At 61.2% G+C, this 115343-nt stretch carries 102 protein-coding genes and 1 other RNA gene (1 of these 103 running past the window's edge); 43 read left to right on the top strand and 60 right to left on the bottom strand.

What is annotated here, in order from left to right; all coding sequences use genetic code 11:
- Window positions 1-1664, top strand: partial view of a sensor domain-containing diguanylate cyclase gene (locus BFQ01_RS07155; protein ID WP_065924768.1) — the 3' portion only. 736 nt of this gene lie to the left of the window's left edge; only the last 1664 of its 2400 coding nucleotides appear in the window; its start codon lies beyond the left edge, outside the window; it ends in the stop codon at window positions 1662-1664.
- Window positions 1665-1673: 9 nt separating this feature from the next.
- Here BFQ01_RS07155 and dacB read toward each other — a convergent pair whose 3' ends face one another.
- Entirely contained in the window at window positions 1674-3134 is a 1461-nt protein-coding gene (gene dacB, locus BFQ01_RS07150; RefSeq protein WP_065924767.1) for a D-alanyl-D-alanine carboxypeptidase/D-alanyl-D-alanine endopeptidase, read from the bottom strand.
- Window positions 3135-3371: 237 nt separating this feature from the next.
- On the opposite strand from dacB, the gene BFQ01_RS07145 reads away from it, so the two are divergent.
- Window positions 3372-3716, top strand: a complete 345-nt coding sequence (locus BFQ01_RS07145) for a YggL family protein (RefSeq protein ID WP_010208515.1) — start codon at window positions 3372-3374, stop codon at window positions 3714-3716.
- A 37-nt stretch (window positions 3717-3753) separates the two neighbouring features.
- Here BFQ01_RS07145 and BFQ01_RS07140 read toward each other — a convergent pair whose 3' ends face one another.
- Window positions 3754-4944, bottom strand: coding sequence for a benzoate/H(+) symporter BenE family transporter (locus BFQ01_RS07140; protein ID WP_065924766.1), 1191 nt, complete (start codon window positions 4942-4944; stop codon window positions 3754-3756).
- A 245-nt stretch (window positions 4945-5189) separates the two neighbouring features.
- On the opposite strand from BFQ01_RS07140, the gene BFQ01_RS07135 reads away from it, so the two are divergent.
- Window positions 5190-5954 (top strand): GntR family transcriptional regulator, encoded by a 765-nt coding sequence (locus BFQ01_RS07135; RefSeq protein ID WP_065924765.1) that lies wholly within the window; start codon window positions 5190-5192, stop codon window positions 5952-5954.
- 127 nt (window positions 5955-6081) lie between these two features.
- Here the strand turns inward: BFQ01_RS07135 and guaD are convergent, their stop codons facing one another.
- From guaD to xdhA, 4 genes are read right to left on the bottom strand one after another with little or no spacing between them, the layout of a single operon-like run.
- A complete protein-coding gene (gene guaD, locus BFQ01_RS07130) occupies window positions 6082-7386 on the bottom strand; it encodes a guanine deaminase (protein ID WP_065924764.1) in 1305 nt (434 codons plus the stop codon).
- 7 nt (window positions 7387-7393) lie between these two features.
- On the bottom strand, window positions 7394-8236 hold the full coding sequence (gene xdhC, locus BFQ01_RS07125; protein ID WP_065924763.1) for a xanthine dehydrogenase accessory protein XdhC: 843 nt from the start codon (window positions 8234-8236) through the stop codon (window positions 7394-7396).
- A 44-nt stretch (window positions 8237-8280) separates the two neighbouring features.
- A complete protein-coding gene (gene xdhB / locus BFQ01_RS07120; protein WP_065924762.1) occupies window positions 8281-10680 on the bottom strand; it encodes a xanthine dehydrogenase molybdopterin binding subunit in 2400 nt (799 codons plus the stop codon).
- Entirely contained in the window at window positions 10673-12121 is a 1449-nt protein-coding gene (gene xdhA, locus BFQ01_RS07115) for a xanthine dehydrogenase small subunit (protein WP_065924761.1), read from the bottom strand. Before xdhA ends, xdhB begins: the two co-directional genes overlap by 8 nt.
- Before the next feature lie 280 nt (window positions 12122-12401).
- Between xdhA and BFQ01_RS07110 the strand changes: the two genes are divergently transcribed.
- The 8 genes from BFQ01_RS07110 to BFQ01_RS07075 all read left to right on the top strand — a co-directional run bounded on the left by BFQ01_RS07110 (window position 12402) and on the right by BFQ01_RS07075 (window position 23550).
- Window positions 12402-13061: a GntR family transcriptional regulator gene (locus BFQ01_RS07110; protein ID WP_027603706.1), complete on the top strand. Its 660-nt coding sequence runs from the start codon at window positions 12402-12404 to the stop codon at window positions 13059-13061.
- A gap of 2 nt (window positions 13062-13063) precedes the next feature.
- Window positions 13064-16552 (top strand): chromosome segregation protein SMC, encoded by a 3489-nt coding sequence (gene smc, locus BFQ01_RS07105; RefSeq protein ID WP_065924760.1) that lies wholly within the window; start codon window positions 13064-13066, stop codon window positions 16550-16552.
- Window positions 16553-16811: 259 nt separating this feature from the next.
- Complete coding sequence (gene zipA / locus BFQ01_RS07100) at window positions 16812-17675, top strand: cell division protein ZipA (RefSeq protein WP_065924759.1); 864 nt, start codon at window positions 16812-16814, stop codon at window positions 17673-17675.
- Window positions 17676-17761: 86 nt separating this feature from the next.
- Complete coding sequence (gene ligA / locus BFQ01_RS07095) at window positions 17762-20128, top strand: NAD-dependent DNA ligase LigA (RefSeq protein WP_065924758.1); 2367 nt, start codon at window positions 17762-17764, stop codon at window positions 20126-20128.
- A gap of 133 nt (window positions 20129-20261) precedes the next feature.
- Window positions 20262-21428 carry a zinc-binding metallopeptidase family protein gene (locus tag BFQ01_RS07090; RefSeq protein ID WP_065924757.1) on the top strand — a complete coding sequence of 389 codons (1167 nt, stop codon included), beginning with the start codon at window positions 20262-20264 and terminating at the stop codon, window positions 21426-21428.
- Window positions 21429-21574: 146 nt separating this feature from the next.
- Window positions 21575-21671, top strand: an RNA gene (gene ffs, locus BFQ01_RS07085) — signal recognition particle sRNA small type.
- Between the two features lie 243 nt (window positions 21672-21914).
- Window positions 21915-22961 carry an N-acetylmuramidase family protein gene (locus BFQ01_RS07080; protein ID WP_065924756.1) on the top strand — a complete coding sequence of 349 codons (1047 nt, stop codon included), beginning with the start codon at window positions 21915-21917 and terminating at the stop codon, window positions 22959-22961.
- 1 nt (window position 22962) lies between these two features.
- Window positions 22963-23550, top strand: coding sequence for a hypothetical protein (locus BFQ01_RS07075; protein WP_065924755.1), 588 nt, complete (start codon window positions 22963-22965; stop codon window positions 23548-23550).
- 56 nt (window positions 23551-23606) lie between these two features.
- On the opposite strand, the gene BFQ01_RS07070 is transcribed toward BFQ01_RS07075, so the two are convergent.
- Window positions 23607-24509 carry a DUF2167 domain-containing protein gene (locus BFQ01_RS07070; protein ID WP_065924754.1) on the bottom strand — a complete coding sequence of 301 codons (903 nt, stop codon included), beginning with the start codon at window positions 24507-24509 and terminating at the stop codon, window positions 23607-23609.
- Between the two features lie 61 nt (window positions 24510-24570).
- A complete protein-coding gene (locus BFQ01_RS07065) occupies window positions 24571-25434 on the bottom strand; it encodes a LysR family transcriptional regulator (protein WP_065924753.1) in 864 nt (287 codons plus the stop codon).
- A gap of 102 nt (window positions 25435-25536) precedes the next feature.
- Here BFQ01_RS07065 and BFQ01_RS07060 point away from each other — a divergent pair, with 102 nt between their 5' ends.
- Window positions 25537-26496, top strand: a complete 960-nt coding sequence (locus BFQ01_RS07060) for a DMT family transporter (protein WP_065924752.1) — start codon at window positions 25537-25539, stop codon at window positions 26494-26496.
- Here the strand turns inward: BFQ01_RS07060 and BFQ01_RS07055 are convergent.
- Together BFQ01_RS07055 and BFQ01_RS07050 are read right to left on the bottom strand one after the other, a co-directional pair.
- Window positions 26410-26781, bottom strand: a complete 372-nt coding sequence (locus BFQ01_RS07055) for a VOC family protein (RefSeq protein ID WP_065924751.1) — start codon at window positions 26779-26781, stop codon at window positions 26410-26412. The genes BFQ01_RS07060 and BFQ01_RS07055 overlap by 87 nt on opposite strands.
- A gap of 54 nt (window positions 26782-26835) precedes the next feature.
- Window positions 26836-27597, bottom strand: a complete 762-nt coding sequence (locus tag BFQ01_RS07050; protein WP_065924750.1) for a substrate-binding periplasmic protein — start codon at window positions 27595-27597, stop codon at window positions 26836-26838.
- Between the two features lie 133 nt (window positions 27598-27730).
- Between BFQ01_RS07050 and dnaX the strand changes: the two genes are divergently transcribed.
- From dnaX to recR, 4 genes are all read left to right on the top strand, one after another.
- Window positions 27731-29779, top strand: coding sequence for a DNA polymerase III subunit gamma/tau (dnaX, locus tag BFQ01_RS07045; protein WP_065924749.1), 2049 nt, complete (start codon window positions 27731-27733; stop codon window positions 29777-29779).
- A gap of 43 nt (window positions 29780-29822) precedes the next feature.
- The gene (locus BFQ01_RS07040) at window positions 29823-30161 is read left to right on the top strand and encodes a YbaB/EbfC family nucleoid-associated protein (protein WP_003193199.1); all 339 of its coding nucleotides are present in this window, start codon (window positions 29823-29825) and stop codon (window positions 30159-30161) included.
- Window positions 30162-30293: 132 nt separating this feature from the next.
- Complete coding sequence (locus BFQ01_RS07035; protein WP_065924748.1) at window positions 30294-31328, top strand: NADP-dependent oxidoreductase; 1035 nt, start codon at window positions 30294-30296, stop codon at window positions 31326-31328.
- A 66-nt stretch (window positions 31329-31394) separates the two neighbouring features.
- A complete protein-coding gene (gene recR, locus BFQ01_RS07030; RefSeq protein ID WP_065924747.1) occupies window positions 31395-31997 on the top strand; it encodes a recombination mediator RecR in 603 nt (200 codons plus the stop codon).
- Between the two features lie 78 nt (window positions 31998-32075).
- Here recR and BFQ01_RS07025 read toward each other — a convergent pair whose 3' ends face one another.
- Window positions 32076-32624 carry an adenine phosphoribosyltransferase gene (locus BFQ01_RS07025; RefSeq protein ID WP_027603721.1) on the bottom strand — a complete coding sequence of 183 codons (549 nt, stop codon included), beginning with the start codon at window positions 32622-32624 and terminating at the stop codon, window positions 32076-32078.
- 79 nt (window positions 32625-32703) lie between these two features.
- Window positions 32704-33438: a fumarate/nitrate reduction transcriptional regulator Fnr gene (fnr, locus tag BFQ01_RS07020; RefSeq protein ID WP_065924746.1), complete on the bottom strand. Its 735-nt coding sequence runs from the start codon at window positions 33436-33438 to the stop codon at window positions 32704-32706.
- Between the two features lie 151 nt (window positions 33439-33589).
- Between fnr and BFQ01_RS07015 the strand changes: the two genes are divergently transcribed.
- Window positions 33590-34057, top strand: a complete 468-nt coding sequence (locus BFQ01_RS07015) for a hypothetical protein (protein WP_083221141.1) — start codon at window positions 33590-33592, stop codon at window positions 34055-34057.
- Here the strand turns inward: BFQ01_RS07015 and hemN are convergent, their stop codons facing one another.
- The 16 genes from hemN to ccoN (BFQ01_RS06935) form a co-directional block, all read right to left on the bottom strand.
- Window positions 34058-35440 carry an oxygen-independent coproporphyrinogen III oxidase gene (hemN, locus tag BFQ01_RS07010; RefSeq protein ID WP_065924745.1) on the bottom strand — a complete coding sequence of 461 codons (1383 nt, stop codon included), beginning with the start codon at window positions 35438-35440 and terminating at the stop codon, window positions 34058-34060.
- 102 nt (window positions 35441-35542) lie between these two features.
- Window positions 35543-36226, bottom strand: coding sequence for a sulfite exporter TauE/SafE family protein (locus tag BFQ01_RS07005; protein ID WP_065924744.1), 684 nt, complete (start codon window positions 36224-36226; stop codon window positions 35543-35545).
- The gene (gene ccoS, locus BFQ01_RS07000; RefSeq protein WP_065924743.1) at window positions 36219-36437 is read right to left on the bottom strand and encodes a cbb3-type cytochrome oxidase assembly protein CcoS; all 219 of its coding nucleotides are present in this window, start codon (window positions 36435-36437) and stop codon (window positions 36219-36221) included. The genes BFQ01_RS07005 and ccoS overlap by 8 nt, the downstream gene beginning before the upstream one ends.
- A gap of 22 nt (window positions 36438-36459) precedes the next feature.
- A complete protein-coding gene (locus BFQ01_RS06995) occupies window positions 36460-38910 on the bottom strand; it encodes a heavy metal translocating P-type ATPase (RefSeq protein ID WP_065924742.1) in 2451 nt (816 codons plus the stop codon).
- 8 nt (window positions 38911-38918) lie between these two features.
- On the bottom strand, window positions 38919-39458 hold the full coding sequence (locus tag BFQ01_RS06990) for a FixH family protein (protein WP_065924741.1): 540 nt from the start codon (window positions 39456-39458) through the stop codon (window positions 38919-38921).
- 15 nt (window positions 39459-39473) lie between these two features.
- On the bottom strand, window positions 39474-40901 hold the full coding sequence (gene ccoG, locus BFQ01_RS06985) for a cytochrome c oxidase accessory protein CcoG (protein ID WP_065924740.1): 1428 nt from the start codon (window positions 40899-40901) through the stop codon (window positions 39474-39476).
- A 207-nt stretch (window positions 40902-41108) separates the two neighbouring features.
- Window positions 41109-41519, bottom strand: a complete 411-nt coding sequence (locus tag BFQ01_RS06980) for a type II toxin-antitoxin system VapC family toxin (protein WP_065924739.1) — start codon at window positions 41517-41519, stop codon at window positions 41109-41111.
- A complete protein-coding gene (locus tag BFQ01_RS06975) occupies window positions 41519-41773 on the bottom strand; it encodes a type II toxin-antitoxin system Phd/YefM family antitoxin (protein WP_065924738.1) in 255 nt (84 codons plus the stop codon). The genes BFQ01_RS06980 and BFQ01_RS06975 overlap by 1 nt, the downstream gene beginning before the upstream one ends.
- A 172-nt stretch (window positions 41774-41945) precedes the next feature.
- Window positions 41946-42923: a cytochrome-c oxidase, cbb3-type subunit III gene (gene ccoP, locus BFQ01_RS06970; protein WP_065924737.1), complete on the bottom strand. Its 978-nt coding sequence runs from the start codon at window positions 42921-42923 to the stop codon at window positions 41946-41948.
- Window positions 42920-43105: a CcoQ/FixQ family Cbb3-type cytochrome c oxidase assembly chaperone gene (locus tag BFQ01_RS06965; protein WP_003193169.1), complete on the bottom strand. Its 186-nt coding sequence runs from the start codon at window positions 43103-43105 to the stop codon at window positions 42920-42922. Before BFQ01_RS06965 ends, ccoP (BFQ01_RS06970) begins: the two co-directional genes overlap by 4 nt.
- A 6-nt stretch (window positions 43106-43111) precedes the next feature.
- On the bottom strand, window positions 43112-43720 hold the full coding sequence (gene ccoO / locus BFQ01_RS06960) for a cytochrome-c oxidase, cbb3-type subunit II (RefSeq protein WP_003193167.1): 609 nt from the start codon (window positions 43718-43720) through the stop codon (window positions 43112-43114).
- Entirely contained in the window at window positions 43720-45162 is a 1443-nt protein-coding gene (gene ccoN, locus BFQ01_RS06955; RefSeq protein WP_027603733.1) for a cytochrome-c oxidase, cbb3-type subunit I, read from the bottom strand. The genes ccoO (BFQ01_RS06960) and ccoN (BFQ01_RS06955) overlap by 1 nt, the downstream gene beginning before the upstream one ends.
- 350 nt (window positions 45163-45512) lie before the next feature.
- A complete protein-coding gene (gene ccoP, locus BFQ01_RS06950; protein ID WP_065924736.1) occupies window positions 45513-46460 on the bottom strand; it encodes a cytochrome-c oxidase, cbb3-type subunit III in 948 nt (315 codons plus the stop codon).
- A complete protein-coding gene (locus tag BFQ01_RS06945; RefSeq protein ID WP_065924735.1) occupies window positions 46457-46657 on the bottom strand; it encodes a cbb3-type cytochrome oxidase subunit 3 in 201 nt (66 codons plus the stop codon). The genes ccoP (BFQ01_RS06950) and BFQ01_RS06945 overlap by 4 nt, the downstream gene beginning before the upstream one ends.
- A gap of 3 nt (window positions 46658-46660) precedes the next feature.
- Complete coding sequence (ccoO, locus tag BFQ01_RS06940; RefSeq protein ID WP_017735321.1) at window positions 46661-47269, bottom strand: cytochrome-c oxidase, cbb3-type subunit II; 609 nt, start codon at window positions 47267-47269, stop codon at window positions 46661-46663.
- Between the two features lie 10 nt (window positions 47270-47279).
- Window positions 47280-48704 carry a cytochrome-c oxidase, cbb3-type subunit I gene (ccoN, locus tag BFQ01_RS06935; RefSeq protein WP_065924734.1) on the bottom strand — a complete coding sequence of 475 codons (1425 nt, stop codon included), beginning with the start codon at window positions 48702-48704 and terminating at the stop codon, window positions 47280-47282.
- 79 nt (window positions 48705-48783) lie between these two features.
- Here ccoN (BFQ01_RS06935) and BFQ01_RS06930 point away from each other — a divergent pair, with 79 nt between their 5' ends.
- Window positions 48784-49476 (top strand): alpha/beta family hydrolase, encoded by a 693-nt coding sequence (locus BFQ01_RS06930; protein WP_065924733.1) that lies wholly within the window; start codon window positions 48784-48786, stop codon window positions 49474-49476.
- Between the two features lie 93 nt (window positions 49477-49569).
- Here the strand turns inward: BFQ01_RS06930 and BFQ01_RS06925 are convergent, their stop codons facing one another.
- The 8 genes from BFQ01_RS06925 to BFQ01_RS06890 all read right to left on the bottom strand — a co-directional run bounded on the left by BFQ01_RS06925 (window position 49570) and on the right by BFQ01_RS06890 (window position 62224).
- Complete coding sequence (locus BFQ01_RS06925; protein ID WP_065924732.1) at window positions 49570-51135, bottom strand: methyl-accepting chemotaxis protein; 1566 nt, start codon at window positions 51133-51135, stop codon at window positions 49570-49572.
- Window positions 51136-51229: 94 nt separating this feature from the next.
- Entirely contained in the window at window positions 51230-52417 is a 1188-nt protein-coding gene (locus BFQ01_RS06920; protein ID WP_065924731.1) for a glycosyltransferase family 4 protein, read from the bottom strand.
- Window positions 52414-53625 carry a glycosyltransferase gene (locus tag BFQ01_RS06915; RefSeq protein ID WP_065924730.1) on the bottom strand — a complete coding sequence of 404 codons (1212 nt, stop codon included), beginning with the start codon at window positions 53623-53625 and terminating at the stop codon, window positions 52414-52416. Before BFQ01_RS06915 ends, BFQ01_RS06920 begins: the two co-directional genes overlap by 4 nt.
- A 28-nt stretch (window positions 53626-53653) precedes the next feature.
- Complete coding sequence (locus BFQ01_RS06910) at window positions 53654-54475, bottom strand: hypothetical protein (RefSeq protein WP_065924729.1); 822 nt, start codon at window positions 54473-54475, stop codon at window positions 53654-53656.
- Complete coding sequence (locus BFQ01_RS06905; RefSeq protein ID WP_065924728.1) at window positions 54459-58787, bottom strand: methyltransferase domain-containing protein; 4329 nt, start codon at window positions 58785-58787, stop codon at window positions 54459-54461. Before BFQ01_RS06905 ends, BFQ01_RS06910 begins: the two co-directional genes overlap by 17 nt.
- A gap of 2 nt (window positions 58788-58789) precedes the next feature.
- Window positions 58790-60052, bottom strand: a complete 1263-nt coding sequence (gene wecC / locus BFQ01_RS06900; protein ID WP_065924727.1) for a UDP-N-acetyl-D-mannosamine dehydrogenase — start codon at window positions 60050-60052, stop codon at window positions 58790-58792.
- Window positions 60049-61200, bottom strand: coding sequence for a non-hydrolyzing UDP-N-acetylglucosamine 2-epimerase (wecB, locus tag BFQ01_RS06895; RefSeq protein ID WP_065924726.1), 1152 nt, complete (start codon window positions 61198-61200; stop codon window positions 60049-60051). The genes wecC and wecB overlap by 4 nt, the downstream gene beginning before the upstream one ends.
- Window positions 61201-61432: 232 nt before the next feature.
- Window positions 61433-62224 carry a CPBP family intramembrane glutamic endopeptidase gene (locus tag BFQ01_RS06890; RefSeq protein ID WP_065924725.1) on the bottom strand — a complete coding sequence of 264 codons (792 nt, stop codon included), beginning with the start codon at window positions 62222-62224 and terminating at the stop codon, window positions 61433-61435.
- Window positions 62225-62649: 425 nt separating this feature from the next.
- Between BFQ01_RS06890 and BFQ01_RS06885 the strand changes: the two genes are divergently transcribed.
- Window positions 62650-63510 (top strand): DMT family transporter, encoded by an 861-nt coding sequence (locus tag BFQ01_RS06885; RefSeq protein ID WP_065924724.1) that lies wholly within the window; start codon window positions 62650-62652, stop codon window positions 63508-63510.
- A gap of 30 nt (window positions 63511-63540) precedes the next feature.
- Here BFQ01_RS06885 and BFQ01_RS06880 read toward each other — a convergent pair whose 3' ends face one another.
- The gene (locus BFQ01_RS06880) at window positions 63541-64425 is read right to left on the bottom strand and encodes a DMT family transporter (RefSeq protein WP_065924723.1); all 885 of its coding nucleotides are present in this window, start codon (window positions 64423-64425) and stop codon (window positions 63541-63543) included.
- A 52-nt stretch (window positions 64426-64477) separates the two neighbouring features.
- Window positions 64478-66088 (bottom strand): methyl-accepting chemotaxis protein, encoded by a 1611-nt coding sequence (locus BFQ01_RS06875; RefSeq protein WP_370671247.1) that lies wholly within the window; start codon window positions 66086-66088, stop codon window positions 64478-64480.
- Between the two features lie 405 nt (window positions 66089-66493).
- Between BFQ01_RS06875 and aceK the strand changes: the two genes are divergently transcribed.
- From aceK to BFQ01_RS06850, 5 genes are all read left to right on the top strand, one after another.
- On the top strand, window positions 66494-68209 hold the full coding sequence (gene aceK, locus BFQ01_RS06870; protein WP_065924721.1) for a bifunctional isocitrate dehydrogenase kinase/phosphatase: 1716 nt from the start codon (window positions 66494-66496) through the stop codon (window positions 68207-68209).
- Between the two features lie 118 nt (window positions 68210-68327).
- Window positions 68328-72239, top strand: coding sequence for an ATP-dependent RNA helicase HrpA (gene hrpA, locus BFQ01_RS06865; protein WP_065924720.1), 3912 nt, complete (start codon window positions 68328-68330; stop codon window positions 72237-72239).
- Window positions 72240-72525: 286 nt separating this feature from the next.
- A complete protein-coding gene (locus BFQ01_RS06860) occupies window positions 72526-73647 on the top strand; it encodes a beta-ketoacyl-ACP synthase III (RefSeq protein ID WP_065924719.1) in 1122 nt (373 codons plus the stop codon).
- Between the two features lie 17 nt (window positions 73648-73664).
- Window positions 73665-74279, top strand: coding sequence for an RNA polymerase sigma factor (locus BFQ01_RS06855; protein ID WP_027603751.1), 615 nt, complete (start codon window positions 73665-73667; stop codon window positions 74277-74279).
- On the top strand, window positions 74273-74518 hold the full coding sequence (locus BFQ01_RS06850) for an anti-sigma factor family protein (RefSeq protein ID WP_027603752.1): 246 nt from the start codon (window positions 74273-74275) through the stop codon (window positions 74516-74518). Before BFQ01_RS06855 ends, BFQ01_RS06850 begins: the two co-directional genes overlap by 7 nt.
- Before the next feature lie 107 nt (window positions 74519-74625).
- On the opposite strand, the gene BFQ01_RS06845 is transcribed toward BFQ01_RS06850, so the two are convergent.
- Entirely contained in the window at window positions 74626-75969 is a 1344-nt protein-coding gene (locus tag BFQ01_RS06845) for a putative porin (protein ID WP_027603753.1), read from the bottom strand.
- A gap of 283 nt (window positions 75970-76252) precedes the next feature.
- Between BFQ01_RS06845 and BFQ01_RS06840 the strand changes: the two genes are divergently transcribed.
- Window positions 76253-77377, top strand: a complete 1125-nt coding sequence (locus BFQ01_RS06840; RefSeq protein ID WP_065924718.1) for a GNAT family N-acetyltransferase — start codon at window positions 76253-76255, stop codon at window positions 77375-77377.
- A 157-nt stretch (window positions 77378-77534) separates the two neighbouring features.
- On the opposite strand, the gene aqpZ is transcribed toward BFQ01_RS06840, so the two are convergent.
- From aqpZ to BFQ01_RS06815, 5 genes are all read right to left on the bottom strand, one after another.
- Window positions 77535-78236, bottom strand: a complete 702-nt coding sequence (gene aqpZ / locus BFQ01_RS06835) for an aquaporin Z (protein ID WP_065924717.1) — start codon at window positions 78234-78236, stop codon at window positions 77535-77537.
- Between the two features lie 226 nt (window positions 78237-78462).
- Complete coding sequence (locus BFQ01_RS06830) at window positions 78463-80295, bottom strand: ABC transporter ATP-binding protein (protein ID WP_065924716.1); 1833 nt, start codon at window positions 80293-80295, stop codon at window positions 78463-78465.
- An 82-nt stretch (window positions 80296-80377) separates the two neighbouring features.
- Window positions 80378-80941: a peptidylprolyl isomerase gene (locus BFQ01_RS06825; protein WP_027603757.1), complete on the bottom strand. Its 564-nt coding sequence runs from the start codon at window positions 80939-80941 to the stop codon at window positions 80378-80380.
- A 3-nt stretch (window positions 80942-80944) separates the two neighbouring features.
- Entirely contained in the window at window positions 80945-81748 is an 804-nt protein-coding gene (locus BFQ01_RS06820) for an alpha/beta fold hydrolase (protein ID WP_065924715.1), read from the bottom strand.
- A gap of 14 nt (window positions 81749-81762) precedes the next feature.
- Window positions 81763-82686: a LysR family transcriptional regulator gene (locus tag BFQ01_RS06815; RefSeq protein ID WP_065924714.1), complete on the bottom strand. Its 924-nt coding sequence runs from the start codon at window positions 82684-82686 to the stop codon at window positions 81763-81765.
- A gap of 49 nt (window positions 82687-82735) precedes the next feature.
- Between BFQ01_RS06815 and BFQ01_RS06810 the strand changes: the two genes are divergently transcribed.
- From BFQ01_RS06810 to BFQ01_RS06795, 4 genes are all read left to right on the top strand, one after another.
- Complete coding sequence (locus BFQ01_RS06810) at window positions 82736-83050, top strand: hypothetical protein (RefSeq protein ID WP_027603760.1); 315 nt, start codon at window positions 82736-82738, stop codon at window positions 83048-83050.
- Between the two features lie 151 nt (window positions 83051-83201).
- Window positions 83202-83804 (top strand): FMN-dependent NADH-azoreductase, encoded by a 603-nt coding sequence (locus tag BFQ01_RS06805; RefSeq protein WP_065924713.1) that lies wholly within the window; start codon window positions 83202-83204, stop codon window positions 83802-83804.
- A 211-nt stretch (window positions 83805-84015) separates the two neighbouring features.
- Window positions 84016-84891 carry a carboxylate/amino acid/amine transporter gene (locus BFQ01_RS06800; protein WP_065924712.1) on the top strand — a complete coding sequence of 292 codons (876 nt, stop codon included), beginning with the start codon at window positions 84016-84018 and terminating at the stop codon, window positions 84889-84891.
- A gap of 68 nt (window positions 84892-84959) precedes the next feature.
- A complete protein-coding gene (locus BFQ01_RS06795; protein ID WP_027603763.1) occupies window positions 84960-85376 on the top strand; it encodes an Lrp/AsnC family transcriptional regulator in 417 nt (138 codons plus the stop codon).
- Between the two features lie 28 nt (window positions 85377-85404).
- On the opposite strand, the gene BFQ01_RS06790 is transcribed toward BFQ01_RS06795, so the two are convergent.
- The 6 genes from BFQ01_RS06790 to BFQ01_RS06765 form a co-directional block, all read right to left on the bottom strand.
- Window positions 85405-86082: a phenylalanine--tRNA ligase beta subunit-related protein gene (locus tag BFQ01_RS06790; protein ID WP_027603764.1), complete on the bottom strand. Its 678-nt coding sequence runs from the start codon at window positions 86080-86082 to the stop codon at window positions 85405-85407.
- 4 nt (window positions 86083-86086) lie between these two features.
- Window positions 86087-87313, bottom strand: coding sequence for an ATP-grasp domain-containing protein (locus BFQ01_RS06785; RefSeq protein ID WP_065924711.1), 1227 nt, complete (start codon window positions 87311-87313; stop codon window positions 86087-86089).
- Between the two features lie 3 nt (window positions 87314-87316).
- Window positions 87317-88498 (bottom strand): MFS transporter, encoded by a 1182-nt coding sequence (locus BFQ01_RS06780; RefSeq protein WP_065924710.1) that lies wholly within the window; start codon window positions 88496-88498, stop codon window positions 87317-87319.
- Window positions 88499-88506: 8 nt separating this feature from the next.
- A complete protein-coding gene (locus tag BFQ01_RS06775; protein WP_065924709.1) occupies window positions 88507-88821 on the bottom strand; it encodes a Rieske 2Fe-2S domain-containing protein in 315 nt (104 codons plus the stop codon).
- 12 nt (window positions 88822-88833) lie between these two features.
- A complete protein-coding gene (locus tag BFQ01_RS06770) occupies window positions 88834-90213 on the bottom strand; it encodes an iron-containing redox enzyme family protein (RefSeq protein WP_065924708.1) in 1380 nt (459 codons plus the stop codon).
- A 269-nt stretch (window positions 90214-90482) separates the two neighbouring features.
- The gene (locus BFQ01_RS06765; RefSeq protein ID WP_065924707.1) at window positions 90483-91769 is read right to left on the bottom strand and encodes a mechanosensitive ion channel family protein; all 1287 of its coding nucleotides are present in this window, start codon (window positions 91767-91769) and stop codon (window positions 90483-90485) included.
- 193 nt (window positions 91770-91962) lie between these two features.
- Here BFQ01_RS06765 and BFQ01_RS06760 point away from each other — a divergent pair, with 193 nt between their 5' ends.
- Complete coding sequence (locus BFQ01_RS06760) at window positions 91963-93309, top strand: DEAD/DEAH box helicase (RefSeq protein WP_065924822.1); 1347 nt, start codon at window positions 91963-91965, stop codon at window positions 93307-93309.
- A gap of 49 nt (window positions 93310-93358) precedes the next feature.
- On the opposite strand, the gene BFQ01_RS06755 is transcribed toward BFQ01_RS06760, so the two are convergent.
- The gene (locus BFQ01_RS06755; RefSeq protein WP_065924706.1) at window positions 93359-93634 is read right to left on the bottom strand and encodes a hypothetical protein; all 276 of its coding nucleotides are present in this window, start codon (window positions 93632-93634) and stop codon (window positions 93359-93361) included.
- Between the two features lie 154 nt (window positions 93635-93788).
- On the opposite strand from BFQ01_RS06755, the gene BFQ01_RS06750 reads away from it, so the two are divergent.
- The 5 genes from BFQ01_RS06750 to copD all read left to right on the top strand — a co-directional run bounded on the left by BFQ01_RS06750 (window position 93789) and on the right by copD (window position 98174).
- Window positions 93789-94178, top strand: a complete 390-nt coding sequence (locus BFQ01_RS06750) for a hypothetical protein (RefSeq protein WP_017134854.1) — start codon at window positions 93789-93791, stop codon at window positions 94176-94178.
- 130 nt (window positions 94179-94308) lie between these two features.
- On the top strand, window positions 94309-96024 hold the full coding sequence (locus tag BFQ01_RS06745; RefSeq protein WP_065924705.1) for a copper resistance system multicopper oxidase: 1716 nt from the start codon (window positions 94309-94311) through the stop codon (window positions 96022-96024).
- Window positions 96025-96034: 10 nt separating this feature from the next.
- Window positions 96035-96859 (top strand): copper resistance protein B, encoded by an 825-nt coding sequence (locus tag BFQ01_RS06740; protein ID WP_065924704.1) that lies wholly within the window; start codon window positions 96035-96037, stop codon window positions 96857-96859.
- A gap of 50 nt (window positions 96860-96909) precedes the next feature.
- Window positions 96910-97296, top strand: a complete 387-nt coding sequence (gene copC / locus BFQ01_RS06735; RefSeq protein ID WP_027603774.1) for a copper homeostasis periplasmic binding protein CopC — start codon at window positions 96910-96912, stop codon at window positions 97294-97296.
- A complete protein-coding gene (gene copD, locus BFQ01_RS06730) occupies window positions 97293-98174 on the top strand; it encodes a copper homeostasis membrane protein CopD (RefSeq protein WP_065924703.1) in 882 nt (293 codons plus the stop codon). The genes copC and copD overlap by 4 nt, the downstream gene beginning before the upstream one ends.
- On the opposite strand, the gene BFQ01_RS06725 is transcribed toward copD, so the two are convergent.
- From BFQ01_RS06725 to BFQ01_RS06715, 3 genes are all read right to left on the bottom strand, one after another.
- The gene (locus BFQ01_RS06725; protein WP_065924702.1) at window positions 98171-99037 is read right to left on the bottom strand and encodes a DUF6279 family lipoprotein; all 867 of its coding nucleotides are present in this window, start codon (window positions 99035-99037) and stop codon (window positions 98171-98173) included. The two genes, copD and BFQ01_RS06725, sit on opposite strands and share 4 nt — an antisense overlap.
- Window positions 99038-99103: 66 nt before the next feature.
- The gene (locus BFQ01_RS06720; protein ID WP_027603777.1) at window positions 99104-99826 is read right to left on the bottom strand and encodes a TorF family putative porin; all 723 of its coding nucleotides are present in this window, start codon (window positions 99824-99826) and stop codon (window positions 99104-99106) included.
- A gap of 206 nt (window positions 99827-100032) precedes the next feature.
- On the bottom strand, window positions 100033-100212 hold the full coding sequence (locus BFQ01_RS06715) for a hypothetical protein (protein WP_003193095.1): 180 nt from the start codon (window positions 100210-100212) through the stop codon (window positions 100033-100035).
- A gap of 322 nt (window positions 100213-100534) precedes the next feature.
- Here BFQ01_RS06715 and BFQ01_RS06710 point away from each other — a divergent pair, with 322 nt between their 5' ends.
- The 3 genes from BFQ01_RS06710 (at window position 100535) to BFQ01_RS06700 (ending at window position 103523) form a co-directional block, all read left to right on the top strand.
- Window positions 100535-101371 (top strand): CvfB family protein, encoded by an 837-nt coding sequence (locus BFQ01_RS06710; protein ID WP_053133042.1) that lies wholly within the window; start codon window positions 100535-100537, stop codon window positions 101369-101371.
- Window positions 101372-101484: 113 nt separating this feature from the next.
- A complete protein-coding gene (locus tag BFQ01_RS06705) occupies window positions 101485-101883 on the top strand; it encodes a DUF2177 family protein (protein WP_065924701.1) in 399 nt (132 codons plus the stop codon).
- A 197-nt stretch (window positions 101884-102080) separates the two neighbouring features.
- Entirely contained in the window at window positions 102081-103523 is a 1443-nt protein-coding gene (locus tag BFQ01_RS06700) for an NCS1 family nucleobase:cation symporter-1 (RefSeq protein ID WP_065924700.1), read from the top strand.
- On the opposite strand, the gene BFQ01_RS06695 is transcribed toward BFQ01_RS06700, so the two are convergent.
- A complete protein-coding gene (locus BFQ01_RS06695; protein WP_065924699.1) occupies window positions 103435-104643 on the bottom strand; it encodes an MFS transporter in 1209 nt (402 codons plus the stop codon). The genes BFQ01_RS06700 and BFQ01_RS06695 overlap by 89 nt on opposite strands.
- Window positions 104644-104746: 103 nt before the next feature.
- On the opposite strand from BFQ01_RS06695, the gene BFQ01_RS06690 reads away from it, so the two are divergent.
- The 3 genes from BFQ01_RS06690 (at window position 104747) to BFQ01_RS06685 (ending at window position 107997) form a co-directional block, all read left to right on the top strand.
- Entirely contained in the window at window positions 104747-105640 is an 894-nt protein-coding gene (locus BFQ01_RS06690) for a putrescine utilization regulator PtrR (protein ID WP_065924698.1), read from the top strand.
- Between the two features lie 143 nt (window positions 105641-105783).
- A complete protein-coding gene (locus tag BFQ01_RS32820) occupies window positions 105784-105906 on the top strand; it encodes a PA1414 family protein (protein ID WP_003193089.1) in 123 nt (40 codons plus the stop codon).
- Between the two features lie 483 nt (window positions 105907-106389).
- Window positions 106390-107997 (top strand): NAD(P)-dependent oxidoreductase, encoded by a 1608-nt coding sequence (locus BFQ01_RS06685; protein WP_065924697.1) that lies wholly within the window; start codon window positions 106390-106392, stop codon window positions 107995-107997.
- A 65-nt stretch (window positions 107998-108062) separates the two neighbouring features.
- On the opposite strand, the gene BFQ01_RS06680 is transcribed toward BFQ01_RS06685, so the two are convergent.
- The 4 genes from BFQ01_RS06680 to speB are packed head-to-tail and all read right to left on the bottom strand — an operon-like array spanning window position 108063 to window position 112378.
- Window positions 108063-109445, bottom strand: coding sequence for a sodium:solute symporter (locus BFQ01_RS06680; protein WP_065924696.1), 1383 nt, complete (start codon window positions 109443-109445; stop codon window positions 108063-108065).
- 24 nt (window positions 109446-109469) lie between these two features.
- The gene (locus BFQ01_RS06675) at window positions 109470-110984 is read right to left on the bottom strand and encodes a purine-cytosine permease family protein (protein ID WP_065924695.1); all 1515 of its coding nucleotides are present in this window, start codon (window positions 110982-110984) and stop codon (window positions 109470-109472) included.
- 21 nt (window positions 110985-111005) lie between these two features.
- Window positions 111006-111428 (bottom strand): YybH family protein, encoded by a 423-nt coding sequence (locus BFQ01_RS06670; RefSeq protein ID WP_065924694.1) that lies wholly within the window; start codon window positions 111426-111428, stop codon window positions 111006-111008.
- Window positions 111428-112378 (bottom strand): agmatinase, encoded by a 951-nt coding sequence (speB, locus tag BFQ01_RS06665; protein ID WP_027603787.1) that lies wholly within the window; start codon window positions 112376-112378, stop codon window positions 111428-111430. The genes BFQ01_RS06670 and speB overlap by 1 nt, the downstream gene beginning before the upstream one ends.
- A gap of 149 nt (window positions 112379-112527) precedes the next feature.
- Between speB and BFQ01_RS06660 the strand changes: the two genes are divergently transcribed.
- A complete protein-coding gene (locus tag BFQ01_RS06660; protein WP_065924693.1) occupies window positions 112528-113421 on the top strand; it encodes a LysR family transcriptional regulator in 894 nt (297 codons plus the stop codon).
- Window positions 113422-113427: 6 nt separating this feature from the next.
- Window positions 113428-114033 carry a tRNA-uridine aminocarboxypropyltransferase gene (locus BFQ01_RS06655; protein ID WP_065924692.1) on the top strand — a complete coding sequence of 202 codons (606 nt, stop codon included), beginning with the start codon at window positions 113428-113430 and terminating at the stop codon, window positions 114031-114033.
- Between the two features lie 73 nt (window positions 114034-114106).
- On the opposite strand, the gene BFQ01_RS06650 is transcribed toward BFQ01_RS06655, so the two are convergent.
- Window positions 114107-115231, bottom strand: a complete 1125-nt coding sequence (locus tag BFQ01_RS06650) for an integrase core domain-containing protein (RefSeq protein ID WP_249226998.1) — start codon at window positions 115229-115231, stop codon at window positions 114107-114109.
- Window positions 115232-115343: the final 112 nt, after the last annotated feature.

The following is a 115343-nucleotide window of genomic DNA, read 5'->3' as shown; positions in this document are numbered from 1 at the left end:
CCGAGGGCTTGCCAAAAGCGGAGCGGGACAACCTGGTGATGCAGATCGTCGACACCTCCGACCTGCAAAAGCGCGTGCTCTTCGAGTCCGGCAATGCCGTGGCCAACAGTGACCTTGCTGGCGCGCGTCGCCTGACCCTGGGCGATCATGTGTACGCCCTGAGCCTGCGCCCGAGCAAGGTGTTCGAGCAGGCCAACTATTCCTCGCTGTCCACGATCCTGACCATGGGTAGCCTACTCAGCCTGCTGCTCAGCGCCTTGCTCTATGTGCTGGTGAGCCAGCGCCAGCGTGCGTTGAAACTGGTGGAGCAACGCACTGTGCAGTTGCGCTTGCGTGAGCAGGAACTACGTGGTGCCCATGGCCAGTTGCGCAGCGTACTCAACGCCGCTACCCAAGTGGCGATCATTGCCACTGACCTGCGCGGTGTGATCAACACCTTCAACGCCGGTGCCGAGCAGATGCTGGGGTACGAGGCCGACCAGGTGGTGGGCAAGCTGACCCTGGAAAGCCTGCACTTGGCGTTGGAGCTGGAGGCACGTTCCGCGAGCCTGAGCGTGACCTTGGGCAAGCGTATCCCGGCGAGCCAGGCGATGCTGGTGGAAAGCCCCGACAACCTGCACGAAGCCCGGGAGTGGACCTTGGTCCGCCAGGATGGCAGTCAGTTGATTGTGAACATGTTGGCCACCGTATTGCTGGATGACCATGGTCTGTGGATCGGTCACCTCGCGATTTACCTGGACGTCACCGAGCAGAAACGCGCCTACGAGGCCCTGGCGGCGCGGGACCGCCTGCTCAAGAAACTCAGTGCCCACGTACCCGGGGGGATCTTCCAATTCACCCTGGAACCCCAGGATAACTGGCGCTTTATCTACGCCAGCGATGGCATGCGCGATATCTATGAAATCGAGGTCAGCGTGTTGCAGCGGGATGCGACGAAGGTCTTCGAGCGAATCCACCCGCTGGACGCGGAACGGGTGCGGGCCTCGATTCGCCTGTCGGCATTGCAGTTGAGCCACTGGCGCGAAGAGTACCGGGTGCAGTTGCCGCAACGGGGGTTGCGCTGGATTCGCGGCGAGGCCACCCCGGAAGAGTTACCGGGGGGCGGTACGCTGTGGCATGGCTATGTGTCGGACATTTCGGACTTGAAGCGGGTTGAAGAGGAGCTGCGCGCGCTGTCCATCACAGATTCCCTGACCGGGATTCACAACCGTCGCTATTTCCAGGACCGCCTCAGGACCGAGATGGCGAGACTCAACCGGACCAGTGGGGCGCTGTCGGTGATCATGCTCGATATCGATCATTTCAAGCGTATCAACGACCAGCACGGGCATGCGGTTGGCGACGGGGTGTTGCAGGAGTTATGCAGGCGCATCAGTCAGCGTCTGCGCCGCACCGACGTGTTCTGCCGCCTGGGGGGCGAGGAATTCATGGTGCTGTGCCCCAATACCGATGGCGAGCAGGCTTATGGCCTGGCCATGGAGTTGTGGCAATCCCTGCGTAACCTGCCGATGGAGCCTGTGGGCATCGTCACCGCCAGCTTTGGTGTGGCCAGCTGGCGGGTGGATGAAGGCATTGATGGCCTGTTGTTGCGTGCCGACTCGGCGGTGTACGTGGCCAAGCAGGCGGGCAGGGACCGGGTAGAGGCCGAGAAGGCGCGGGCCTGATGCTCGCTCCTATAGGACGGGAGCCGCCGCCGCCAGTTTTGGCTGGCGGTACAGATCCAGCAGCACCTGGTCCAGCACCGACGACGCGCCCCACGGCTTCGGATCGTTGAGGATCGCCACCACCGCCCAGGTGTTGCCGTTGTTGTCGCGGCTGAACCCGGCAATGGCGCGCACGGTATTCAAGGTACCGGTCTTGACGTGGGCTTCGCCGCGCATGGCGGTGGTCTTCAGGCGTTTGCGCATGGTGCCGTCGGTGCCGGCGATCGGCATCGAGCTGATGTATTCCGCAGCGTAGGGGCTTTTCCAGGCGGCTTGCAGCATGGCGGCCATTTCGCGGGCGCTGACCCGTTCGGCACGGGACAGGCCCGAACCGTTCTCCATCACCAGGTGTGGCGCGGTGATGCCTTTCTTCGCCAGCCACTGGCGCACCACACGTTGCGCGGCCTTGGCATCGTCGCCGTCGGCATCGTTGCGGAACTGCGCGCCCAGGCTCAGGAACAATTGCTGGGCCATGGTGTTGTTACTGTATTTATTGATGTCGCGGATGATTTCCGCCAGGTCCGGCGAAAAGGCGCGGGCCAGTACCTTGGCATCCTTGGGCACCGGTGCCTGGATATCGCGGCCCTGGATGCTGCCGCCCAGTTCCTGCCAGATCGCCCGTACCGCGCCAGCGGTGTAGGTGGCGTGGTCCAGCAACGACAGATAAGTCTGCGAGCTGCAGCCATCGGCCAATTGGCCGCTGACGGTGACCGTCATACTGCCATCGGCGCCTGTGACCGGGTTGTAGCGTACGTCGCCGGTGCACTGCTTGGCGTTGGAGGCCTTGACCTGGTTGTCGATGCGGATGCTGGCAATCGGCGGCTCGACCGAGACGAGCACGCGCCCCGAATCGTTACGGGTCACAAAGCGCAGGGCCTTGAGGTTGACCAGCAGGGCGTCGGGCTTGACCAGGAACGGTTTGTTCTCGTCGTTGCCGTCATCATTGAATTCCGGCAACTGCGGTTGGTTGAAGAAACTGCGGTCCAGCACCAGGTCACCGGTGACTTGCTGCACGCCATTGGCCCGCAGGTCGCGCATCAGCAGCCAGAGTTTTTCCATGTTCAGCTTGGGGTCGCCGCCGCCCTTGAGGTACAGGTTGCCGTGCAACACGCCACCGCTGAGGGTGCCGTCGGTGTAGAACTCGGTTTTCCACTGGTGGTTGGGGCCGAGCATTTCCAGGGCCGCATAGGTGGTGACCAGTTTCATGGTGGAAGCCGGGTTTACCGAGACGTCGGCGTTGAATACCGTGGGGGTGCCGGGGCCGTTCAGCGGGATCATCACCAGGGACAGCGCAGTGTTTTGCAGCTTGGCTTTGGCGAGTGCCTGCTGGACGTTCGGGGGCAGGGTGTTATTGATCGGGGCAGCGGAGGTGGAAAAGGCCAGTGGCAGGAGAAAACTGGCGAGTAGCAATGGACGCAAAGATTTGATCATAAGAAGTAAAACCCTACTGCTGAGGAGGGTGAAAAAGGCGAGGGGTAGATAGGAAAATTCCCTCAATGGTCATGAAAGTGTCGGCATTATGCCCCAAGGTGAAGGCACTTGTAGCTGAACGATAGCTGGTAATTGGCGTTTTTTTAACAGCAAACGGCCGCCTGTCCCAGAGAGTCGGGCAATCGTCGTCTTAAACTGCTAAAGTGCCGCCCGTTATTACTTATGAGGATTGTTCCAATGGCGACTAACCGTTCCCAGCGTCTGCGCAAAAAACTGTGCGTTGATGAATTTCAAGAGCTGGGTTTCGAACTGAACCTGGACTTCAAAGAAGGCCTGAGTGAAGAAGCTATCGACGCTTTCCTCGAAGCATTCATCAAAGAAGCCATGGAAGCCAACGGCCTGGGCTATGTCGGCGGCGATGACTACGGTCTGGTTTGCCTGCAGAAGCGTGGCTCGGTCTCCGAAGAGCAGCGCGCTGCCGTCGAAGCCTGGCTGAAAACCCGTTCCGAGCTGACCAAGGCTGAAGTCAGCCCGCTGCTGGACGTGTGGTATCCGGAAAAGCCGATCAACGCGGCTAAGTGATACTGAAAAAAACGGCGACCTGAGGGTCGCCGTTTTTTTATGCCTTGCGCCAGTTCAGAATCAGCAGCGTCAACACCCCCGCCACAATCCCCCAGAACGCCGAGCCGATGGAAAACAACGTCAAGCCTGACGCGGTGACCATAAAGGTGATCAGCGCCGCTTCCCGTTCCTTCGGCTCATTCATGGCGATACTCAAGCCATTGATGATCGAGCCAAACAAGGCCAAGGCCGCAATCGACAGCACCAGTTCCTTGGGCAAGGCTGCGAACAGTGCCGCCAGTGTTGCGCCGAACACCCCGGCTATCCCGTAGAACACCCCGCACCATACGGCGGCGGTGTAGCGTTTATTACGGTCTTCATGGGCATGGGGGCCGGTGCAGATCGCTGCGCTGATCGCCGCCAGGTTGATGCCGTGGGAGCCAAAGGGCGCCAGCACCAGCGAGGCCAGGCCGGTGGCGGTGATCAGCGGCGAGGCCGGCACGTTATAGCCATCGGCCCGCAGTACGGCGACGCCGGGCATGTTCTGCGAGGTCATCGCCACCACGAACAACGGAATCCCGATGCTGATGGTTGCTGCCAACGAGAAGTGCGGTGTCGTCCACACCGGCGTCGCCACTTCCAGGTGGAAACCGCTGAAGTCCAGCAAGCCCATCAGCCCCGACAGCAGGGTACCGATCATCAGGGCGGCCAGTACCGCGTAGCGTGGCGACAGACGCTTGATGATCAGGTAGGTGAAAAACATCCCCAGTACCAGGCCGGTGCGATGCTGCGCGGCGACGAAAATTTCGCTGCCGATCTTGAACAGGATCCCCGCCAGCAACGCGGCCGCCAACGATGCCGGGATGCGCTTGACCAGTTTTTCAAAGCTGCCGGTGAGCCCGCAGAGCGTCACCAGCACCGCGCAGGTGATGTAGGCGCCGATGGCCTCGCCGTAACTCACACCGCCCAGGCTGGTGATCAACAGCGCCGCGCCGGGGGTGGACCAGGCAATGGTGATCGGCGTGCGATAGCGCAGGGACAGGCCGATGCTGCAGACCGCCATGCCGATGGAAATCGCCCAGATCCACGAAGAAATCTGCGCCGTGGTCAAGCCGGCCGCCTGGCCGGCCTGGAACATCAGCACCAGGGAGCTGGTATAGCCGGTCATCATGGCGATAAAGCCGGCGACGACGGCGGAGGCAGAAGTGTCGGCCAGCGGGCGCAAGGGCGCTTGGGTGGCGTCGGTCATGGAGAGGTGTTCCTTTTACCTGGGTGTTTGCCGGTGACGGCGCAGATTCAAGCCTAAACTCAAACGTAACGACTCATTGCAATACAGACGGCACCGCAAACAGCCGTACAGTGTGTTGGCGCAGTGGGTTGTGTACAATGTGCGCTGTTTTTAGGTGATACTTGCCAGCGACCCCGTGTTGCCGTATTACCTTAAAGTTGCCGTATTACCGTTAATTCGCCGCCGTTCTCCCTACCCGAGTGCCCATGAACGAACAGTTGCAACCTCTCAAGAAACAACCGCGAGCCGGCAAGGTCGGTCGCAGCGGAACCCAGGACGATATCGTCTACGCGCATATCTTCGAGGCGATCCTCGAGCAGCGCCTGGCACCCGGTACCAAATTGAGCGAAGAGGCACTGGGCGAAATCTTCGGCGTCAGCCGCACCATTATTCGCCGCGCGCTGTCGCGGCTGGCCCATGAAGGCGTGGTGTTGCTGCGGCCCAATCGTGGCGCGGTGGTGGCGAGCCCAAGCGTGGAAGAAGCACGCCAGGTGTTCCTGGCCCGGCGCCTGGTAGAGCGAGCGATCACCGAGCTGGCGGTGCAGCACGCCACCGCCGAGCAACTGGCCGAACTGCGCCAGATGGTCAACGACGAGCGCGACAGCTTCTCCCGCGGCGATCGCGGGGCGGGCATCCGCCTCTCCGGCGAGTTCCACCTCAAGCTGGCCGAAGCCGCGAAAAACGCGCCGCTGATCAGCTTCCAGCGCAGCCTGGTGTCCCAGACCTCGTTGATCATCGCCCAGTACGAAAGCGGCAACCGCTCGCACTGCTCCTACGATGAGCACACGCAACTGATCGACGCTATCGAAGCGAGGGACGCGGCGCTGGCGGTGAATTTGATGATGCATCACATGGATCACATCGACAGCAAGCTCAACCTCGACGAGGAAAGTGCGTCGGATGATTTGCATGCGGTGTTCTCGCATCTGTTGCAGACCAAGAAGCCGGGGCGTTCTTCGGTCAAGCTGTAAACCCGATTAAAAAATGTGGGAGGGGGCTTGCTCCCGATGGCAGAGTGTCAGTCACTGAATTAAGTGCCTGATCCACCGCTATCGGGAGCAAGCCCCCTCCCACATTTGTTTTGTGTCGTGGCGCAGATCAGCGTTGGTGCACGAGTTTGCCGGCCGCATACGTCTGCAACACCGTCCGATCATCCCCCAGGGTCATCAACACGAACAACGTCTCGGCAATGTTATTGGCTTGCTTCAAGCGATAGCTCAGCAGCGGCGTGGCGTTGTAGTCCAGCACCAGGAAGTCGGCATCGGTGCCCGGCTGCAGCGTGCCGATCTTGTCTTCCAGGCGCAGCGCCCGCGCACCACCCAGGGTAGCCAGGTACAGTGACTTGAAGGGGCTCAACCGCGCGCCCTGCAGTTGCATGACCTTATAGGCTTCGTTCAAGGTTTGCAGCAGCGAGAAACTGGTGCCGCCACCCACATCGGTGCCCAGGCCGACATTCAGCTTGTGTTTCTCGGCCATCGGCAGGTTGAACAGGCCGCTGCCGAGGAAGAGGTTCGAGGTCGGACAGAACGCCACCGCCGACCCCGTCTCCGCCAACCGTGCGCACTCGTCATCACACAGGTGCACGCCGTGGGCAAACACCGAGCGCTCGCCCAGCAGTTGGTAGTGGTCGTACACATCCAGATAGCCGCTGCGCTCCGGAAACAGCGCCTTCACCCACTCGACTTCCTGCTTGTTCTCACTGATGTGCGTCTGCATGTACAGGTCCGGGTACTCGCCCAGCAGTTGCCCGGCGAGCGCCAATTGTTCCGGCGTGCTGGTCGGCGCAAAACGCGGGGTGACCGCGTAGTGCAGGCGGCCCTTGCCGTGCCAGCGTTCGATCAGCGCCTTGCTTTGCTGGTAGCCGGATTCGGCGGTGTCGGTAAGGTAGTCCGGAGCGTTGCGGTCCATCATCACCTTGCCGGCGATCATGCGCAGGTCGAGTTTTTCCGCCGCCTCAAAGAATGCGTTCACCGACTGCGGATGCACACTGCCGAACACCAGTGCGGTGGTGGTGCCGTTGCGCAGCAGTTCCTTGATAAAAATGCCTGCGACTTCTTCGGCGTGGGCCTTGTCGGCGAACTGGCTTTCGCACGGGAAGGTGTAGGTGTTGAGCCAGTCCAGCAACTGCTCGCCATACGCGCCGACCATGCCGGTTTGCGGCAGGTGGATATGGGTGTCGATCAGGCCGGGGATGATCAGCGCATCCTGGTAATGGGTGATGTCGATGTCGGCAGGCAAGCTCGGCAGCAGGTCGGCGGCATGGCCCACGGCGCTGATCCGGCCGTTTTCGATCACCAGCAGGCCGTCTTCGAAATACTCGTAGGAGGCTTCGATCCCAACTTCAGCGGGGTCGGCGATGCTGTGCAGGAGGGCTGCACGGTAGGCTTTGCGAGTCAAAGGCATGGTCGTCTCAATTGATAGCTTGGCTTCGGCGCGAGGCCGGCAGCAATTTGGCAATGGGTTCGGCGCTCGCGGTGTGCTGGCCGAAACTGGCGTTATAGGTGGCGATGATTTCGCCGGCGATGGAGATGGCGATTTCCACCGGCAACTTGCCCTTCACCTCGCTGAGGCCCATGGGGCAACGCATGCGTTGCATCTGCGCGGCGTCGAAGCCGCGATCGCGCAGGCGGTGTTCGAACTTGACGCGTTTGGTCTTCGAGCCGATCAGGCCGAAGTAGGCAAAGTCATTGCGTTTGAGCAGGGCGGCGGTGAGTTCCAGGTCCAGCGCGTGATTGTGGGTCATGACGATGCAGTAACTGCCCACCGGCAGGTCGGCAATTTCGTCCACCGGCTCTTCGCTGACGATTTTACGCACGCCCTGGGGGATATGTTCCGGAAACTCCTGCTCGCGGGAATCGATCCAGCGTAGCCGGCACGGCAGGCTCGCCAGCAACGGCACCAGCGCGCGGCCGACATGGCCGGCGCCGAACACCGCGATCTGCGCCTGTACCTGGCCCATGGGTTCGAACAGCAGCACGGTGATGCCACCGCAGCACTGGCCCAGGCTGGCGCCGAGGCTGAAGCGCTCCAGATGGGTGTTCTGCTGGCCACGCACAAGCATGTCGCGGGCGATCTGCATGGCCTTGTATTCCAGGTGCCCGCCGCCGATGGTGTCGAAGGTTTGCGCGGCACTGATCACCATCTTCGAACCGGCATTGCGCGGCGTGGAGCCGAGCTCTTCGATGATGGTCACCAGTACGCAGGGTTCACTCTGGTTTTGCAGGTCGGCGAGGGCGCTGATCCAGTTGTTCATGTTTACCTCAACATTACTGTTGTCAGTTCGGGCAGCGCCTCGGTCTAGAGCGAAGCCATTTCAGTTTCAGCCTCGACAGCTGTCGCCGTCTGCAACTTGCGCATCTGCTCACACCCCCACAACACCCGCTCTGGTGTCGCCGGCGCATCGATCTTCGGCTGATGGCGATAATCAGCCAGGCTCGCCACCGCATCCTTGATCGCGCACCACGAGGCAATCCCGAGCATGAACGGTGGCTCGCCCACGGCCTTGGAATGGAACACCGTGTCTTCCGGGTTCTTGCGGTTTTCCACCAGCTTCACACGCAAATCCAAAGGCATGTCGGCCACCGCCGGGATCTTGTAGCTGGCCGGGCCGCAGGTCTCTAGCTTGCCCTTGTTGTTCCACACCAGCTCTTCCATGGTCAGCCAGCCCATGCCCTGGATAAAGCCGCCTTCCACCTGGCCGATATCGATGGCCGGGTTCAGCGAGGCGCCCACATCGTGGAGGATGTCGGTGCGCAGCATCTTGTATTCGCCGGTCAGGGTGTCGACGATCACTTCGCAGCACGCCGCGCCGAAGGCGAAGTAGTAGAACGGCCGACCGCGGGCCTGGCTGCGGTCGTAGAAGATTTTCGGGGTCTTGTAGAAGCCGGTGCTCGACAGCGACACCTGGGCGAAATACGCCTGCTGGATCAACGCTTCAAAGCTCAGGATCTGCTCGCGCACGCGCACATGGCCGTTATGAAATTCCACATCCGCTTCGCTCACGTCGTACTTGCGCGCGGCGAATTCCACCAGGCGTTGCTTGATGGTTTCGGCGGCGTTCTGGGCGGCCTTGCCGTTCAGGTCCGCACCGCTGGAGGCAGCAGTCGGCGAGGTGTTGGGCACTTTGTCGGTGTTGGTGGCGGTGATCTGCACGCGGTCGATGTCCACCTGGAACACTTCGGCCACCACTTGCGCGACTTTGGTGTTCAAGCCCTGGCCCATCTCGGTGCCGCCGTGGTTCAGGTGGATGCTGCCGTCGGTGTAGATATGGATCAGCGCGCCCGCCTGGTTCAGGAAGCTCGCCGTGAACGAGATCCCGAATTTCACCGGCGTCAGCGCCAGGCCTTTTTTCAGGATCGGGCTGTGGGCGTTGTACAGGCGGACCGCTTCGCGGCGCTCGGCGTATTGGCTGCTGGCTTCAAGTTCGGCGGTCATCTCTTCGAGCATGTTGTGCTCGACGGTCTGGTAGTAGTGAGTGACGTTGCGCTCGGTCTTGCCGTAGTAATTGGCCTTGCGCACCGCCAACGGGTCCAGCCCCAGATGGCGCGCGATGGCGTCCATCACTTCCTCGATGGCGACCATGCCTTGCGGGCCACCGAAGCCGCGATAGGCGGTGTTGGACGCGGTGTTGGTCTTGCAGCGATGGCCGTTCACCGTGGCATCGCCCAGGTAATACGCGTTGTCGGCGTGGAACATGGCGCGGTCGACGATCGAGTTGGACAGGTCCGGCGAGCAGCCGCAGTTACCGGCCAGCTCCAGGTTGATCCCGTGCAGGCGACCGCTGTCGTCGAAGCCCACGTCGTATTCGATATAGAAGGGGTGGCGCTTGCCGGTCATCAGCATGTCTTCGACGCGCGGCAGGCGCATCTTGGTCGGCTGGCCGGTGAGGCGCGCCACCACCGCGCACAGGCACGCCGGGCTGGCGGCCTGGGTTTCCTTGCCGCCGAAACCGCCGCCCATGCGGCGCATATCGACGACGATCTTGTTCATCGACACATCCAGCACTTCGGCCACCAGCTTCTGCACTTCGGTGGGGTTCTGCGTGGAGCAATAGACGATCATGCCGCCGTCTTCGGTGGGCATTACCGAGGAAATCTGGGTTTCCAGGTAGAAGTGTTCCTGGCCGCCGATATGCAGGGTGCCCTGGAGGCGGTGCTTGGCGGTCGCCAGCGCGCCGGCCGAATCACCCCGTTGGTGGGTGTGGCTGTCGAGCACGAAGTGCTTGTTGCGAAAGGCCTCGACCACATCCAGCACGGGCTCCAGGTCTTCATATTCGATCACGGCCGCCATCGCGGCCTTGCGTGCGGTGTCCAGGTCGCGGGCGGCCACGGCCAAAACCACCTGGCCGACGAACTGCACCGTGTCTATGGCCAGCAAGGGGTCGCCGGGCAGCAGCGGGCCGATGTCTTTCAGGCCCGGCACGTCTTCGTGGGTGATGACGATACGCACACCGTCGAAGGCGTAGCAGGGCGTGGTGTCGATGCGGATGATCCGGGCGTGGGCGCGGTCGGACATGCGTGCATACAGGTGCAGCTGGTTGGGGAATTCCAGGCGGTCATCGATGTACTGCGCTTCACCGGACACGTGCTTGGCGGCGCTGTCATGCTTGACGCTGCGGCCGACCCCGGAGGTCAGGTCCTGGGCAAACAGCGCGGCCAGTTCGGCCTGGGTTTTTTCCACGGCGTGATGGTTAGACATAAGCGGTCACCCGAGTCTCGATGTGCGGCGTTTGCAGTTCGATGAAGTATTTGCGCAGCAGGTTCCGGGCGCTGAGCAGGCGGTATTCCTTGCTGGCGCGGAAGTCCGACAGCGGGGTGAAATCCTCGGCCAGGGCAGCGCAGGCTTTCTCGACGGTGGCGGCGTTCCAGGTGGCACCGACTAACACGGCTTCGCAGTTTTTCGCGCGTTTTGGCGTGGCGGCCATGCCGCCGAACGCGACGCGGGCATCACTGATCACACCGTTGTCGATCTTCAGGTTGAATGCAGCGCAGACGGCGGAAATATCATCGTCCAGGCGCTTGGAAACCTTGTAGGCACGGAACAGCGCGTGGCCCTTGGGTACGATGATTTTCTCGATGAACTCGCTGTCCTGGCGCGCCGTCACACGGTAGTCGATGAAGTAGTCTTCCAAGGCCAACGTACGGCGCGTGTTGCCTTTGCACAGCACGATCTGCGCGCCGAGAGCGATCAACAGCGGCGGCGAATCGCCAATGGGCGAAGCGTTGCCGATATTGCCGCCCAGGGTGCCCTGGTTACGAATTTGCAGGGAAGCGAAGCGGTGCAGCAGGTCGCCGAAATCCGGGTATTCGTGGTGCAGCACGGTGTAGCAGTCGGAGAGGGCAGTGGCGGCGCCGATTTCCAGGCGGTCGTCGAAGTCCTCGATGCGCTTCATCTCTTCAATATTGCCGACATAGATCATCACCGGCAGGGTGCGGTGGAACTGGGTGACTTCCAGCGCCAGGTCGGTGCCGCCGGCCAGCAGGCGGGCTTGCGGGTAGGCGTCGTAGAGGTCGGCCAGGTCGGCAACGGTGAGGGGCACCAGGCAGCGTTTGTCGCCGCTGTTGAGTTCACCGGTTTGGGTCGGCGCGATGGCTTTGAGGCGGGCGATGGTCTCGGCCTGGCGGCTGTCGAACTGGTCCGCCGGTTTGTTGCAGCAGGCCTGTTCGGCGGCGGCCAGGATCGGCCGATAGCCGGTGCAGCGGCACAGGTTGCCGGCCAGGGCTTCGTGGGCCTTCTGGCTGTCGGGGGCGTCGCTGTTCTTTTGCAGGGCGAACAACGACATCACAAACCCGGGGGTGCAAAAGCCGCATTGCGAACCGTGGCACTCCACCATGGCCTGTTGCACGCTGTGCAGTTGGCCCTGGTGCTTGAGGTCTTCGACGCTGATCAATTGCTTGCCGTGCAGCGACGATACAAATGTCAGGCAGGAATTGAGGCTGCGATAACGGATCTGCTCAACGCCCTGAGGGTCGGTGTGCAACTCGCCGACCACCACCGTGCACGCACCGCAGTCGCCGCTGGCGCAGCCTTCCTTGGTACCGGGTTTGCCCACATGCTCGCGCAGATAGTTGAGCACGGTCAGGTTGGGGTCCAGGGCGTGCTCGCTACGGAGTTCCTGGTTAAGTAAAAACTGGATCACGGAAGGCCTCGCAGACTCATTATTGTTGTTAACCGCTTTGCGCCGAATCTAGTCATGTCTGACTTTTCGGTCAACGATTTTCTGACCAGAAGGTCAAGAAATTGCGATCGCAACACTTTCAATTATGGTTCAGTCTTCTGAAACCGGCGTTTTTGGGGGCGTGTGGGTGTTCAGCTTTGCTTATTTCATGCCAAATTCGCCACGGTGGGCGTAGCGCCATCAGCGGGCCAATGCGCTACACTGCCGCGCTTGTACCGATAGACGATTTTGAAGGGAAAACATGACGTTCAAGGCGCCGGACAGTCTCGCCGAGCAAATCGCTCACCACCTCGCCGAACGTATCATTCGCGGCGATCTCAAGCCTGGGGAGCGGATCCAGGAACAGAAAGTCACGCTGGCGCTGAATGTCAGCCGTGGCTCCGTGCGTGAAGCTTTACTGATCCTCGAACGCCGCCACCTGATCGCGATCCTGCCGCGCCGTGGCGCCCACGTGACCGAGCTCACGGCGCACAAGGTGCAGAGCCTGTGCACGCTGATGAGCGAGTTGTATATCCTGCTTGGCAATGCGGTCGCCCAGGGCTGGCAGACCCAGGCCGACATGGCGCCGTTCGTCCAGATCCAGCAGCGCCTGGTGAGCAATTTCGAGCGCCAGGACATCCGCGCCTTTGTCGAAGAATGCTTCAATGTGATGCGCGCCGCGTACCCCTTTGCCAACAACCCGTATTTGCAGGAAACCGTCGAAAACCTGCAGCCGGCGATGAACCGTGCCTATTACCTGGCCCTGGATCAGCGCAAGGCGTCCATGAGCGAGTACCTGGCGCTGTTCGAGCAACTGCTCGCCGCCGTACTCGCCCGTGACCTGGAGCAGATCCGCCAGGTGCTGTCGGCCTACTGCCAGCGCAGTAGCTCGCTGGTCATCGCTGCGTTGGCGGACGCCTAAACGTGCGGCTAAAGTGCATCAAACTGGCGGGGTTCAAATCCTTCGTCGACCCGACCACGGTGAACTTCCCCAGTAACATGGCGGCAGTGGTCGGGCCCAATGGCTGCGGCAAGTCGAACATCATCGACGCCGTACGCTGGGTGATGGGCGAGAGCTCGGCAAAAAACCTGCGTGGCGAGTCGATGACCGACGTCATCTTCAACGGCTCCACCAGCCGCAAGCCGGTGAGCCAGGCCAGCATCGAACTGGTGTTCGACAACTCCGACGGCACCCTGGTCGGCGAATACGCGGCCTATGCGGAAATCTCCATCCGCCGCAAGGTCACGCGCGACAGCCAGAACAGTTACTTCCTCAACGGCACCAAGTGCCGACGCCGGGACATTACCGACATCTTCCTCGGTACCGGCCTGGGCCCGCGCAGCTATTCGATCATCGAACAGGGCATGATCTCCAAGCTGATCGAAGCCAAGCCCGAAGACCTGCGCAACTTTATCGAGGAGGCGGCCGGCATCTCCAAGTACAAGGAGCGCCGCCGCGAGACTGAAAACCGTATCCGCCGCACCCATGAAAACCTCGCCCGCCTCACCGACCTGCGCGAAGAGCTGGAGCGCCAGTTGGAGCGCCTGCACCGCCAGGCCCAGGCGGCCGAGAAGTATCAGGAATACAAGGGCGAAGAGCGCCAGCTCAAGGCGCAACTGTCGGCCCTGCGCTGGCAGGCGTTGAACGATCAGGTGGGCCAGCGCGAAGCGATCATCGGCACCCAGGAAATCAGCTTTGAAGCGCTGGTGGCCGAACAGCGCAATGCCGACGCCGCCATCGAGCGCCTGCGCGACGGGCACCATGACCTGTCCGAGCGCTTCAATCTGGTGCAGGGCCGTTTCTATTCGGTGGGCGGTGATATTGCCCGGGTCGAGCAAAGCATCCAGCACGGCCAGCAGCGCCTGCGTCAGTTGCAGGATGATCTGAAGGAAGCCGAACGCGCGCGCCTGGAGACCGAATCGCACCTGGGCCACGACCGCACCTTGCTGCTGACGTTGGGCGAAGAGCTGGACATGCTCACCCCCGAGCAGGAAATCACCAACGCCGCCGCCGAAGAGGCCGCCGCTGCGCTGGAAGAATCCGAAACCACCATGCACGGCTGGCAGGAGCAGTGGGACGCCTTCAACCTGCAATCCGCCGAACCGCGGCGCCAGGCCGAGGTGCAGCAGTCGCGCATCCAGCAACTGGAAACCAGCATGGAGCGCCTGGCCGAGCGCCAGCGTCGCCTGCAGGAAGAGCGCGTGCTGCTTGCCGCTGACCCGGAAGACGCGGCGATCATGGAGCTCAGCGAGCAACTGGCCGAAAGCGAAATGACGCTGGAGGAGCTGGAAGCCAGCGAAGAACAACAAGTGGAGCGCCTGGAGCAATTGCGTCAGCAACTGCAACAGGCGACCCAGGCCCAGCAGCAGGCCCAGGGCGATTTGCAGCGGCTCAATGGCCGGCTGGCGTCCCTTGAAGCCTTGCAGCAAGCGGCGTTGGACCCAGGCACCGGCACCGCCGAATGGCTGCGTGATCAGCACCTGGCCGAGCGTCCGCGCTTGGCCGAAGGCTTGAAAGTTGAAGCCGGTTGGGAGCTGGCCGTAGAGACCGTTTTAGGCGCCGACCTGCAAGCCGTGCTGGTGGATGATTTCGGCGGCTTCGACCTGGCCGGTTTTGCCCAGGGTGATCTGCGTCTGCTCAGCCCCGCCGCTGATGGCACGCGAGTGCCGGGAAGCCTGCTGGATAAGGTCGAGGCGGCGATTGACCTGTCGCCGTGGCTGGGCCAGGTCAGGCCGGTGGACTCCCTGGAGCAGGCCCTGGCCCGGCGTGGTCAACTGGCTGGCGGCGAAAGCCTGATCAGCCGCGACGGTTACTGGGTCGGCCGCCACTTCCTGCGGGTGCGCCGTGCCAGTGAAGCGGAAAGCGGCGTTCTGGCCCGTGGCCAGGAAATCGTCAACTTGATCGCCGAGCGTGAAGAGCGCGAAGCTACCTTGGAAAGCCTCGAAACCGAACTGCAAACCCTGCGCGCCACCCAGCGCCAGCAAGAGACCGGCCGCGAACACCTGCGCCGCCTGTTGCAGGACGAAGCGCGCCAGCAAGGCGAATTGAAAGCCCAGCTTTCCGCGAGCAAAGCCAAGGCCGAGCAACTGACCCTGCGCCGTACCCGTCTCGATGAGGAAGTGGCCGAGATGGGCGAGCAGCGCGCCCTGGAACACGAGCAGATCGGCGAAGCGCGCCTGCAATTGCAGGAAGCCCTCGACAGCATGGCCCTGGACACCGAGCAGCGCGAATTGCTGCTGGCCCAGCGTGACAGCCTGCGCGAGCGCCTTGATCGTGTGCGCCAGGAAGCCCGCCAGCACAAGGACCACGCCCATCAGTTGGCCGTGCGCCTGGGTTCGCTCAAGGCCCAGCACAATTCCACAGCCCAGGCCCTTGAGCGCCTGGAGATGCAGTCCGAACGCCTGACCGAAAAACGCGAGCAACTGAGCCTCAACCTGGAGGAGGGCGAAGCGCCGCTGGAAGAGCTGCGCCTCAAGCTTGAAGAGTTGCTCGACAAGCGCATGACCGTCGACGAAGAACTCAAGACCGCACAGATCGCCCTGGAAGACGCCGACCGCGAACTGCGCGACGCAGAAAAACGCCGGACCCAGGCCGAGCAGCAATCCCAGCTGATTCGCGGCCAGCTCGAGCAACAGCGCATGGAATGGCAAGCCCTGACCGTGCGCCGCAAGGCCCTGCAAGACCAATTGCTCGAAGACGGCTACGACTTGCACGGTGTGCTCAATACCTTGACCGCCCAGGCCAGCGAGAAAGAAGCCGAGGAAGAACTTGAACGGATTGCCGCACGTATCCAGCGACTGGGCGCGATCAACCTCGCGGCCATCGATGAATACCAGCAGCAGTCCGAGCGCAAACGTTATCTGGATGCCCAGGACGCCGACCTGGTAGAAGCCCTGGACACCCTGGAAAACGTAATCCGCAAGATCGACAAGGAAACCCGTAATCGCTTCAAAGATACCTTTGATCAGATTAATGGCGGTTTACAGGCGTTATTCCCGAAAGTTTTCGGTGGTGGCAGCGCTTACTTGGAACTGACGGGCGAAGATCTACTCGATACAGGGGTAACGATCATGGCGCGGCCTCCGGGCAAGAAGAACAGCACCATCCATTTGTTGTCCGGCGGCGAAAAAGCCCTGACCGCATTGGCCCTGGTGTTTGCCATCTTCAAGTTGAACCCGGCGCCGTTCTGCATGCTCGATGAAGTTGATGCACCATTGGATGACGCTAACGTTGGACGCTATGCGCGACTGGTCAAGGAGATGTCCCAGACGGTGCAGTTCATCTATATCACCCACAACAAGATCGCCATGGAAATGGCTGATCAGTTGATGGGGGTGACAATGCATGAACCGGGTTGTTCACGTTTGGTCGCGGTGGATGTCGAAGAAGCGATGGCGATGGTGGAATCCTGAGCTGCGCCATGAGAGAAAGTTTTCCGCGCGATGTCAGGTGATTTACCGGCCGAGTGAAAGTGGCAAATGGACATATTTGTTCAAGGCATTTTGACAGACGGTGTAAAGTTATCTTTGGTCGTGCTAGTTTAATGTCAATTTTTCGTATGCGTGGGCAAAACGTCAGTCAGAACATAGAGTTGGCGCCACGTTTTAAAGCGGTTTGCACGGTGCTAAACCCCTTATTTTTCAGCATTTTTTATTAGAGGCACGGGATTACATGGAAATCGGTCTGCGCGAGTGGCTGATCGTCATCGGCATCATTGTCATTGCCGGTATTCTTTTTGATGGCTGGCGCCGCATGCGCGGTGGCAAGGGCAAGCTCAAATTCCGTCTGGACCGCAACCTGTCCAACTTGCCCGACGACGACGGCAGCGCCGAGCTGCTGGGGCCGCCCCGTGTGCTGGATACCCACAAAGAACCGCAATTGGACGAGCATGATTTGCCGTCGATGAGCGCGCCGCTGCGTGAAGCCCGCGAGCCGTCCTCCAAGCGTGGCAAACGCGCCAGTGCAGCCGCTGCCGAACCGCATCAGGGTGACCTGAACCTCGATGTCGATGAAGGCCCGAGCTTCAGCAGCCGTGATGACGATTTCCCGGATGAAAACGCCGGCAAGAATGCGCCGCGCCAATCGGTCAACGATCAGCCTGCCGCTGAAGAAGTGCTGGTGATCAGCGTGATCTGCCGCGACGCCGCCGGCTTCAAGGGCCCGGCCCTGTTGCAGAACATCCTCGAAAGCGGCCTGCGCTTTGGCGAGATGGATATTTTCCACCGCCACGAAAGCATGGCCGGCAACGGCGAAGTGCTGTTCTCCATGGCCAACGCGGTCAAGCCAGGCACCTTCGACCTGGACGACATCGACCTGTTCAGCACGCCGGCGGTGAGTTTCTTCCTCGGCCTGCCGGGCCCGCGTCATCCGAAACAAGCGTTCGACGTGATGGTGGCCGCCGCCCGCAAGCTGTCCCAGGAACTCAACGGCGAGCTCAAGGATGACCAACGCAGCGTCCTGACCGCCCAGACCATCGAACACTACCGTCAGCGCATCGTCGAGTTCGAGCGTCGCGCCCTGACACAGAAACGCTGAGGATTGGTTTCCAGCGTTGTCATTAGAATAAGCGCACCAACATTTGAGCAGCTTCGGCTGCTCTTTTGCTTTATGAGAGAACACCCATGACCGCCGCCCACACCCGCATCCTCGAACTGCGCGCTGAACTGGATCAGCACAACTACCGTTACCACGTCCTCGACGAACCGAGCATTCCGGACGCCGAGTACGACCGGCTGTTCCACGAGCTCAAGGCCCTGGAGGCCGAGCATCCGGACCTGGTGACGCGGGATTCGCCGACGCAGCGGGTCGGCAGTGCGGCGTTGTCAGCCTTTACCCAGGTACGCCATGAGATCCCGATGCTCAGCCTGGGCAACGCGTTTGATGAAAACACCATGCTCGAGTTCGATCGCCGGGTCACCGAGGGTCTTGACCTGCCGGTGGGCGACCTGTTTGGCGGTGGCGCAGCGGTGGAATACAGTTGCGAGCCGAAGCTGGATGGCCTCGCGGTCAGCCTGCTTTATCAGGATGGCGAGTTGGTACGCGGCGCCACCCGAGGTGACGGCACCACTGGCGAGGACATCAGCGTCAACGTGCGTACCGTGCGCAATATCCCCTTGAAACTGCATGGCAGCGGCTGGCCGGCGACCCTGGAAGTGCGCGGCGAAGTGTTCATGTCCAAGGCCGGTTTCGAGCGGCTCAACGCCTCGCAACTGGAACTCGGCGGCAAGACCTTCGCCAACCCGCGTAATGCGGCGGCGGGCAGCTTGCGTCAGCTGGATTCGAAGATCACCGCCAGTCGTCCGCTGGAGTTCTGCTGCTACGGCATCGGCCAGGTGACCGGGGATATCAGCGACACCCATATCGGTAACTTGAAGCAACTGCAGAAGTGGGGCATGCCCATCAGCCATGAGCTGAAACTGGCCAAGGGCATCCAGGAGTGCTTGGACTATTACCGCGATATCGGCGAGCGACGTAACAGCCTGCCCTATGAAATCGACGGCGTGGTGTTCAAGGTCAACAGCATCGCCTCCCAGCGTGAACTGGGCTTTCGCGCCCGCGAACCGCGCTGGGCCATCGCGCACAAATTCCCGGCCATGGAAGAACTCACCGAGTTGCTCGACGTGGAGTTCCAGGTCGGCCGCACCGGCGCCGTGACGCCGGTGGCGCGCTTGAAACCGGTCAAGGTCGCGGGCGTCACCGTGTCCAACGCCACCCTGCACAACATGGATGAAGTCGCGCGCCTGGGCTTGATGATCGGCGATACCGTGATCATCCGCCGTGCCGGGGATGTGATCCCGCAGGTTGTCTCCGTGGTCACCGAGCGCCGCCCGGAACACGCCCGTGCGGTGCAGATTCCCGAAAGCTGCCCGGTGTGCGGTTCCCATGTGGAGCGCACGCAACTGGTCAAGCGCAGCAAGGGCAAGGAAACCGTCAGCGAAGGCGCGGTGTACCGCTGCGTCGGGCGCCTGGCCTGTGGTGCCCAGCTCAAGCAGGCGATTATCCATTTCGTCTCGCGCCGGGCCATGGACATTGACGGGCTCGGTGACAAAACCATCGAGCAACTGGTGGATGAAAAACTCATCGGTTCGCCGGCCGACCTCTACAAACTCAAGTACGAGCAGATCATCGACCTGGAAGGCTTTGCCGATATCTCCAGCAAGAAACTGATCACTGCCATCGAAAACAGCAAGACCCCGACCCTGGCGCGCTTTATCTACGCACTGGGCATTCCCGACGTGGGCGAAGAGACGGCCAAGGTGCTGGCGCGCTCCCTGGCGTCCCTTGAGCGTGTGCAGAAGGCCTTGCCGGAAGTGTTGACGTACCTGCCGGATGTGGGCCTGGAAGTGGCCCATGAGATCCACAGCTTCTTCGAAGACAGCCACAACCAGGAAGTGATCGGCGCGTTGCTGTCGCCTGATGAATGCGGCCTGCAATTGCAGGATCAGGGTGAGCTGAGCGCCGAGTTCGCCGCCAGTACCACCTTGGGCGGCTTCCTCGACAAGCTGCACGTACCCTCCGTCGGCCCCGGCGCCGCGCAGAAACTTGCGGACAAGTTCGGCAGCCTGGAAGGTGTGATCAAGGCGGACTGGCTCGACATGCGCCAGGCGCTGCCGGAGAAGCAGGCCAAGGCTGTGCGCGACTTCTTTGATAACCCGGACAACGCCAGCCGCGCCGTGGCGATTGAGCAGCAGCTCAAGGACTTCGGCATGCATTGGCAGAGCGAGAAGAAGGTGGTCGAAGGCCTACCCGAGGCAGGGCATACCTGGGTGCTCACCGGCTCCCTGGAGTTGATGAGCCGCGACGTGGCCAAGGACAAGCTCGAAAGCCTCGGCGCCAAGGTGGCCGGCTCCGTGTCGGCCAAGACCCATTGCGTCGTGGCCGGGCCGGGTGCCGGCTCCAAGTTGGCCAAGGCCAGCGAACTGGGGTTGAAGGTGCTGGACGAAGAGGCCTTTGTCGCGTTCCTTGCCAAACACAACATTTCGGTCTGACACGGCGCCGATGGTGAGCGGGCTTGTCGAATCGTCGCACCGCCCGCGCCGGGCTGCGAAGCCGCCCTTGAAGAAAGTGGAACGATCCTGAGTCCCAAATGATCTAGTCTCAGTCACCCAGGGAGAGATCGCCATGTTCCGCTACTTCGAGCAACTCAGCTCGCGCATCGCCGCACCGTTCATGGCCGAAACCTCGCGTAACAGCAAGGTGTGGCAGTGCCGGTGCGGGCAAGCGCTGTTCTTTCGCAACAGCCAATGCCTGGCTTGCCAGGCGCTGCTGGGTTATCAGCCGCAGCAAAGCCGCTTGTCCTCTCTGCAGCCGGGGCCTGTGGAAGGCACTTGGCTACAGGACGACAACCTCGATGCCGGCGCCTTCCGCCGCTGTGCCAATCTCGACACCGCGGCGGCCTGCAACTGGCTGATTCCCGCCCACAGCACCGCACCGTTGTGTGTGGCGTGCAGCCTCAACCGCACCATCCCCGACCTGTCGATCCCGGAGAACCCCGAGCGCTGGCGCAAGGTGGAGACCGCCAAGCGTCGGCTGGTGGCACAGTTGATCAGCCTGGGCCTGCAAGTGGTGCCCAAGAGCGTCGACGAGGACAGCGGCCTGGCTTTCGACTTCGTCGGCATCGACCTGGAAGGCAACGCGCCCATGACCGGGCATGCCAACGGCCTGATCACCCTCGACATCAAGGAAGCCGACGACGCCCACCGCGAAAAAATCCGCGTGCAGATGCGCGAACCCTACCGCACCTTGCTGGGCCACTTTCGCCATGAGGTCGGCCACTATTACTGGGATCGCCTGATCGCCAACAGCCACTGGATGGAGCCTTTTCGCAGCCTGTTCGGCGACGAACGCGCCAGTTATGCCGACGCGCTCGATCAGCACTACCAGAACGGCCCACGCCCCGACTGGCAGCAGACCTGCGTCAGTGCCTACGCCACCATGCACCCCTGGGAAGACTGGGCCGAAACCTGGGCCCACTACCTGCACATGATGGACGCTGTCGACACCGCCCTGGGCTTTGGCATGAGCGCCCGTGAGATGGACCTGGATTACCAGCCATTCCCCCTCACCACCCTCTATGACCCCGAACATCCCGGCGGCGTGGCATTCCTGTCCTTCGTCAACGCCTGGATCGAACTGGCCGGCATGCTCAATGAGCTGTCCCGCGCCATGGGCCAGCCGGACTTCTACCCGTTCGTGCTGCCACCGGCGGTGATTGCCAAGCTGCACTTCATCCACCTGGTGATCCAGGAAGAGGGTGGCCGGGCGGACGAGGTGTTGCAGGCACAATGATGAACCCCTGTGGGAGGGGATGCTGACGGCCGTGGCAAGTGCTTGAACCCCTTCATATTTTTAATCCGTCGCCAACGGTTGTAACTTCCGATGAGATCGGTACAATGGCCCCGCTTGCCGAGAGGCCAGCGTCGTTATGGTGACCCCATCGGTCCCCCCGCAACGATTACCCGTGAACCTGGTCAGAGCCGGAAGGCAGCAGCCACAGCGGGAACATTGTGTGCCGGGGTGTGGCTGGTGGGGTTGCCTCCATAACGCTCTTCCTTGCAGTCCTCCTTCGATTCAAATTCAAATGACCTGTTTTCAGTCAACTGCCGATGTTTTATTGCGCGGTCGATGATGGTTGTTTCACAACTTTCCAACACCCCTCTGGACAACCCCAAACCGCCTTGTTAGTTTCCGCCGGCCACTTGTTACAGAGTATGACGAGGGCGCTGACTTGATATTGAAGTGCTATCACTTCTTTAACTAACAAGGATGTCTGTGATGAAAAGCCTGCAAGGGTTACCCCGTCTTATCAGTGCCTCGGTAGGTGCGCCGGGTAAAGCCCGCAACTTACCCGCCGATGTGCAGTGCATCCAGTATTTATTCAATCTGATCATTCCCAAGATGGGTTTCCCGCTGGCCGAAAACGGCAAGTGCGATGGCCAGTTGGTACAGTGCATCAGCCAATACCAGTTTCGCCACCTCAAGTATGCCCATCCCGATGGCGTGGTCGACCCCACCGGTCGCACGTTCAATAGCCTGATCGAAGAAGCGGTGAAGGTACCGGTGAAGGCCTTCCCGACGATGCGCATCCCGAGTTTTCTCAATGCATTCGGCAACAATCAGGGCGATGCGGTGCAGGCCACGGTCAATGTGTACCTGGACCGCATGCGCGCGATGATCGAGGCCGAGCGACGTAACCGGCAGTTGATGCTCCAGGCCACGTGCGACGGGGGTATGACCCTCAGCGAAACGGACTTTCAGAATGCCGCCACGCAGTTGGGCAGCGGTATTTCGGTGAATATCATCAAGGCCTTCGCCACCGTGGAATCAGGTGGGCGTTCCGGGTTCGGGCCGGCCAAGTTGCCGGTGATCGCGTTTGAAGGGCACTTGTTTCGCAAGTATACCAAGCACATCTACGACCAGGCGCACCCGCTGCTGTCCTACCCCTACAAGAAAAAGGCCGGGCCGCAGTGGCAGGCCAATAACAAGGACCAGGCCAAGGCTTGGGAAACCATGGCCACCGCGTTTGCGCTGGATCAGGAAGCTGCACTCATGTCGGCTTCGTGGGGCATGTTCCAGATCATGGGTTTTAACTTCGCCTCGTGCGGTTACAAGACGGTGTTTGAGTTTTCGGCAGCATTAAAGGTGAATGCCGGCAACCAACTAAAAGCGTTCCTCGGTTTTTGCAGCAAGAGCCCGGCATTGATGAAGGCCATGAAAGCCAAGGATTTTACCGGCATGGCACGTAACTATAACGGCGAGGACTACGGCAACTACGACGTCCTTATGCAAAAAGCCTACGAAAAACTTGAAGGGAAAAAATAGGATGATCCGTTTTCTAGCGATAGGTGTGTTGTCGTTGTGCGCCGCGGGCCCTGCGTTGGCCGGTTCGGCTGCGTTGCATTCGGGCAAGTACGAAGGGCTGATGCTGGCGGTGACGCCGGAGCATCAGGTCGAAGGGTTCTATTCGGAAGCCATGGGCGAGGGCGTCACCCGCCGTTGCGCGTTTTACCTGCAAGGCAAGCCTGAGGCGCTCACCACGTGGCTTGACGAGGCTCATCCCGGCAGCCTGGCGCCTTCGTCCGATGGCGTGACCCTCACGGTGGAAGAGGGCCGCCAGCACCCCGGCTGCCTGAATGTGCTGATGCCGGAGATTGCCACCGGCCTGGACCTGACCCAGACCGCCAGCAAACAATGGATCGGCCTGGTGACGGTATCCGCCGACAAGGCTTACCTGCTGAAAACCCCAGGCGCCAAGGCCGCCAAGCGTCCGTATATCGTCAAGCGCGATGTGGTCGGTGTTCTGGCCTTCAAGGACGGCTGGGCCCAGGTCGAGTTCATCAATGCCGACGACCGCTCGTTCAGCGGCTGGATCAGCCAGGATCAATACAGTCGACTGGTCGCGCCCAACTGAGTCATCCCAATCGCCGCAGTGTGCCGGGCACGCTGCGGCGTTTTTGTGCCTGGGGTTCAGGCCTTGTTGCGGTTGAACAGCTTGCGAATCACTGCGAGCAGCGCCACTACGCCGATCACCAGGAACTTCTTCGCAGCCAGCAGGAAGATACCGATCTTGGCAAATAGCCCGGCCTTGGCGGCGATCCCACCAGCAACCAACGCGGCGAGGCCGTAAGTGGCAAGCTTGTCGGTTTTCGGGTTGAAGTCGGTATAGAGGTTGCCGTCGGTGAAGTTGGTAAAGGCCAGCACCTTAGGCAATTCCTGCTGGATGGTGGCCAGGTCGGCCATGGCGGCCACAGCGTTGAGTTCCAGTACGCCTTCACGGCCCAACACGCGGATGCTGTAGTTGAGGGTGTTCTGGTCGGCGTCGTCAGCCTTCAGTTCGCGGGCCCAATACATCTTGTGGGTGGTGTCGTCGTAGCGCGGTGGCTCGGCCCAGCCCAGCAGGTGCAGGCCGGCGTAGCCTTGTTTCTGGCGCTCCTTGTTCTCTGCTTCGTCTTCTTCCTGCATTTGCTTGAGCAGGTCGGCGTAGTCGATTTTTGCCGCATCTTCGTCGGAGATGTGCCCATCTGCCTTGTAGCTGACGATCACGCCCCAGCCGCGTTCCGACAATGGGCTGACGGCTTTGGGCACGATCATGCCCAGGGTCTTGAAGCCCGGCGGGTTGCCCCAGCCATCGGTCAGCAAGCGCTCGGTATCGGCGGGGTCGAGGTAGTAGAACTCGTCGGTGAGCTTGAGGGTGGCGATGCCGCTGGGCAGGGTGACCGTGCCGGTCTTTTGGTTGAGTGACGCCAGAAAGTGCTCGGCTGTTTCGGCGGGGGCACTGGTTTCAACGGGGGCAGGCGAGGCAGCAGCAACGGCAGGTGCGGCAGGCAGGCTCAGAGCAGCCGCCGCCAACAACAGGCGGAAGTAATTCATGGTAGTCCCTTACATTTTGAATTAATTTCGCTGGAGGATAACCGAAACAACATGTTGCGAGTTAGCCAAAAGTCTCCCGCAACAGCTCGGCAAACGCATCCCGGGCCAGATGCCGCTGGGTGTCCTTGTGCCAGAACAACAGGTTATCCACGGCCGCCAGCTCTTCAAATCGATAGGACGCCAGCTGGTTGGCCTGCTCATAGCGGGCCAGGATGCCCTCTGGCGCCAACGCTACGCCAATCCCCGCGCTGACGCAGCCGATGATCGTGCCCCAGCTGGCATAACTGGCGATGATCGGCTTGAAGTCATGGGGCTTGACCCAGTTTTCCAGGGCGGCGCGATACGGGCAACCGGGTGGCCATACCAGCAGGGTGCGGCCGGCGAGGTCCTCGGCGCCACTGATGGGGGCGCTGGACGCGCTGGCGATCAGCACCAGGCGCTCGCTGTAGACCACGCTGTGTTCGAGCTTGGTGCGTTTGTTGCCGGCGGCCACCAGCGCCACATCCAGGCGGTGGTGTTGCAGGTCGTCGAGCAACGGGCCCCAGGCGCCGGTCACCAGTTCCAGGCTGACATCGGGGTAGCGCCGGTGATACTCCGCCAGCAGGGGCGGCAAACGCCCGCTGGCGCTGGACTCCACCGCGCCGATACGCAAGGTGCCGCGGGGAATGGCATTGGCGCCCACGGCGCGTTTGGACTCATCCACCAGCGCCAGGATGCGCTCGCAGTAATCCAGGAAAATCTCACCGGCGGCACTGATGGCCAGTCCACGCCCGGCCCGGATGAATAGCGGTGTGCCCAACTCGCCTTCCAGCTGCTTGATGCGCGTGGTGATGTTGGACGGCACGCAATGCAGCAGCACGGCCGCCTGGGCCACGCTGCCGGTTTGTGCCACGGCTCGCACCATTTTCAATTGGGCCAGTTCCATTGCTCAGTTCCAGTGATTGCAGAAGTCAGAAACGGTTAATTGTCGTGCGCCTTGCCCGGGCCAAGACTGACGGCCCTCCTTCCCGGTTTCTGGACGCCGTCGATGAATACCCCTTCACCTGTAAAGCTTACGCTAGTCATCGCCAGCGTCATCCTGTGTTGGGCCTATTCGCCGATTGGCGTGCACATCGGGCTGCACAGCTACAGTCCCGGCCAATTGGCGTTGTTAAGGTTTTTGATTGCCTCGCTGTTCATGGGCGGTGTGGCACTGGTGATGGGCATCGGCCGGCCGCGCCTGCGGGATGTTCCGTGGTTGCTGGTGCTGGGGTTCTTCGGCGTGTTCCTGCATCACACCAGTCTCAATTATGGGCAGCAATGGGTGACGGCAGCGGCGTCCAGCGTCCTGGCGCAGTCGGCGCCGTTGTTCAGTGTGCTGATCGCGTTTTTGTGCCTGAAGGAGCGAGTCAGTGCCTGGCGCTGGGGCTGCGTCTTGCTGGGGCTGCTCGGCGTGCTGGTGGTGATCTGGGGGGATCAGGGGCTGGGTGAGATCGACCCGCGTGGCTTGTTGATCCTGCTGGCGGCGGTGTCGTGGAGCGTGTACTTCGCCCTGCAGAAGCACTATGCCCACCGCTACAGTCCGCTGACCATGGCGTGCTACATGGTGTGGGCGGGCACCCTGATGCTGTGTGTGAACCTGCCGGGCCTGCCGGCTGCAGTGGTGCAGGCGCCGTTGGCGGAGAATGTGGCGGTGCTGGTGCTCGGCATTTTCCCCAGCGCCTTGGCGTATCTGGCCTGGGGGTATGTGTTGAAGCATGTGGAGGTCAGCCGCGCGTCGGTGGCGATGTACCTGATCCCGCCGGTGGCAATGGTGATGGCCGCGACGTTGCTGGGCGAACACATTGCCGTGCAGGTGATGCTGGGCGCTGTGATCGTGCTGGCCAGTGTGGCGGCCATCAGCCTGGAGGGGCGCTGTCGGTCAGTCGTTCAGGCAAAACGCGCGCAAGCGGTGGCCGTCGAGGTCCTGGGCGACGAAGGTGTAGCCGAAGTCCATGGGCGTCGGTGACTGGACAATGATGGCGCCCTGTTCTGCCCATTGGTCGTGCAACGCGTCCACGGCGGCCGTGTCGGGCAGCGAGAAGCCCACTTCACCGCCACCGCCTGTGAACCGGGCTGCCGGCTCGACAGTATGACGCGACCACAGCCCGAGCTTTACGCCGTTGTCCAGAATGAACAGGGCAAAGGTCGGGTTCAATTCGACCGGCGGCTTGCCCAGCAGGCGGCTATAGAAATTGGCACTGGTGGCCGGGCTGTCGACGTACAGCAGGAAGTAATGGGCGAGGGTGTTCATGTGGGCTCCTTGAGAACGGGCGTGGTGTGGCGCCGAGTCTATAAGGAGTGCCTGTCAGTTTTTGTCAGGAGCGTGCAGGGGGACCGGGTCTTCGCCAGTGTATAGCTTGATGATGTCGTCGATTTCGCCGGACATTTTCATCCGCAGCAAGGTGCGCAGGATCTTTTGGGCCGGCACGTCGGGATCGTTGCGCACGATGCAGCCGAGGTTTTGCTCCTCAATCAGCGCAACTTTGTGCAAGCGCTGGCTGATCGGCATTTTCTGGTTGAAACGGTCGACGATCCATTCATTGCTCACCGCGTAGTTGAATCGCCCCGCCACCAGCTTGTGCAGCACCTGTTCTTCGCTGCGGGCGTCGTCGCGGGTGAGTTGGCCGCTGGCAAACAGTGGGTCGAGGGCGCCATAGCGATAGTTGAGCACCGTGCCGATCGGCTGGGGTGTCAGCTTGAGCACCTGCACCGGCTGGTTGCGCACACTGACCAGCACATTGCGCTGCACCATTAAAGGCAAGCTCCAGATGTAGTCGCCGGACAGGTTGTCGACCCACGCGTGGGTGACATAACAGCGCACATCAATATCCCCGTGGCCCATGGCTGTGGCGATACGGGCGCGGGCCAGCACGTGGAATTCCGCCGGCTGGCCGACCTGGGTGGCCAGGCTCAGCATCAAATCATACAAAATCCCCTGTGTAGGCCGGCCGTTCTCGACCTGCACCATGGGCATCGCCCAACTGTCGGAAACCGAGAAACGCAGCGGTGCAGGCGCCGCCAGGCAAGCCGTGGTCATCATCCATAAAGCGCCCAGGACTACGCGCATACACTCTCCGGGTTCAGGCCTTTTCGGGGCCAGTCAGCAGAGCTTAGTCAGATTAGGCGAGCGTGCCGGATGCAATTTCCCCCTTGCTCCGCTAGCATTACCCGCTTCCGCTTCCCAGTTGCGACGGTTTTCGATGAGTTATCAGGTTCTTGCACGTAAATGGCGTCCGCGCTCGTTCCGCGAAATGGTCGGCCAGACCCATGTGCTCAAGGCTCTGATCAATGCCTTGGACAGCCAGCGGCTGCACCACGCCTACCTGTTCACCGGTACCCGGGGAGTGGGCAAGACCACCATTGCGCGCATCATCGCCAAATGCCTGAACTGTGAAACCGGTATCACCTCGACGCCCTGCGGCACCTGCTCGGTGTGCCGCGAGATCGACGAAGGGCGTTTCGTCGACCTGATCGAGATCGACGCCGCGAGCCGCACCAAGGTCGAAGACACCCGCGAGCTGCTCGACAATGTGCAGTACGCGCCCAGCCGTGGCCGCTTCAAGGTCTACCTGATCGACGAAGTGCACATGCTTTCCAGCCATTCCTTCAACGCCTTGTTGAAAACCCTGGAAGAGCCGCCGCCCTACGTCAAATTCATCCTGGCCACCACCGACCCGCAGAAACTGCCTGCAACGATCTTGTCGCGGTGCCTGCAGTTCTCCCTGAAGAACATGACCCCCGAGCGCGTGGTGGAGCATTTGACCCACGTGCTGGGCGTTGAGAACGTACCGTTCGAAGACGACGCACTGTGGCTGCTGGGCCGCGCCGCCGATGGCTCGATGCGCGATGCCATGAGCCTCACCGACCAGGCCATTGCCTTTGGTGAAGGCAAGGTCATGGCTGCCGATGTGCGCGCCATGCTCGGCACCCTGGACCACGGCCAGGTGTTCGACGTGCTGCATGCGCTGATCGAGGGCGATGCCAAGGCGTTGCTCGAAGCCGTGCGCCACCTGTCGGAGCAAGGCCCGGACTGGAACGGCGTGCTCTCGGAAATCCTCAATGTGCTGCACCGCGTCGCCATCGCCCAGGCGTTGCCGGAAGGTGTCGACAACGGCCATGGCGACCGTGACCGCGTGTTGGCCCTGGCCCAGGCGTTGCCGGCCGAAGACGTGCAGTTCTACTACCAGATGGGCCTGATCGGTCGTCGCGACTTGCCTTTGGCGCCCGACCCACGCGGAGGCTTCGAGATGGTCCTGCTGCGGATGCTGGCCTTCCGGCCGGCGGATTCGGCGGACGCACCGAGACAGCCGCTAAAGCCAGTGGGGATCAGCCAGGCCACAGTTGATTCCGCCAAACCAGTGGCTGGCGCGGCGGTGGTCGCGCCAGTGGTTGCTGCCCCTGTTGCACCGGCGCCTGAGCCGGCAGCGGTGGTGGCGGCAGCGGTGGTTGAGCCGGAACCGGTTGTCGAGCCCGAGCCTGTCGTCGACCTGCCCTGGAATGACCCGGTAGACGCTGAGGTCGAGGTTGAACAGCAGCCCTATGTCGAGCCCGTCCTGGAAACCGTCGGTGAGCAGCCTGAGCTGACGCCGATGCCTGCGCCGACGCCGGACAGCGTGGTACCGGCCGCCCCCGAGTGGGTGACGGCCCCGGTTCCCGAGCCGACTGTGGCCCAGGTCGAAGCCGCAACCCCGGGCATCGACCTCGACGACGAACCGCCGCTGGACGAAGACTACATCGAGCCGGACATGGATTCGGCCTACAGCTACCTGGACGACCTGGCCAGCGAGCACACCGCCGAGCCTGCCCCGGAACCCGAGGTGGAGCCCGCTGCGGCACCAGCCACCGGCCTGGCCCTGCAATGGCTGGAGCTGTTCCCGAAACTGCCGATTTCCGGCATGACCGGCAGCATCGCCGCCAACTGCACCCTGATCGCCATCGATGGCGACCACTGGCTGTTGCACCTGGACCCGGCCCACAGTGCGCTGTTCAACGCGACCCAGCAGCGGCGCCTCAACGACGCCCTGAACCAGTACCATGGGCGCACGCTGACCATCGCTATCGAGTTGATCAAGCCCGAGCAGGAAACCCCGGCCCAGGCTGCCACCCGCCGGCGTATCAACCGCCAGCGGGAGGCTGAGGACTCGATCCACGGCGATCCGCTCATCCAGCAAATGATGCAGCAGTTCGGTGCGGTCGTTCGCCAAGATACAATTGAACCTGTCGAAGCTCCGGTGCCCCAGGCGTCCTGACACCGGGCTATTCATTGATCCACGTACTTTTGAGGTGATTCCCATGATGAAAGGTGGCATGGCCGGCCTGATGAAGCAGGCGCAGCAGATGCAGGAAAAGATGGCCAAGATGCAGGAAGAGCTGGCCAACGCCGAAGTCACCGGTAAAGCCGGTGGCGATATGGTCAGTGTGGTGATGACCGGTCGTCACGACATCAAGCGCGTGAGCATCGACCCAAGCGTATTGCCAGGCGTGGGCGAAGATGACCTGGAAATGCTGGAGGCGCTGTTCGCCGCGGCCGTCAACGACGCCGTGCGCAAGATCGAAGCCAACAGCCAGGACAAAATGTCCGGCGTGACCGCCGGCATGCAACTGCCACCGGGCATGAAGCTGCCGTTCTGATCGCCAGGCTTTAGCTAGACTCCAATGCCAGGCCTCGTGCCTGGCATTTTTGTTTGTGCCAATCCAATCGAACCCTGGCGCGGCACCCATGGTCTGCACCCTATACCGATAGATTCGATCAAGGAGCCCTTCATGCCTCACGAACCGACTTTGAACCAGCGCATTGTCCTGGTCTCACGCCCTCAAGGCGCACCCACGCCGGAAAACTTCCGCCTGGAACGGGTGACCTTGCCGGAATTGGCAGACGGCCAGGTCCTGCTGAAGACGCTCTACCTCTCCCTCGACCCTTATATGCGCGGGCGCATGAGCGACGCACCGTCCTACGCCGCGCCGGTGGAAATCGACGAGGTGATGACCGGCGGGGCTGTCAGCCGTGTCGAGCAATCGCGTAATCCGAAATTCGAGGTGGGTGATCTGGTCGTCGGCGCCACCGGTTGGCAGAGCCACAGCATTTCCGACGGCCGCAACCTGATCCCGGTGCCCAATGGCCTGGCCAGCCCGTCCATGGCCCTGGGGGTACTGGGCATGCCGGGCATGACCGCCTACATGGGCCTGATGGACATCGGCCAGCCGAAAGCCGGAGAAACCCTGGTGGTGGCGGCTGCCTCCGGCGCGGTGGGTTCGGTGGTCGGCCAGGTGGCCAAGCTCAAGGGCCTGCGTGTGGTCGGGATTGCGGGCGGTGCCGAGAAGTGCCGCTATGTGGTGGACGAATTGGGTTTTGATGCCTGCATCGACCACAAAAGCGCAACGTTTGCCGACGACTTGGCCCAGGCCTGCTTCAAGGGCGTGGACATTTATTTCGAAAACGTCGGTGGCAAGGTGTTCGACGCCGTGCTGCCGTTGCTCAACCCCAAGGCGCGCATCCCCCTGTGCGGGCTGATCGCCGGCTATAACGCCCATGAAGCGCCCAGCGGGCCTGACCGCTTGCCGGCGCTGCAACGCACGTTGTTGACCAAGCGTGTACGGATCCAGGGCTTTATCGTGTTTGACGACTACGGTGATCGCCAGCCGGAGTTCCTCAGCGCCATGGCGCCGTGGGTACGCGACGGCAAGATCAAGTTCCGCGAAGACGTGGTCGAGGGCCTGGAGCAGGCGCCCGAAGCCTTTATCGGTTTGCTGGAAGGGCGCAACTTCGGCAAGTTGGTGGTACGGGTCGCGCAGGATTGAGCATTTGACGCTAATCCGAGGCGCGGGTATAAACCGCGTCTCGTTGTTTTGACGGACCACTCGCCCATGAGCTTCAGCCCCCTGATTCGCCAACTGATCGACGCCCTGCGCACGTTGCCGGGTGTCGGCCAGAAAACCGCCCAACGCATGGCGCTGCAACTGTTGGAGCGTGATCGCAGCGGCGGTACCCGGCTGGCCCAGGCCTTGAGCCAGGCCATGATCGGGGTGGGTCACTGCCGCCAGTGTCGGACCCTCACCGAAGAAGAACTCTGCCCGCAATGCGCCGACCCGCGCCGCGACGACACGCTGCTGTGCGTGGTGGAAGGGCCGATGGATGTGTACGCGGTAGAGCAGACTGGTTATCGCGGGCGCTACTTCGTGCTCAAGGGCCACCTCTCGCCGCTCGATGGGCTGGGGCCGGAGGCCATCGGCATTCCGCAGTTGGTGGCGCGTATTGAGGAGCAGGGCACCTTTACCGAGGTGATCCTGGCCACCAACCCGACCGTGGAAGGTGAAGCCACCGCGCATTACATCGCCCAACTGCTGAGCAACAAAGGCCTGTTCACTTCGCGAATCGCCCATGGCGTGCCGCTGGGGGGCGAGTTGGAGTTGGTGGACGGCGGCACGTTGGCGCATTCGTTCGCCGGTCGTAAACCGATCGCGCTCTAACGATCAGCGCAGGATCAAATGTGGGAGGGGCAGTGCGGCGAATCCACTTGCCCCTGATAGCGTCAGTCCGCGCAACCGTTACCGCTCGGTGAGGGCAAAGCGGGTCAGGCAAAACGTCGGGATGCCCATGTCTTCCAGGCGTTGCGAGCCGCCGAGTTCCGGCAGGTCAATGATCGCCGCCGCTTCAAAGATCTTCGCCCCCATGCGTCGCACCAGGTTGGCCGCCGCGATCAAGGTACCGCCCGTGGCGATCAGGTCATCGAACATCAGCACCGAATCACCTTCGCACAGGCTGTCGGCATGCACTTCGAGGAAGGCCTCGCCGTATTCGGTCTGGTAACCCTCGGACAGCACGTCAGCCGGCAGCTTGCCCTGCTTGCGGAACAGGATCAGCGGCTTGTTCAGTTGGTAGGCGATGATCGAGCCGATCAGGAAGCCGCGCGCATCCATCGCGCCGATATGGCTGAAATCGGCCTCGACATAGCGATGGGCAAAGGTGTCAGCCACCAGGCGCAGGGCCTTGGGCGATTGGAACAGCGGTGTGATGTCACGAAAGATCACCCCAGGCTTGGGGAAGTCGATGACCGGGCGGATCAGGGATTTGATGTCGAACGAATCGAAAGTCATCGTCGAAGAGTCCTGGGCGGAAAACGGACTCGAAGTATACCTGCGGCCTCACCGATTGGCGCGGCCGCAAGCGTCTGCATCAGCCTTCCAAGGAACCACCGGCGAGTGCGCACAGCTGGATCGGGTCGAGGATGTGCACTTCCTTGCCTTCGGCGGCCAGCAGTTCGCTCTGCTGGAAGCGGGTAAACACACGGGATACGGTTTCCACTGCCAGGCCCAGGTAATTGCCGATTTCGTTGCGCGACATGCTCAGGCGGAACTGGTTGGCCGAGAAACCACGGGCACGGAACCGCGCCGACAGGTTGACCAGGAAGGTGGCGATGCGCTCGTCGGCGGTTTTCTTCGACAACAGCAGCATCATCTGCTGGTCGTCACGAATCTCGCGGCTCATCACGCGCATCAACTGACGGCGCAGTTGTGGCAATTGCAGGGCCAGTTCGTCCAGGCGCTCGAAGGGGATTTCGCACACCGACGTGGTTTCCAGGGCCTGGGCCGACACCGGGTGAATCTCGGTGTCCATGCCCGATAACCCGACCAGCTCGCTGGGCAGGTGGAAACCGGTGATCTGCTCTTCGCCGCTGTCGCTCAGGCTGAAGGTCTTCAGCGCGCCCGAACGTACTGCATAGACGGAATCGAACTTGTCCCCCTGGCGAAACAGAAACTCGCCTTTCTTCAGCGGGCGACCGCGTTTAACGATTTCGTCCAACGCTTCCATGTCTTCCAGATTCAGCGAAAGTGGCAGGCAGAGGGGAGCCAGGCTGCAATCCTTGCAGTGAGCCTGGCTGTGAGCGCGCAGTTTGACTGGCTCGGACATTTCTTAAATCCTTGTGGGAAAACACACATAATACGTAAGGGTACCGCACTGGTGGGCAGTGAAGCCAGCCTGTACAAAAAACAAGCAACGGTATAAAGCTTTTTGTACCGATGCCGATACAGTTGCACATCTACCCTTCGGAGCTCGGATCATGTCTGTTATCGCGGCTTACAACCCTGCCATCCGTGTACCCAGCGTGCAGGACTTGAAGCCCGCTGCCGAGGCCGAGGAAAAGCTGCCCGTGACCGCGCCGGCGCCTGAAACCAAGGTGATTGAAGGGGTGACGGTGACTATTTCCGCCGCAGCGTTCAAGGCGGCCGGGGCGCCCAAAAGCGCGAATGCCGATATCGACGACAGCGGCCTGGACGATAACGTCAAGCAGGTGCTGAAAATGATCCGCAAGCTGAAACAGCAGATCGCCGAGAAAATGGCTGAGCTTCAGGCGATCGCGGCAGACAAAAGCTTGACCCCGGAGCAGGCCCGGGCCAAGACCGCCAATGTGCAAGGCGCGATCAGTTCGTTGCAGGCAGGTTTGATGACGGCCCAGACCTCTCTGGCCAAAGCGATGAAGACCATGAGCGCCGATGACGCGCTCAAAGCCGCGTCGTTGTCGATGTAACTAGATCACCCGCGAAAACCGCTGCCGGTTCTGGTGCTCCAGATACGCATCGAACACCATGCAGACCGAACGCACCAGCAGCCGTCCGGCGGGCAGCACGCGAATGCCTTGGGCATCCAGTTCGATCAGGCCGTCTTGCGCCATCGCCTCAAGTTGCGGCCAGACCTCGTCGAAATACCCGCGAAAATCGATGTTGAACGCCTGTTCGATCTGCTCGAAGGCCAGGCTGAACGTGCAGATCAACTGCTGGATCACTTCCCGACGTAAGCGGTCGTCGGTGGTGCAGATCAAACCACGGCTGGTGGCCAGTTGGGCGTTGGCCAGGGCGTTCTGATAGCCGTTCAGGTCACTGCTGTTCTGGCAGTACAGGTCGCCGATCTGGCTGATGGCTGACACGCCGAGGCCGATCAGGTCGCAATGGCCGTGGGTGGTGTAGCCCTGGAAGTTACGTTGCAGCGTGCCTTCTTCCTGGGCAATGGCGAGTTCGTCGTCCGGCAGGGCGAAGTGGTCCATGCCGATATAGCGGTAGCCGGCCTGGGTCAGTTGCTCGATGGTGGTCTGCAGCATCAGCAGCTTGGATTCCGGCGACGGCAGTTCCTCGCTGTTGATCCGTCGTTGGGGCATGAAGCGTTCCGGCAGATGCGCGTAGTTGAACACCGACAGGCGGTCCGGCTGCAGCTTGATCACTTCCTCCACGGTGCGCGCGAAGTTGATCGGCGTCTGCTTGGGCAGGCCGTAGATCAGGTCGATATTGATCGAGCGAAACTGCAGGGTGCGCGCGGCGTCGATCACCGCGCGGGTTTCTTCCAGGCTTTGCAGGCGGTTGACCGCGCGCTGCACGTCCGGGTCGAGGTCTTGCAGGCCGATGCTCACACGGTTGAAGCCCAGTTCACGCAGCAGGCCCATGGTCGCCCAGTCGGCTTCGCGCGGGTCGATCTCGATGCTGTAGTCGCCGGAGTCGTCGTCGAGCAGATTGAAGTGCTGGCGCAGGCTGCCCATGACCTGGCGCAGTTCGTCGTGGCTGAGAAAGGTCGGGGTGCCGCCGCCGAAGTGCAGTTGTTCAACCGACTGTTTCGGGTCGAGGTGGCAGGCCACCAACTGAATCTCCTGCTCCAGGCGTTGCAGGTAGGCCTGGGCGCGGCCGCGGTCCTTGGTGATCACCTTGTTGCACGCGCAGTAGTAGCAAATGTTCGCGCAGAACGGCACATGCACATACAGCGACAACGGTCGCGTGGCCTTGCGGCTTTCGCGCAGGGCTTGGAGCAGGTCGAAGGTGCCGACCTGGCTGTCGAATTGTACGGCGGTGGGGTAGGACGTGTAGCGCGGTCCCGCCAGGTCGTAGCGGTGAATCAGATGTGAGTCCCAACGAATGGCGTCGAGCATGCGGGCATTCCCCGGATAGGCTAGTGAGCCGAGTCTAGGGGCGTGGCCGGTAGGGCATCTTGATTTGCATCAACGGGGAGCGGCGCTATGCCACATAGCCTTTTAATGGCCCATCAGCCAGTGCTGGTGCGGACCTGGCAGGGTCCAGATACCGAAAACAATCACCAGCAGGCCACCGGCCATCCGCACGCTGCGCTTGCGCAATAACGCGGTCACGCGTTCGGCCGCCAACCCGGTCGCCAGCAGTACCGGCCATGTGCCTAAGCCAAAAGCCAGCATCAGCAGCGCACTGTCCAGCGCATTACCCTGGCTGGCGGCCCACAGCAGGGTGCTGTAGACCAGCCCGCACGGCAACCAGCCCCACAGCGCGCCCAGCAGCAGCGCGCGGGGCAGGCTGGATACCGGCAGCAAACGGTTGGCGACGGGCTGTATGCAGCGCCACAGGCCGCGCCCGAGGCTTTCGATACGGGTGAGGCCGCTCCACCAACCGGCCAGGTACAGCCCCATGCAGATCAACAGCAACCCGGCGAGCACACGCATGAACAGGGCCGCCGGGCTGTTGGCCACCGCCCAGCCGGCCAGGCCGATCAATAACCCCGCGGTGGCATAGCTGAGGATGCGCCCCAGGTTGTACGCCAGCAGCAGGCGGAACCGGCGGCTGCGCTGTTCCTTGGGAATCGCCAGGGTCAGCGCGCCCATCAGCCCGCCGCACATGCCCAGGCAATGGCCGCCGCCCAGCAGGCCGAGGATCAGCGCAGAGACCAGCAGCGGCGCCAGCTCAAGCATGGGGTGGGGCTTTGGGCACGGGCGGTTGCTCGGGGCCGTTGGCTTCGTCGACGGCCGCCAGGTGGTTCGGGTCCTGGTCGTCGAACAGCACGCTGTGGGCCGGGCCGTCGAGGTCGTCGTACTGGCCGCTGTCCACCGCCCAGAAGAAGATGTAGATGGCCACGCCCACTAACAGCAGCGCCGCCGGAATCATCACGTATAGAGCTGGCATCTGCACTCCATGCCCGCGCGGCTCAAGCCGGCAGCGGACGGGTTACCAAAGGGGCGCTTCTGGCCTGCGCACTCGGCAGGCGAGTCAGGCGCAGGGCATTGAGCACCACGGTCAACGAACTGAGGGACATGCCGATCGCCGCCCAGATCGGAGTGATCCAACCGAGGGCGGCAAACGGCAGCATAAGGCCATTGTACAGTCCCGCCCACAGCAGGTTTTCAATGATCACCCGGCGGGTGCGCCGCGCCAGGGTGAAGGCTTGCACCAGGGCATCCAGGCGGTTGGACAGCAGCACCGCATCGGCGCTGGTCTTGGCCAGGTCTGTGGCCGAGCCCATGGCCACGCTGATGTCGGCGGCGGCCAGCACCGGCACATCGTTGACGCCATCGCCGAGCATCAGCACCTTGCGGCCTTCCTTGTGCAGTTGTTGCAGCACGTGGAGCTTGTCGTCTGGGCGTAGGCCGCCGTGGGCTTCATCGATACCCAGTTCAGCGGCGACGCTGGCGACCATCGGCGAACTGTCCCCCGACAGCAGCAGCGTGCGCCAACCACGCGCCTTGCAGGCGGCCAGCAGGGCAGGGGCATCGCTGCGCAGGCGGTCGTCGAGGACGAACCAGGCCAGGGCACCGTCGCCGTCGCCCAGCAGCAGCCATTGGCCGTCATCCTCCGGAGCGGCGGGAATCGGGCAACCACTGAGTGCACAAACAAACCCCGGCTGGCCGATGCGCAACTGGCGTGTGCCGACACGGCCTTCCAGGCCAAGGCCCGGGGAACTGAGCACCTCGTCGGCGGCCAGCGGCGCACGCCCGAAGGCGCGGGCAATCGGGTGTTCGGAGCGGTTTTCCAGGGCGGCGGCGAGGCCCAGGCACTGGTCGCTGTTCAAGGCGGCCAGCGGCCGGATCGCTTTCAACGCCAGGCGGCCTTCGGTGAGGGTGCCGGTCTTGTCGAAGATCACCGTGTCGATCTGGTTCAGGCCTTCGAGCACATGGCCACGGGTCAGCAATAGCCCGAGCTTGTGCAGGGTGCCGGTGGCGGCGGTGAGGGCGGTCGGCGTGGCCAGGGACAACGCGCAGGGGCAGGTGGCCACCAGCATTGCCAGCACGATCCAGAACGCCCGCGATGAATCCAGCTCCCACCACAACAGGCCGATCACCGCCGCGGCAATCAGCGAACACAACAGGAACCACTGCGCGGCGCGGTCGGCGATCTGCGCCAGGCGCGGCTTCTCGGCCTGGGCACGCTCCAGCAGGCGTACGATGGCGGACAGGCGGGTCTCGTGGCCCAGGGCGCGGACTTCGACGGTCAACGCGCCTTCGACGTTCAGCGTGCCGGCGGTGACGGCATCACCGGTTTGGCGCGGCAGCGGCAGGTACTCACCGGTGAGCAGCGATTCATCGATGCTGGAGCGGCCGTCGAGGATCACCCCATCTGCCGGCAGAACCGCGCCCGGATGCACCAGCACGCGGTCGCCCAGCACCAGTTCGCTCAAGAGAATGCGTTCGCTCTGGCCGTCACCTTTGAGGCGCAGGCATGAGGCGGGCAGCAGGTTGACCAGCTGCGCGGTGGCGGCGGCCGTGCGCTCCCGGGCACGGCGCTCCAGGTAGCGACCGGCCAGCAGGAACAGCGCAAACATGCCCACCGCATCGAAATACAACTCGCCCACGCCGGTGATTGCGGTCCAGATCCCGGCCAGGTAAGCCCCGCCAATGGCCAGGGACACCGACACGTCCATGGTCAGGTGACGCGTACGCACGTCGCGCATGGCGCCCTTGAAGAACGGCGCACAGCTGTAGAACACGATGGGGGTGGTCAGAAACATTGCCACCCAGCGCAGGATCACATGCAGCTCGGGGCTCAGGTCGATATTGAATTCCGGCCAGGTGGCCATGGTCGCCATCATCGCCTGGAACCACAGCAGTCCGGCGACCCCCAGCTGGCGCAGGGCCAGGCGGTTTTCGCTGGCCAGTTGCTCGGCCGCACGGTCTGCTTGATACGGGTGGGCGGCATAGCCGATATGGCGCAGTTCACTGAGCACCTGGCTCAACGGCAATTGCCCGTCGGCCCAGCGCACCTGCAGGCGATGGTTGGACAGGTTCAGCCGCGCCTCGGCCACGGCGGGCAGGCTGCGCAGGTGTTTTTCGATCAACCAGCCACAGGCGGCGCAACTGATGCCTTCCATCAGCAGGGTGGTTTCGGCGAGGTCGCCTTCGTGGTGCACGAAGGGTTTTTGCACGTCGGCGCGGTCATACAGCGCCAGTTCATCCACCAGTTGCACCGGCAGCGTCTCGGGGTTGGCCGAGGCTTCGCTGCGGTGCTGGTAATAGCTTTCCAGCCCACCGGCCACAATCGCTTCGGCCACGGCCTGGCAGCCGGGGCAGCACAGCTCGCGGCGCTCGCCGAGGATCACGGCGGTGAACCGACTGCCGGACGGGACGGGCAGGGCGCAGTGGTAGCAGGGGGTTGGGCTGGTCATGGGCGCTGCTATTTTTTCAGGTCTTCAGCACCCTGCAACGGTTCATCACCCAGCAGCAAGTCCTTGTCGTGGCTGACTTCTTCTTCCTCGAACAGGCGCCAGGTCCTGTCGCCTTCCACGCCCAGCAATTCCACGAAGCGGCGGCCTTCGACCTTGTCGGTGACCTGGCCGATGTAGCGGCCCGGTTCGCTGTCGCTGCGGGTCAGGTTGATCTTGCGATCCTTCTCCGGCTGGGTCGGGGAGATCAGGTTCAGTTCCAGGGTGTTCGGGTTGCTGTAGCCGGTAAGTTGCAGCTCGACTTCGCCGGTCAGCTCATCCAGGTGCAGCTTGGCGCGCAGTTGCAGGGTCTGGGCCAACCGTTCGCGGTCCAGGGAGCGGTTGATGCCTTTGCCGGCCTCGTAGTAGTTGTCGTTGACCAGGTTGTCCGGGTTGTTCACCGCGATGGTCACCATGGACAAGGTCAAGGTCACCGAGCAGGCCAGGATCCCAATGATGATCCAGGGCCAGAGGTGCTTGTACCAGGGGCTTGCGGCAGTGGCTACGGGCATTGTTCAGTTCTCTCGTTATCGAACTTGTGGGCCGATGAATCGGCTCTTGGCTTCAACGTGGGCGCTGGCGTCATCGGCATCGGTGAGGATGAATTTCACCTCGTTGGTACTTGACGGCAGTTGCTCCGGTGCACTCGACAGCTCCACCGGCATGCTGACGATATCGCCCGCCGCCACTCTGATTTCACGTCGGCCTTGCAGCTTGAGGTCCGGCAGGCCGGCGGCGTCGAGCACGTAGGTGTGATCGCGCTGGTCCTTGTTCATGATCTTCAGGCTGTAGACGTTTTCGATGCGCCCTTCGGCGTTTTCGCGGTACAGCACGCGGTCCTTGCTCACGTCGAAGCCCACCAGCGAACGCATGAAGAACGCCCCGGCCAACAGGCTGATCATCGCCAGCAACACCAGGGCATAACCGATCAGGCGTGGGCGCAACTTGTGGGTTTTCTGCCCCGACAGGTTGTGCTCGGTGGTGTAGCTGATCAGGCCGCGCGGGTATTCCATCTTGTCCATGATGGTGTCGCAGGCGTCGATACAGGCGGCGCAACCGATGCACTCGATTTGCAGGCCGTCGCGGATGTCGATACCGGTGGGGCATACCTGGACGCACATCGTACAGTCGATGCAGTCACCCAGGCCCTGGGCCTTGTAGTCGGTGCCTTTTTTACGCGGGCCACGCACTTCGCCACGGCGTGGATCGTAGGAAACGATCAGGGTGTCCTTGTCGAACATCACGCTCTGGAAGCGCGCATACGGGCACATGTAGATGCACACCTGCTCGCGCAGCCAGCCGGCGTTGCCGTAGGTGGCGAGGGTGAAGAAGCCGACCCAGAAATACGACCAGCCGTCGGCCTGGCCGGTGAAGAAGTCGAACACCAGCTCGCGGATCGGCGAGAAGTAGCCGACAAAGGTCATGCCGGTGACAAAACCGATCAACAGCCACAGCGTGTGCTTGCTGAATTTGCGCAGGAATTTGTTGGCCCCCATGGGCGCCTTGTCCAGCTTGATGCGCTGGTTGCGGTCGCCTTCGGTGACCTTTTCGCACCACATGAAGATCCATGTCCACACGCTTTGCGGGCAGGTATACCCGCACCACACGCGGCCGGCGTACACCGTGATGAAGAACAGGCCAAACGCCGCGACGATCAGGATGCCCGACAGCAGGATGAAGTCCTGGGGCCAGAAGGTCGCGCCGAAAATAAAGAACTTACGTTCCGGCAGGTTCCACCACACCGCCTGGTGGCCACCCCAATTCAGCCACACCGTGCCGAAGTAGAGCAGGAACAGGCCGGCACCGCCGAGCATGCGCAGGTTGCGGAACAGGCCAGTGAAGGCGCGGGTGTAGATTTTTTCGCGCGAGGCGTACAGGTCGACAGTCTTGGTGTCAGCACTGCTGGCGTTTTTGGCAGGCGGGGTAACGTCATGTACCGGTATCTGGTTGCTCATCATTGCATCCCACGGCGGTGGAGATTTGCCTCGGCCAGTACGTGCCAACCGGGGTCAAATTAAGGGTCTTGCAGTGGCGTAATGATACGCCCCCGATGGTGCTCAAAGGGTGCGACCTTTGGTCGCGTTGGGGGAAATCAATTGATGGTGTACGTGACCTGGATCAATTGACTTGGGAAGTATGGACGGTTTTCGTGGGGGAGGCGGTCATTCGTCCCAAGGATTGATCAGTGGAACGCCACTGGATTTGAAGTCGCTGACGTTGCGCGTGACAACCGTGAGCCCATGCACCAGCGCGGTCGCGGCAATCAATGCGTCACTTTCATTGGCGCGGTCCGGCACATGCAAGTGTGCGCAACGCAACGCGACTGCCGCATCGACGGGCAGGATTCTGGCATCAAAGGCCGGCATCACATGACGCTTGAGCCAGGTTCGCAACACTTTCCCCTGAGCCGGGTCGCGCCGCTCAATGCGCAAGACCCCGGTTTCCAATTCTTTCAGGGTGATTGCCGAAATAAACATACGCGGTGCGCTGACACTTTTGGCCCAGGCGACCACGTTCGCATCAGCCTGGGGTTTACGCAGTTCAGAGATTACGTTGGTGTCGAGTAGATACATCAAGAGAGGTCCACGGGTCGATGAGTGACCACGGCACGTTCGGTTTCAAAGTCGATATCGGCCGCTTCCGGCATCACCAGCAGGTCAACGATGTTGGCATTGAGACCTGTCAGCTTCTGGTAGTCCTCAATGCTTAGCAGTACATGGGCAGGCTTGCCGCGATCGGTGATAAAAACCGGGCCTTGGCGAGCGGCTTTTTTGGCACCGCTTGTGTCTTGATTGAATTCGCGACTGGAAATGGTGGTGAAAGTCATGGTGCGCCTCCCCTGGAGCGGGTTGAATGTAGTTACGTTACTACTTGGCCTTGGCGAGCCACAAGCTTAAAGCTACAAGCGGTCAACGTGCTTTTCCCATGGGGGTGTCGATGCGATCTATAAAAAAGCCCCGCCTGATCACTCAGGCGGGGCTTTTGTGTGTCGGTGAGCTTTACTGCTCGTCAGCCTTCTTATCCCCATGGGACAAGCTGTAGACATACGCCGCGAGCAAGTGCACCTTGTCGTTGCCTTGCAGTTGCTCCTGCGCAGGCATCTGGCCCTGGCGGCCCCAACGGATGGTCTGCTGCAGTTGGGCGAAGCTCGAACCGTAGATGAATGCACCCGGGTGGGTCAGGTCCGGCGCGCCCATGGCGGGGGTGCCCTTGCCGGCCGGGCCGTGGCAGGCCACGCAGTTGGCGGCGAAGAGTTTCTCGCCGTTGGCCACATCGGCTTTCACGCCTTCCGGCAGCTTGCGGCCGTCGAGGTTGGTGACGACGAACGCGGCAACGTCGCTGATGCCTTGCTCCTTGAGGATGTCCAGCCAGGCCGGCATGACGGCATGACGGCCCTTCATGATGGTTTCCTTGATGGTGGCCGGTTCGCCACCCCAGCGCCAATCGGCGTCGGTCAGGTTGGGGAAGCCATAGGCGCCCTTGGCGTCGGAGCCGTGGCATACCGAGCAGTTGGAGGCGAACAGGCGACCGCCCATCTTCAAGGCTTGCGGGTCCTTGGCGACATCTTCAATCGGCATCGACGCGAATTTGGCGAAGATCGGCCCGAACTTGGCATCCGACCTGGCCATTTCCTTTTCCCATTCGTGCACGCCGGTCCAGCCGGTCTGGCCGTTGGCGAACGGGGTTTGCTTGTCGTTGTCGAGGTAGTTGTAGCCCGGCAGCAGGCCTTTCCAATTGCCCAGGCCGGGGTAGAGCACCAGGTAGCCAAGGGCGAAGATGATGGTGCCGACGAACAGCATGAACCACCACTTGGGCAGCGGGTTGTCATACTCCTCGATGCCGTCGAACGAGTGGCCGACGGTCTCGTCGGTCTGCTCGGCGCGCTGGCCCTTGCGGGTCGACAGCAACAGCCAGGTCAAGGCGAAGATGGTACCCAGGCTGAGGACTGTGACGTACAGACTCCAGAACGTAGTCATTCTTTGTTACTCCTAGAAGCTTGCTCGACGTGCTTGATGGCTTCGGGATCATCCGCAAAGGGCAACATGGTCGCGTCGTCAAACTCCGACTTGCGCCGGGGACTGAACACCCACAGCGCCAGGCCGATAAAGGCCACCATCACCACAACGGTGCCCAGGCCTCGAATCATCCCGATATCCATGAAGAATCACCGTTTGCTTTTGATGATGGTGCCCAGGCCTTGCAGGTAGGCCACCAATGCGTCCATTTCGGTCTTGCCCTTCACGGCTGCGGCTGCACCGGCGATGTCTTCGTCGGTGTAGGGCACGCCCAGGGTGCGCAGGACTTCCATCTTCTTCGCGGTGTCCTTGCCGTCGAGCTTGTTTTCCACGAGGAACGGATACGCCGGCATTTTCGACTCAGGCACCACGTTGCGCGGGTTGTACAAGTGCGCACGTTGCCAGTCATCGGAGTAACGCCCGCCGACACGGGCCAGGTCCGGGCCGGTGCGCTTGGAACCCCACAGGAACGGGTGGTCCCACACGCTTTCACCGGCCACCGAGTAGTGGCCGTAGCGTTCGGTTTCGGCGCGGAACGGGCGAATCATCTGCGAGTGGCAGCCGACACAGCCGTTGGCGATGTAGACGTCGCGGCCTTCCAGTTCAAGGGCGGTGCGCGGCTTCATGCCTTCGACCGGCTTGTTGGTCACGTCCTGGAAAAACAGCGGAACGATCTGGGTCAGGCCACCGATGCTCACGGCGATGACCATGAAGAAGGCCAGCAGGCCGATATTCTTCTCGACGACTTCATGCTTCATCAGTGGGCTCCCACAACGGCGATCTTGGCGGCGGCTTCGGCTTCTGCCGGGTCCGAGGCACGCACGGTGCGCCAGACGTTGTAGGCCATTAACAGCATGCCGCTGGCAAAGAACGCACCCCCGAGGGCGCGGACGATGAAACCAGGGTGGCTGGCTTGCAGCGCTTCGACGAAGGAGTAGGTGAGGGTGCCGTCATCGTTGATCGCACGCCACATCAGGCCCTGGGTGATGCCGTTGACCCACATCGAGGCGATGTAGAGCACGGTGCCGATGGTGGCCAGCCAGAAGTGCGCGTTGATCAGCCCGACGCTGTGCATCTGCACACGGCCGAACAGTTTGGGGATCATGTGGTACAGGGCGCCGATGGAGATCATCGCTACCCAGCCGAGGGCACCGGCGTGTACGTGGCCGATGGTCCAGTCGGTGTAGTGGGAGAGCGAGTTGACGGTCTTGATCGCCATCATCGGCCCTTCGAAAGTCGACATGCCGTAGAACGCCAGGGACACCACCAAAAAGCGCAGGATCGGGTCGGTGCGCAGCTTATGCCAGGCGCCCGACAGGGTCATCATGCCGTTGATCATGCCGCCCCAGCTCGGGGCCAGCAGGATGATCGACATCGCCATGCCCAGGGACTGGGCCCAGTCCGGCAATGCGGTGTAGTGCAGGTGGTGCGGGCCGGCCCAGATGTACAGGGTGATCAGCGCCCAGAAGTGCACGATGGACAGGCGATACGAGTAAATAGGCCGTTCGGCCTGTTTCGGCACGAAGTAGTACATCATCCCCAGGAAACCGGTGGTGAGGAAGAAACCCACGGCGTTGTGGCCGTACCACCACTGGATCATCGCATCCGTCGCCCCGGCGTAGGCCGAGTAGGACTTGAACAGGCTGACCGGCAACGAGGCGTGGTTGACGATATGCAGCATCGCCGTCACCAGGATGAAGGCCCCGTAGAACCAGTTGCCCACATAGATGTGCTTGGTCTTGCGCTTGACGATGGTGCCGAAGAACACCACTGCGTAGGTCACCCAGACGATGGCCAGCAGAATCGCGATCGGCCATTCCAGCTCGGCGTATTCCTTGGTGGTGGTGTAGCCCAGCGGCAGGGTGACGATGGCGCCGACGATCACCGCTTGCCAACCCCAGAAGGTGAAGGCCGCGAGGCTGTCGGAGATGAGTCGCGTCTGGCAGGTTCGCTGCACGACATAGTAGGAGGTGGCAAACAATGCACATCCGCCGAAGGCGAAAATCACCAGGTTGGTGTGCAGCGGGCGCAGGCGGCCGAAGGTTGTCCATGGCAGACCGAAATTCAATTCCGGCCACACCAGTTGCGAGGCGATGAACACCCCGAGCCCCATGCCAAGGATCCCCCAGACCACCGTCATGATGGCGAACTGGCGGACTACCTTATAGTTATAAGCAGTCGGACTGATTGCTGTGCTCATTCTAAGGTTCCACGGTTTAGGTTTTTTTATAGGTAAAATTCGGCCGCAAGTATGTAGAAAGCAAGGGGCCATTGCAACGCAAGGCTGACCTGTGTCAATGCGTTCCACGCCAGATTCTGCGCCCTTTCCATGTTTGGCGTAAGGATAAAATCCGAAATCGAAAGCTGATCGAGTGGACAGGAAATTTCGGGGGTCGCAACGACTGTCGTCGCGTACGCCAGGATCGGTCCGCTGTGCAAGCAAGCGTAGACCCGAATGGCAGGAGGGGAAAGGTGTGCTTTGGAAGGGTGCGACACTTGGTCGCGTAGCGCGGTAGAGCTGCCGCCCCAGATTGGGGCGGCAGTCAGGTGTTACTGGGCTTGGCTTTCTGGCGTTGCGCCATCAGCGTTATGGGACAGGCTGTAAACGTAGGCGGCGAGCAGGTGCACTTTGTCATTGCCCTGCAGCACTTCCTGCGCTGGCATCTGGCCTTGGCGGCCGTGGCGAATCGTCTGCTGCAACTGCGCAAGGCTGGTGCCGTAGATGTAACCGGCGGGCAGGGTCAGGTTCGGCGCGCCCATGGCTTCCATGCCGTGGCCTTGCGGACCGTGGCAGGCCACGCAGGTGGTGTTGAACGCGGCCTGGCCAGCGGCCAGGTCGGCGGTGCTGTCCGCCGGCAATGGCAGCTTGGCCAGGTCGTGGCGCACATAGGCGGCGACGTTTTTTACGCCGTCGTCGCCGAGCATGTCACCCCAGGCCGGCATCGCCGCGTGGCGACCGTTCATGATGGTGGTCTTGATCGCTTCGGCCGAACCGCCCCAACGCCAGATGTTGTCAGCCAGGTTGGGAAAGCCGAATGCGCCCTTGGCATCCGAGCCGTGGCACACCGCGCAGTTGGAGGCGAACAGGCGACCGCCCATTTTCAGCGCCTGCGGGTCTTTGGCGACTTGTTCCACGGGCATGGCCGAGAATTTGGCGAAGATCGGTCCGAACTTGGTGTCGGCCTTGGCCATCTCCTTGTCCCACTCCTTGGCCGAGGTCCAACCATCTTCATAGCCCGGCAACACGCCTTTCCAGTTGCCCAGGCCCGGGTAGAGAATCAGGTAGCCGACCGCAAACACCAGGGTGCCGGCGAACAGCATGAACCACCACTGGGGCAGGGGGTTGTCGTATTCCTCGATGCCGTCGAAGGCATGGCCCATGGTCTGGTCGACGCTGCCCTTGGTCTCGCCCTTGCGGGTGGCGAACAACAGCCAGGTCAGGCCGATCAGGCTGCCAATGGTCAGTACGCAGATCCATGTACTCCAGAAGGTAGTCATGGCCGGTTGCTCCTTGTTGCAGGCTCTTGGTGAGCGTCGGATGGCGAAGGTTCATCGGCGAAGGGCAGCAGGCGCGCTTCCTCGAATTCCGAATTGCGCCGGTTGTTGAATACCCACAGCGACAGGCCGATAAAGGCGATGGCGACCACCAGCGTGCCGAGGCCGCGGATGGTGCCCGCATCGAATTCAAATCCCATGGCTCACCTCTTGCTCTTGATGGCAGTGCCGAGTACTTGCAGGTACGAAACCAGCGCGTCCATTTCGGTCTTGCCCTTGAGGCTGGCCACGGCGCCACTGATGTCGTCGTCGGTGTACGGCACGCCGAGGGTGCGCATTACTTTCAACTTGGTCTCGGTGTGGCTGCTGTCGACCGCAGCCGTGACCAACCACGGGTAGGCCGGCATCTTCGACTCAGGCACGACGTTGCGAGGGTTGTACAAGTGCGCGCGGTGCCAGTCGTCCGAGTAGCGTGCGCCGACGCGGGCCAGGTCTGGCCCGGTACGCTTGGAGCCCCATAGGAACGGGTGGTCCCACACGCTTTCACCGGCCACCGAGTAGTGGCCGTAGCGCTCGGTCTCGGCGCGGAACGGGCGGATCATCTGCGAGTGGCACTGTACGCAGCCTTCGCGGATGTAGATGTCGCGGCCTTCCAGTTGCAGCGCGGTGTAGGGCTTCATGCCTTCCACCGGCTTGTTGGTCACGTCCTGGAAGAACAGCGGGACGATCTGGGTCAGGCCGCCGATGCTCACGGCGAGCACCATGAGCAGCATCAGCAGGCCGACGTTCTTTTCAATCGTTTCGTGTTTCATCACTGACTCCTCAGGCCATCTGCGCGGCAGGGGCGGCTTCGACAGGTTGTGCCGAGCGCACGGTGCGCCATGTGTTGTAAGCCATCAGGAACATGCCGCTGAGGAATACCGCACCGCCCACCAGCCGCACGATGAAGCCTGGGTGGCTGGCCACCAGGGTTTCGACGAAGGAGTAGGTCAAGGTGCCGTCTTCGTTGATCGCACGCCACATCAGGCCCTGGGCGATGCCGTTGACCCACATCGAGGCGATGTAGAGCACGGTGCCGATGGTGGCCAGCCAGAAGTGCGCGTTGATCAGGCCGAGGCTGTACATCTGCTCGCGACCGAAGACTTTCGGGATCATGTGGTACAGGGCGCCGATGGAGATCATCGCTACCCAGCCGAGGGCGCCGGCGTGTACGTGGCCGATGGTCCAGTCGGTGTAGTGGGACAGCGAGTTGACGGTCTTGATCGCCATCATCGGCCCTTCGAAGGTCGACATGCCGTAGAACGCCAGGGACACCACCAAAAAGCGCAGGATCGGGTCGCTGCGCAACTTATGCCAGGCGCCCGACAGGGTCATCATACCGTTGATCATGCCGCCCCAGCTCGGCGCCAGCAGTACCAGCGACATCACCATGCCCAGGGACTGTGCCCAGTCCGGCAGCGCGGTGTAGTGCAGGTGGTGAGGACCGGCCCAGATGTACAAGGTGATCAGCGCCCAGAAGTGCACGATGGACAGGCGATAGGAATACACCGGGCGCTCGGCCTGTTTCGGCACGAAGTAGTACATCATCCCGAGGAAACCGGCGGTGAGGAAAAAGCCTACCGCGTTATGCCCGTACCACCACTGCACCATGGCATCCGTCGCACCGCCATACAGCGAGTAGGACTTGGTCAGGCTGACCGGGATTTCCAGGTTGTTGACGATATGCAGGATCGCCACGGTGATGATGAACGCGCCGAAGAACCAGTTACCGACGTAGATATGCTTGGTGTTGCGCTTCATCACCGTGCCGAAGAACACGATGGCGTAGGCCACCCAGACAATGGTGATCAGGATGTCGATCGGCCATTCCAGTTCGGCGTATTCCTTGGAGCTGGTGTAGCCCAGCGGCAAGCTGATCGCGGCCAGGAGGATGACAAGTTGCCAGCCCCAGAAGCAGAACGCGGCGATTTTCGGCGCGAACAGCTGGGTTTGGCAGGTACGCTGCACCGAGTAGAAGGAGCTGGCGAACAGCGCACAGCCACCGAACGCGAAGATCACCGCATTGGTATGCAGTGGGCGCAGGCGGCCGAAGCTGGTCCAGGGCAAGTCGAAGTTGAGCGCGGGCCAAACCAATTGGGCGGCGAGAAAAACCCCGAGCCCCATGCCGACGATGCCCCACACCACCGTCATAATGGCGAATTGGCGGACCACCTTGTAGTTATAGGCGGTACTTAAAGTAGTGTTCATGGTTCCCCATCCACGGTTCAACCCAAGCAGATGCGGCACTTGGGCTGGAGTTATAGGCAGACTGAATAGCGAGGCAAGCATGGGCAAAGAGCACAAGGCCAGTATTGACGGGGATCAATGGGCGCAGTGTGTGCGGGAACATGGCTGGCTGTGGGATGTCGCGTCGGGCGTAGCTTCCGGTGATTGCGTGACGTTGGTCCTGGCCCATGGCGCCGGCGCACCGATGGACTCATCCTTCATGAACGACATGGCTGCACGCCTTGCCGGACATGGCGTCAACGTGTTGCGCTTCGAGTTTCCCTACATGGCCCAGCGCCGACTGGACGGCGGCAAACGCCCGCCCAACCCGGCGCCAAGACTGCTGGAAGCCTGGCGCGGGGTGTATGCCGAGGTGCGACGTCATGTCGCTGGGAAACTGGTCATTGGCGGCAAGTCGATGGGCGGGCGGATGGCCAGTCTTTTGGCTGATGAATTGGCCGCCGATGGGCTGGTGTGCCTGGGTTATCCGTTTTATGCGGTGGGCAAGCCGGAGAAACCACGTGTAGCGCATTTGGCCGGACTGAAGACGCCGACGTTGATTGTGCAGGGCGAGCGCGATGCACTGGGCAATCGGGCGGCGGTGGAAGGGTATGACTTGTCGCCGAGCATCGAAGTGATGTGGCTGGTGGCGGGGGATCATGATTTGAAGCCGTTGAAGGCTTCGGGGTTTGCGCATGAGCAGCATTTGGAGGCTGCGGCCGTGCAGGTGGCTGAGTTTCTCAGCGCCTGTTAGGGCCAATCGGGAGCAAGCCCCCTCCCACATTCGACCGCATTCCAAGGGATGTACGCGGTTAACTGTGGGAGGGGGCTTGCTCCCGATATCGGTCTACCGGTTGAAACGCTCGACCAACGAATACTGGGTATTCGCCGTATGCGTCAGCTCTTCACTCAACTGCGCCGAGTTCAACGCCTGCTCCGAGGTCTGATCTGCCAACAGCGCAATGGTGCTGATATTGCGGCTGATCTCTTCGGCCACCGAGCTTTGCTCTTCGGTGGCGGCCGCGATCTGGGTGGTCATGTCGGTGATATGCGCCACCGCTTCACTGATGCCCACCAATGCCTGGTCCGCCTCCATTACCCGCGCCACGCCCTCTTCGGCCTGGCGATGCCCGGTGTCCATGGTTTGCACGGCAGCGGCAGCAGTTTGCTGCAGCTTGGCGATCAGAGCATGGATCTGCCCGGTCGACTCAGCCGTGCGCTGCGCCAGTTGGCGCACTTCATCGGCGACCACCGCAAACCCACGGCCCATCTCACCGGCTCGCGCCGCTTCAATGGCGGCGTTGAGCGCCAGCAGGTTGGTCTGGTCGGCAATGCCTTTGATCACGTCGACTACGCCGCCGATCTCGTCGCTGTCCTTGGCCAGTTGGGTGACGGTCACGCCGGTCTCGCCCACGGCCACCGACAGACGCTGAATCGCCTCGCGGGTTTCCCCGGCAATATCGCGACCGCGACCGGTCAGGCGATTGGCTTCCTGGGTCGCATCGGCCGTGCGCTGCACATGGCTGGCCACTTCCTGGGTGGTCGCCGCCATCTGGTTGACCGCCGTGGCCACCTGCTCGGTTTCCACGCGCTGGCGTTCCAGGCCGCTGGAGCTGTTATGCGCCAGGGTATTGGACTGCGCCGCCTGGTCGTTGAGGTGCTCGGCAGTGTCCTGCAAGCGCGTCAGGCAGGTCTTCAGGCGTGCCTCCTGGCTGAGAATGGACATCTCCAGGCGCGCCTGGGCACCACGGCTGTCGGTGTACATCTGCGCGATCAACGGGTCGGAGGTGGTCTGCTCGGCCAGGCGCAGCAGGCGCTTGAGGCCGCGCTGTTGCCAGCTCAGGCCCAGCAGCCCCAATGGCACCGACAAACCCGCCGCCAGGGCAAAGCCCCAGTGGGAGTTGAGCGACGCACCGATCATGAAGCTCAACTGGCTGATCAGGATAAACGGCAGCCAGTCCTGCAACACCGGCAGCCACTTGTCCCGCTGTGGGACGGCCGACTTGCCCTGGTTGATGCGCTGGTAGAGCGCTTCGGCACGGCGGATCTGCTCGGCGGTGGGCTTGATGCGCACCGATTCGTAGCCGACCACCTGGTTGCCTTCGAAGACCGGCGTCACATAGGCGTTGACCCAGTAGTGATCGCCCGTCCTGCAGCGGTTCTTAACGATGCCCATCCATGGCAAGCCTTGTTTGAGCGTGGTCCACATATGCCCGAACACGGCCGCTGGCACGTCCGGGTGACGCACCAGGTTGTGCGGGGCACGCACCAGTTCGTCGCGAGAGAACCCACTGATTTCGACAAACGCGTCGTTGCAGTAGGTGATCACGCCTTTGGCATCTGTGGTGGAGATCAACCGTTGCTGAGCGGGGAAGGTACGTTCGCGCTGGGTAACGGGCTGGTTATTACGCATGATTGTTCAATCCGCAAGGCTTTCATTGGGTATCGGCGGTAACGGGGGTTTATTTAACTTATTTTTGCAACAATCGGCTTGGCAGTTTCCAGGGTCACGGTTCTTCGGGTGTTGTGATATCGAGAATGTCCAGAGCCATGCGTTGCTGGATCCTGCTGCGGGAATACTCCCGTAGAAATGCCGCTCGGTCGGTGCTACCCAGATCAAGACGGGCGAGTGCGGCAACGGCTGCGTCCGGGTTTGCGGGGGCAAACACGCAAGCATTGGGAATATGGTTAAGAGTGAACGCTTTTGAATAGCCTTCCAGCCCCGCCAGGATTGGCTTTCCAGTGGCTGCATATTCAAACAGCTTGGAAGGAATAACCTTCAAGAATGCGTTAAAGCTATTAAGGTGCAAAAAAAGCACATCCGCTTGCTGATAGTAGTGAATCAGTCTATGGCGAGGCATGGGAGGAATAAGCTCGACATTCCTTACGTTTCTTTTGATCAGCGCCTCGCTCAGTTTTTTCATCGTGCTGCCATCGCCAATGACGTAGAAACAGGCCCTGTCTGCCAGCCGTTCGGCCAGGGGGGGCAGGATTTTTTCCAGGCCTTGGCCGGCGCCGACATTGCCAGCGTAGACGATCTTCAGCGGGCGTGTCGGTTCGTCAGGCGGTTCGGTATGGAAGGGGGTTTCAAGAAACAGATCATCCACACCGTTGGTGTAGGTTGAGAAGGTCTTGTGTGGATAACGGGGCGCGAAGTAACTCAGGAAACCGGGGGATACCAGGTTGACCCGCGTCGCATACCCAAGGGTGATTTTTTCCAGGCGGGAAAACACCCGTGCCAGGAGCTTGCCGACAATACCGGGGAAAAGCTCGGGCAGGACGTCGACAAAGATATCGCGAATATCCAGATAGAGAGGCGCGTGTTTTTTGCGCGCGATGGCGGCGCCCAGTGCGGCCGTCATCAGCCGCGAAGAGGTGGCCACGATCACGTCATACGGCTTACCCTTCACGGCCTGAAGGACGCCGCAGGCATAGTGGGCAAACCCCCAGGCCTGGCCCCATGCGCTGAATCTGTGCGTGGGGAGGCCGATGCGGGTGACGGACAGCTTCGGCTGATGCGCGGTGTGGGCAGGGGCAGCCTCATAGGACGGGTAGCGGTTTGGCTGGGTGGTCAGCACGTCGATCTCTATCTCACCGTTACCGTGGGTGAGCAAGGCTTCGACCAACGCCTCGACGCGAAATGCCGACAGATCGGGCGGAAAGTAATAGCTCAATATGAGAATGCGCTTGGTCATGCGCGCACCTCGGTTTTACGCCGCAGTACACGCTCGTACAGCGCCACCAGCGTGCTTTCCTGCCGCTCCCAATTTAAATGCAAGGCGGCATTTTTCGCGTTTTGCGCCAGTGCCTGACGCAATAACGGCTCATCGATCAGGCGCTGCAGTGCGGTGCGCAGTGATTGCTCCGAGCCTGCCGGTACCAAAAGTCCTACGGAGTAGGCCCGGACAATCTTGCGAATCTCCGGAAAGTCCGTGGCCACCACGGGCAGCCCGGCGATGACATATTCAAATAATTTGTTCGAGTCGGTGGTGAAGTGGTTCAGGCAGGTATTTTCGATCGGCTGCACACCGATATCGGCTGATGCGGTGTAGCTGGGCAAATCCGCCAGTGCAACGGTCGGGATAAAGTGCACTCGGTCTGTCAGGCCAAGTTCCGTGCGCAATGCCATCAAGGCAGGGGTAAGCCTGCCGCTCCCGATCAATACAAGGTAAGCGCCTTGCAACGACGCCGCCACGCGTAGCAAGCGTTCCAGCCCGCGCCCCTGTTGAAGGCCGCCCTGATAGACAACGATGGGCCAGGGGTGTTGCAAGCCCAACTCAAGACGAATCCTCTGGCCGGGCGAGGAGGCGCTCAGACAGGGGCGGTTTTGCAGTACCAGCGGGCGGGCGATTCCATAGGCCCTGGCAAAAAACCTGGCCCGGCTTTGCGTGGTGGTAATGATGCCTTCGGCCCTGGGCATCAAGGTTTTTTCGATACAACCTACCCAGCTGCGAAAGCGCGCATACCCCTCGCGGCTGGTGCTGATTTCGTGGGCGTCATACACCAGCCTGGCGCCGCTGAGCCGGGCCGCCAGCCAGGCGGTGGGCAGGGTATTGACGTCGTGGGCATGCACCACCGCAGCGCGATGCAGGGCGATGCGTAGCAGCAGCCCTGCATGTACCCAAAGCCGCGAAAGAATGCGTCGCAGGGGCATCGATTGTTCGGCTGCGAACGGGCCTGGCGATGGGTGCGATCCGGCGTTGGCCGCACGCCAGCGCACGCTGCGCGCTACGCGTACCACACGGATGCCTTCGGCCAGCACCTCCTTGCGATGCGTCACGCCGGGCGCATGCAGGGCGAACACGGTGACTTGATAACCGGCTGCCTGGAGTGTCCGGGCTTGCTTCAATACGCGGGCGTCGTTGCGAAACTCATTCCAGACGATCATGGCGATGCGGGGCACGGGAGATTCCTGTTGATGTGGACGGGGTTCAGCGAGTCGGGTGGAGGGCGAGAAACATCCGATTGATGCTCGGGGCGTGGGTGTTCAGGTAAAGAATGTCCTGGGTCAGGACCTTCAGTCTGCTGAGGCTTTGACGTATCAGGATCAGCGCTATCAGCGCGATGTACAGGTGGGGAGGCGTCAGGCAGAGAAAGTCGACAATGATGAAGGCGAATGCCGCCAGAAAGCCCATTGAGTAAAACGCATCGGCCACCGTGAGTGGGTGACGGGAGAGTACCGCGTGCACACGTTGGCTACGGTTGTTCAAGCCAATCAGCACAGCTGCAGCGAGCACGGAATAAGTCAGGCCGATCGCCAGGAGGGACGGGTAGAGGTAGAGCAACACGCAGAAGACGATCAGGGTAAACATGGCGTCCGATAAACCCCGCGCAAACCTGGAAAATGTCCTGGCTGCCAGGGCCAATTGGGTTTTTAGCCGCGCAGGTTCGGCACCGCCGTCTATCAGGGCGCGTGCCCCCGCCCTTGAGTAACGGGAGGCCATGAACCCGGCGCCCAGGTAAAAAGCGTAAAGGATCACCGTCAACAGACCGAGCCCGATGATCAGGGCGGTTTGATCGAGGCCTTTCAACGGGGGTGGCAAATAGGCGGGGACCGTCTCTGAACCGAGCAGGATGACAATCTTGATCGGCAGGAAGTACGTCGTTATCAACAACACTTGTGCGCAGAAATGTGCGGCATGGGCCATCAACACCGCACGTGGAGCGATGCTCATGAGGTTCTGGCCCAGGCGTACGCACCAGAGAAGTGCCGACAGAATACGGTATTGCAATGCCTTAACGTCTCGGCTCACCGTGGGGTTCCCGTATCAGGCTTAGTTCGGACGCGGTGATCAAATGCATAGCGCTTTGCGCAAGCACGCGTTGCCTGGCGTTGAATGATTTCGCCCTGAATATTTCCGGGTTGAAAAACAGTGTTTCTATTCCTTCGGCGAGCCCAGTGAAACTCTCGGGGGCCGATAGAAAGCCGCAGTCGTCGTCAACAAACTCAGGGATGGCCCCGACCCGATTAGTCAAAGGGACCAGGCCCGAAGCCATGGCTTCGTCACGCGATACCCCTTGTGTGTCCATGCGGCTGGGGCACAGAAACACGCCATAGTGTTTGTGCAGGTCGGCGATCTCGGATTGTTTCAAATAGCGTTTTTCGAGGGTGACGTTCGGGTACTGACGCAGCGGTGCGAGGGTTTCTTCAAACAAAGGTCCGTCACCGACCATCAGGAACTCAAGTTCGTTGAACCATGGCTTGGTCGCCAGCATTTGAATGGTTTTGACGCTCAGGTCGTTGGCGTAGGTGCGTGACACATAGGGGCGGATCGAGAGGATTTTCTTGCGCTGCTCAGGCGGTTTTTCCTGATAGGCAAACAGCCGCGTATTGATGGGGTTGTGGATCACTCGGTATTGACCCCTCGGCAACCTGAACCCCAGGTCTTCCATGACGTCTTCGGCAAACTGTCGGGAGACGAATACCAGTTGCAGATTGGGCGGCATGGGTTGCAAAAGGCTGAGCCAGAACCCCATGCGTCGTTCACTGTCGAGCTTGGCCAGTTGCAACAGCGTTTCGTCGCCATAGTTGTAAGCCCGGCGCCACCAGGGTTGGATCTCCGCGCCGTGTACCCAGGCAATCACCCGGAGGCGGGGCAAGTAGGGGCGCACTATTTCCCACATCTGCGGATCCAGGAAGTGCACCAGCAGTGTCGTGTACTGTCCGCTGTCCAGCATGCTTGCCAGGGCGCTGCCCGGGCCGGTCACCACGTCGACATTTTCAAATTCGTGATAACTGATCGACTCGTCGGGGCGCAGACGAAAGACATCTACCGGCAGGCCCTGTTCCTGATAGGCCATGACACGGGTATGAATAAAGCCATTACGGTACAGGTCGTCATAGGCCGGGTAGTGGTTGGTCAGCAGCAGGTGCGCGGCCTTGGCGAGGAGGTGGAAGGGTTGGATTTCCCGGTGTCCTTGAACCAGTGCCTTGATCGTCGTGCTGCCGCTGCCGTGGGCCCGCAGGCCCAGGCGCAGGTACGCTGTCTCGGGCGGTATATCCCAGGCCTGATTGCGATTGGCCTGCTGCATGACATGGCTGATCCGTTGTTTCTGCGCATCCAGATACAGCACGACCAGTTGCAGGTTCAGGCCCGGCGTGGCATCGAGCAGCAATCTCAAGGTGTCGTCGGCCTGTTTCAGCTGGGCAACGTTCAACTCGTGCCTGGCGTAGTGATATTCATGTTTTCCGTCCGCGAGGGAGGAGTCGATATGCCAGGTGCCGCCTTCGACCTGCGCGCGCAGATACTTGCTGCGCAGCGGGCCGAACAGTTCTGACAGGTCCCGGCCGTTGCTCAGCGGGCCAGTAGTATCTGCACTCAATGGCGGGATCGTTTCACTGCTGCGCTGGAGATGCTGGAGGCTGATTCCGCTGTTCAGCTCGAGGTCATCCACCACCGCAACGACGTGCTGTCGATCAGTGCCCGCGGCGTTTTCGCAGTAGTTGAACGCATCGATCGCGAGGGATCGAGGGTGGGTGTAGGTGAGCGCCGGGAGGCTTTCCAGCCAGGCTCGGGCGGGCTGTTGTGCCAGCACTTCTGTCTTGATCAAGGCCCGACGTGCCGCTATCCCGGTGGCACAGCGGTATTCCTGGCCTGGGTTGATCAGGCGTATATCCCGTTCGTCCGCGGCATGGTGCGCCATCTTGCCGATCACCCGGGCCTTGCTGTAACGCGTTGCCAAGGCCAGGTCGAGCAAGTAGTGAGGGCCGTAGTAGTCCACGGCAAGCATGGCGCCGAACCAGTCGGCGCCGCCTGCCAGCTCGCCGAGGGTGAGCTTGTCCAGCTGTTTGCGCTCAATCAGTTGCAAGCGCGGGTCAACGGTGGCGGGCTGCCTTGCCGGCGCGTCGCTTACCGCGACATACAGCTTGACGCGGGGGTAGCGCTGACGCCGCAGATGCTCAATGAGGGCCTGCAATTGAGCCTCGTCGGCCGCGTCAGCGACCAGGCAAATCGTCGGCAGTGGCAGGTCATGCACGCGATGGGTCACCTTGCTCATCACATACATCAAACGGTGGGCATAGGTGTGTTCCAGCATCACCTTTCGCAGCCCTGCCAACCGCAGCCTGGCGTGTCCAGCGGGCGTGCCGAGGCGACGCAAGACCTCCTGGCCGTTGTCGCTGCAGATGACCAGGTCGCCCATCAGCACACGCAGGCCGCGAGAAAAATTGCTGACGGTCAGGGTGTTGGAACCCAGCAATTCAAAGGCACGACGGGCGAACATGGATTGCGACTGTTTGACCGAATTGAGATTGATCGCATACCGGTAGCCCTTGTAAGCCAGGTCTATCTGCGTCGCGTCAAGCGTACCGGCAATGTAGCCCCGATATCGGGCCGGAAACTGATAGTTGGCTTCTGGCTGGCCGAAGTTGCGATCGTAGATTTCCAGCGGACGAAAGCCCGGCAGGGCATTGACGAAGTGTTCCAGGTCCCGCGCCCGTTCGGGGTATCGGCAGTAGTAGGCACCGGCGAAACAGAACGCATCCTTGCGCTCATACAACTCGATCGGGTTGTGCATCGCCGGTTGGCAGGCAAAGGGCAGCAGGTAGACACGCTCATGCCCCAGCGCGCTTTTATAGCGATGAATACAGTCGATATCCGTGGTGAACACCAGGTCGAACTGTGTGGCGGTACCCAGGAACGTCTCGAAGTGCACCGGGTCTTCCTTGTTCCAGAACACCGTTGGCACCTTGTGTTCCCGGCACCACTGCAAGACCTGGCGCAGCTCTGTGCTGTTCTGGGCGATCTTGTTATGCCAGCGGCCATCCTGGCCGCGCCATGCGGATTCGATAAACAGCAGGTCGGGTTGGAACGATTGCAGTTCGGCCAGGCCCTGGTCCGGTGTCAGTTGCAACAGCTCGCATTCATACCGGTAGGCCTCATGGGTAAAGGTGTCCATCACACAGGCCATTCTGAAGGGCTTGGCCGTGTCGTGGGGGGCGAGCAACAGCTGGTTGCGCACATGCTCTGCATCCGCCAGCGGAGTGGGGGCCGGCGTGACAAGGAAAGCGGCGGTGCCAGGCAGCGCCGGTGGGATCGCATCATCGCCAGGGGGGGCCGTAGGTGCGTTGCCTTTGCGACGTGCGCGGGCTTGTTGATACAGCTTGAACAAGGCGCCAGGCAAAAGCAGGCATTCACGTAGCGAGCCCACCCCCACACGCAGTTGATACCCCAACTGATAGGTGGTGCTGGCCCGCGTCTTGATCAAGCGATTTTCCAGCAGGTGGCACCTGGCGTTTGTGCGCTGCAGATTGGCGGTCAGGACCTCTATTTGCGCTTGCTGCCGGGTATTGCACTCGGTTGAGTACGCCAGTTCGTTCTTGAGTTGCTGAATGCGCTCAGTCGCTTCACGGTATTTCTGATTGACCTGTTCCCGCTGTTGGCGACCGCCGGCTACCTGGCCTAGCAGGTTACGCTCGACGGACTCGAACGCCGCTTCCAGTTGACGTAGATGCTCGACACCCAGCGAACAGCCCTCGGGTTCTGTTTTGATGGCGACCATTCCCACCCACTTGCCCAGCATTTCGACCTGGATGACCTGCAGGTACGCACTCAACAGCCGAAAGGGTTCCAGCAGGTAGAACGTGTGCTTGTGGTCAAGGAAGTCATTCACCCCGAACGGCACGGTGATGATCAGCCGGCCACGCGGCTTGAGCATCGATGCGGCTTTTTCGACGAAGGTTGCCGGGTGGATGAGGTGCTCAAGCACTTCACTGATCACGATGCTGTCAGGTTCCAAGCCCTGGGTGTCCAGCGACATAAAGTCTGCATTCAAGTAGCGGACGTTGCGCTGCACGTGATCGGGTTCGGCCCTCAGGTAATCTTTGGCCTGCTCGAACGCCCTGGGGTCGTTATCCACGCCCGTGACCCTGTGGCCTTCACGGGCCAGCAACACGGGGATAATGCCCTGGGAGCAGCCTATGTCGAGTATTGTCCTGCCGGTGACCTGTGCGCAGATCCAATGGATCCGCGCACGGGTTTCCTGCATGAAGTGTTCGCCCAGCTTGCCGTAATAGGCTTCCATGACACGATCATGGGTATCGGCGAGTGGCGGTGGATTATTCATCGTCAGTTCGCCAGTACGCCGGCAGCATCAATCACCACGCCGTTGCTATGTCGCGCTGACATGGATCTGAACTCGCGATGCCCGACCAGCAACACATGGATATGGGCGCTGTCCCAGGCACAGGCCACGTCGGTCAGGGAATGGCCAGTCAGGTCGTCGGGCAGTGCATCGATATTGGGCTCGACCAGCAGCAGCGTTATCCCCAGTTCGTTGGCCAACTGGCGGGCAATGCCAAGTGCCGGGCTTTCGCGCAGGTCGTCGATGTCTGCCTTGAACGCCAGGCCATAGCAGGCAATTCGCACGTTGTGCGCGCACAGCCCGGGGTGCTTGAACAAAAGGTTGGCCACCGCCACCTTGACTTGCTGGATGACCCACTGGGGTTTGCTGTCGTTGACCAGGCGTGCGGTGCGGATCAACAGCGCCAGGTCCGGTGTTTTACTGACGATGAACCACGGGTCCACCGCTATACAGTGCCCACCGACGCCAGGCCCGGGCTGCAGGATATTCACACGCGGATGATGGTTGGCCAGGCGGATCAGCTCCCATGGGTCGATCTTCAACTGTGCGCAGATCATCGAGAGTTCGTTGGCGAAGGCGATATTGACGTCGCGGAAACTGTTTTCGGTCAGCTTGCACATTTCCGCGGTGCGTGTGTCAGTGACAATGCACTGGCCTTCGACAAACTGCTGGTAAAGCCGTACTGCTGCGGCTGAGCAGGCATCGGTCATGCCCCCGATGATGCGGTCATTGCTGACCAATTCCCTCAAGACATGCCCTGGCAGTACCCGTTCGGGGCAGTGGGCGATGCGGATGTCACTGGCTTGCTGATGGGTGGTGGGAAAGGTCAGGTCCGGACGCACACTGGCCAGCCATTTCACCATCAGTTCGGTGGTACCGACCGGAGAAGTCGACTCCAGGATCACGAGGTCGTGCTTTTTCAGCACCGGGGCGATGGCACGGCAGGCTGCTTCTATATAGCTCAGGTCTGGCTCGCGGTTTTCCAGGAATGGGGTGGGCACGGCGATCAGGAAGGCATCCGCCGGCTCCGGCCGGGTTGTCGCCCGCAGGTAGCCGTGGCTGACCGCCGAGCGGACCAACCGGTCCAGATCGGGCTCTATGATATGCACTTGGCCGAGATTGATGAGGTCCACGATATGCGGGTTTATATCGACGCCAATGACTGTTCGTTGCGGCGAGGCAAACAGCGCGGCGGTGGGCAAGCCGATATAACCCAGGCCGAGGACGCAAAGTGTCGGCATGCTCATGCCGCTGCCTCGTTTTTTCGCCAGGTTGCGATCAGAACTTCGCGAATGCGTGTGCACGCTCTGCCGTCACCGTAGGGGTTGTGGGCATTACTCATCTCCCGATAAGCCGCTTCATCGCTGAGCAACTCCCTGAGGTGGTGAGTAATGCTTGCGATCTCCGTGCCCACCAGCCGCGCCGTCCCGGCATCGACTGCCTCGGGGCGTTCAGTCGTGTCACGCATCACCAGCACCGGCTTGCCCAGTGCAGGTGCTTCCTCCTGGATGCCGCCCGAATCCGTGAGGATCAGGTACGCCCGGGTCATCAGGTAGACAAACGGCAGGTAATCCAGCGGCTCGATCAGATGTACATTGCTGATGCTCGCCAGTCGCCGTCGCACGGGTTCCTGCACATTGGGATTCAGGTGCACGGCGTAGACAAAGGTCACCGCCGGGAAATGCGCGGCGGTTTCAGCCAGGGCCTGGCAGATACGTTCAAGACCCTCGCCAAAATTTTCCCGGCGATGGCCTGTCACCAGGACCATCCGCTGGTCTTGGGGCAGAAAGGCAAATTGCCGGTCAAGGCGGCTACGCAGGGGTGATGTCGGGGCGTGGAGTTTCTCTACAACACTGAGCAGTGCATCGATCACCGTATTGCCCGTGACATGAATGCATTCGGCGGCCACCCCCTCATTGATCAGGTTCTGCCGCGAGGTTTGGGTGGGGGCGAAATGCATCGACGCCAGGCTGCCCGTCAGGCGTCGGTTGCCCTCCTCGGGCCAGGGGGAATAAAGGTTGTGGGTACGCAGCCCGGCTTCGATATGGGCAACGGGGATCTGTTGGTAATAGGCCGCCAGACTGGCTGCAAAAGTGGTCGCCGTATCCCCGTGGACGAGGATCACATCGGGTTTGAAGTCTTCCAGGACAGCTTGCAGCCCCTGGATGATTGCCGTCGTCACATCCGTCAGGTTCTGATCCGGCTTCATGATGTTCAAGTCGTAGTCGGGTACCAGTCCAAACAGCTCAAGCACTTGGTCCAGCATCTCCCGGTGCTGCGCCGTGACACACACTCTCGAGTGGAAACGGTCGTCATTTGCGAGATTGATCACCATCGGCGCCATTTTGATGGCTTCCGGGCGGGTGCCGAAGATAGACAGTGTCTTGAGAGGCATGGGGATGGCTTCTTGTATAGCGGGTGAATAAACGCTGGGCCTGAAACGCGGGTGCACAGCTGCCTTCAACGCAGTGCCAGGCGTGTCAGCGCGTGGGGACCGGGTTGTACGGAGTGGGTCGGTAACGAAGGGGGATTCTGCCCAAAGGGCGCGGAGCCGACTACTGACCGTTCGGCTGGTTACGAGGTGTTACCAATGTCGTAAAAGTACCCGCGCCGCGCCGAAGGCAGCCTCAGCCTGCCAGCATTGGATAGGTAAACAACCCGAAGTGAAGCAGATTCAAGCCAAAGTGCGTGGCAATCGCCGCACCCAGCCCGCCAAACCGATACGCCAGGCCATAACCGACCCCGGCGATGCCCGCCAGCAGCACCCATTGCCACCCTGCACCCACGTGCACCAGGCCGAACAGCAGCGATGCCAGCAGCAGCGCGAGGTTTTCGCCGTAGGGCAACTGTTTGAAGCGTCGGCTCAAGCCGCCTTGAATGTAGCCACGGAACAGGGCTTCTTCCACCAGGGTCACCAGCAACAGGTTGTTGAGTACCCACAGCCAGGCCTGGTCCGGCCATTTCGGCGCCCAACTGATCACGCCCAGCAAGGCTGCGCCACCCAGCGCGACGATGGCGGTAAGGGTCAGTACCAACGCGGTGACGCAGATCGACAGGCGCAACGAACGCCGCGCCACAATCCACGGGCAGGCCAGCAGCAACCAGAAACCAATCAGCGGCTTGTCCTGGTTCAGGTACATCGAGAACGGCACGGCATCAGGCGTAAATCGCTGCGGGTCAATGCCGCGACCGTTATAGAACCCCGGCAGCCAGTGCATCGCCAGGCCTAGCGCCAACACGACAAACAGCCCGTGACCCAGGTAACGCGCCCACGGCGTGCGCTGCTGGCGTACGGCATAGCCGGCGATCAACAGCAGGGCGACGGACACCAGCGCCAGTACGCCCAGTTGCCCGTAGGCCAAGGCCAGCGCATAGCCGATGGAAAGAAGCGCCAGGTACAGCCAGGGCAATGGGAGCATGGGGAATCCTTGGAAAATACCGGTCGGCATTATAGCGACGGCCCGCGCCCCGAAACGTGAAAACGCCTCCCCGCAAAAGGGCTTGGGCAAGTGATTGCAAAACATGTCATCGGCTGGTTATAGTCCTCGCGTCCTTATCCCTTCAAAAAGATCAGCACATGCCAGCTTCCCTGCGCATAGCGGTAGTCGATTCAGCGGTCAACGCTGTGCGCGTGCCGTGCGCGAACAAGCAGCCTGCGCAGATCAGTCACTACCCCCCACCTGTCAGTAGCACGCCGGTGTACGCAGTCGTATCACCGCCGGGTGTTGGCATTTCGGGCTGATCGGCACGTTGCTGTGCCCGCTCTGCCTGCCTGAAAAAAAACTACTGAATTTCAGCCTCTGCGGCTGAATCGGCTTTTTTTGCCTGATTACAGGTGGTAACCATGTCCGTTCTTTCGAAACACTCCGTGGCCGCGGCGGCCTCGACGAGCCTGTTTGTCCTGCTGTGGAGCAGCGGGGCGATCTTCTCCAAGCTGGGCCTGGCCCATGCTTCGCCCTTCGCCTTCCTGCTGATCCGTTTTGCCATCGCCTTGGCGGGGCTGGTGATCCTGGTGCCGGTCCTGCGGTTGAAACTGCCGCGTCCCGGCAAGCCCCTGTTGTACGCGGCGGCAACCGGGTTGGTATTGCTGGGGGCCTATCAGATTTTCTATCTGCTGGCCCTGGACCTCAGCGTCACCCCAGGCGTCATGGCGACCATCATGGGGGTGCAGCCGATCCTCACCGTGGTGCTGATGGAGCGCCAGCGATCCTGGCGCCGGATGTTCGGCCTGAGTCTGGGCCTGGCCGGGCTGATCATGGTGGTCTACCAAGGCATCGGGCTGGCGGGCATGTCCCTGGCCGGGATGCTGTTCGGGCTGCTGGCCCTGGCAAGCATGACCTTCGGCTCGATCATGCAAAAGCGCATCACCGACAACCCCCTTGGCACCCTGCCGGTGCAGTACCTGGCGGGGCTGCTGTTGTGTTCGGTGTTTGTGCCGTTCCAGCCGTTCCACGTTGAACACACCGCCGGCTTTTACCTGCCGGTGCTGTGGATGGGCTTGGTGGTGTCGTTGCTGGCAACGCTGTTGCTGTACCGCCTGATCGCCCGGGGCAACCTGGTGAATGTCACCAGCCTGTTCTACCTGGTGCCGGCGGTGACGGCGGTGATGGACTATCTGATCTTTGGCAATAGGCTCGCGATGCTGAGCCTGTTGGGGATGGGCTTGATCATCATTGGGCTGGTCTTCGTGTTCCGCAAAAACTGATGCCCCCCGTAGGTGCCGGCCAGCCGGCGCCTACGGTTTTCGAGGCCGCAATACCAGCCACAACGCCCCGGCAATCAACACGCCGCCATATAAATGCGCCATCGATAAGGGCTCGTCGAGCAACAACGCCCCCCACAACACGCCGAACGGCGGGATCAGGAAGGTGGTGGTCATCGACCTCACCGGCCCAATCGCGGTGAGCAGCCGGAAGTACAACACGTACGCAAACGCCGTACACACCAGCCCCAACCCCAGCAGCGACGACCAGACCTGCCACCCACCCCAACTCGCCGGCGGATGGCTGATCGCGCTGTAGGCAAATAACGGCAGCAGAAACAGCGTCGCGCCCAGCATGCTGCCCAGGGCCGCGAGACGACTGTCCAGCCCGCCACGCTGGTCCAGCCAGCGCCTGGCGAGGAACCCGGCAAAGCCATAACAGGTGGTGGCCAACAGGCAAGCCAGTGCGCCCATCAATAATTCCAGGTCAAACGCCACCGGTCCCGCACGGGTCAGCACGCCTACACCGAACAGACCCAGGCACACCCCGGCGATTTTCGACGGGGTGAGGCGTTCGCTGAAAAACAGCCCGCCAATCAACACCCCCATCAACGGCGTGGTGGCATTGAAGATCGCCGAGTAACCCGCCGGCAGCACCTGGGCGGCCACCGAATACATGGTCGCCGGGATCCCCGAGTTGATCACCCCCAGCAACAGGACCGTCTTGAACTTGCCCTGGAAATCCCAGTTCACCCGCGCCATCGCCAGGATCACCAATAGCCCGGCGGCGGCAATCGATACGCGGAAAAATGCGGTCGGCAGCGTGCCGATTTCCGGCGCGATGATGCGCATGAACAGAAAGCTCGCGCCCCAGATGGCGGCGAGCCCCAGCAGGTAAAGGGTGTCAACGGGCCTCACGGAACACTCCTACATCAATAAGGCCGCGAGTGTTGCACGCCGCCTTCATTGATTACAGGACAAACCGCGTCACCAGCCCATTCAGGTCCACCGCCAGCCGCGACAGTTCCTGGCTGGCGGCCGAGGTCTGGGTGGCGCCGGCGGCGGTCTGGGTGGACAGGTCGCGGATGTTCACCAGGCTGCGGTCCACATCGCGCGCTACCAGCGCCTGTTGCTCGGCGGCGCTGGCGATCACCAGGTTGCGCTGGCTGATCTGCGAGATGGCGGCGGTGATTTTTTCCAGGGCACTGCCGGCGCTGTTGGCCCGTTGCAAGGTCTGGCCGGCATGCTCGGCGCTGCTGTTCAGCGCCTCGACGGTGGCCTGGGTGCCTTGCTGGATACCGGTGATCATCTGCTCGATTTCTTCGGTGGAGTCCTGGGTGCGCTGTGCCAGCGAACGCACCTCGTCGGCGACGACCGCGAACCCACGCCCGGCTTCACCGGCACGCGCCGCTTCAATCGCGGCGTTGAGCGCCAGCAGGTTGGTTTGCCCGGCAATGCCGCGAATCACTTCCAGCACCTTGCTGATGTCCTGCGCTTGCAGCGCCAGGCCTTCGGCCTTGTTCGAGGCGCCGAGCACTTCGTCCACCAGGTTCTGGATCGAGCTGATGGTTTCGCTGATCTGGTAGTGGCCGTGCTTGCTGTCTTCATCGGAAGCCTGGGACGCCTCGGCGCTGGACACCGCATTACCCGCGACCTCGTCCACTGCCGTGCTCATCTCGGTCACGGCGGTGGCAGCCTGCTCGATTTCATCGTTCTGCGCCTGCAGGCCGCGCGTGCTTTGTTCCATCACCGCGCTCATTTCTTCGGCGGCGGAAGCCAGTTGCTGCGCCGATTCGCTGATGCCTCGGATGGTGATCTGCAGCTGCGCTTGCATGGTCGCCAGGGCGCTCAGCAATTGCGCGGGTTCGTCATGGCCGTGCACCACGATCGGCTGGCTCAAGTCGCCGGCGGCGATGGTGCGCGCCACGTTCAGGGCCTGGCCGATCGGCGCGGTGATGCTGCGGGTCAGCAGCCAGGCCAGCAGCAAGGTGGCGATCAGTGCGACTGCGATAATCAGGCCGACAATCCACTGTGCGCTCGAATACATCTGTGCGGCCGAATCGGCCGCCGCTTCCACGCCGTTCTGGTTAAAGACGATCAGGTTTTCCAGGCTCTGGCTCAGGATCGTGCCCTGGGGGGCGAGGCGGCTGACGAGCAGGTCGAGGGCGTCTTGCTGTTGATCCTTGTCCACCAACGCAACCATCTGCCCGACGATGGCCAGGTATGTCGCGACATTGGCCTTGAGGGTTTTCAGCAGTTCGCGCTCTTCGTCATTGCTCAGCAAGGTTTCATGGCGCTCGAGCAGGGCTTGCAGTTCGCTGCTGGTGCGGGTGATCAGGCCTCTGCTGGTCTCACGCACGCGAGACTCGTCGGTGCTCACCAGGCGCAGGGACTCCAGGCGGACAGTGGCCACCAAGGCTGCGCTGTCATGGATATTCTCGATGCTCGGCATCCAGGTTTGTTCAATGACCAGCGCGCTTTCCCGCAGCTTGGCCATCTGGCCCAGGCCAAACATTCCCACAATCACCAGCAAGCTGGCCAAAACCCCAAAACTCAGACTGGCACGCAGACCGATCCTCATATTCCTCAATGACATCTCAATGCTCCTTGGGCGATTAGAACCTGCTCCCGGGTCGGTCTTCGGACCTTGTTAGGGTGGGAGAGGGCGCGCTATATATCAAAGTGCCATCAAGGTAGTAATCGGGGTTTCCCTTAGTTGGATCCAAAGCCCTATGGAGGACCCGCGGCCGTTCTGGTTGGCGGTTTTTCGGCTTCTACCTGCCAGGCCACGGCGCTCAAGGCCTGTGGATCAAACGCGGATCGACTGTGAGGTGCGTTTATTGACCGTTCGGTCGAATTAAAAAATTGAAAATAAATGTACGAAATGAACGGAGCTGTACAAGTCAGTGCAAAAAATGACCCTTCTCCTGCCTGCGTACACTGGCTAAGCTCAGGGCATCCCAGATGCCCGCTCGAGGTTTCCCGCATGTCGCCATCCACGCCTGCCCTCGCTATCGCCCGCACTATCCTCGAAGGCTTCGACGATTACCGCGAGCACTTTCGCCAGATCACCGATGGCGCCCGCGAGCGTTTCGAAAAGGCCCAGTGGCAACAGGGGCAGGCGGCATCGGCGGCGCGGATCAACCTGTACGAAGACAAGGTCGGTGAAGTGAGCGCGCGCCTGCGCGCGAACTTCGAGGGCAGCGCATTGCTCGACATTGACCTGTGGCCGCTGGTGAAAAGCGCCTATATCGGCCTGATCGACCTGCGTTTTGACGATGAGCTGTCCGAGACCTGGTACAACTCGATCTTCTGCGGCCTGTTCAGCCATGACCTGATCAGCGACGGCTGCATGTTCATCCACACCACGCGGCCGAGCCTGCGCCGGGCACGGGCGGCACAAACCCATACCTACGCGCCCGCCGGCCAGATTCCCGAGATGCTCGCGCAGATTTTTGCCGACTATCGTTTCAGCGAGCCCTACGCCGACCTGGCAACCGACCTGGGTCGCCTCGAAACCCAACTGCGGGAAAACCTGCCGGACTGGGTGTGCAAGGACCCGGACCTCAAGGTCGAGCTGTTTTCCTCGGTGCTCTACCGCAACAAAGGCGCCTACCTCGTCGGGCGCATCTACACCCGCGACGAACAATGGCCCCTGGTGATTCCGCTGCTGCACCGCGAAGGCCAGGGCATCCAGATCGATGCGCTGATCACCGACGAGGCCGAGGTGTCGATCATCTTTTCGTTCACCCGTTCCTACTTCATGGTCGACGTGCCGGTACCGGCGGAATTCATCGGCTTTCTCAAACGCATCCTGCCGGGCAAGCACATTGCCGAGCTGTACACCTCGATTGGTTTCTACAAACACGGCAAGTCGGAGTTCTACCGCGCGCTGATCAACCACCTGGCCACCACCGACGATCAATTCATCATGGCCCCCGGCGTGCGTGGCATGGTCATGAGCGTGTTCACCCTGCCGGGCTTCAATACCGTGTTCAAGATCATCAAGGACCGTTTTTCACCGTCGAAAAACGTCAACCGCGCCACGGTGATCGAGAAGTACCGCCTGGTCAAAAGCGTCGATCGCGTCGGGCGCATGGCCGATACCCAGGAGTTTGCCGACTTCCGCTTTCCCCTGGGCAAGTTCGAGCCCGAGTGCCTGGCTGAACTGCTGGACGTCGCTGCCGGCACCGTCGAAGTGGAAGGCGATACGGTACTGATCCGCCACTGCTGGACCGAACGGCGCATGACCCCGCTCAACCTCTACCTGGAAAACGCCAACCCCGCCCAGGTGCGCGAAGCCCTGGAAGACTACGGCTTGGCGATCAAGCAACTGGCGGCAGCGAACATCTTCCCCGGCGACATGCTGCTGAAGAACTTCGGCGTCACCCGTCACGGTCGCGTGGTGTTCTACGACTACGACGAAATCTGCTTTCTCACCGAAGCCAACTTCCGCCACATCCCCGCGCCGCGCACGCCCGAGGATGAAATGGCCTCGGAGCCCTGGTACTCCATCGGCCCGCTGGACGTGTTCCCGGAAGAATTCCCGCCGTTCCTGTTCGCCGACGCCGGCCAGCGCAAGCTGTTCGATGAACTGCATGGCGAGCTGTATAACGCTGATTATTGGAAAGGCCTGCAGGATGCGATTCGTGCAGGCAAAGTGATCGATGTCTTCCCTTATAAAAGAAAAGAGCAGCCATAAGCTCAAAGCGGCAAGTAAAAGCAGATCCGCCCTGACTTGCCGCTTGAAGCTTGCCGCTCGCAGCTGCTTTTCTGCGACAATCCGCACCCTGCATAAATAGACGACCTTTGCGTACCCGATGACTGACCAAGCGCCCGCTATCGACCAACTGCTGAAAAACCTCGACCACGCCATGCTCGCCGACCGTCACCGCTTGCGGCGGCAACTGCTTGAGCTGCGCAAGAAGCCCGACGAGGAGAAGCTGGCGCAGTGGGTCACGCGCATGCAGGCGTCCTGCGCCCAGGTCACGGCGCGGCGCGCCAGCCTGCCGCTGATTCGTTACGACGACAGTTTGCCGATCGCGGCCAAGCGCGATGAGATCAAGGACGCGCTGCAAAAGCATCAGGTGCTGATCATTGCCGGCGAAACCGGCTCGGGCAAGACCACCCAGTTGCCGAAGATCTGCCTGGAGATCGGCCGCGGCCAATATGGCCTGATCGGCCATACCCAACCACGCCGGATCGCTGCGCGCAGCGTCGCCAGCCGCGTCGCCGAAGAGTTGGCCACGCCGCTGGGCGCGTTGGTCGGCTATCAGGTGCGCTTCGAAGACCAAAGCGACGCCAACACCCTGATCAAGCTGATGACCGACGGTATCCTGCTGGCGGAAACCCAGAACGACCGTTACCTGGAACGCTACGACACGATCATCGTCGACGAAGCCCACGAACGCAGCCTGAACATCGACTTCCTGCTGGGTTACCTGAAAACCCTGCTGCCGCGTCGTCCGGACCTGAAAGTTATCATCACTTCGGCGACCATCGACCTGGAGCGTTTTTCCAAGCACTTCGACGACGCACCGATTGTCGAGGTCTCGGGCCGCACCTTCCCGGTGGACACCTGGTACCGCCCGCTGACCCTGGAACAGGACGAGGAGGGCAACCGTGTCGAAGACGACCTGACCGTCGATCAGGCGATCCTCGCCACCCTCGACGAAATCGCCGCCTATGAGCGCAGCGAACGCCGCAGCCCTGGTGACGTGCTGGTATTTTTGCCCGGCGAGCGCGAGATTCGCGATGCAGCCGAGATGCTGCGCAAGGCCCAGCTCAAGCACACCGAGATCCTGCCGTTGTACGCACGCCTGTCGCCGGCCGAACAGCAGCGCATTTTCCAGTCCCACCCAGGGCGCCGAGTGGTGCTGGCGACCAACGTCGCGGAAACCTCGCTGACGGTGCCGGGCATTCGTTATGTGATCGACAGCGGCACCGCGCGCATCAGCCGCTACAGCTACCGCGCCAAGGTGCAGCGCCTGCCGATCGAGGCGATTTCCCAGGCCAGTGCCAACCAGCGTAAAGGCCGTTGCGGCCGGGTGGAGCCGGGGATTTGCATTCGCTTGTACAGCGAAGAGGATTTTATCGGCCGTCCGGAATTTACCGATCCCGAGATCCTGCGCACCAACCTCGCCGCCGTCATCCTGCAAATGCTGCATTTGCGCCTCGGCGAAATCACCGACTTCCCGTTTATCGAACCGCCGGATGGCAAGGCCATCAGCGATGGTTTCAACCTGTTGCAGGAACTCTCGGCGGTCGATCGCAACAGCCAGCTCACGCCATTGGGCCGTCAGTTGGCGCGCCTGCCTGTGGACCCGCGCATGGGCCGCATGCTGCTTGAAGCCGCCAAGCTCGGCAGCTTGCAGGAAGTGCTGATCGTGGCCAGCGCCATGTCGATCCAGGACCCGCGCGAGCGCCCACCGGAGCGCCAGCAGGCCGCCGACCAGGCCCACGCACAGTGGAAGGACCCGGACTCGGATTTCGCCGGCTTGGTCAACCTGTGGCGCGGCTTTGAAGAACAGCGCCAGGAACTGACGGCCAGCCCGCTGCGCAACTGGTGCCGCAAGAACTTCCTCAACTACCTGCGCCTGCGCGAGTGGCGCGACTCCCATCGCCAGTTGAGCCTGATCTGCCGCGACATGCAGTTGACCATCAACAAAGAACCGGCGGACTTCCCCAAGCTGCACAAGGCGGTGCTGTCCGGCCTGCTCAGCCAGATCGGCCAGAAGACCGAGGACGGCGATTATCTCGGCGCCCGTCAGCGACGCTTCTGGATTCACCCGTCCTCGGGTATCGGCAAGAAACGCCCGCAATGGCTGATGACCGCCGAACTGGTGGAAACCACCAAGCTGTATGCGCGCATGGTGGCGAAGATCGATGCCGACTGGATCGAACCGCTGGCCGGGCACTTGATCAAGAAAAACCACTTCGAACCCCACTGGGAGAAGAAGCGCGGCCAGGTGGTGGCGTTCGAGCAGATCACCCTGTTCGGGCTGATCGTGGTCGGGCGTCGGCCGGTGCATTACGGGCCGATTGACCCGGTGGTGTCGCGGGAGTTGTTTATTCGCGAAGGCTTGGTGCGTGGCGAGATCCAGTCCCGCGCCAAATGCCTGACGGCCAACCAGCAACTGCTGGAGCAGCTCGACGAACTGGAAGCCAAGGCGCGCCGCCGCGATATCCTGGCCGACGAAGAGACCTTGTACGCGTTCTATGACGCACGGCTGCCGGCGGAGATCCACCAGACCGCCACCTTTGACAGCTGGTACAAGGTCAACAGCCAGAAAGACCCGCAGTTGCTGATCATGCGCGAGGAAGACGTGCTGGCCCGCGAAGCCAGTGAAGTCACTGCCGCCCATTACCCGGACACCCTGCACCTGGGCGATCTGGAACTGGCCCTGAGTTACCACTTCGAACCCAACCACCCCCGCGACGGCGTGACCCTGCGCGTACCGGCACCGCTGCTGCCGGCCTTGCCGCCGGAGCGCCTGGAGTGGCTGGTGCCGGGGCTGATCGAAGCCAAGTGCATCGCCCTGGTGCGCAACCTGCCCAAGGCCCTGCGCAAGAACTTCGTGCCGGTGCCGGATTTCGTCAAGGCGGCGCTGCAGCGCATCGAGTTTGGCCAGGGTTCGCTGCCCCAGGCATTGGGGCGCGAATTGCTGCGCATGACCGGGGCGCGGGTCAGCGATGAGGCCTGGGCCGAAGCGGCGCAGCAGGTGGAAAACCATCTGAAGATGAACCTGGAAGTGGTCGACGGTCAAGGCAAGTTCCTTGGCGAGGGCCGCGACCTGGCCGAGTTGACCGCGCGTTTTGTCGAAGCCAGCCAGGCCGCGCTGGCCGTGCCGCACACCGCGAAAAGCCAGCAGCCGGTGGAGGCCAAGGTGTTCGCGGCGGTGGCCGAGAAAACCCAGCAGAAGATCGCCGGGCTGTCGATGACGGTCTATCCGGCGCTGGTGGAAGAAAACGGCACCGTGAAAGAGGGCCGTTTTTCCACCGCCGCCGAGGCTGAGTTCCAGCACCGCCGTGCGTTGCAACGCCTGTTGATGCAGCAATTGGCGGAACCGGCCAAATTCCTGCGCGGCAAATTGCCCGGCCTCACTGAACTGGGCCTGATGTACCGCGAACTGGGGCGTATCGACGCCCTGGTGGAAGACATCCTGCTGGCCAGCCTCGACACCTGTGTGCTGGAAGGCGAAGCCAGCCTGCCCCGTGACGGTGCCGGTTTGGCGGCGCTGGCTGAACGCAAGCGTGGCAGTTGGACCGAACACGCCGAACGCCTGGCGCGCCTGACCCTGGACGTGCTGAAGCTCTGGCATGGCCTGCAAAAGCGCTTCAAGGGCAAGATCGACCTGGCCCAGGCCGTGGCCCTGAACGACATCAAGCAGCAATTGAGCAACCTGGTGTATCCCGGCTTTGTGCGCGAAACCCCGGCGCAGTGGTTCAAGGAATTGCCGCGTTTTCTCAAGGCCATCGAATTGCGCCTGGAGAAACTGCCTGGCCAGGTGCAAAAGGATCGTGTGTGGAGCAGCGAACTGGGCGGCCTGTGGGCGCAGTACCAGAACCGCTTGAACAAGCACACCCAGGAAGGCAAGCGCGACCCGCAACTGGAGCTGTATCGCTGGTGGTTGGAGGAATACCGGGTGTCGTTGTTTGCACAGCAGTTAGGGACCAAGGTGCCGATTTCCGACAAGCGCTTGAGCAAGCAGTGGAGCCTGGTCGAGGCCTGATCCCTTTCTCGGTTATCCAGACCAGAGAGGTCCAAATGTGGGAGGGGGCAATCTCCCACATTGAAACTTGATCGCGCTTTGATCAGGGTGTTTATCCGGCATATGGCGCCAAACCCCAGGGTTTGTGGCAAACTTCGCCGCTATAAATGCCGGGATCGTCGCAAAAGTCTGCGGCGCGAAGGAATAAAGCGATGCCAGTTTGATGTCCGCTGGGCGGAATAGAACTACTTACGGTTTGGTACGTCGGTACCAATATCATCTGCCTGACAGATTTAGAGGAACGATCGTGCATAACGTCGTCATCAGCGGCACTGGCCTGTACACCCCGGCCAACAGCATCTCCAACGAAGAGCTGGTGCAGTCTTTCAATACCTATGTGCAACAGTTCAACAGCGACAACGCCGCTGCCATCGAGCGCGGTGAAGTCCAGGCGCTGACGGAGTCGAGCGCTGCGTTCATCGAAAAAGCCTCGGGCATCAAGAGCCGCTTTGTGATGGACAAGGAGGGCATTCTTGACCCGCAGCGCATGGCGCCGCGCCTGCCCGAACGCAGCAATGACGAGTGGTCGGTGCTTTGCCAGATGGCCATCGGTGCCGCCGATCAGGCCCTGCAGCGCGCCGGCAAGACTGCCGCCGACATCGATGGTGTGATCGTCGCCTGTTCCAACCTGCAACGTGCCTACCCTGCCATCGCCATCGAAGTCCAGGAAGCCCTGGGCATCGCAGGCTTCGGTTTCGACATGAACGTGGCGTGTTCCTCGGCGACCTTCGGTATCCAGAACGCCGCCAACAGCATCCAGCTGGGCCAGGCCCGGGCGATCCTGATGGTCAACCCGGAAGTCTGCACCGGCCACTTGAACTTCCGCGACCGCGACAGTCACTTTATCTTCGGCGACGCCGCCACGGCCGTCGTCCTCGAGCGCGCCGACCTGGCGACCTCCGCGCATCAGTTCGACGTGGTGAGCACCAAGCTGCTGACCAAGTTCTCCAATAACATCCGCAACAACTTCGGTTTCCTCAACCGCGCGGCGGAAGAGGGCATCGGTGCGCCCGACAAGCTGTTCGTGCAGGAAGGCCGCAAAGTCTTCCGCGACGTGTGCCCGATGGTCGCCGAACTGATCGGCGTGCACCTGGCCGAGAACCAGTTGAACGTGGCCGATGTGAAGCGCTTCTGGCTGCACCAGGCCAACCTGAGCATGAACCACCTGATTGTGAAGAAACTGCTGGGCCGCGAAGCCACGGTGGAAGAAGCACCGGTGATCCTCGATACTTACGCCAACACCAGCTCGGCGGGTTCGGTGATTGCATTCCACACCTACCAGGACGATCTGCCCAAGGGCGCCGTCGCGGTACTCAGTTCGTTTGGCGCAGGCTATTCGATCGGTAGCGTGATCCTGCGCAAGCGTTAAGACAATCGAGGTCTTGAATGGCAGCAGCGGACGACGCGCACCTGCTTGAACGACTGCTCAAGGGCGAGCAACGGGCCTACAAGGAATTGGTCACCACGTACCAAAGCGCAATGCGGGCGGTGGCGTATGCCATCGCCGGCCAGCGCCATGCCGACGAAGTGGTGCAGGACGCCTGGCTGTCGGTGGTGCGCAACCTGGCCAAATTCGAAGGGCGTTCCAGCCTCAAGACCTGGCTGCTGACCATCACTGCCAACGCCGCCAAGGGGCGCTATAAGCAGAATCGTCGGGAAGTGCTGCTCGACGATTTGCCTTCGCCCCACGGCACCATCGGCGATGATCGATTCTCCCCCGATGATGGCCACTGGGCCGTCGCCCCGTATGCCTGGCACCAGGACACCCCGGAAGCCTTGCTGACCGAGGATGAGCTGCGCAAGTGCCTGGAGCACACGTTGCTGAGTTTGTCCGAACTGCAAAGCAGCGTGCTGGTGCTGCGTGAACGCCAGGGCCTGGAACTGGAGGAGATCTGTAATCTTCTGACGCTCTCACTCTCCAATGTCCGCGTGCTGTTGCATCGAGCACGGCTTAAAGTCTTCGCCACGGTGGAGCATTTTGAGGAAACGGGCGAATGTTGACCTGTAAAGAACAAGTGGCACGTTCCAGTGACTATCTCGATGGGCAATTGACCTTTCGCGAACGTCTGCTGGTGCGTCATCACTTGATGTTCTGCCCCAACTGCCGACGGTTTATCCGCCAGATGCGCCTGCTGCAGGCGACGTTGCGGATGCTGCCGCAGGAACCGGTGAAGGATGTGGATGCCTTGGCGCAGCGGCTGGCTGCCGAGCGGCTCAAGGATCAGAAAGGCGGGGAATAAGCAGGCTCGCGTGGGGCGATCGGACGGATGATGGGGACCGATCCACCCACGCAAGTCTGGTACAGCCACCTCGGGCCGTCCTGGCCCGAGGTCTTGAACACTTATCTTTAGAACTTGGCTTCTGCATCCAGCTGGAAGGTGTTGGCTTTGGCGCTACCGTCCACCAGCGTGCGGCTGTAGGTGTCGGTCTTGGTCAGGAAGTAGGTCGCGCCGACGGCGAAGTTCTTGTCGATGTCATAGCCGACTTTGAACTTGTGACCACGGGAACCGGTGAAGCCGCCGCCGAAGTCCGAATCGGTGAAGGCCCCCACCACGGCGTTTTTCTGCACGTCGCGATAGTTGTAGTCCAGGTTGAAACCGAACACCTTGGACTTGGCACCCAGCAACCAGGCCGTGTCCGCATCGTCGATTGCGTCGTTGTTTTTCACGTACTGACCGTAGAACGACAGAGGCACCGCCAGGCCGCCGATATCGACTTGACCGAAGCCTTCATACAGGCGGAACTCGCCGTTGGGGGTGTTGCCGTTGGTGGCCAGCACGTTCGGGGTGCTGGTGCCTGAGGCACGGCTGTCTTCATCGTTCTGGTAGGCGTAGACGCTGCCGCCCAGGGTCATTTTCAGGTTGTCGGTCACCGAGAAGCGGGTCCCCAACTGGCCGGTGGTCAGGCGCAGGTCATGGCGGTACTGCACGCCGTCACCGTCCACGTTGTCCTTGAGGTTGTAGTTACCCAGGCTGCCGAACAGCTCGGCGCTGCCGCCCAGTGGGTACTTGTAGGTGAGTGCCAGGCCTTCCGGGTTGATGTCGCTATCCCAGATCACATCGCCCATGTTGACCCAGGGCTGCAGCATTTTGCCGCCAATGATGTGCAGGTTTTTGATCTGGTCAGGGTGGTAGTCGATATAGCCGAGGTCCAGCCAGATCGATTTTTTATCGAAGTAGCCGTCCAGGTCCTGGTTGGTGGAGCGCGCATCGCTGCCGCCGCCGGTGGCGATACGAATACCGGTGTCCACCTGCGGGTTGATTTCGGTGTAGGCGCCGAGGCGTGCGCGGATCCGTTCGCGGTCCTTGTCACGACCGGTGACGCCGGCGCGGGTAACGCCATTTTCGCCTTCGACCTTGATGGTCTCGTGGCGCATGCGCACATCACCCTTGAACTGAGTCTTGGCGGCCCAGGCCAGTTTCTGGTCGAAGCTGCTCAGCTCGTTGGTTTTCTTCGCGGTGGCCGCGATCTGTTCGTTGGTCTCTTGTTGAGCTTGCCGTGCGATCTGCTGTTCTTTCTGGTCTTTGGCCAACTCGTTTTGCAGTTCGGTGTACTGCGAAGCGGTGATTTGGCCGTTGGCCTTGAGCATGTCGAGCAATTTAGCGTCGACTGCAGCGCTGGCCGGAACGCTCAGGGCCAGTAACAGGCCCCCGCACAGGGCCGCTGCAGTTTTAGTGGAAGCAAGACGCATATCAATCTCCGAAAGTGAGGAGGGATGGCAAACCATCCAGGACACAACCGACCGATGACGGACGGAAAAGTAACCACCTGATAGAACCAGGCGCTCTAAAAACAGGCGTCAGTATCACGATCGTTTATGACGGCGCAGTGGCGAAGTGATGTCATGTAGATGACAAATTATTTAAGAATGGAACTATTGATTTAGAGCCTTGTCGGGCGATTCGGGGGTGTGCCCGGACCTGCGATAAGCGATACTCGCGAGGTTTTCATGCCATGACGTAGTGAGGATGCCAATGCCGCTGCAACGCCTGGACAGCCTGTCCGAAATCGCCCCGCAGGCCTGGGACGCACTGGTGCCGGACGCCCAGCCTTTTGTGCGGCACGCCTTCCTCAGCGCGCTGGAAGACAGTGCCAGCCTGGGCCCTCAAGCGGGCTGGCAACCGGAGCATTTGTTACATTGGGAAGGCGACCGACTGGTGGCGGCATTGCCCAGTTATCGCAAATGGCATTCCTACGGCGAGTACGTGTTCGACCATGGTTGGGCCGATGCCTGCGAGCGTGCGGGCATTGATTACTACCCCAAGCTGCTGACGGCCGTACCATTCAGCCCGGTCAGCGGCCCCCGCTTGTTGGCGGCCAGCGTCGACGATGGTTTCGAACTGCTGAAGAGCCTGCCGGGCTACCTGGAAATCGAAGGGCTCTCCAGTGCCCATATCAACTTCACCGACGGCTTGGCCGATGAGGCGTTAGCCCAACAACCGGGTTGGTTGCAGCGCCTGGGTTGTCAGTTTCACTGGCAGAATCGCGGCTACCGTGACTTCCAGGATTTCCTCGACGCCCTCAGTTCCCGCAAACGCAAACAGATGCGCAAGGAGCGCGAACAAGTGGCGGGGCAGGGCATCGACTTCGAATGGTTGCAAGGCCACGAGCTGAACGAGGTGCAGTGGGATTTTGTCTACGCCTGCTACGCCAATACCTACGCAGTACGCCGCCAGGCACCGTACTTGACCCGCGCGTTTTTCAGCCTGCTGGCCGAGCGCATGCCCGAGGCGATCCGTGTGGTGCTGGCCAGGCAAGGCACGCGACCGGTGGCCATGGCCTTCAGCCTGATCGGTGGCGACAGCTTCTACGGCCGCTACTGGGGTTGCCTGGCGGAGTTTGACCGGCTGCATTTTGAAACCTGCTTCTACCAGGGCATGGACTACGCCATCGCTCATGGCCTGCAACGCTTCGACGCCGGCGCCCAGGGCGAGCACAAATTGATTCGCGGGTTCGAGCCGGTGATCACCCGGTCGTGGCACTACCTGCGCCACCCCGGGTTGAAGAATGCCGTGGAGGATTTCCTCGAGCGCGAGCGGGTGGGGATTGTGGCGTATGCCGAAGAGGCGAGGGCGGCGCTGCCCTATCGACAAGCCTAAACCGCCCCCACCCTGCTACGGGGGTGAGGTCTTGATGGGGGGCTCGTAGCAGCTGTCGAGCCCCGGCGAGGCTGCGTTGGCCGCGACTCGAGCCTGAATCGGCAGCGCGCCTGACGCAGCCTCGCTTGCGCTCGGCAGCTGCTACGGGGGTTGCGTTTCAGACCGGCTCCTCCTTGCCCAGCCATCGATAGACCACACCGCCCACCACTGCACCGAGGATCGGCGCGAGCCAGAACATCCACAACTGCTGGATCGCCCACCCGCCCACGATCAATGCCGGGCCGGTACTGCGGGCCGGGTTGACCGAGGTGTTGGTCACGGGGATGGAGATCAGGTGGATCAAGGTGAGGGCCAGGCCAATGGCGATGGGCGCGAGGCCCTTCGGGGCACGGTGGTCGGTGGCGCCGAGGATGATCAGCACGAACATGGCTGTCATCACCAGCTCGCAGACAAACCCCGCTGCCATTGAATAGCCGCCCGGCGAATGCTCGCCATAGCCGTTGGAGGCCAGCCCACCGGCCAGTTCAAAGCCCGGCCTGCCGCTGGCGATGAAGTACAACAATGCGGCGGCGACCACCCCGCCGACGACTTGGGCCACGATGTACGCCGGTAACTCCCTGGCCGGAAACCTCCCGCCCACTACCAGCCCCACCGATACCGCCGGGTTGAGGTGACAACCGCTGATATGCCCGATGGCCACCGCCATGGTCAGCACCGTGAGCCCGAACGCCAGGGCCACGCCCAGCAATCCGATCCCGACTGCGGGAAACGCGGCGGCCAACACCGCACTCCCGCAACCACCCAACACCAGCCAAAACGTTCCCAACCCCTCTGTGACTGAACGCTTGAACAAAGACATGCAGCACGTCCTTGATAGATCGCTCTACCCAATCAGTAAATCAGTGATGCTCCCTGCAGATTTACTTCAGCGCCCGTCTGGGCACTGCACTGAGTACAGCACGGTTTTTACACAAATCCAGGCCACCAAATGTGGGAGGGGGCTTGCTGCCGATAGCGGAGTGTCAGTCGCAAAATGTGGTGACTGACCCACCGATATCGGGAGCAAGCCCCCTCCCACATTTGCTTCAGTCGATGCCGACAAACCCTCCGGTCTGGTGCTGCCACAAGCGTGCATACAAACCGCCATGGGCCAGCAGTTCGGCATGGCTGCCCGTCTCGGCAATCTGGCCTTTCTCCAGCACCACCAGGCGGTCCATCCGCGCGATGGTCGACAACCGGTGCGCAATCGCAATCACCGTCTTGCCTTGCATCAGGGTCTCCAGGCTCTCCTGGATCGCCGCCTCCACTTCCGAGTCCAGCGCCGAGGTGGCTTCGTCCATGATCAGGATCGGCGCATCCTTGAGCAGTACACGGGCGATAGCGATACGTTGACGCTGCCCACCGGAGAGTTTCACCCCGCGTTCGCCGACGTGGGCATCCAGCCCGGTACGGCCTTCCGAGTCCGACAGCAGCGGGATGAACTCGTCGGCACGCGCCTTGTGCACGGCGGCCCAGAGTTGTTCGTCGGTGGCGTCCGGCTTGCCGTACAGCAGGTTGTCGCGGATCGAGCGGTGCAGCAGCGAGGTGTCCTGGGTGATCATGCCGATCTGTTCGCGCAGGGTTTCCTGGGCCACTTCGGCGATGTTCTGGCCGTCGATCAGGATCCGCCCGCCTTGCAGGTCGTAGAGGCGCAGCAGCAGGTTGACCAGGGTCGACTTGCCCGCGCCGGACGGGCCGATCAGGCCGATCTTTTCACCGGCCTGGATGTTCAGGTTCAAGCCGCCAATGATCCCGCTCTGCTTGCCGTAGTGGAAATCCACCTGCTCGAAGCGTACTTCGCCATGGGGCACTGTCAGGCGCGGGGCGTTGTTGCGGTCGACCACGGCCAGGGGTTGGGCAATGGTCTTGAGGCCGTCCTGCACGATGCCGATATTTTCGAAAATGCCGTTGACCACCCACATGATCCAGCCGGACATGTTGACGATACGAATCACCAGGCCGGTAGCCAGGGCAATCGCGCCCACCGAGATCAGCGACTGGGTCCACAACCACAGGGCCAGGCCGGTGGTGGTGACGATCAGCAGGCCGTTGAGGACGGTGATGACCGCATCCATGCTGGTGAGCACGCGTGCCGCCAGCTGGGTTTTTTCGGTTTGCTCAATGATCGCTTCCTTGGCGTATTCCTGCTCATTCTGGGTATGGGCGAACAGCTTCAAGGTGGTGATGTTGGTGTAGCCGTCGACGATGCGCCCCATGAGTTTGGAACGGGCTTCGGAAGAAATCACCGAACGCTCTTTCACCCGCGGTACGAAGTAACGCAATGCCAGGCAGTAACAAATGATCCAGGTGATCAACGGAATCATCAGTCGCCAGTCGGCCTCGGCAAACAGCACCAGGGAGGTGATGGCGTAGATCGACACGTGCCAGATGGCTTCCGCTGTTGCCACCGCAGAGTCACGCAAGGAGTTGCCGGTTTGCATGATGCGCTGGGCAATGCGCCCGGCGAAATCGTTCTGGAAGAAATTCAGGCTCTGCTTGAGCACATAGCTGTGGTTCTGCCAGCGGATCAGGCTGGTCATGCCGGGGTTGATGGTCTGGTGCACCAGCAAGTCGTGCAGGCCATTGAAAATCGGGCGCAGCAGCAGGGCGACCACGGCCATCCAGATCAGCTCGGTGCTGTGGATCTGGAAGAAGTCGGCGGGCGGTGTGCCCTGGGCCAGGTCGATGATACGGCTCAGGTAGCTGAACAGCGCGACTTCGATCAGCGCACCGACCAGGCCCACCACCAGCAGTGCGGCAAAACAGGGCCACACCTGGCGCAGGTAGTAGAGGTAGAAGGGCAGGACTTTGTCGGGAGGGGCGGCGCTGGGAGCGTCGCGGAAAATATCGATCAGTTGTTCAAAACGACGATAGAGCATTAGGGTTGACGCCCGCCTGGCGGGCTCTCCTTTCAAATGCGCGCGCGGCCTTGTGGGCCGTGCGCGGAGTTTCCTGCAGACTTCAGTCGATGCGCTTGGCCGACTTGATCAGGACAGGATCGATTGGCACGTTCTGCATGCCTTGCTTGGTGGTGGTCTGGGAGTTGACGATGATGTCGACCACATCCATGCCCTTGACCACTTTGGCGAACACCGCATAACCGGCATCGCGACCCGGGTCGAGGAAGGCGTTGTCAGCCACGTTGATGAAGAACTGGCTGGTGGCCGAATCCGGGTTCGAGGTGCGGGCCATCGACAGCGTGCCACGCACGTTATGCAGGCCATTGCTGGCTTCGTTCTTGATCGGCGCTTCGGTCGGCTTTTGCGACATCTGCTGGGTGAACCCGCCACCCTGGACCATGAAGCCCGGGATCACGCGGTGGAAGATCGTGTTGGTGTAGAAGCCTTTGTCGACATAGGCGAGGAAATTCTTGGTACTGATCGGCGCCTTGACCGGGTCCAGTTCGATTTCAATGTCGCCGTTGGTGGTGGAGATCAATACGTGTGGCGCCTTGGAAGGCTCGGCGGCCATCAGGTTGGCAGCGAACAGAACGGAACCGGCAAAAAAGGCGATTTTTTTCAGCATGGGTCAGTGATCCTGGGTAGTGGTTTCGACTGTCTCTAGAAAATCGAGCAGGGTGGTATTAAAGACTTCGGGTTGGTCCAAGGGCGTGGCATGGCGGGAATCCTCGATCACCACCAGTCGCGCATCGGGCAGCAGTTTTACATAGTTTTCTTTCTGGGCCACGGGGGTGTAGTCGTGGTCGGCGCTGATGACCAGGGTTGGACAGGTAATCCTCGAAAGTCGTTCCTGTACGCCCCAGCCCACAATCGCATCGAAGCTGGCGAGATAAGCACGTTTGTCGTTTTTTGCCCAGCGTTCGGCCATCTTGCGGCGCAGGTCGGCCTGTGCCGGTTTTGGGAACAGCCGGTCGCCGAGTGCCTTGCCGATGGTGGCGAGGCTGAGCACACGGGCGAGCGTCCAGCGCCTGGCCCACCACCAGTACTCCTGGGCACTGCGTACCTTGACCTGTGGCGCGCTGTTGACGATGCACAGGCTCTTGACCCGGCCGGGTTCGTCCACCGCCAGCTGGAACGCGATCATGCCGCCCATGGACAAACCCACCACATGGGCGGGCGGCAGATCCAGGTGCTCGATCAGGGCGACCAGGTCGTAGGTGAACCCTTCGATGCTATAGCGCTCCCGAGGCTTGTCCGAGCGCCCATGGCCGCGCACATCCACCACGATCAGGCGGTAGTGGCGGGCCAGCGCTGGCACCTGCAGTTCCCAATCCTGGCTGCTGGAGCCCAGGCCGTGGATCAGGATCAGCGGCGTGCCGTGGCCGTACTCCTCATAGTGCAGGCTGCAGCCTTCATGGTCGAACCAGGCCATGCATGAACTCCGTTTCAGGCTTGCCGGGGGGCGGCGAAAGGCGCGTCCAGGGGGGCGGTGTCAAAGGTGCGCAGCAGCTCCACGAGGATCTGCGTCGCCGGCCCCAAGGGTTTGTCCTTGTTTGAATACAGGTAGAACGTGGGGTGGCGGCTGCCGCCCTGTTCCAAGGGTAGCTGCTTGAGCACGCCTTCGGCGAGTTCACGCTCGATCATGTGCCGTGGCAGCCAGGCAAAGCCCAGGCCGCTGCCGACAAAGGCGGCGGCGGTGGCCAGGCTGCCGACGGTCCAGCGTTGTTCGGCGCCGAGCCAGCCTACATCCCGGGGTTGCTGGCGGCCGGAGTCGCGGATCACCACCTGCATCTGGCTTTCCAGGTCCTGGAAGTTCAACTCGCGGTTCATGCGGTGCAAGGCGTGCTCGGGGTGGGCCACGGCGACGAATTCCACGTCGCTCATTTCGGTGCCCAGGTAGCCGGGGATGCTGAAGCCGCAAATCGCCAGGTCGGCCACGCCTTCCATCAACAGCTCTTCGACGCCGGACAGCACCTCTTCACGCAAACGCACCCGGCAACCACGGCTCTGCGGCATGAACGCGGTGAGTGCGCGTACCAGGCGCGCGTTGGGGTAGGCCGCATCGACGACCAGCCGCACTTCGGCTTCCCAGCCCTGTTCCATATGGTGGGCGAGGTCTTCCAGCTGGCTGGCGTTTTTCACCAGTTGCCGGGAGCGGCGCAGCAGCACTTCACCGGCGTCGGTGAGTACCGCCTTGCGCCCGTCGATGCGCAGCAGCGGCACGCCGAGTTGGTCTTGCATACGGGCCACGGTGTAGCTCACCGAGGACTGCGAACGGTGCAGCGCTTCCGCTGCCTGGGCGAAGCCGCCGTGGTCGACGACGGCTTGCAGCGTGCGCCATTGATCGAGGGTAACGCGGGGCGCTTTCAAGATGTGTTCCTCTTGTCCTAAGCTGGCGGTCCCTATTGGAGACTGCCGAATGAGAAAATTCTGTTGTGTGTTGCTGACGCTGCTGCCGATGAGCGCGTTTGCCTACCCCATCGACGTGACGAAAAAGATCGACGGCGTGAGCATCGATTACACCGCCTCCGACGTGGACGGCGATATCAGCTCGATCCAGCTGAATAACTACGGCACCCAGGACGCCGTGTGTTCGGTAACGTTCACCAACGGCCCGGAATCGCCGCGTCGTCGCACGGTTACGGTGCCGGCGGGGAAAAGCACCAACACCACGGTCAAGTTCAACCGCGCCATTATCAAGATGCGTATCGCGTTGGCCTGCGCGCCGAAATAACACAGCAGCGGAGCATGCCCATCGGGATACTCCGCTTATAAACAAATTTATAGATGGGTTATAGCAGTTTTTTGCGCTTTTTTATCGAATTGGCTCTGTCTAATCTCCACTCCATCGACTTACAGCAATTACAGATGGAGCCTACGAAGCCATGTCCAATGTTCTGATCATCGAAAGCAGCGCCCGCCAGCAGGATTCGATCTCCCGCCAACTGACCCAGCAGTTCATCAGCCAATGGCAGGCCGCCCACCCGATGGACCGGATCACGGTACGTGACGTGGCGCTCAACCCGGTTCCGCACCTGGACGCCAACCTGCTCGGCGGCTGGATGAAACCGGCGGATCAGCGCAACGGTAACGAACAGGCTTCCCTCGACCGCTCCAACGAGTTGACCGACGAACTGCTGGCCGCCGACGTGCTGGTGATGGCCGCACCGATGTACAACTTCGCCATCCCCAGCACCCTCAAGGCCTGGCTGGATCACGTGTTGCGGGCGGGTGTGACCTTCAAGTACACCCCCACCGGGCCGCAAGGTTTGTTGACCGGCAAGCGTGCCATTGTGTTGACCGCGCGGGGTGGCATCCACACCGGCGCCAGTTCCGATCACCAGGAACCGTACCTGCGCCAGGTCATGGCCTTTATCGGCATCCACGATGTCACTTTCATTCACGCCGAAGGGGTGAACCTGAGCGGGGACTTCCAGGAAAAGGGCATCAACCACGCCAAGGCCCAGCTGGTACAGCTCGTGGCATGAGGTGGTTGATCCTTTAATCGTCAGATAATCGCGCGGTGTTTATATCGCTCCACGCCAACCCTTCAAGTACGCGTACGAACCTCCCTTTGCACTTGTTGCTCCTGAGTGCTCCTGCCCGACTGCCGCTTTAGCGAGGTCGGGTTTTTTTTGCCCCGAGTTTCTTCAATCGCCGAAAACCTTTAATGTCCCGCCCATTCGATGCGAGGCGCACATGGGCTATCTACTGGTTGTCACCCTGATTCAGGCATTTTCCTTCAGCTTGATCGGCGAATACCTCGCCGGTCACGTCGACAGCTACTTCGCGGTGCTGGTGCGTGTCGTGCTGGCCGGGCTGGTATTTATCCCGCTGACCCGCTGGCGCTCGGTCGAACCTGCCTTTATGCGCGGCCTGCTGGTGATCGGCGCGCTGCAGTTTGGCGTGACCTATGTGTGCCTGTACCTGAGCTTTCGTGTGCTCACGGTGCCGGAGGTGCTGCTGTTCACCATTCTCACGCCGTTACACGTGACCTTGATCGAGGATGCACTCAACCGGCGCTTCAACCCGTGGGCACTGGTTGCTGCCCTGGTGGCAGTGGCGGGGGCGGCGGTGATTCGCTTCGACCAGATCACCCCGCACTTCCTGATGGGCTTCCTGCTGCTGCAACTGGCTAACTTCACCTACGCCGCCGGGCAAGTGATGTACAAGCACCTGGTGGCACGCTACCCGAGTGACCTGCCGCACTACCGGCGTTTCGGTTATTTCTACCTCGGTGCGTTGCTGGTGGTGTTGCCGGCGTTCCTGATGTTCGGCAAGGCCAACTTCCTGCCCGAAGCACCGCTGCAGTGGGGCGTGCTGGTGTTCCTCGGGCTGGTCAGCACCGCGCTGGGGATGTACTGGTGGAACAAGGGTGCCTGCCTGGTGCATGGCGGCACGTTGGCGGTGATGAACAACCTGCATGTGCCGGTAGGATTGTTGCTGAACCTGCTGATCTGGAACCAGCACGAGCCGTTGGGTCGCCTGGCCTTGGGTGGCCTGGTGATCCTGGGGGCGGTGTGGATAAGTCGATTGGGCGTAAAGCCCGCGCCTGGCGTACAGTCTGCGACGTGATCGGTCGAAGGCAAGCGTGAGCGGCAATGAAAGTCTGCTATCGAAAAGAACGGTGTGGGGGCGGCAGAGTGGACAAGATTGATGAACTGATCATTGCAGCCTTGAAGGATGACTCCCGAGTCAGCCTGGCGCAATTGGCGCGGCAAGTTCATAAGTCTCGAACTGCAGTGGAGTCGCGTGTTCAAAAGCTGATTGAGAAAGGCATCATCCTGGGCTTCACCATCAACGTCGCCGAGGGCGATGAGACCCTGCAAGCGGCGTTCTTGATGCTGACGCTCAATGGCAGCAACTGCCATCTGGTGTTTCCGAAGATCCAGCAGTTCAGCCAGGTGGTGCATGCCTATTCACTGTTTGGCGACGTGGACATGATGCTCGACGTTCGGTACAGGAGCTTTGAAGAGCTGATGGTCTTCAAGGACAGCCTGCTGAAGATCGAGCATGTGAAGGAAGTGGTGGTCAACCCGGTGCTGAAGGCCTGGCGCTAGGCGCCGGCCAGCCCTTCATGTGCTGGCTTCAGGCGTGATCGCGCACGGTTTCAAGAAAATGATGGCTCAGGTTCGGCATTTTCTGACGCAGGGTGTCCACGAGTTCTTCGATGACCGCCTGGTTGAATTGGAACGATGTGTCGTCATGCCCCAGGATCACCACCAACAACCTCGACGAGTCTTTCGTCAGCCGAAAGTCATGGGCATCGGCATCCACCTTGCCGATGCTCGCCAACGGCACATCACCGCAGGTATAGACGATATCGCCGACGGGAATGGTGATGGCCTTCTTGGCGAACAGGGGGCGTAGCACCCTCGGCTTTTCCGACCGCATCACGTAGATGTCATCCTTCTGATGATAGGTGTGCACGCCGATGCTGACCCCATGTCGGATCGCGACCGCGTTATAGGCGTCGACGATGTTGTTGATGGGGTACACGCCTTTGGCGATGAAGCGGCGCAGCAGCTTTTCGTTGGCACTCACGGTATTTTCGTAGCCGAGTTTCTTGAGCTGTTTGGCAAACCCTTCGTACACGACGTTCGAGTCCAGCTCGTTAAGGCGCGAGGCCACGTGGTTCAGGTTACTTTGCAGTACCCCGACGAAGCTCTGGTCATCCGAGACGGTGATGTCTTCGATCACGGCGGCGCACGCATTATTGATGCCCAGCTCACAGGCTGACTTTCTGATGATCAAACGACTTTTCATAACCTTAGCCCCACAGTTTTTTTCGCAGGTTGGCGGTACTGGTGTCCAGTTGCTGCGCCGAAGGGCTTTGCAGCCAGAACAGCCCTGGACAGGTGGCGAAGTCGATCGTGACCGGCGTGGTATCGCCGGCGCCGATGAAATAACGGTGCCCGCAATAGGCCTCGTCCGCCTGCGCGCTTTGTATGGCCTGGGGTGAGGGAGGAGTGAAGGCATGGCGTTCATCGGAACAGAAGAAACCGATCCGGCCATGGCTGATCTGGCTGACCGCATCGGCCTGGGGGCGTGGGTGGCCGAGGTAGCTGTCGATCGACAGTGACAGCAAGTCGGGGTGATACACCTGCTGGAACAGCAGGGGCGCGATGCCGCCGTGCAAGCGACCGCCGGCCTCGATCATCACCGGCCCGGCCTCTGACCAGATGATTTCCATATGAATCGGCCCGACCCGCACGCCCAGGGCCGCTGCCGCCTGGCGCGCGTAGTCGGTCAGCGGTTGCAGTTCTTCAGCCCGCGGGTCGAGGGTGTCGAGGCTTTCGTAGACAAACATGCTGCCGTTCTTCTGGATCTTGGTGTACTTGCAGACGCTGGCAACGACGTAGGTGCCGTCAAAGGCGACCATATCCACCACGTACTCCGGTCCCGCTATGAACGACTGCACGATAAAACCGAGATTGACTTCGCCCAGGTCGTTTTTCTGCTGCCAGGCCGCGTTTTTCAAGGCGGTCTCCACTTCGCGCTTGCCTTGGGCAAACACCACGCCTTCGGTGGCGGCCGAGTTCAGCGGCTTGACCACATAGGTGGCCGCCTCGTCGAGTTTGGCCAGCACTTCGCCGATGCGGCTCGGTGAGCTCAGCAAGTGCGAATCGATGTGGGCCAACTGGTATTTTTTCAGCGCCTGCTGCATGGAGAACTTGTTGCGTCGCAGGTCGCTGGTGATACGGCTATTGCCCGGGATGTCGAGCAGCTCCGTCAGGTAGTCCGTGAGGTAGATCGCGGTTTCGCAACCGGCGATCACGGCGCTCGGTGACAAGGCTTCCAGGGTAATCAACAGGCTCTCTTCCCAGGCATACACCTCATGGAAGTTCTCTGTGATCAGGTCGTTGGTGAAGTGTTCAGGCAAGGCGCGTGTGGAGATCACGGCGATGCACCGTATGCCCTGTGCGTTGAGCAAGGGCGCGTAGAGTTTGCCCGTGGAGAACGGGTCAACGATCAGTACGGTTTTCACGTCGTGCATTCCTTATTCCGTGGTGGCGGTGGGCGCGGCGGCCGGGGTCAGGTTCCACGCCAGTACGGCGGTGGCCAACAGGCCGGCGGAGACGATCATCAACAGGCGGGCGCCTTCGAGTCCGAGAAATCCCGAGGTGGTGAAGAACGTCAGGATCATCGGTGCCGAGCCACTGACCAGCAGGTAGTAGAGCGAACTCTTGGCCGCGATCACATCGGCTACCCGGGCGTTGGGCGCCGACTCGATCAGGGTTTTACGCAGCTGGATCCGCAGGCTGTTGATGCAAAAACCCAGCAGGAAGGCCGCAGCCATCATCACGTAGAGGTTCTGGAAGTAGACGATTGCCACGTCCGCCAGTATCACCAGCGAGATGGCCCCATAGCTGTTGAGCTTGATGCGCGGCAACACGGCGGCGCTGAAGGCGCCCAGGCCGGCCAGGCTACTGGCGACGCCGAACAGGGTGGCATTCCACTCATTGAGCTTTTGAAAAACGATGGGCACCAGGCTGTTGAACGCGCCGATATGGAAGCCGATCATGCTCAACACGATGATCAGAATGTAGAGGTTGCGCGGCAGGTCCAGCGGTGGTGCATTGGAGGCCCCAGTGGCCTGTTCGGCGGTATGTTCGTTGGGGTTGTCGGCCACCAGGAGAATGGCCGCGAGCGAGAGGATCGCCGCCAGGCTGATGATCTGCAGTGTCTGGTTGACCGAGAACACATCCACGATCAACCCGCCCAGCAGCGCACCGCCGAAAGCACCGATCTGGATGGAGGTTTGCATCAACCGCGCGCAGGTATCGCTGTCGGTGAGGCCGGCCAGCACCAGCTTGGTATTTTTCGATTCCAGGGTGCTGATGGTGAAGTAGTCGGTGACGCCCACCACGAACGCGATGGCCAGGAAGCCGATCGGCAGCAAGGCGGCCTGGGTAAACGACAGCCCCAGTACTGCGGCGAAGGCCGCCAGGCGAATGTACAGCAGTCGTTTCAGGCTGAGTTCAATGGTAAAGAACTTGCCGATGTACTGTTCGCACAAATAGGGCACCACGGTCGCCACGCACAAGGTGGCGCCGACCAGGAATGTTGAACCGGTGGTCTCCAGGCCGAACCAGACCATCGCGATGACAATCGCCATGTCGAGGCCGGTGAACAGGGTCACGATTGAATAGAACGCGGTCAATGTCGATTTAGTATTCATGGGCTTCATCAGTTGTAGCGGGAGATTTTAAGCAGCGGCACACAGCGCTCGGTGTCGCCGACGACGGTGCTGATCTGGTTCCTGACGCGCACCGTGGGCAGTGCTTTTTTTTCCAGGTTGCAGACCTTGTAGGCGTTGTCGTGCCAGGGACAGATCACGCTTTGGCCGTCGCCTGTCACTTCGCCCATGTGCAGCGGGCCGCCACGATGGGGGCATGCGGTGGGCAGCAATTGCGTCGAATACGCATGACGCTTGAGAAAGTAGGTTCTTTCCCCCACGGCCACATAGTTGGCGTGGGTGATATTCAGGCTGATGGCTTTCATTGGGTTGCCTACTCAGATGGCGGTGACGGTGTACGTGCAGGACGGGCTGGTGATGCGGGTGCCGTGCAGCATTCCCTTGGGAATTACCACGCCTTCGCCGGCCTTGAGGCGCACCGTCAGTTCGGGGCTGGCGACGAACTCCAGCTCGCCTGATTCGACCCAAAACAGTTCGTCATTCGGGTGGGTATGCAGCACCGACAGCTCGTGTTCGGTCTCGGTAATCCTCAGGTCCACGGGTTTGTGGCCCTGGAGCGCCGCTGCCTGTGCGCGATGCTCATCGAACGCGTCATGCCAGTTGATATGGGCATACAACTCTTCGTCGGCGATGTCCTGAAGCAGCCTGAACTCTTCAAAGCCGCGAATAAGGTCGGGGATGATCTGGGGGCCGAACTGCTTGATCATGGGAATGATCAGGCGCTGGAGGGCCATTCTTCCGTGGTGCACATCGATGTGGGCATGCTCATCGAAATAGCCCGTGGAGACACTGCCGTTGAAGATGGTCTTGATCGCGCGTGACTGGTGCTTGGTGGTCAGTGCCAATGTAGCTTCGGTGTAGTACATGGCGCCGATATAGCGGAAAAGCTCGCCATGGTTGGCCGATACGTAGTGGAAGTAGTTGGTGAGCGACAGCGACGCCGGCGTATAGAACTGCCAGTAGTGGTGCACGTGATGGGACATGCCCATGTCCTGGAGCATGTCTTCAAAAATGGTGCTGTGCTTCTTTTTGTCGACGCCGTAGCCATACTCGTCGATCAGGATCTTGAACAATTCGCTGGTGTACACACCGCTGTTGCCCAGTACGTTGCGGGCCATGGCCGATGCTTCACTGAGGAAGTCTCCCGCACATTGCGTCATGAAAAACCTGGCGGCTCGCTCGGGATGGCGGCTGGTGGTCAGCACTTCATGGAGTTTGGACTCGGATCGGGCGACGTCATCCAATACTTTATCGGTGTGGGCGATAAAAGAGTTCAGGCACCAAGGGCCATTGATATGTACTTCTTCCTTGAGCCAGTTGTACAAGTAGTGTTCCAGCAACGGGCGGATCTTTTTGCCACTGGCCGCGTGCTGCGGATCATAGAAACGCTTGAACGCCTTGAAGTCCAGTTCCAATGGCGGCTTGGGCAAGAAGACCAGGTCTTGTTCGTAGATATTCAATAACAACCGCTGTGCCAATAGATGCTGGCTGTTTGAAAGCTGGTCGCTGGTCAGGCAGGTGGTGATGATTGAATCGGTTACGTCCTGCGGCCGCGAAGGGCGCTGGTAGGGGTTTTGGGTATAAAAATCGTGGGGTTGAGCAAAGGCGCCAGCACCACAATAGTGGGTCAATGCTTCGGCATTCGAACTTAATACAAAGTCTGCTGCATTATCGGAAAGCTGAGTTGTCCATAACATGAGGGGGGCCTTTTGCTGGCGTTGTTTGATGGCCAGATGCTAAGGCGTGGATTTTTTTTAAAACAGATTAGAAATAGTGCGCGCAAGTAGTGAAATTCACTAAAGGCGTAGGAGAAATTTTCTTTATGGGGTGGGCCCGTTGAATAATCGGCAGCAGCGGCTATACATAGACGCTGGCTTTTATCGGCCGTGTTTAGATGAATACGGTTGCGTCCATCGTCCTATATAGCGACGAGGCGCTTGCCAGCCCCTCGTCGATATCGTTGTCACTACGCCGGGGTTTCCAAGGTTCGGGCAGTGCCTGCCAGGGCCAGTATCCCGGTGCGCAAGTCGGTGCCGCTGGGTTGCTGGTACAGGTTTAATCCGAACTCCGGCAACACGGCCAGCAGGTAGTCGAAAATATCCCCCTGGATCCGCTCGTAATCGGCCCACACGGTGGTGCGGGTAAAGCAGTAGATCTCCAGCGGCACGCCCTCGGCGGTGGTTTGCATCTGGCGCACCATGCAGGTCATGTTCGGCTGGATGTCCGGATGGCTTTTGAGGTAGGCCAGGGCATACGCGCGGAAGGTGCCGAGGTTGGTCATGCGCCGGCGGTTCGCCGACAGTTGCGCGCTGTGGCCCTGGGCTTCGTTCCAGGCCTTGAGTTCGGCCTGCTTGCGCCCGATGTAGTCGGTGAGCAGGTGCACCTGGGTCATGCGCACTTCTTCATCGTCACGCAAAAAGCGCACGCCGCTGGCATCGATAAACAGGCTGCGCTTGATGCGTCGCCCACCCGAGGCCTGCATGCCGCGCCAGTTCTTGAACGATTCCGACATCAGGCGCCAGGTCGGGATGGAGACGATGGTCTTGTCGAAGTTCTGCACCTTGACCGTGTGCAGGGTGATGTCCACCACATCGCCATCGGCGCCGACCTGGGGCATTTCGATCCAGTCGCCGACGCGCAGCATGTCGTTGCTGGTCAATTGCACGCTGGCGACGAATGACAACAGCGTGTCCTTGTAGACCAACAGGATCACCGCCGACATCGCACCCAGGCCCGACAGCAGCAACAGTGGCGAACGGTCAATCAGGGTCGCGACGATGATGATCGCGCCAAACACGTACAGCACCATCTTCGCCAACTGCACGTAGCCCTTGATCGAGCGGGTACGCGCGTGTTCGGTGCGCGCATAGATGTCCAGCAGGGCGTTGAGCAGGGCGCTCATGGCCAGCATCAGGAACAGGATGGTCAGGGCCAGGGCCACATTGCCGATAAACAGGATGGCGGTCTTGCTCAGGTCCGGCACCAGGTACAGGCCGAACTGGATCACCAGCGACGGCGTCATCTGCGCCAGGCGGTGGAAGACTTTGTTGTGCCGCAGGTCGTTGAGCCAGTGCAGCGCCGGTTGCCGGCCAAGCAATTTGACGGCGTGGAGGATGAGGTAACGCGCCACACGTCCGAGCAGCAGGGCCACCACCAGCAACACCAGGAAACCGAGGCTGGCATGCAGCAGCGGGTGTTCGTCGAGGGTGCCCCAGAGGTCTTGGACGTTGAGCCAGAGCTGTTTGATATCCATGGATGAAACCGATTCTTCTGTAAGACAAGACGGCGCGATTAGAGCATTTAAGTGCAACAAAGTTGATGCCGTGGACAAATGCTCTGACAAAAAAGCAACTGATTAGCGCCGTTCGCGTAAAGACACTCGGTTTGGACGCCCGAAACCGGTACCCTATGCAGCTGATTTTTTGTATTTCTTCGAGGTAGCACCCGTGTTTTCCCAATTCGCCCTGCACGAACGCCTGCTCAAAGCCGTGGCCGAGCTTAAATTTGTCGAGCCTACGCCTGTGCAGGCAGCGGCCATCCCGCTCGCGCTCGAAGGGCGTGACCTGCGGGTGACGGCTCAAACCGGGAGTGGCAAGACCGCCGCTTTCGTGCTGCCGATTCTTAATCGCCTGATCGGCCCGGCCAAAGTCCGCGTCAGCATCAAGACCCTGATCCTGCTGCCGACCCGCGAGCTGGCCCAGCAGACCTTGAAGGAGGTGGAGCGCTTCTCGCAGTTCACCTTCATCAAGTCCGGCCTGATCACCGGTGGCGAAGACTTCAAGGTCCAGGCCGCCATGCTGCGCAAGGTGCCGGACATCCTGATCGGCACGCCTGGGCGCATGATCGAGCAACTCAATGCCGGCAACCTTGACCTCAAGGAAGTCGAGGTGCTGGTGCTCGACGAAGCCGACCGCATGCTCGACATGGGCTTTGCCGACGACGTGCAGCGCCTGGTGGCTGAATGCGTGAACCGCCAGCAGACCATGCTGTTCTCCGCCACCACCGGTGGTTCGACCCTGCGCGAGATGGTCGCCAAGGTCCTGAACAACCCTGAGCACCTGCAGGTCAACAACGTCAGCGACCTGAACGCCACCACGCGCCAGCAGATCGTCACCGCTGACCACAACGTGCACAAGGAACAGATCCTCAACTGGTTGCTGGCCAACGAGACCTATCAGAAGGCCATCGTGTTCACCAATACCCGCGCTGCCGCCGACCGCATCTACGGCCGCCTGGTAGCCCAGGACTACAAGGCGTTCGTGCTGCACGGCGAGAAAGACCAAAAGGACCGCAAACTGGCGATCGACCGTCTCAAGGCCGGCGTCGTGAAGATCCTGGTCGCCACCGACGTCGCCGCGCGCGGCCTGGACGTGGACGGCCTGGACATGGTCATCAACTTCGACATGCCCCGCAGCGGCGACGAATACGTGCACCGTATCGGCCGTACCGGGCGTGCTGGCAACGATGGCCTGGCGATCTCGCTGATCTGCCACGGCGACTGGAACCTGATGTCAAGCATCGAGCGCTACCTCAAGCAGTCGTTCGAGCGCCGCACCATCAAGGAAGTCAAAGGCACCTACACCGGGCCGAAGAAGGTCAAGGCATCGGGCAAGGCCGTTGGCGTGAAGAAGAAAAAGACCGACGCCAAGGGCGAGAAGAAAAAGGCCGGTGCCAAGTCGCCGACCAAGCGCAAGATCGCCAACCGGCCGAAGACCGACAACCTGTCGCTGGTCAGCAAGGATGGCATGGCGCCGCTCAAGCGTCGCAAGCCAGAAGCACCCGCTGCCGAGTAAGGCGTGAGGGATGTGAAAAAACCGGACGTTGTCCGGTTTTTTTATGGCCTCATTTTTTCGCTTTGGCCGCCGCTTCTTTCAATTCCTTGAGGCGGGCGTCGATCAACTGGCACTTGTCGGGAAACTCCGCGCTTTCAGTATCCAGGTCCATCTTCTGCAGCTCGTCGTTCATCTCCTTGGCCTTGGTCGGGTTCTGCTCGGTGAGTTTGGCCACTTCCTGGGCCAGTTGCTCGCGCTTGGCCGTGGCCTCTTCCGGGGTGCAGGCCCAGGCGGGCAGGGCGGTGAGCAACGTGGCGGCGATGGCCAGGTTCATCAGGGTTTTCATGGTCGGACCTCCTTGGCGGTGATGCTCAGTTGAGGGGGCGAACGTCTGGAAAGTTCAGAGAAATGACGCCCGTCGGTTGGTATGAACGGCCACAGCCCCATAGGGTCACTCCTACAGACGGGCTACTTTCCTTAGGCCTGCAGGAGGAATCAGGATGACGACTTACAACTGGGATCTGATCGAACGTCTGCTGCATGAAGTGCAGAACGGCGAGGGCAGTTTTGCCCCGCGCAAATACGCCGAGCAGGAAGCGGCCGAGAAGGCCACGGCGGGCGAGTCCACCGGTAACCTGGATGCGCTGAAAAAGACCGCCGCGGACTATGAAGCGCTGTTGTTCAAGCGTGGGTTTATCGAGTCGCGGCCTGAGGAAGAAGGCGGTAACGGAGAGAATTTCATTCTGACCGCCCTGGGCGCGCAGCTGTTGGCGCTGATCGACAGCTCCATCCCGGGCAATGATCATCCGCGCCAGGTGCTGGATGAGCAGGCCGATGCGTTGGACCCGGCGACCTTTGCAGAAGTGGCCTCCAAAGCGCAGATCGCCTGACCCCTCCATGCCCCGGCACCCAGGCGGTGCCGGGCACGCCGAAACTGTCGGATCGGTAATCTGCCGCTAAGGTTGCTGACAGCCGGCGCCCCCTAATCTGCTGCCATTCAACTGACGGACTTGAATCGGCATGCACTCTACTACCTCCAGACGAACCTTCGTCAAAGGCCTGGCCGCCGGCGGCCTGCTCGGCGGGCTCGGGCTATGGCGCACGCCGGTATGGGCGCTGACAAGTGCGGGCGAGCCCACCGTGCTGGCGGGCAGCGAATTCGCTCTGTTTATCGACCAGACGCCGGTCAACCTCACGGGTCAACAGCGCACCGCGTTGACCATCAATGGCAGCCTGCCCGGCCCGTTGCTGCGCTGGCGTGAGGGCGACACCGTGACCCTGCGCGTGCACAACCGCCTCAGCGAGCCGACGTCGATCCACTGGCACGGCATCGTGTTGCCGTCGACCATGGACGGCGTGCCCGGCCTGAGTTTCAAGGGCATCGAGCCGGGTAGCGTGTTTGTCTATCAGTTCAAGGTCAGACAGCACGGCACTTACTGGTACCACAGCCATTCCGGGTTCCAGGAGCAGCAGGGGGTGTACGGCCCGCTGGTCATCGAGCCGTTGGAGCCCGAGCCCTTCACCTGCCAGCGCGACTACGTGGTGATGCTCTCGGACTGGACCGACGAAGACCCCGTCGCCCTGATGAAGACCCTCAAGAAGCAGTCCGATTACTACAACCGGCATAAGCCCACCGCGGGCGATTTCGTACGGGATGTGGGCAAGCAGGGCTGGTCGGCCACCGTCAGCGACCGGCTGATGTGGGCGCAGATGAAGATGAACCCTACCGACCTTGCGGACGTCAGCGGCCAGACCTACACCTACCTGCTCAACGGCCAGCCCCCCGGCCTCAACTGGACCGGGGTATTTGAGGCCGGGGAGAAAATACGCCTGCGCTTTATCAACGGTTCGGCGATGACCTATTTCGATGTGCGCATCCCGGGGCTGAAGATGACCGTCATCGCCGCCGATGGCCAGCCGGTCAAGCCGGTCAGCGTCGATGAGTTCCGCATTGCGGTCGCCGAAACCTTCGATGTGCTGGTGGAGCCCACGGCAACGGCCTACACGCTGTTTGCCCAGTCCATGGACCGCACGGGTTATGCCCGTGGCACGCTTGCCCGCCAGGCGGGGGCGACGGCACCCGTACCGGCACTTGAGCCGCGCCCCTGGCTCACCATGGACGACATGGGCATGGGTGGGATGGATCACGGCGCCATGGCGGACATGCCGGATATGGCCGGCATGGATCACAGTGCGATGGGCGCGATGTCGATGCAGAGCCACCCGGCCAGCGAGCAGAACAACCCTTTGGTGGACATGCAGGCGATGAGCCCGGTGCCCAAGCTCGACGACCCGGGGATCGGCCTGCGCAACAACGGTCGGCGAGTGCTGACCTATGCCGACCTGCACAGCACCTTCGACGATCCCGATGGCCGCGATCCCACGCGCACCCTTGAATTGCACCTCACCGGGCATATGGAGAAGTTCGCCTGGTCATTCAATGGTGTGAAGTTCTCCGATGCCGAGCCCTTGCAACTGACCTATGGCGAGCGCGTCCGGCTGGTGCTGGTCAACGACACGATGATGAGCCACCCGATTCACCTGCACGGCCTGTGGAGCGACCTTGAGGATGAAAACGGCCAGTTCCAGGTCCGCAAGCACACCATCGACATGCCGCCGGGCTCGCGCCGCAGTTACCGCGTGACCGCCGATGCCCTGGGGCGTTGGGCCTATCACTGTCACCTGCTGTACCACATGGAAATGGGCATGTTCCGTGAAGTGCGCGTGCATGAATGAGGAAGCGAGCATGAACCGTCGGGTTTTATCTGTGTGTATCGCGCTGGCCGGGTGGGCATTCGGCTCGCCGGCGCAGGCCGAGGAGTTTCAAGGCATGAGCCCGGCGGTTCCGGCGCTGAGCGAAAGCCGTACGCCGATCCCGCTGCTCACCGACGCTGATCGCGCCGCCGTGTACAACGCGCCGGGCGGGCATGTGGTGCATGACAGCGGCATCAACTCGATGCTGCTGGTCAACCAGCTGGAATGGCAAGGCGGCGGTGGCGGTGGTGCGCTGAACTGGGACATCAAGGGCTGGCTCGGTGGTGACATCGACCGCCTGTGGCTGCGCAGCGAAGGCGAGCGCAGCGCCGGTCGCACTGACAGCGCCGAAGCCCAGGCGTTGTGGGGGCACGCCATCAGCCCTTGGTGGGACCTGGTTGGCGGCGTGCGCCAGGACTTCAAGCCCGCAGATAGCCAGACCTGGGCGGCGTTCGGCCTGCAGGGCATGGCGCTCTACGACTTCGAGGCCGAGGCGACGCTGTTTGTGGGTGAGTCGGGCCACACCGCGGCACGTCTGGAAGGGGACTACGACATCCTGCTGACCAACCGCCTGATCCTTCAGCCGACGGCCGAACTCAATTTTTATGCGCAGAACGATCCGCAGCGCCGGGTGGGCGCAGGCCTGTCGGAAAGCGAGCTGGGCCTGCGCTTGCGCTACGAGGTGCGCCGGGAGTTGGCGCCTTACGTGGGGGTGAGTTGGAACCGCAGCTATGGGCGGACGGCGCAGTACGCTCGCGACGAAGGCGAAGACATCAGCCAGCTGTGCTGGGTGGTCGGTGTGCGCCTTTGGTTTTAACCGGTTTCTTATTCCTATAACTCGCCGCCTTGAGCGGCCTGGAGCCTTGCATGTCGATGTTGAAAACCGCGTTAACAGGGGGGGCGCTGTGGGTCGGATTGATGATCAGCCTGCCGGCCTCGGCCCATCCGAAACTGTTGTCCTCCCTCCCTCCAGCCGGGGCCCAAGGTGCCGCGCCGGCCGTCATTGAACTGCGCTTTTCGGAGAACCTGCTGACGCAGTTTTCCGGGGCCAGGCTGACCATGACCGATATGCCCGGCATGCCCAATTCGCCGATGCCCATCAAGGCCAGTGTCGCGGCGAGCACCGACCCCAGGGTGATGCTGATCAAGCCGGCCTCTGCACTGGCTACCGGCACCTACCGGGTCGATTGGCGCGCAGTGTCATCCGACACGCACCCGATTACCGGTAACGTGGTGTTCAGCGTCCAGCCATGAGCGAATTGACCCAAGTCACACTGCGCTTTGCGCTCTATCTTGACCTGATGCTGTTGTTTGGCCTGGGGCTCTTTGGTCTTTACGGGCTCAAGGCGCCGGAGCGCGTGCTGCTGAATTTGAGGGGCCTGCTGCGGCTGACGGCTGGCGTCGGGATAGTGCTGTCGATGGCGTCGCTGTTGACGCTGACCCAGGCCATGAGTGGCGCAACGGATTGGCAGACGCTGTGGCCGCATCTGCACATGATGCTCTGGCAGACCGACCTGGGCTTGACGTGGTGGCTACGGATGGCGGCGCTGGTGGTGGCTGCGCTTGGCACTCGCCTGCCATTGGCCACGTTGTCGGGCGCCGCCGCGTTGGTGACGCTGGCGTGGACCGGGCACGGCGTGATGCATGAAGGCACGCTGGGTGTGTGGCACATCCTCAGCGACGGCGCGCATCTGTTGGCGGCCGGCGGCTGGGTCGGGGCGTTGGCGGCGTTCGGGTTGTTGTCGAGGCGCACGTCTTTGCACGATGCTTATCACGTTCGGGTGCTGGCAAGGGCGCTGAAGGGGTTCGAGCATGTGGGAGCGGGATTTGTCGCGGTGCTGATCGGCACCGGTGTGGTCAACTATCTGCTGGTGGTCGGGCTGAATCTGGAGGGCCTTACCGGCGGTGTCTACGCGATCCTGTTGTGCCTGAAGCTAGGACTGTTTGGCTTGATGCTGGGGCTGGCGGCGCTCAATCGTTTCCACCTGACGCCGCTTCTGCAACGGTCCGTGGCGACCGGTGATTATGTCGCTGCCATGGCTGCGCTACGGCGCAGCATGGTGCTGGAGATGGGGGCAGGGGCGCTGGTCCTCGCGCTGGTGGCCTGGTTGGGCACCCTGGCGCCCAATTAGGACTGCGCGCTTTTCAGGCATTTGAGCGCCTGGAAGTCACTGCGGACCTTGTCGATTTTCTGGGTGAGTTTCAGCCGTTGCGGCACGCTGCTGTCGGCCATGACGTCGATGATCAGGCTGCGCGCGGCGGCTTCGGTCTGGGCATACGCCGCGCGATACTCCGGTGTCCACAGGCTTTCGCGGTCCACCAGCAGTTGCTGGATTTTCTGCGGGAAATCGGCGCTGTGGCGTTGCTGCACGGCGTCGATGAATTGTGCCTGCCAGTGGGCACGGTTGCCGATCCACTGCTCGTTCTGCTCGCCCAGGCTGATGGACCAGGCCATGACCCGGTTCTTCTGGCTATCGCTCAGTGGCCCCATCCACGCATCCAGACGCTTGTTCATACGCTCGGCGCGGTCCTGGATCTGCTTGGCCAGCGGCGGCTTGAGGTATTCGTCCTGGCGTTTGCGCAGGTCCTTGGCCAGGGCATCGTTCATGTCGTTGACCTGCTGGTCATCCAGCCCTTGTAACAATTCAATCGCCGACGGGGTGATTTCCCGTGCCACCTCGGCAATCGCCTGCTTGGCCTCAACCGTGCGGGTTTGCAGCGCTGCATCGGTGACCTGGTTGCTCTCGACCATTGCTTGCAGGCGGTCGAGCCAGTCGAGGTAACCCGGCAATTGTGTGGTGCAGTGCCAGGCCAGGTGGTCCTTGAGCTTGTCGTTGAACCAGCTCTTCTGCCCGGCGTTCATGTCCAGGTAGTCGTTGAGGGTCCAGGGGATGATCACGTCCAGGTTGCGGTAGGCCAGGCCCACACGGTTGCAGCCGGCTAGCACCAGGCTCAGGGTCAGGAATACCACCAGCAGTTTGAGCCGATGCAACATGGGCGTGTCCTTGCGCAGAGGGAGTCAATGCATGTGAACCCGCGGCGCACGCGACAGTTCAGCCCATCAATAAAACGACCGCACCGCCTTCAGGGTCAACAGGCCATCGCATTGCGAATTGTGTCCGGAGTAGGCCGAACAATCGCCACCGCTGAGGCTGGAGTCGCTGTAGATCAGGTCCAGGTCGATGCCTTTCCAGGCGCGGGAGAACTGTACCGACCAGTCGCTGAAGCTGCTGATGGTGCCGCCCTCTACCGAAGCCGGCGTGCCCAGCTGATGGGTGGTGTATTTCATGCTGACGCCGATGCCGAAGGGCTGGGTACCGCCGAGGTCGGCGAACAGCGTGCTGTCCTGGCGGTCCGGGTCGTTGCTGAAGGAAGCGCCGAAACGATTGCCGAGTAGATTCAGACCGCCGTAGAACTCCTGGCTGTCGAGGGGGCTGAGCTTGGGGTAGCTGTAGTGGATCAGGCCGACTTCATAGCCCAGGGTCTGGTCGAAAGGGTGCTTGAACCCCATGTACGAATCGACTTCGAGAGTGCTGGCCGAGGACAGGCCCATGTTCGGCGAAAACTGGCCGAAGTACAGGCCGCTGTCATGGCTCAGGTCCAGCCCGCCATGGAACGAGTCACTGCCCGGCGAGGTCGGCTTGACCAGGCCCTGGGCCATGCTGCGGCTGGGGGTGGTGCCCAATTTCAGGTCGAAGTCGCCCAGTTCACGCTGGAAAATCTGCGCTTCGGCGAGAGGGCTGGCCGCCAGGATACTGGCCACGAAAATGCAGCGTTTAAGCATGCTTCACTCCATGAAAAGCGAGGAGCAGTAACGGAAAAATAGGGCAGATGCCCGTGCTAGACGTGTGCAAGCATACCGGCGAATGTCAGGAGGTGAGGCCCGTTCGTCGATTTGCACGTTCTGAAGGTGACGCGAGAGGGTATTTCGGGCTCTAGTCCTAGCGCCTTGAAGGCAAGACGCTTAGGGACCAGATGTGCTGCGCGGTATTACTTTTTACCCAGGCTGATCTGCTTGGACGGGCCGAAAGTCTGGCCGCTCACGCCCTTGGCAATTTGCTGGATTTCGCCACCGGACTTGAGGAAAGCAGCAATCTGGCTGTTGATCGATTCGCTGGTTTCAACGGCGGGAGCTGGCTTTGCTTTGCTGTTGGATGCTTTTACACGCATGGCGGCCACTAACCTGTAGAAAATTAACTTGGCCAGGCATCGTACAGGAAATACTTGACAATTGCTCGGTAAATATCCCCTGGGAATAAGAGCGGCAGCTGAAAACAGCCAAAGTTTATTTTTGATATTAGCCCCTAACTTACTGTTTTAACTCGAAACCACGGGCTGAGCCGGCACCGGCGGCGTGGCAAAATTCAGCCGAATGATCGGACGAGCGGGGCGGTGCCACCGGAACGCCGGGCAAACCCGCGATTTTTCAGGCGCACGCGCGTGGCAAGCGCAACTCGGGTAGAATGCCGCCCACGCAATGAGGGTATTGGAAATGGCTTTAGTCGGGCGCTACAACAGCTTGCAAGTGGTTAAACACACTAACTTTGGTTTGTACCTCGATGGTGCGCAAGATGGCGAAATCCTCTTGCCTAATCGGTATATCCCCAAAGATATTCCCAGTGAAGATGAAGACTGGCTTAACGTTTTCATTTATCTGGACAGCGATGACAAACTTATCGCCACTACCGAAAAACCGAAAGTTCAAGTCGGCGAATTTGCCAGTTTGAAAGTCGTGGAAGTCAACAGTATTGGCGTGTTCCTCGACTGGGGCTTGCCAAAGGATCTGTTGCTGCCGTATTCGGAAGAGAAACGTCAGATGACCGCCGGTGAATACTGCGTGGTGCATGTCTACCTCGACAAACACACCAAGCGTATTACCGCGACCGCACGCCTCGACCGCTACCTGGACAAGACGCCGGCCAACTACGTCGTGGGCCAGGAAGTCGACCTGCTGGTCGCCGAAGCCACCGACATGGGCTTCAAGGCGATCATCAACAACAAGCACTGGGGCCTGATCCACAAGAACGAAGTGTTCAAGTTTCTGCGCCCGGGCAAGGAAGAGAAAGGCTTTATCAAAGAGATCCGCGCCGATGGCAATATCAGCCTGAGCCTGCAACCGGTCGGCCAGGAAGCGGCGTCCAGCCTCAACTCGAAGATCCTCGCCAAGTTGCGTGAAAACAACGGCAGTTTGCCGGTCAGCGACAAGAGCGACCCGGCGGTGATCAGCAACTTGTTTGGCGTGAGCAAGGGCAACTTCAAGAAAGCCATTGGTGCACTCTACAAGCAGGGCCAGATCGTGATTCACGCGGATCGCATTGAACTAAGCTGAGTGCGGTTTGCTCTTCTGTAGGAGCGAGCTTGCTCGCGAAAAAGGTCCATCCGACACCGTGATGCGCCTGGAATATTTTCGCGAGCAAACTCGCTCCTACAGAGGCTGCATCAATGTCCAAGAAGTCTGTCTTCGCCTACCTCGGCACCTTGCTTGCCTTCCTGGTCCTCGACGGCCTCTGGCTTGGCGTCCTCATGGGCCCGACCTACAAATCCCTGCTGGGTCCGCTGATGCTCGATCAGCCTCGCCTGTTGCCCGCAGTGCTGTTCTATCTCCTGTATGTCCTCGGTTGCGTGGTGTTCGTGGTCTTGCCCAGTGCCAGCTGGCAGCGCGCGGCGCGACTGGGTGCATTGCTGGGCCTGGTGGCCTACGGCACCTATGACCTGAGCAACTGGGCCACGCTGCAAGGCTGGTCCGGCGGGTTGGCGGTGATGGACATGGCCTGGGGCGCCTTCCTCACATCGGCTTGCTGCACGGTCGGGTACTTGTGTGCACATCGGGTGCACCAGTGATTGTGTACAGGATTAATCTGCACCGTTGCTGAGCGCAGTCCCCGTTACTAAGACTCTGTGTAGCCCTTTGGAACGCGCTTTTAGAGGGATTGTGTGCTATTGGCACGTATTCTGCTGACTGTCTCGTATACAAACCATGCCGCCTCCCGTATGCACCCCGTGACGGAAGCGCAGGCCGGTATGACGAGGAGCCCGCGATGACCGAACAATTGCCCAAAGGCTACAGCCCCCGCCTGTACAACCAGGACCTGGGGCCGCTGCCGCAAAAGTGGACCTGGTACAACATCTTTGCCTTCTGGATGAGTGACGTGCACAGCGTGGGTGGCTATGTGTTCGCCGCCAGTCTGTTTGCGCTGGGGCTGGCCAGTTGGCAGGTGTTGATTGCCTTGCTGGCAGGCATTTGCATTGTGCAATTGATTGCCAACCTGGTGGCCAAGCCCAGCCAGCAGGCCGCCGTGCCCTATCCCGTGATCTGCCGGCTGGCGTTTGGCGTGTTCGGCGCGAACATTCCCGCCGTGATTCGCGGCTTGATTGCGGTGGCTTGGTACGGGATTCAGACCTACCTGGCGTCGAGTGCCCTGATCATTGTGGTATTGCGCTTTTTCCCACAGATGGCGGTGTTTGCAGAGCCGCATTTTGCAGGCCTGTCTTACCTGGGCTGGTTTGGTTTCCTCAGTTTATGGGTGTTGCAGGCGGCCGTGTTCTGGGCCGGCATGGAGTCCATCCGCCGCTTTATCGATTGGGCGGGGCCGGTGGTCTATGCGGTGATGTTTGCCCTGGCCGGCTGGATCGTCTGGAAGGCAGGGTGGGCGAATATCAGCTTTACCCTGGCGGAAAAATCCCTGTCGGGCTGGCAGGCGTTCGGCCAAGTGATCGTGGCGACGGCGCTGGTGGTGTCGTATTTTTCCGGGCCAACCCTGAATTTCGGTGATTTCAGCCGTTACTGCCGCAGCATGCAGGACGTGCGGCGCGGCAACTTCTGGGGCTTGCCGGTGAACTTCCTGGCGTTTTCCCTGGTGACCGTGGTGATCGTCTCGGGCACCTTGCCGGTGTTTGGCGAAATGCTCCATGACCCGATCGCTACCGTCTCGCGCATTGATAACAGCATGGCGGTGCTGCTGGGCGCTTTTGCATTTGTGACTGCCACCATCGGCATCAACATCGTTGCCAACTTCGTGTCCCCGGCGTTCGACTTCGCTAACGTCGCACCGAGCAAAATCAGCTGGCGCGCCGGTGGCATGATCGCCGCAGTGGCGTCGATCTTCATCACCCCGTGGAACCTGTTCAATAACCCGCTGATGATCCACTACACCCTGGATATTCTCGCCGCCTTTATCGGCCCGCTGTTCGGGATTCTGCTGGTGGACTTCTACCTGATCAAAAAGCAGAAGATCGACGTGGACGCGCTGTTCGATGACAGCCCGAGCGGGCGCTATTACTTCGACGGCGGTGTGAACTGGACGGCGGTCAAGGCCCTGGTGCCTGCGACACTGGTGGGTGTTGCGATTACCTTCACGCCGGCGTTGCAGGGCATGGCTAACTTTGCCTGGTTCACCGGCTGCTTCCTGGGTGGGCTGTTTTTCCTGGTGTTGGCGCGGCGTGAGCAGGTTCGTGCGCCGGCACCGTTGGTCGCCGGCTGACCAACACCCCTCCCGCCACTGACAGGCCTGCACCGGCGATCACCAACGCCGGTTGCAGGCCACCGCTCAGGTGGCTGCTCACCGACGCCAGCAACGGCCCACTCAACTGGCCGATGGCAAAGCTGGCGGTCAGCAGCCCGGTGTTGCGCTGATAGCCGTGGGGCGCAACGTCCCGCAGGCGCGCCATCACCAACTGCATGCAGGCCAGGAACGGCCCGCCGCACAGCAACACCCCCAGCGCCAGGCCCCAACCGTTGCCCAGCAGGCAGGCGAATACCCCGGCCGCCTGCAGCCACAACGTGGTCATCAGCCAGCGGCGGGTGGTGTCCGGGTCCTTGGGACGCAGGCTTGCGACCACTACCCCAATCGCCGCGGCCAAACCAAAGCAGGGCCAGAACAGATCAGCCTGCCAGGCGCCCTTGAATTGCGCGCTGGCCATCTGTGACAGGAAGGTCGCCGGAATGATGTAGCCCAGGCCGAACAACACGTAGATCCAGCACAGGTGAGTAATGCTGCCGTTGCTGGCCGTGTCGGCGCGGCTTGCAACAGGCGCAGTGACGGCGGACGGCTGTGGCAGGAAGGGCAAGATTGCCAGCAGCATCACCAGCGCCACTACGCCGTAGATCAGCCACAAGGTTGCAGAGCTTTGGCCCAACAGGTTGGAGCCCAGCGCCAGCAACCCGGTCAATACAATCCCCAGCCCCGGCCCGGCGAACACCAGGGCGCCGAGGCGTGCACGCCCGGCGGCAATCGCCAGCGGCTGGCTCAGGCTGGTGATCATCACCAATGCCCAGGCACTTGCAACGCCGGTACCGAAGCGCAACAGCATGTGTGGCCAGAAACCCTGGGTCCAGTAAGACGCCAGGGTCAGCAGCACGCACAACCAGAGCCCGCCATACAGGCGACCCCGCACATGGTGATGGCTGCGCGCAAAAATCGAATCCACCGCGCCTACGAAGTAGCCCAGGTAATTGGCCGCTGCGATCAGTCCGGCGCCGGTCAGGTCGATCTGGCCTTCACTGAGCAAGTGGGGCATTTGCGGGGTAAGGGCGAAGCGGCCAATGCCCATGGCCATCATCAGGGCGATAAAGCTGGCGAGTAAGCGGGTGAGGGGTGACATGGTCGGGTGTCCTGCGGGTAAGCGAATACCGTCAGGCTAGAGCGGATTGACTTTCTGTAAAAATGAATAATAGTGAGTAACTTGTTCAGTTTTGGAGAAAGCCATGGAGTTCAGTCAATTGCGCATCTTCCAGGCCGTGGCGGAAGAGGGCTCCATCACCCGCGCTGCCGAGCGCCTGCATCGAGTGCCGTCGAACTTGTCGACCCGGCTCAAGCAGATGGAAGAACAGCTTGGCGTGGAATTGTTCGTGCGCGAGCGCCAGCGCTTGCAGCTTTCTCCGGCGGGCAAGGTGTTGCTGGACTACAGCACTCGTCTGCTGGCGCTGCATGATGAAGCCCATGGCGCCGTGCAAGGCGGGCAACCGGCCGGCAATTTTGTACTGGGCAGCATGTACAGCACGGCAGCAGTGCATTTGCCGAAGCTGCTGGCGTGCTATCACAAGGCGTATCCGATGGTGAACCTCCAGGTGCTGTCGGCGCCCAGCGGTGAACTGCTCGAAGGGTTGATCACCGGTCGCCTGGACGCCGCATTTGTGGACGGGCCCATCACGATTGCCTCCCTGGACGGTGTGGCCCTGTGCGAAGAACGCCTGGTGCTGATATGCGAAGCCGACCACCCACCGGTGCGCGGGCCACAGGATGTTGCTGGCCGTTCGGTGTTCACTTTTCGCCGCAGTTGCGCCTACCGCACGCGGCTGGAAACCTGGTTTTCCCACGAGCACGTCGCCATGGGGCGGGCGATTGAGATCGAGTCTTACCAAGGCATGCTCGCCTGTGTCATCGCCGGTTCAGGGGTGGCGCTGATGTCCGAATCCATGCTCGACAGCCTGCCAGGCAAGGACAGCGTGTCCGTTCATCCGCTGACAGGGCAATTTGCCACTGCGACGACCTGGCTGATGTGGCGAAAGGGTATGCTCGGCGCTAACCTCAACGCATGGATCGACCTGCAGCAAGAGGGCAGGGCCGAGGTCCTGCAAGACGCACGTGCGATTGCTTGAGCGATCCGTCAGGATTTGCATCAATTCAGTAACAGTTCGTTGTGGTTTCATTCAAGCAATACGTAGGACTTAGGGCTACTATCAATGTAGGAAAAGGCGACAGAACTTGCGCCGACCAGCATTTCCCTCAAAGGGGGCAAACCATGAAAGAGAAAATCCAGAACTGGCTCCACGACCTTGGCGTTGCATTGGGCTTGATCGAGCCACCCCTGCAACCGGTGCCGATTCGTACCGATGACGAGCAGCGTCGTCCTCGCCGCAGATAATCTCTGGCTGAAGCAGGATTAAAGGTGGGGGCGAGTAAGCCCGCTCCCACCGTTTATTTTGCGCCAGGCAAAACCAGCGGGCGTGACATCCCACGTCGCAGCGTCCATGCAGAACTTTTAACGCCAGCCATGCTCTTCGCCGCCCAAGTCACCCTTGCCTCGGGCCTGCGCGATAGCACCCTCACGCCCTAACACTCACTCGCCTCAGTGTCTGAACAATCGTTCGGATGCGAGCGTCTGCTTTCAGGAACTGCCTGTCATCCCTCGGTAACCTAGGCAAGTAGTCCGAATCCATGCAGGTCAGTCAGGCCTCTGACCTTCACGTGTCGGAATCAGGCTACTTGTTCATCAGAAGTGGCTGGCTTATTCAATTCAAACCATGAGCGTAGGTTGAGCTCCTCAACGGCCTTCCAATAACGCCCCACCTTTATTGAAGGGCTCTCTGCGAGGCATCAGTCCGTCAGAAGTGTTGGAGACACAGCTATGAGGCTCTCTTCCATTCCGCCAGTCGCCGCGTCACTCATCGCCATAACCGGAAATATCCTGCATCTCGCACCGGTGTCGAGAGTCTGGAAGGCTCACGCACCCAGCAACGTGGTGTTCTTTCCCCCGACATTGACCAAACACGATCTGCTCATACAGATCGGTCTCCTGAGTCCATCGGCGATCATTGTCGGGGACCAGGCGATCGATGCAGACGTCATCGCTCAATGGCGCATATCCCACCCGTTTGGCGACCTCCATTTGATCCGCAGAGGTACGAGCCTGGATAAGGTGCGACTGGACCTTTGCGGCTCCAACGACATCCGCGTAGTCAATACGCCGGGGGTCAACGCGCCACATGTCGCCGCCTATATGGCGCGCTGGCTGACACTGGCCGATGGCTCCCTGCCGCGCGACATCTGTGTGCTGGGATACGGCAACGTGGGCAGGGAGCTGGTCAAGTTGTTGCTTGATCGAGATCCGGAGGTTCGGATCAAGGTATTGGATCGACATGGTCAGAGGCCGGACACTCTCGGCAGAGCCTATTCCGACAGCCGAGTGTCCTTTGGCGTGGACTGGTTCGAGGTGCTGGAGGGGGCTCGTGCCGTCGCTATCTGTTTATCCCTGAATGATGAGTCCACCCATCGCATTGATCGGGCCCTTATTCAGTGCCTGCACAGACAGGCTCGTCTGGTCTGCGTCGCCAAGCCGGATGTCTTCAGCGATGACGCTTTGCGGGCCCTGGCAACGGCTGAAGCTATCCAGCTTGTATTGGACTACGGGCCTGGGACACTGGATGCATTTCGGGTGCGCGCGCAGGCACTCGGCTGCAGTGTCTCCAAGTGGCGCAAACCGGCGACCCTGACAACCCAGGCGGCAATGACTGAAGCCTGCCATGGCGACCTTGACTATGCCGTCTCGATTCAACTGAGCCTGACCGCCTTGCGCTGCCTGGTCCGGCGCAAACTTGCCCACTCATTGATGATCCCCGCGCAACAGGCAGATGCCGGCGCGCCGCGCGTATCGATCATCGGTCGAGGCATCAACGGCCTGCTCCAAGCCGTGATGTTCCGCCTGGCCAATTATCAGGTCTCGGTCTACGGAGGACATCAGCAGAGCGATGGCGCCAGTCATAAGCAGGTGAACATGCGCCACCTTTCAGCCACGGAGACGACTGCAAAGCCGCTGGACAACGCTTATCTGACGCCTGGAAACCAGTACCTGGCCGTGGAGTGCAACCGTGCAGGCATTGAGCTGTTTGAAAAGTTTCTGGCCGACAATCCATCAATTGACGCATCGGGCGACGATCTGGGCATTGCGCATTTGATGGATGAGATAGAGGCGCTTTTGCGGCGCGCTGGGGTTTGGTTCCTGCCCCAGCATCTGAGTCCGGCCCGCATTGCTGAACTGAGCAGAGAACAGTTCGTCGTCACGGCCATGGAAGGAGAGGAGCCTGATGGACTGTCGATAGTTTATTGCTCCGCCTACAACCGCATTGCCGCCGGCGGGACGTATGCCGGGGGCACCACCCAGGGATTGGTGTGGGCCTCCTTGGTCGAGGAAATCATCCAGACTAAGGCGCCAGCAGTTTCCACAATGTACTCATGATAAAAAACGGGCGCGACATCCGACGTCGCGCCCGCTGAAGAAACCGCTCTAAATCCCGCTCTATCTCAAACCGCGCTGGCCGCGACCCCCTCGGGCCGGCGTGACAACACACTCACCAGCACAAAACTCACCAGCGCCACTGCCAGGCTGTAGTAGATCGGCGTGTTCGCATCCAGGCCATCCTTGAACATGAACACCAGCGCCGTTACAAAACCCAGGCTCATGGACGTGATTGCCCCCGACGTGGTCGCGCGCTTCCAGAAGATCGCGCCGATCAGCGGGATCAGCATGCCACCCACCAGCAGGTTGTAGGCCAGGGTCAGGGCGCTGATCACGTCATTGACCACCAGTGCGATGCCCAGCACGACGATACCGGTCAGCATCGTGAACAGGCGGTTGATTGCCAGGCTCGATTGTCTGCCGCCGCGCAGGCGTGGCAGCAGGTCTTCGGTCAATACGGTGGAGGCGGCGAGCAAGCCGGCGCTGGCGGTGGACATCATCGCCGCCAGTGCCGCCGCGATCACCAGGCCGCGGATGCCGTCCGGCAGCGAGACTTTGACGATGGCCGCGAACGCGTTGTTGACGTTGTCCAGGTCCGGAATCAGTACATGGGCCGCCATGCCGATCAGCGCACAGGCGAGGCCGTAAAGGATGCAGTAGAAGCCGGCGAAAGTGCCTGCGTACTTGGCGACCTTTTCGTCGCGGGCGGTGAACACCCGCTGCCAGATGTCCTGGCCGATCAGGATGCCGAAGAAGTAGATCATGAAGTAGGTGATGATCGTGTCCCAGCCGATCGCGGTGAAGCTGAAGCTCGATGCCGGCAGCTTGGCCACCAGCTCATCCCAACCGCCGACGCGGTACAGGCAGATCGGCAGCAGGATAAACATCAGGCCGACGGTCTTGATTACGAACTGCACGATGTCGGTGAGGGTCAGCGACCACATGCCGCCGATGGTCGAGTAGACCACCACCACACCACCGCCCAGCAACACCGAAATCCAGAATGGCAGGCCGAACAGCACTTGCAGCACCGTGCCGATGGCCAGGATCGAGGTCACGCCGATCATCAGCGCATAGGCCAGCATGATCACCGCACTCGCCTGGCGGGCCATGGGGTTGTAGCGTTTTTCCAGCACCTGGGTGACGGTGAAGATTTTCAGCTTGAGCAGCGGCTTGGCCAGGAACAGGTTCAGCGCGATGATCCCCATGCCCAACGCCGCACACAGCCAGAAGCCGGAGATGCCATGCACATAACCCAGGCGCACGGTACCGACGGTGGATGCACCGCCCAGTACCGTGGCGGCCATGGTGCCCATGTACAGCGACGGGCCCAGGTTGCGACCGGCCACCAGGTAGTCTTCGTGGGTCCTGGCGCGGCGCATGCCGTAATAGCCGAGCACGAGCATGCCGGCGGCGTAGATGAGTACGACGAATAAATCCAAAGCCATGACGGCGGGTCTCCGATTATTGTTTTAGGTAACAGGCGAACTTGTTGTGGGAGCGGAGCCTGCTCCCGCAGGGCTGCGAAGCGGACCCTTGGGGCCATACACCGAAGCCGGCTCCGGAAACACACGCAACAACGTCAGGTACACCACCGACGCCAACCCCAGCGTCACCGGCAGGCTGATATCGATGCCATCGGCCAGGTTGCCCAGCGGCCCGACAAACTGCCCCGGCAAGTTGACGAAGCACAGGCCCACCAGCGCACTCGGAATCCAGGCCCCCAGCCCGCGCCAGTTCCAGCCATGGCTGAACCAGTAGCGGCCGCCGGTTTCACCCCGGGTAAACACCTGCAGGTCATCCGGACAGTAGAAGCCGCGACGCACGATCAGGCCGATGATCATCATCACCATCCATGGCGTGGTGCAGGTGATGATCAGCACCGCGAAGGTCGACACGCTCTGCACCAGGTTGGCGGCGAAACGTCCGATAAAGATGAAGGCAATCGACATCACCCCGATCAGCAGCGTGGCCTTGACCCGCGACAGTAGGCGCGGGAACACGCTGGACATGTCCAGCCCGGTGCCATACAGCGAGGTGGTGCCGGTGGACATGCCGCCAATCACCGCGATCAGGCACACCGGCAGGAAGAACCAGGTCGGTGCCACCGCCAGCAGACCGCCGACGTAGTTGTTGGCCGCGATGTAGTCCGGCGCCTTGATCGCCACGATGGTGGCGGTGGCCAGGCCGAACAGGAACGGGATCAAGGTGGCGATCTGTGCCAGGACTACCGCCAGCATGATGCGCATTTTCGGCGTCTCACGCGGGATATAGCGTGACCAGTCACCCAGGAACGCCCCGAAGGAAATCGGGTTGCTCATGGCCACCAGCGCCGCGCCGATAAAGGCCGCCCAGAAGCCGGTCTGGCCCAGGGCTACGGTGCCGGCGAAGTGGCTGTCGAAGGTCGGCGCGAACGCGAAGATGCCCAACAGAAACAGCAGGCTTGCCGCCCAGACCGCAATGCGGTTGACCCACAGCATGAAGCGAAAGCCGTAGATGCACACCGTCAGGACAAGCATGGCGAATACGCCGTAGGCCAGGCCCAGGGTCAGGTCGGTTTCCGGCAGGCCGATCAGCCGTTTCGCACCGCCGACCAGCGCATCGCCTGAACTCCACACCGACAGTGAGAAGAAGGCAATCGCCGTCAGCAATGACAGAAACGAGCCGACAATCCGCCCGTGCACGCCGAAGTGCGCACCGGAAGACACTGCGTTGTTGGTGCCATTGATCGGCCCGAACAGGCCCATCGGCGCCAGGATCAACGCACCCACCAGCACACCTAGCACAATCGCCCAGACGCCGGCCTGGAACGACAGGCCGAACAACACGGGAAAGGAACCGAGCACGGCGGTGGCAAAGGTATTGGCGCCGCCAAAGATCAGGCGGAACAGATCCTTGGGGGTGGCGGTACGTTCGTTGTCCGGGATCTGTTCGACCCCGTTGGTTTCTATTGTGCGAATACTTTTATCGTTATTTTTATTATTCATGATCAGCTCCGATCACATTGGCTAAGGGGGCGGCAGCCCTTCCGGCATAGCGGACAAATGTTCGTGACAGGCCAGCCACGGGCCTTCTTGTTGTTCTGTGCGAGATCCTTGGCGTTTGAAGACAATGGTCTCGCGTTCCTGGCTAAAGAATTGCTCCCCGTTCATGCGCAGCTCGGTGGCCACGTCATGGATAAATATCGCCACGTCACCCAGCAGGCTGACCACGGCGTTACTTGAGGTGCAGGACAGCACCTCAAATCCTTCATCCCGGCGCCAGCTGTCCCACAACGCCTGGTAGGCATCGCGACTGAGCAGCGGCTGGGGAAGGGTGTAGAACACAAAGCTGGCATCGGCCGTGAACGCGCCGAAGTAGGCGGCGCGGTCGTTACGCGCAAAGGCCGACACCAGGTCGGCGGCGGCTTTCAATACCTGCGGCACGCTCATCAGCGGTGCGCCACGCCAGGCAGTACGCAGAGCATCTCGTACAGCAGGTTGGCGCCCAGCAGCGAGGTGTTGCCGGTGGTGTCGTAGGGCGGCGAAACTTCTACCAGATCGCAACCAACCAGGTCGAGGCCCTGGCAGCCACGGATGATTTCGATCGCCTGGATGGTGGTCAGCCCGCCGATTTCCGGGGTGCCGGTGCCGGGCGCCCAGGCCGGGTCGATGCCGTCGATGTCGAAGCTCAGGTACACCGGGCCGCCGCCGACTTTTTCCCGCACCTCGGCCATCAGTGGCGCGAGGGAGTGGTGCCAGCATTCTTCGGCCTGCACTACGCGAAAGCCCTGTTTGCGGCTCCAGTTGAAGTCTTCGGCGGTATAACCCTGGGCGCGCAGGCCGATCTGCACCACGCGGTCGCAATCGAGCAGGCCTTCTTCCACGGCGCGGCGGAAGGTGGTGCCGTGGGCGATTTTCTCGCCGAACATATGGTCGTTGACGTCGGCGTGGGCATCAATGTGCACCAGCCCGACCTTGCCGTGTTTCTTGTGGATCGCCCGCAGGATCGGCAGGGTGATGGTGTGGTCGCCGCCCAACGTCATCGGGATCACGTTGTGCTCGAGAATCTCATCGTAGGCCTCTTCGATGATGCGCACGGCGTCCAGCAGATTGAAGGTGTTGATCGCCACGTCGCCAATGTCCGCCACCGACAGCGAGTCGAAGGGCGCGGCACCGGTGGCCATGTTGTAAGGGCGGATCATCACCGACTCGGCGCGGATTTCACGTGGCCCGAAGCGGGTACCGGCGCGCAGCGAGGTGCCGATGTCCAGGGGCACGCCGATAAAGGCCGCATCCAGGCCCTTGGCCGATTGCAGGTGGGGAAGACGCATCATGGTGGCGATGCCGGCGAAGCGCGGCATTTCGTTGCCGCCCAGTGGTTGGTGGAAAATCTTGTCCACGGGATTGCCTCATCGTTGTTGTGTTTATCAGGGGCCGATTCTGCGAAAAGCGCAGGAAGGGAAGAATCGGCAGGGGCAAATACTTAGTTCAGGTTTTTCTAAACTAATGCGGGCAGGTAGACTGCCCACATCTACACCCGGAGCCGACCATGGCCAGCGCCTTGCCCGACCTGAAACTCCTGCGCATCTTCGTCAGCGTCGTGCGCCACCAGGGGTTCGCCAATGCCCAGCACGAACTCAACCTGTCCACCTCGGCCATCAGCACCTACATGAGCCAGTTGGAAAGTGCGTTGGGCCTGGTGCTGTGCCATCGCGGGCGGGGTGGGTTCAGCCTGACCAGCAAGGGCGAGCTGTTTCACCAGGAAACCTTGCGCCTGCTCGGCGAACTGGAAGGCTTCGAGCAATACGCCGCCGCGCTCAAGGGCGAGCTGCGCGGGACGCTCAAGCTCGGCGTGCTCGACTCTACAGTGAGCGACAAGGCCTTGCCGTTCGCCGAGGTTATCGGCGCCTACAGCCTGGAGCACCCGGCGGTGCACCTGAATCTATCGGTGATGAGCCCCTACGAACTGCAACTCGGCGTGCAGGACAACCGCCTGGACCTGGCCATCGGTGCCTTCTCCAACCGCATGAGCGGGCTGATCTACATGCCGCTGTACCGCGAGCAGCACTGGTTGTATTGCAGCACCCGCCATCCGTTGTTCAGCGAACGACGCATCCCCGAGCAGGTGATCACCCAGCAGCGCATGGTCGGGCGCGGCTACTGGAGCCAGGCCGAACTGGCGCGCCACGGCTTCAAACACAGCGCCGCCACGGTGGAAAGTATGGAAGCGCAGCTGATCCTGGTGCTCTCGGGTGCCTACATCGGCTACCTGCCCGAGCACTACGCCCAGGCCTGGGCCGACAAGGGCGACCTGCGCGTATTGCTGCCGGCGACCTTCGGCTACCAGGCGCCGTTCTCGATGATCATGCGCCGGGGCCGCAGCCGCGAACCACTGATCCAGACCTTTCGCGATTTACTCAAAGCCCAGCTCAACCAGGCCTGAACAACCATGTCCCGACCCCACTGTTCCCGCTGCCTCAGGCCCGCCGCCCATTGCCTGTGCGCGCTGATTCCCAGCCTCGACAGCCGCACACGTGTGCTTTTTTTGCAGCACCCGAGCGAGGTCAACCATGCGCTCAATACCGCGCGGCTGGCGGCGTTGGGATTGAACAATGCGCAGTTGGTAGTGGGCGAGGTCTTTGATGATCTGCCGACCCTGTTGAATCCGCCCGGCTATCAGGCGCGGCTGTTGTTTCCGGCTGACGATGCGCAGCCGCTGCAAGCCTATGCTCCCGGCGATCAGCCGTTATTGTTAGTGGTGCCCGACGGCACCTGGCGCAAGGCGCGCAAACTGCTGCACCTCAATCCTTTGCTGGCGGCGCTGCCTCGGGTGACGCTGGTCGAGGGCGCCGTGTCCCGCTATCGACTGCGCAAGGCGCCGGGGCCAGGGGCGTTGTCGACGGTGGAGGCGATTGTGCAGGCGTTGCAGGTGCTGGAGGCGCCGGTGTCGTTCGAGCCGTTGCTCAAGCCGTTTGATGCATTGATCGAAGGGCAGATTGCGGCGATGGGGGAGGAGGTCTTTCGGAGAAATCATGGCGATGGGCATTTGCGCTAGGCGGGATATCGAGGCGCGGCCATCGGGGTGTAGAACCGTAGACATCGTTTACATCTGAAACCGGGGACATCGTTTACACATTTGAGGCCTGGACGCGGGTCATACCTCGTCCAAGCCTCCCCAAGGGATAATCACACAGGTACAAATCCCAAGCTTCATCTTCAGCTTCTTTGAGCCCTATCCTTTCCCCGGACAGCGCCTCGCTGATAAATACCAACTTGCCGTTCCACTTGATCGATCCGTCCTGCCTGACGCTTCGAACTTTCATTTCTGCCGGATATTCCACATCGGGCAAGCATCCTGGATAAATTCGGGTGGACGGCACATACAAGTCTCCCGGACGTTTCATGCCGAGCGCTTCGTGAGGGCGTACGTAATTAAACTCATGCCTGAAATGCTCCAGCAAAAGCTGCTGCTCGACTAAGTTTTTCCCTAAGGGCAACTCAAGTTTCAAGCTACGGTGCATTCGTTCATGGCGACCATTCTGGGCGGGTCTTCCCGGCATGGTTCGCTCGGGATAAATACCCAGCCGAATCCACCAAACTGCCAGTGTGGATATTCTTGCCAGGCCAGGAGAGGCGAACGGTACCCCGTTGTCCGAACGGATAACTTCCGGCATGCCGTACTCCTGAAAAAGCCTCTCAAAGGCCTGTTTTACAGGCTGGGTCATGATCTTGGGATGGGCCCTGCACGCTAAAATCAGCCGCGACGCATGGTCTGTGACGGTCAAAGGGAAGCACATCTGAGCATTAAGCATCTTGAACTGCCCTTTGTAGTCAGCACACCACGTCTTGTTAGGTTCGTCGGCCTTTCGCATTTGTGCGTGGGAAATGCTGTGTCGGCGTTTGAAGCGCCGCTTTTTGACGAGCCCAAGTCGGTCAAGCCATTGACCGGCCGTACTTGGAGAGGGCCAGGTGACGGAGGGATCTTCCAGCCGTAATAGCTCGAGAAGCTTTTTCGGCCCCCATTTATCGTGAGCCTCCTTCATCGCGACTACACGGGCCAAAATCTCGTCGTCGGTTTTATTTGGGCTGTTGTGAGGTCGCCGGGACAGTTCGGATAAAGACCTCAAATCGCCGTCGTGCCGGGCAATCCACTTATCGACGGTAGGTCGGCTAACGTCAAAGCGGCGTGCCAACTGGCTTTTGGTGAAGTTGCCAGAAAGCCAATCAGCTACCAGCTTGATTCTTTGATTCATGGGGGACTCTTGGTTCCAGGGCATGATCAGTTACCTCCTGATCATGCGTATTAGCCTGTAAACCATGTCCCCGGTTAGAAATGTAAACGATGTCCCCGGTTTGTACCGGGGC

Origin of the sequence: Pseudomonas sp. 8 R 14, from assembly GCF_900005955.1 — a bacterium.
Taxonomy (GTDB): domain Bacteria; phylum Pseudomonadota; class Gammaproteobacteria; order Pseudomonadales; family Pseudomonadaceae; genus Aquipseudomonas; species Aquipseudomonas marginalis.
This window is presented reverse-complemented; position numbering and strand designations above follow the sequence as displayed.

Coding starts and splice junctions, on each gene's coding strand:
- BFQ01_RS06655 (WP_065924692.1), top strand. CDS start 113,428: ATGTCCCGACCCCACTGTTCCCGCTGCCTCAGGCCCGCCGCCCATTGC.
- BFQ01_RS06820 (WP_065924715.1), bottom strand. CDS start 81,748: ATGGCCTGGTTCGACCATGAAGGCTGCAGCCTGCACTATGAGGAGTAC.
- BFQ01_RS06800 (WP_065924712.1), top strand. CDS start 84,016: ATGGGCTATCTACTGGTTGTCACCCTGATTCAGGCATTTTCCTTCAGC.
- BFQ01_RS06765 (WP_065924707.1), bottom strand. CDS start 91,769: ATGGATATCAAACAGCTCTGGCTCAACGTCCAAGACCTCTGGGGCACC.
- BFQ01_RS07065 (WP_065924753.1), bottom strand. CDS start 25,434: ATGGAACTGGCCCAATTGAAAATGGTGCGAGCCGTGGCACAAACCGGC.
- wecB (WP_065924726.1), bottom strand. CDS start 61,200: ATGCCTCTCAAGACACTGTCTATCTTCGGCACCCGCCCGGAAGCCATC.
- zipA (WP_065924759.1), top strand. CDS start 16,812: ATGGAAATCGGTCTGCGCGAGTGGCTGATCGTCATCGGCATCATTGTC.
- guaD (WP_065924764.1), bottom strand. CDS start 7,386: ATGCCTTTGACTCGCAAAGCCTACCGTGCAGCCCTCCTGCACAGCATC.
- BFQ01_RS07060 (WP_065924752.1), top strand. CDS start 25,537: ATGAATACCCCTTCACCTGTAAAGCTTACGCTAGTCATCGCCAGCGTC.
- BFQ01_RS06680 (WP_065924696.1), bottom strand. CDS start 109,445: ATGGCTTTGGATTTATTCGTCGTACTCATCTACGCCGCCGGCATGCTC.
- hemN (WP_065924745.1), bottom strand. CDS start 35,440: ATGCTCGACGCCATTCGTTGGGACTCACATCTGATTCACCGCTACGAC.
- BFQ01_RS06775 (WP_065924709.1), bottom strand. CDS start 88,821: ATGAAAGCCATCAGCCTGAATATCACCCACGCCAACTATGTGGCCGTG.
- BFQ01_RS07025 (WP_027603721.1), bottom strand. CDS start 32,624: ATGACTTTCGATTCGTTCGACATCAAATCCCTGATCCGCCCGGTCATC.
- BFQ01_RS06790 (WP_027603764.1), bottom strand. CDS start 86,082: ATGAAAAGTCGTTTGATCATCAGAAAGTCAGCCTGTGAGCTGGGCATC.
- BFQ01_RS06930 (WP_065924733.1), top strand. CDS start 48,784: ATGGGCAAAGAGCACAAGGCCAGTATTGACGGGGATCAATGGGCGCAG.
- aceK (WP_065924721.1), top strand. CDS start 66,494: ATGTCGCCATCCACGCCTGCCCTCGCTATCGCCCGCACTATCCTCGAA.
- BFQ01_RS07005 (WP_065924744.1), bottom strand. CDS start 36,226: ATGCTTGAGCTGGCGCCGCTGCTGGTCTCTGCGCTGATCCTCGGCCTG.
- hrpA (WP_065924720.1), top strand. CDS start 68,328: ATGACTGACCAAGCGCCCGCTATCGACCAACTGCTGAAAAACCTCGAC.
- BFQ01_RS06755 (WP_065924706.1), bottom strand. CDS start 93,634: ATGAAAACCCTGATGAACCTGGCCATCGCCGCCACGTTGCTCACCGCC.
- BFQ01_RS07135 (WP_065924765.1), top strand. CDS start 5,190: ATGAACGAACAGTTGCAACCTCTCAAGAAACAACCGCGAGCCGGCAAG.
- ccoN (WP_027603733.1), bottom strand. CDS start 45,162: ATGAGCACAGCAATCAGTCCGACTGCTTATAACTATAAGGTAGTCCGC.
- BFQ01_RS06685 (WP_065924697.1), top strand. CDS start 106,390: ATGAGGCTCTCTTCCATTCCGCCAGTCGCCGCGTCACTCATCGCCATA.
- BFQ01_RS06885 (WP_065924724.1), top strand. CDS start 62,650: ATGTCCGTTCTTTCGAAACACTCCGTGGCCGCGGCGGCCTCGACGAGC.
- BFQ01_RS07070 (WP_065924754.1), bottom strand. CDS start 24,509: ATGAATTACTTCCGCCTGTTGTTGGCGGCGGCTGCTCTGAGCCTGCCT.
- ccoO (WP_017735321.1), bottom strand. CDS start 47,269: ATGAAACACGAAACGATTGAAAAGAACGTCGGCCTGCTGATGCTGCTC.
- ccoO (WP_003193167.1), bottom strand. CDS start 43,720: ATGAAGCATGAAGTCGTCGAGAAGAATATCGGCCTGCTGGCCTTCTTC.
- BFQ01_RS07035 (WP_065924748.1), top strand. CDS start 30,294: ATGCCTCACGAACCGACTTTGAACCAGCGCATTGTCCTGGTCTCACGC.
- BFQ01_RS06770 (WP_065924708.1), bottom strand. CDS start 90,213: ATGTTATGGACAACTCAGCTTTCCGATAATGCAGCAGACTTTGTATTA.
- BFQ01_RS06700 (WP_065924700.1), top strand. CDS start 102,081: ATGACCGAACAATTGCCCAAAGGCTACAGCCCCCGCCTGTACAACCAG.
- BFQ01_RS06705 (WP_065924701.1), top strand. CDS start 101,485: ATGTCCAAGAAGTCTGTCTTCGCCTACCTCGGCACCTTGCTTGCCTTC.
- BFQ01_RS07110 (WP_027603706.1), top strand. CDS start 12,402: ATGACGTTCAAGGCGCCGGACAGTCTCGCCGAGCAAATCGCTCACCAC.
- xdhC (WP_065924763.1), bottom strand. CDS start 8,236: ATGAACAACTGGATCAGCGCCCTCGCCGACCTGCAAAACCAGAGTGAA.
- BFQ01_RS06745 (WP_065924705.1), top strand. CDS start 94,309: ATGCACTCTACTACCTCCAGACGAACCTTCGTCAAAGGCCTGGCCGCC.
- ccoG (WP_065924740.1), bottom strand. CDS start 40,901: ATGAGCAACCAGATACCGGTACATGACGTTACCCCGCCTGCCAAAAAC.
- BFQ01_RS06965 (WP_003193169.1), bottom strand. CDS start 43,105: ATGGATATCGGGATGATTCGAGGCCTGGGCACCGTTGTGGTGATGGTG.
- BFQ01_RS06805 (WP_065924713.1), top strand. CDS start 83,202: ATGTCCAATGTTCTGATCATCGAAAGCAGCGCCCGCCAGCAGGATTCG.
- copD (WP_065924703.1), top strand. CDS start 97,293: ATGAGCGAATTGACCCAAGTCACACTGCGCTTTGCGCTCTATCTTGAC.
- BFQ01_RS06750 (WP_017134854.1), top strand. CDS start 93,789: ATGACGACTTACAACTGGGATCTGATCGAACGTCTGCTGCATGAAGTG.
- BFQ01_RS06925 (WP_065924732.1), bottom strand. CDS start 51,135: ATGCGTAATAACCAGCCCGTTACCCAGCGCGAACGTACCTTCCCCGCT.
- BFQ01_RS06660 (WP_065924693.1), top strand. CDS start 112,528: ATGGCCAGCGCCTTGCCCGACCTGAAACTCCTGCGCATCTTCGTCAGC.
- BFQ01_RS07040 (WP_003193199.1), top strand. CDS start 29,823: ATGATGAAAGGTGGCATGGCCGGCCTGATGAAGCAGGCGCAGCAGATG.
- recR (WP_065924747.1), top strand. CDS start 31,395: ATGAGCTTCAGCCCCCTGATTCGCCAACTGATCGACGCCCTGCGCACG.
- BFQ01_RS06975 (WP_065924738.1), bottom strand. CDS start 41,773: ATGACTTTCACCACCATTTCCAGTCGCGAATTCAATCAAGACACAAGC.
- BFQ01_RS06670 (WP_065924694.1), bottom strand. CDS start 111,428: ATGAGCGTGCCGCAGGTATTGAAAGCCGCCGCCGACCTGGTGTCGGCC.
- ccoP (WP_065924737.1), bottom strand. CDS start 42,923: ATGACTACGTTCTGGAGTCTGTACGTCACAGTCCTCAGCCTGGGTACC.
- BFQ01_RS06890 (WP_065924725.1), bottom strand. CDS start 62,224: ATGCTCCCATTGCCCTGGCTGTACCTGGCGCTTCTTTCCATCGGCTAT.
- BFQ01_RS06675 (WP_065924695.1), bottom strand. CDS start 110,984: ATGAATAATAAAAATAACGATAAAAGTATTCGCACAATAGAAACCAAC.
- BFQ01_RS06825 (WP_027603757.1), bottom strand. CDS start 80,941: ATGCTGAAAAAAATCGCCTTTTTTGCCGGTTCCGTTCTGTTCGCTGCC.
- BFQ01_RS06980 (WP_065924739.1), bottom strand. CDS start 41,519: ATGTATCTACTCGACACCAACGTAATCTCTGAACTGCGTAAACCCCAG.
- dnaX (WP_065924749.1), top strand. CDS start 27,731: ATGAGTTATCAGGTTCTTGCACGTAAATGGCGTCCGCGCTCGTTCCGC.
- ccoS (WP_065924743.1), bottom strand. CDS start 36,437: ATGCCAGCTCTATACGTGATGATTCCGGCGGCGCTGCTGTTAGTGGGC.
- dacB (WP_065924767.1), bottom strand. CDS start 3,134: ATGATCAAATCTTTGCGTCCATTGCTACTCGCCAGTTTTCTCCTGCCA.
- BFQ01_RS06780 (WP_065924710.1), bottom strand. CDS start 88,498: ATGAATACTAAATCGACATTGACCGCGTTCTATTCAATCGTGACCCTG.
- BFQ01_RS32820 (WP_003193089.1), top strand. CDS start 105,784: ATGAAAGAGAAAATCCAGAACTGGCTCCACGACCTTGGCGTTGCATTG.
- BFQ01_RS06725 (WP_065924702.1), bottom strand. CDS start 99,037: ATGTTGCATCGGCTCAAACTGCTGGTGGTATTCCTGACCCTGAGCCTG.
- BFQ01_RS06990 (WP_065924741.1), bottom strand. CDS start 39,458: ATGCCCGTAGCCACTGCCGCAAGCCCCTGGTACAAGCACCTCTGGCCC.
- BFQ01_RS07075 (WP_065924755.1), top strand. CDS start 22,963: ATGATCCGTTTTCTAGCGATAGGTGTGTTGTCGTTGTGCGCCGCGGGC.
- BFQ01_RS06740 (WP_065924704.1), top strand. CDS start 96,035: ATGAACCGTCGGGTTTTATCTGTGTGTATCGCGCTGGCCGGGTGGGCA.
- BFQ01_RS07015 (WP_083221141.1), top strand. CDS start 33,590: ATGTCTGTTATCGCGGCTTACAACCCTGCCATCCGTGTACCCAGCGTG.
- copC (WP_027603774.1), top strand. CDS start 96,910: ATGTCGATGTTGAAAACCGCGTTAACAGGGGGGGCGCTGTGGGTCGGA.
- BFQ01_RS06695 (WP_065924699.1), bottom strand. CDS start 104,643: ATGTCACCCCTCACCCGCTTACTCGCCAGCTTTATCGCCCTGATGATG.
- wecC (WP_065924727.1), bottom strand. CDS start 60,052: ATGAGCATGCCGACACTTTGCGTCCTCGGCCTGGGTTATATCGGCTTG.
- aqpZ (WP_065924717.1), bottom strand. CDS start 78,236: ATGTCTTTGTTCAAGCGTTCAGTCACAGAGGGGTTGGGAACGTTTTGG.
- BFQ01_RS06710 (WP_053133042.1), top strand. CDS start 100,535: ATGGCTTTAGTCGGGCGCTACAACAGCTTGCAAGTGGTTAAACACACT.
- BFQ01_RS06845 (WP_027603753.1), bottom strand. CDS start 75,969: ATGCGTCTTGCTTCCACTAAAACTGCAGCGGCCCTGTGCGGGGGCCTG.
- ligA (WP_065924758.1), top strand. CDS start 17,762: ATGACCGCCGCCCACACCCGCATCCTCGAACTGCGCGCTGAACTGGAT.
- xdhB (WP_065924762.1), bottom strand. CDS start 10,680: ATGTCTAACCATCACGCCGTGGAAAAAACCCAGGCCGAACTGGCCGCG.
- BFQ01_RS06720 (WP_027603777.1), bottom strand. CDS start 99,826: ATGCTTAAACGCTGCATTTTCGTGGCCAGTATCCTGGCGGCCAGCCCT.
- BFQ01_RS07140 (WP_065924766.1), bottom strand. CDS start 4,944: ATGACCGACGCCACCCAAGCGCCCTTGCGCCCGCTGGCCGACACTTCT.
- ccoP (WP_065924736.1), bottom strand. CDS start 46,460: ATGACTACCTTCTGGAGTACATGGATCTGCGTACTGACCATTGGCAGC.
- BFQ01_RS07090 (WP_065924757.1), top strand. CDS start 20,262: ATGTTCCGCTACTTCGAGCAACTCAGCTCGCGCATCGCCGCACCGTTC.
- BFQ01_RS06840 (WP_065924718.1), top strand. CDS start 76,253: ATGCCGCTGCAACGCCTGGACAGCCTGTCCGAAATCGCCCCGCAGGCC.
- BFQ01_RS06905 (WP_065924728.1), bottom strand. CDS start 58,787: ATGAATAATCCACCGCCACTCGCCGATACCCATGATCGTGTCATGGAA.
- BFQ01_RS07080 (WP_065924756.1), top strand. CDS start 21,915: ATGAAAAGCCTGCAAGGGTTACCCCGTCTTATCAGTGCCTCGGTAGGT.
- BFQ01_RS07055 (WP_065924751.1), bottom strand. CDS start 26,781: ATGAACACCCTCGCCCATTACTTCCTGCTGTACGTCGACAGCCCGGCC.
- BFQ01_RS06855 (WP_027603751.1), top strand. CDS start 73,665: ATGGCAGCAGCGGACGACGCGCACCTGCTTGAACGACTGCTCAAGGGC.
- BFQ01_RS06945 (WP_065924735.1), bottom strand. CDS start 46,657: ATGGGATTTGAATTCGATGCGGGCACCATCCGCGGCCTCGGCACGCTG.
- BFQ01_RS06715 (WP_003193095.1), bottom strand. CDS start 100,212: ATGCGTGTAAAAGCATCCAACAGCAAAGCAAAGCCAGCTCCCGCCGTT.
- ccoN (WP_065924734.1), bottom strand. CDS start 48,704: ATGAACACTACTTTAAGTACCGCCTATAACTACAAGGTGGTCCGCCAA.
- BFQ01_RS06785 (WP_065924711.1), bottom strand. CDS start 87,313: ATGCACGACGTGAAAACCGTACTGATCGTTGACCCGTTCTCCACGGGC.
- BFQ01_RS06690 (WP_065924698.1), top strand. CDS start 104,747: ATGGAGTTCAGTCAATTGCGCATCTTCCAGGCCGTGGCGGAAGAGGGC.
- BFQ01_RS07050 (WP_065924750.1), bottom strand. CDS start 27,597: ATGCGCGTAGTCCTGGGCGCTTTATGGATGATGACCACGGCTTGCCTG.
- BFQ01_RS06995 (WP_065924742.1), bottom strand. CDS start 38,910: ATGACCAGCCCAACCCCCTGCTACCACTGCGCCCTGCCCGTCCCGTCC.
- BFQ01_RS06650 (WP_249226998.1), bottom strand. CDS start 115,231: ATGAATCAAAGAATCAAGCTGGTAGCTGATTGGCTTTCTGGCAACTTC.
- BFQ01_RS06810 (WP_027603760.1), top strand. CDS start 82,736: ATGAGAAAATTCTGTTGTGTGTTGCTGACGCTGCTGCCGATGAGCGCG.
- BFQ01_RS06920 (WP_065924731.1), bottom strand. CDS start 52,417: ATGACCAAGCGCATTCTCATATTGAGCTATTACTTTCCGCCCGATCTG.
- BFQ01_RS06875 (WP_370671247.1), bottom strand. CDS start 66,088: ATGAGGATCGGTCTGCGTGCCAGTCTGAGTTTTGGGGTTTTGGCCAGC.
- BFQ01_RS06850 (WP_027603752.1), top strand. CDS start 74,273: ATGTTGACCTGTAAAGAACAAGTGGCACGTTCCAGTGACTATCTCGAT.
- BFQ01_RS07145 (WP_010208515.1), top strand. CDS start 3,372: ATGGCGACTAACCGTTCCCAGCGTCTGCGCAAAAAACTGTGCGTTGAT.
- fnr (WP_065924746.1), bottom strand. CDS start 33,438: ATGTCCGAGCCAGTCAAACTGCGCGCTCACAGCCAGGCTCACTGCAAG.
- BFQ01_RS06830 (WP_065924716.1), bottom strand. CDS start 80,295: ATGCTCTATCGTCGTTTTGAACAACTGATCGATATTTTCCGCGACGCT.